The organism is Methylobacterium marchantiae (assembly GCF_042679825.1).
GTDB lineage: Bacteria > Pseudomonadota > Alphaproteobacteria > Rhizobiales > Beijerinckiaceae > Methylobacterium > Methylobacterium marchantiae.
Genome location: NZ_JBHTND010000012.1, coordinates 1 through 115,030, shown reverse-complemented (window position 1 = coordinate 115,030; position 115,030 = coordinate 1). Strand labels below are relative to the sequence as shown.

Genomic DNA, 115,030 nt, shown 5'->3' with positions numbered 1-115,030 from the left:
CTGAATGGAAGATGGAATGCACGGCGGTGAGGCCGATGTTTTCGTTGCCGCGTCCGTCGCCGGTCACGAAATGCGCATCGAGCATCTCGTTGTCGTAGGTCAGCGGATTGCGGTCGTCGGCCACACGGTCGGCCGCATCGATCTTGCCGTCGAGATTGATGTCCGCAAGGTCTCCGAGATCGATGCCGCCGTTGTGATTCGCATCTTGGATGAAGGCGGTTCCGGCATCGAGGTCGGCTTGGTCACTTCGGCCGTCGCCATTGACATCGAGAAGATCGTCGTCGGCGACCTGCTTGAGCTTCGGCGTTGCGGGATCATGGTCGTGATCCACGAAGACCGGCTCAGCGTGATGGGCGATGTCGTTCAGGAAGGCGTGGTTGGTGCCGACCGATCCCGCCGTCGTGATTCCTGCAGCGGTGCCTTCCTTGAACCAGTTGGTGGTGTGGGTGGCGTCCGGTGCCATGACGATCTGCGCGTAGCCGTTCTCACCCGGAATGAAGCGGCCGTACTGGTCGGTCTTGAGAAGCGGCACATTGTGGACGTCGAAGTCGTCGAGCCGGATGCCGAGCATCTCCAGTGCTTGCGCCTTCACCTCCGCCCAGCTGCCGACCGCACCGTCGAGCGACCCGTTGGCGGCTTTGCCGTCGAGGAGGCGACCCGTCGATGCTGTGTGGCCTAGACCATCTTTTGCGTATTCCCGCAGAAAGACCTGATGGGAGGCATGCGATGTGTAGGTCTGGTTCTGATCGACGAACGAGGTCGTCGTGTTCTCGTGCTGCGGGACGCCGTTCGCATCGAGCGTCACGGTCGCGCGTGTCAGAGCCATGAAGTTGGTCGGGCTGCCGGGCACGTAGAGCGGATCGTCCGGCTGCAAGGGGATGTAGACGGTGCCGTTATTGCCCTTGGTGACGAGATCGAGCCCATGGTCGAAGAACTGACCGAAGAACGTCATCCAGGAATTGAAGGGAGGGGACAGTCCGATATCGGGTGATTGGTTCGGGATCTTCGCGATGTCGGAATTGGTGACGACCAGTTCGTTCCCTGTCGGCGTCTCCCCTGGACGGATCGGGACCTTGCCGGGGTGATCTGCCTCGAAGGCGGCGAGCGACAGGGGATTGTTGAACCAGGCATCGACGGCCGCGGGATTGTCGACGGTCATGTCGACGATGAGGTTGGAGATGATGCGCGGGTCGGCATCGGCAACGCTGCTGGGCGTTCCGTAATTGGTGTTGGTGATCGTCGGAGCCCCCGATCCGGGGGGACCCAGGGGCATCGTGTCCCCGTCGGCGTCGTTCACGAAGACCGGATCGAGCAAGCGCGGGAACGGGTTGTCGGCGGCACCGTATTCCGGCTGGAGAAGGTTGTTGTCTTGCCCGTCCACCGTGCGCAGGCCGTACGGTGTCAGGGCGGCATCCGCGTCCGACAGGCCGATATAGACCGACTGAATTGCGGCCGTCATCGTCATGCCGCCGGCATGCGCCTCGGCGACCTTGATCTGCTTGAGAATGAAGGCAAGATCATCCTGATTGACGGTGAAACTCGTGGTCATCGGTGTCTCCCCGGATCGACAGCGTCGTTGCGTGACAGGGTCGCTGGCCAAAGCACGGCTGTCGCCGGTCGCCTCAGACAAGACGATGTATTCCCGCTCCCTCAAATCGAGCGGGGATGATAAGATAGTGATTTGCTCGCTGATTATTCTGTCGTGCGAATTTGTTCGCGCTTATTATTGGAGCTATTTAGTAATATATTGCTTACTTTTCGAATTTAGAGGCGGTTAGTATTTGCACTACGCCATTGATGAAGACGATAAGCTAGTCAGGTTGAAGTCTTAGGCATTTGTTTTATATCGAGCATATGTCGCACGCATTAGTGCAGCATCGGTCGGATGGCCTATTGCGACCGGCAAAGCCGACCGATGCCGGACACCCAAGGTGCGTCGGCAAGGGGCGGTCGGCGACGCAGAGCCATGGGGCCTCGCGCCAGCGCTCCGCGTGTCCGGGGCGTGCCGTCGCCGGGATGGTGCGAGGCGATGTGCCGGACGCAATGGGTCGGCACTGGAGTGGTGGCTACGGCAGTTGCCGAGCGTGCCGGCCCGCAGGGCGGCTCCCGATCGTCGGCCGGATGCGTCGAGGCGTCGGAAGGATGCGCGCCGAGGCGGTGCGCAGTATCTGGCGCGACGCCACGCGCCGGTGAGAAGGCCTCGACGCTATGCGCCCGCTGGCCGCAAAGCCTTTTCAGCGCTGCTCCAGGCGATCACTCCCGCGGCGATCTGCCGAGATCGGTGACGTATCGATGCCAAGTCCTGTACCATCCCGGCCGCCCCGCGGGGTGGGACATGGTCGATCGAGACCGCGGCCGTGCTCGTCGGTTCTACGGTGTCGAGGGGCTTTGAAGTTCCCGGCCGGACAGCTCAGCCGACTTCCCGGACCTCGGAGGCGTTTCCTCGGATCAAACCACGCCCCGCATAGATGCCGCCCGCGGTCTCCAGATCGAGACGCTCGGCATCGCGGCGGCGGACCTCTTCCATGACGGCGGTTGCCGCCTCGGGCTCGTCGCCGATGGTGAGGAGCGCCTGCTCGCCGAAGGCCAACGCCGATTCGAACGTTTCGCGAAGTTGATACGCCACGCCGGCATGGAGAAGTTCGATGGCGTGTTCGCGGTCGCGGGCGCGGGCCAGGACGGGCACGAGCGGAAATTCGGCTTTCGCGATCTCTGCGATGCGCTTGGCGGCGTCTCGATCGTCGACGCAGACGAGGATTGCGCGCGCGGTCGCGGCTCCTGCCGCGCGAAGGATGTCGAGGCGTGTGCCGTCGCCATAATACACCTTGAAGCCGAAGGTCTCGGCGACACGGATATAGGCGGGATTGGTGTCGATGATCGACACGGAGCATCCGCGGGAGATCAACGGTTGGCTGACGATCTGCCCGAAGCGGCCGAAGCCGATGATCAGGGCGCTGCCGACGAGATTCTCTGGCACCGCGATGCCATCGGTCGAGATGGAAGGCTTTGGGCCGAAGCGATCGAAAGCGATCACCATCAGCGGCGTGATCGCCATCGACAGGATGACCGTCGCGGTCAGGAGCGCATTGGTCGTGCCGTCGATGATCCCGGCGCTCGTCGCAGCGGCATAGAGCACGAAGGCGAACTCGCCGCCCTGCGCCATCAATGCCGCCCGCTCCATCGCCTCGGGATGCGAGGCCCGCAGGAGCCGGGCGACGCCGTAGATGACGAGGCTCTTGACCACCATGTAGGCCGCGACGCTCGTCAGGATCAGCGTCCAATTCGCGGCGATGACGGTGAGGTCGAGAGACATCCCGACGCCGAGGAAGAACAGGCCGAGCAAGATGCCACGGAACGGCTCGACATCGGCTTCGAGCTGATGCCGGAAGCTCGATTCCGACAGGAGCACGCCAGCCAGGAACGCGCCCATCGCCATGGACAATCCGCCAAGCTGCATCGCCGATGCCGAGCCGAGCACGACGAGCAGGGCCGCGGCCGTCATGACCTCTCGAGCCTTCGAGGCGGCCAGCAGGCGGAAAAGGGGATTGAGCAGCCAGCGTCCGGCGGCCACCAAAGCCGCGATGGATCCGAGCGCGATGGCGATGGCGTAGATCCGGTCCGTCGTGCCGGTCGCCTGCCCGCCAGGCGCCAGCAGCGCGACGATGGCGAGCAGCGGCACGATGGCGAGATCCTCGAGCAGCAGGATGGCCACGATGCGCCGGCCCTTCGGGGTCGAGAGCGAGCCGCGCTCTTCGAGGAGTTGCATGACGATCGCCGTTGACGTCAGAACGAAGCCGGTGCCGGCCACGAAGGAGATGGTCGGCGAGAACCCCATTGCGACGCCGACGAGGGTCAGGGCCGCGATGCTCGCTCCGACCTGTGCGAGGCCGAGGCCGAAAATCTCGCGCCGCATGCCCCAGAGCCGTGACGGCTCCATCTCCAGGCCGATGATGAACAGGAACATCACGACGCCGAGTTCGGCGATATGCAGGATCGCGTGGGCATCCGAGAACAGCCGTAAGCCGAATGGGCCGATGGCGAGGCCCGCTACGAGATATCCGAGGACCGAGCCGAGCCCGATTCGCTTGAACACCGGCACGGCGACGACACCCGCGGCGAGCAGGGCCACGACCTGGACGAGTTCGCTCGCGGCACCGGACGCTTCGACAGCCATGACTTGCACGTATCCTTCTGACGAGGCTGAGTCCCCGTATCGGCAGCGGAGGGGAAATGCGGCGCCTAAGCTTCGAGCATCCGACGCCGAATTGGCTGAGCCGGACGGTCGTCAGGGATATCGCACGGGAGGCGGGTTTTCGGGCAGGGGGATGAATTCGGATTCGCCCGGCACGGTGTCGAACCGGGCCTGTCGCCAGTCTTCCTTGGCTTGCTCGATCCGTTCGGGACGCGAGGAGACGAAGTTCCACCAGAGATGACGCGGGCCGTCCATGGGTTCTCCGCCCAGGACCATGAAACGGGAGGCCTCCGTCGCCCGCACGCTGATCCGGTCGCCCGGATTGAAGACGAGGAGCTGGCCGGGACCGAACCCGTCCCCGGCAATGTCGATCGCGCCCGAAACGGTATAGATCGCGCGCTCGTCATAGGTAGGGTCGAGGGGCAGTACCGCCCCTGCCTCCAGCGCCACATCGGCATAGACCATCGGGCTCGAGGTTCGCACGGGGGATGTCGCTCCGAACGCCTCGCCGGCGATCAGCCGGACGATCTTGCCCTCGCCGATGAGAATCGGCAGCGCCTCCGTCTCGTAATGCTCAAAGGCGGGGGCGGTCTCCTCGTCCTTGCCGCTGAGCGCGACCCAGCTCTGGATTCCGAACAGCTTGGAACCGGTCTGCCGAAGATCGGCGCCGGTTCGCTCCGAATGGGTGATGCCGCGGCCCGCGGTCATCCAGTTCAATTCACCGGGGCGGATCGGCAGTTCCGTGCCCAGGCTGTCCCGGTGCATGATCTCGCCATCGAACAGGTAGGTCACGGTGGAGAGGCCGATATGCGGGTGGGGGCGCACGTCCATGCCCTGGCCGAGCAGGAACTCCGACGGCCCCATCTGGTCGAAAAAGATGAAGGGGCCGACCATCCGGCATTCCGACGAGGGCAAGGCGCGCCGCACGGCAAAGGAGCCGAGATCCCGCGAGCGCGGCACGATCAGGGTCTTGATCGCATCGCAGGAGAAGTGATCACCCGGAACCGGGTCGTCCGCACTGTGCCAACTCATAGCCGCCGCGCCTCTCGCTCGATTCAATGGAAGATTGCCTCGGCTGGCAGGGGCCGAGCCCTCTGCACGAGACCGTGGCGTCGTCTGCCGCTATCCGGCCGGGGAAGGGTCCCCGGCCCAGCCATCGACCTCAGGCCTCGAAGAAGGTCAGCAAGTCCGGATTGATGACGTCCGCATGCGTCGTGCACATGCCGTGCGGGAAGCCGTCGTAGGTCTTCAGCGTGCCGTGCTTCAGGAGCGGGTGCGAGAGCAGCGCGGCGTCGGCGATCGGCACGATCTGGTCGTCGGTGCCATGCATCACCAGAACGGGCACGTCGATCGCCTTCAGGTCTTGCGTGAAGTCGGTCTCCGAGAATGCCTTGATGCAATCATAATGCGCCTTGGTGCCGCCCATCATGCCCTGCCGCCACCAATTGTCGATGACGCCCTGCGAGATGTCGGCCCCTGTCCGGTTGAAGCCGTAGAATGGACCCGCCGCCACGTCGCGATAGAATTGTGCCCGGTTGGCCGCGAGTGCTGCACGGAATCCGTCGAAGACTTCGATCGGCAGCCCGCCCGGATTCGTCTCGGACTTGACCATCACGGGCGGAACGGCGCCGATCAGCACCGCCTTGGCCACGCGGCCGGGCTCGGCACGGGCGACGTAATGCGCAACCTCGCCGCCGCCGGTGGAATGGCCGACATGGATGGCGTTCCTCAGGTCGAGGGCGGCGACGAGTTCTGCGACATCGGCGGCGTAGGTGTCCATCTCGTTGCCGGTGTCGGTCTGGGTCGAGCGCCCGTGGCCGCGACGATCATGTGCGATCACGCGATAGCCGTGGGCGAGGAAGAACAGCATCTGGCCGTCCCAGTCGTCCGCGCTCAGCGGCCAGCCGTGATGGAAGACCACCGGCCGAGCGTCCCTCGGACCCCAATGCTTGTAGAAGATTTCGGTGCCGTCCTGAACCGTAATCGTTGGCATCTTGAACCTCCGTGCTCTCGTCTGATGGCGTTGTCGTCCATGCGTTCGGTCGATGCCGACGTTTGAGGCAATCTTTGTGAATTAAAGAATCAAGCGCGTGAGCAGATCGTAGCTTACGATCGACTGCATAATTGACGAGCGGTCCGACGAAATCTTCCCTCCGCATCATCGAAGATGGTGATGGCCGTGAGCGACACCTGATCGGGTCAAGAAGGGCTCGCTCATCGTCGTTCTCATCGCCTGTTGCGTGGCAGGTTTCCGATGAGACGAGTATGCAGCTCGCAAAGTGGCGATAAAATAGAAACGATGGAAACCCATCGGTTCCAGAAAGTCACCCAGCGCCAATTCGATGTCGAGGTGATGAGATCACCGCGGCTCGAAATCCTGCGATCTACAGCTCGGTGATGGCGCTGCTCCCGGTCGCCCGAGGCAGAGAAGTGCTCGGAGGCTACGTTGTGGCGAACTGGCCGAGCCGTTCGGCCATGAAATCACCGAGCGAGGGCAGAATCCGGGTTGCTCGGCGACAAGCTTCGGAACGGCATGCACGCCGGTGCGCCGGAATATCTCAAGTGATGTGCTGCGATCCCCGAGATCGACCTGATTTCCGAGCCGCAATGTGTCCGGCGACGAGACGTGCCGCCCGATCGTCTCCGTTACGCGGAAGCCGAGGAATGGGCGGCGAGGATCAACTCTTTCGCCAAAGTCTCATCGTTCACGGCCCTGGCCAGGACCACGGCTCCCACCATGGTCGACATGGTCGCCAGCGCCCGCTGCCGACGCCGCTGCTCTGACCCTTTCGGCATAAGGCCGACCAGCAGATCGGACAGATGTCGTACGCCTTGCGTAAACCGCGAGCGGACTGGGCTGTCAGGCGCCTCCCGCGCGACATCGTTGGCGAGGGCGGCAACGGGGCATCCTTGCCCAGGCGACGTCACGTGGCCCAGGGAGAGATACATCGACAAGAGGGCATCCCGGCTCTCGCGATATTCCTTCGCCTGGGCGCGATCGGACAGGGCGTGATCGAATGCTTCGGCCGCCAAGGCCTCTTTGTTGGCGAACTGGCCGTAGAAGCCGCCATGTGTCAGGCCTGCCGAGGCCATGATGTCGGCGACACCGACCCCATTGAGGCCACGCTCGCGGAACAGAGCCGCCGCGACGTCGACCACACGCTGCCGGTTGAGCTTGGCCTGTTCCTGAGAAACTCTCGGCATCTTTGATCCTCTCGCGTCTCGACAGATCATATAGATGCGGATCGTCATTCAAACACGTCTCTCGGACCAGGATTCCGTCGGTCCTGTCCTGAAAGTCCCGCGCTGGCATCTCCGCTCGTCGAAGGGCGTGCGAAGGCTTTCAGAACGATCGCCCGGCTCGCGTGAGGGGGGCACAGACGCGAGCCGGGCGATGTACCGCGCGTCCCATTGTCGAGCGCGCGATCTCGAAATGCCATGTCGGTCTTCTCGCGACCGAGGTGTCGGTTCAAGGACTGGCTGGCTGAAGCATCGGAGTCGGCTCGGTCTGGACATCGGCTTCCCTCGGCTCGCGAGCAACCCGGAACCAGAGGGCGTAGAGCGCTGGGAGAAAGAGTAGCGTCAGGATGGTGCCGACCCCCACACCGCCGATGAGGACGTAAGCGAGCGCTCCCCAGAACACCGAGTGTGTGAGCGGGATGAAGGCGAGCATCGCAGCCGCCGCGGTCAGGATCACCGGCCGGGCGCGGCGTACCGTCGACTCGACGATGGCCTCGTAATCCGACAGCCCGGATGCGCGGTCGTGGTGGATCTGGTCCACCAGGATCAGCGTGTTGCGCATCAGGATCCCCGACAGCGCGATCAGGCCGAGGATCGCGTTGAAGCCGAAAGGCTGGTGGAAAATCAGTAGTGTCGGGGCGGCACCCACGAGGCCGAGGGGAGCCGTGGCGAATACCATGAACATCGTCGAGAACGAACGCACCTGGATCATGATGACCGTGAGTGTGACGATGAGCATGATCGGAAACACCGCGACGAGGGCGTTCATCGCCTTGGCGCTCTCCTCCACCGCGCCGGCCGTGTCGATCCGGTAACCCGGAGGCAGCTTGGCCTTGATCGGATCGAGGAGCGGGAAGATCTGCGCATGGATGTCGGGCGGTTGCTTGCCGTCGAGCACGTCGCCCTGGACCCGGATATAGGTCTCGCGGTTGTAGCGCTTCAGCACGGCCTCCTCGCTGCGAGGCTCCAGGCGGGCTACCTGTGACACCGGCACCTGCCGTCCGTCCTTCGTTGCCAGCGTCAGGTCGCCGATCTCCCCGAGTGAGCGCCGCTCGGGTCCCGGGCTGCGCAAGAGGACATCGACAGAGCGCAGGTTCTCACGGACCTGAGTGGCAGGCGTGCCGTTGAGGTAGCTCTGCAACTGCTGGCCGGCCTCCTTCGGGGTCAGGCCGATCAGGCGCAGGCGCTCCTGGTCGAGGGCAAGGTGCAGGTTGGGGGTCTTGTCGCCCCAATCGAGGTGGACGAGGCGCATGGCGGGGTTGGCCGCCATGACGTCCCGGATCTCGGCGGCGATGCCACGGATGACGTTGAGATCGGGGCCGACTACCCGGAACGCGACCGGAAATCGGATCGGTGGTCCGAACACGATCTGCAGAACACGCACGCGCGCCTCAGGGAAGCGGCCCTCGTCGACGAGCTTGCGCACCTTCCCCCGCAGCGTATCGCGGGCATGGGCGTCGGCTGTCTGCACCACGATCTGCGCGAAGGCGGGGTCGGGCAGTTCTGGATCGAAGGAGAGCACGAACCGTGGCATTCCCTGGCCGATATAGCTCGTGATCTCTCCGGCCTCGGGCAGGTCGCGCACCGCCGACTCGACCCGCTTGACGGTGGCCTCGGTGGTGCTGAAGGCGGAGCCCGCCGGCATCGTTACCTCGACGATGAGTTCGGCCCGCTCGGAATTCGGGAAGAACTGCTTCTCCACCTTGCCCATGGCGATCACCGCGCCCGCGAACAAGGCTACGGTGATCCCGGCCGCCATCCATTTATGATCGACCGCCATCCGCACCACGCCGCGAAGGCGTTGGTAGTTCTTCGTGGCGTAGATCGCGTCATGGCCGCCCTCGACCTTCTTGATCTTCGGCAGCAGCTTGACGCCGAGATAGGGTGTGAAGGTTACAGCAACGATCCAAGAGACGATCAGCGAAAAGGCTACGACCCAGAAGATGTTGCCCGCATATTCTCCGGCGGTGGAGGCGGCGAATCCCACTGGCAGGAAGCCCGCGATGGTGACGAGCGTGCCGGTGAGCATCGGCGCGGCGGTGGCACTCCAGGCATAGGTCGCCGCATCGATCCGGTCGGCGCCCTCCTCCATGCGCACCACCATCATCTCGATGGCGATGATCGCATCGTCCACGAGGAGGCCCAGCGAGATGATGAGGGCACCGAGCGTGATGCGGTCGAAGTCGCGACCCGTGAGCATCATCACCACGAACACCGCCGAGAGGGTGAGCGGCACGGCGAGCGCCACGACGATGCCGACCCGGAAACCAAGGGCGACGAGGCTGACGAAGATCACCACCGAGAGCGCGGTGAAGAACTTCACCATGAACTCGTGGATGGCCTCGTCGATGACCTTCGCCTGGTCGGTGATCTTGGTGAAACCGATGCCGGCAGGAAGTTCGTGATGGATCGCGACCTCCTCGGCATTGAGTGCCTGGCCGAGGGTCAGCCCGTTGAAACCGGGCTTCATCACGAGGCCGAGCATCAGGGCCGGCTCGCCGTCATTGCGGATCTCGAAGGCCTTCGGGTCCTCGTAGCCGCGCTTGACCTCGGCGATATCGCCGAGCTTGAGGCTGCGATCTCCTGCCGCGATCGGCAGATTGCGGATCGCGTCGAGCCCGTCGATGGCTCCATCGAGGCGCAGATAGACTCGGGGACCGGCCGCCTCGACGAAACCAGCCGGCGTGACGTCGTTCTGATTGGCCAGCGAGGCCAGGAGTTGCTGGCCGGTGATGCCGAGGGTGGCGAGGCGCTGATAGGAGATCTCGACGAAGATCTTCTGGGCCTGCTCGCCAAGGATGTTGATCTTCTCGACGCCGGGCACGCGCAACAGGCGCTGGCGAAGGTCCTCCGCACGCAGCACGAGGTGACGGTGCGGTAGGCCTTTGGCCTGTAACGCATAGAGCGCGAAGTAGATGTCGGAGAACTCGTCGTTGAAGAGCGGCCCGAACACGCCACGCGGCAGGCTTGACGCCTGATCGGAGAGTTTCTTGCGTGCCTGATAGAACTCCGCCTGCAGTTTGGCCGGCGGCATCGAGTCCTTGAAGAAGACCTTCATCAGCATGAGGCCGGGCCGGACGGTGGTCTCGACGCGGTCGTAATAGACGAGCTCCTGCAAGCGCTTCTCCAGGGGATCCGCGACTTGGCGCTGCATCTCGTCAGCGGTCGCTCCGGGCCAGGCCGCGGAGACCGACATCACCTTCACGGTGAAGGTCGGATCCTCGCCGCGTCCCAGCTTCTGGAAGGCGAAGAAGCCGGCTGCGGTGAGCGCGATCAGCAGAAAGAGCGTGACCGCTCGTTCACGGACGGCGAGTGCCGAAAGATTGAAGCCGGTCACCGTGTCGCCCCCGTCATGCCGAGGGGCGCCTGGCGCACCGTCTGGCCGGCCTTGAGCAGATGCGCGCCCAAAGCCACGATCCGATCCCCGGGAGACAGGCCGGAGACGATATCTGCGCTTTCCTCGGCCATGCGGGAGACCGTCACGACTTGTGCCGCCACGGTTCCGTTCTCGGCATCGAAGCGCCAGACCGACGAACCATGTCCCTGATCGAACAGGGCGCCGAGCGGCACCGCGATCGCGGCCGATCGCACGGCATCGAGAGATTTCAGCTGGAGCGTCACCGTCGCGCCGAGCGGTGCCGCCTCGCCGCCGCCGGACAAGACGTAGCGTGCCCGGTAGGTCCTGGTGGCCGGATCGGCGGTCGCGGACAATTCGCGCAGCCGAGCCGGATAGGTAGTCGCGCCCGCTGCGTAGAGTGTCGCCGAGGCCTCGCCCTGCGCGGCACGTCGGCTGCCCTCGGGCAGAAACACCTCCGCCTCGCGCGACCCGTTACGGGCAAGCTTCACCACCGTCTGGCCTGCGGCGACCACCTGCCCGGGCTCGGATGGCACCTCCATCACGACGCCGTCGGCATCGGCCTGAAGTTCGGAATAGCCAGCCTGATTGGCGATCTGGCTCGCTTGGGCCTCGGCGTTGGCGAACTGGGCGATGGCCGCGTCGGCGGCTCCCTTGTTCTGGTCGTAGGTCTGCTTCGAGGTCCAGCCGTCGATGACGAGCTTGCGGCTGCGTTCCTCGTCGGCTCTGGCCTTGATCATCTGAGCCCGCGCCGCTTCGACGGAAGCGCGGGCGGCATTGAGTGCGAGGCTGAAATCGGTTCGATCGAGGCGCATCAGCGGCTGGCCGAGCCGCACGCGGTCACCCGGATCGACGAGGCGCTCGAAGATCTTGCCGCCGACGCGGAAGCCGAGATTGCTCTCGGTCCGGGCCCGGATGACCCCGGTGTAGCGCGCGACGCCATCGCCGGTAGGGGCGACCACTACGGTCTGGACCAGTGGTGCCTCCGGAGCCACGGCCGTCTCAGCCGGCGAGCATCCCGCGAGCGGAAGAAATGCGAGGACCATGATCCATCTCGTCACCATCATCGAACTCCCGACCACCGTCCAGCGCCGAAATAAGTTATGATCGTAATCTATTTTGGCGCTGGATGGTGGTCAAGGGACGTCACGCGCTGAATCATGCGGCGCGATCAATGCTGTGGTGGTTTGAGGCAGCGACGCCGCAGCGAATCGCTCCTCACGGTGACGTCAGGGAGAGCGAAGGTGATTCACGGTACAGGCGGCATCTTGTCGGTGACGAATTCTTAGGCAGGCTTCACGCGCACACGATCTCAAGGGTCCCGGCGCAGCCGCGCCGGGAGTTCGCAGGCCCTGATCGTCGATCCGAGTAGTCGGCGATTCAGTTCAGTGCCACCGTGAAGGCGCCCTGGGTCTTGGAGCGGATCTCGTCTTCGGTGACGCCATCGGCGAGTTCGATCAGGACCATGCCGCCGTCGCCCTTCTTGTCGATGGTGAAGACGCCGAGGTCGGAGATCACCATGTCGACAACGGCAGTGCCGGTGAGCGGCAGATCGCAGGCGGCCAGCAGCTTCGGGCTCTCCGAGCCGTCCTTACCCTTCGCGGTGTGTTCCATCACCACGACCACTTTCTTCACTCCGGCGACGAGGTCCATGGCACCGCCCATGCCCTTCACCATCTTGCCGGGGATCATCCAATTGGCCAGATCGCCGTTCTGCGCCACCTGCATTGCGCCGAGGATCGACAGGTTGATGTGTCCGCCGCGGACCATGCCGAAGGAGTCGGACGAAGAGAAGTAGCTGGTGGTCGGCAGTTCGGTGATCGTCTGCTTGCCGGCATTGATGAGGTCGGCATCCTCTTCGCCGTCGAACGGGAACGGACCCATGCCGAGCATGCCGTTCTCGGATTGGAGCTGTACCGACATCCCTTCGGGGATGTAGTTCGAGACGAGTGTCGGGATGCCGATGCCGAGATTCACGTAGTAGCCGTCGCGCAGTTCCTTGGCGGCGCGTTCCGCCATCTGTTCGCGTGTCCAGGCCATGAGAACGTCTCCCTAATCTTAGACGGCAGCGGGGGGGATGGCGGGCTCGCCGCGCTTGCGCGTCGTGCGCTGCTCGATCCTCTTTTCCCGGATCGCCACGTGGATGATGCGCTTGATGAAAATGCCCGGCGTATGGATTGCGTCGCCGTCGATCTCACCCGGCTGGACCAGATGCTCGACCTGAGCGACGGTGACTTTGGCGGCGGTGGCCATCATCGGATTGAAGTTGCGGGCGGTCTTCCGGTAGACGAGGTTGCCCTCGGTATCGCCCTTCCAGGCATGGACGATGGCCAGATCCGCGAAAAGGCCGCGCTCCATCACATAATCCTCACCGTCGAACTCGCGTACCTCTTTCCCCTCCGCGATGAGGGTGCCGACCCCGGTCTTGGTGAAGAAGGCCGGGATGCCCGCCCCGCCTGCGCGGATGCGCTCGGCTAGCGTGCCCTGCGGGTTGAACTCTATGGCGAGTTCGCCGCCGAGATATTGCCGGGCGAATTCCTTGTTCTCGCCGACATAGGAGGAAATCATCTTCGCGATCTGACGGGTCTGCAGCAGCTTGCCGAGGCCCACATTGTCGATGCCGGCGTTATTGGAGATGACGGTGAGATCCTTGACCCCCGAAGCCTGGATCGCATCGATCAGTTCGTCGGGGATTCCGCAGAGGCCGAAGCCGCCGGCCATGATCGTCATGCCGTCCTTGAGCAGGCCGGCGACCGCCTGCGTGGCGTCGGAATATACCTTCTTCATCTCAAGCCTTCCTCCCGGAAACCGGTTCGTGGCGCCGTTGCCGCCCGCCCTGGCGAACGGGAGTCGAGCCGAGCTTTACATGGCCCGGTATACCAGGGCAGGCAGCTTGCCCGTCCATACCGTCTCTGCGCCAGGAGACCGCGTTTCGGCAAGATCCTGCGGGAGAAGTTCCCTCGGGATCGGCGACTGAATGGAAGACTTGTCGCTTCGGTGCCCGATCGAAGGGCTTTCAGCTCGTGGAGAGCCCTTCGGATCCCGATGCTCAACTGGGGAGAAATGATGCACTGCAGACAAACACTATCGCACTCGCTATGGGATGGAGCGGGGGGCATGTTTCGAAGAACGATCGCGGTGGCTTGGCGAGGCTGGTCCGCGGGACAGTCCGTCGCGGTTTTACTCCAATAGGGAGAAACATGTCGCTGCGTCGCCTTCTGCCGGCCCTCTGTGTCGGTACCCTCGCCATCGCCCTCATCGGTGCCTGTCTTCCCTGGTCGGTCGCCTCCGTTCGCCTGACGCGGGCTGTCGGCAAGTCACTGGCCGCCAATTACGGGATCGCGATGCGGACCGAAGGGGGGGCAGGCATCGCCCTTCTCCCGCTTCCGCGCTTGGATTTCGAGGGAGTCAGGCTCAATGCGGGGACGGTCGACGGCCCACTCCTCGCCGAAGGCGGATCGCTCACCCTCAAGCTCGGCATCCGTGCTCTCCTCGCTGGCCGAATCGAGATCGATACTCTCTCGCTCGAACGCACCACGATCACACTCCCTGTCGATGACGCGGACCGTCGCTGGGTCGAGCCGGTCCGCCGCCTCAGAGCACGCCTGACCGAGGCGGGCGGTTCGCGACCGCGGCGCATCAGTCTCACCGATGCGATTCTTGTGGGTCGCGATCCGCGCGACGGCAGCGCTCAGACCGCCAGCGATGTCGATCTGATCCTGTCATGGCCATTCTGGTCGTCGCAGACCAACATCACCGGCAGCTTCCTTTGGAACGAGACCCCGACCCGGTTCTCCCTTTCTGGACTCCAGCTGGATCAACTGTTTTCGGGGCGGGAATCGCCTTTCTCAGCCACCGCGACTTGGCCTGCCGGCCATCTGGCGGCCGAGGGAAGCGGCGCTCTCGCCGAAGGGTTGTCGCTTCGCGGCCAGGGCAGCCTGCAGACACGTTCCTTGCGCGAGACCCTGGCCTGGGCGGGAACGGATGTCGCGCTTTCGCCCTTCCTTCAGACTTTCGCCATCGACGGCACGTTCGAGAGTTCGGGCCGCAACCTGCTCCTGCCGTCGATGCGTCTTCAACTCGGTGACAACCGCCTCGAAGGCGCCGGCTCGGTTAGTTTCGGCGAGAACCGGCCGGCGCTTCAAGCGACCCTGGCCGCGGAGAACCTGAACCTCGCTCCCGTGCTTGCCACCCTGATACAGGTCTTCGGGCTCGACGATCCATCTGACGCCAATGGCTGGAGCCGGCAGAGCATCGCGCTTCGCCCTTTCACCGGTGGCGACCTCGACCTGCGCCTCTCTGCGGGGAGTGCCCGCCTCGGCCCGGTGGTCATGGAAGACATCGCCTCCAGCCTCCTCGTTCGGGAAGGCAGCGTCGAGGCTTCGCTCGGTCGCGCGTCGGTGCGCGGCGGAACCATCAAAGGACGGTTCGGCCTGACGACCTCCGTCTCCGACCGCGGCGAGACGGAATTGCGGGCGCAGGGTGCTTTCGATCGGCTCGATCTCGGGGCGCTCCTCGTCGATCTCGGGCAGGAGAGCTGGATCGTCGGCAACGCCCAGGGACAGTTCATGCTGGAAGGGGCCGGGCGCACCGCCGCTGGTCTCATCGGTCACATCAACGGGCGCTCGTCCCTGGCCATGGAAGGGGGCACCCTCGCGGGGCTCGACCTCGCCGACGTGGTTCACCGCAATGGAATCGCGGCGAGCGGCGCACTGGCTCGCCGGAATGGCCGCACGCCGTTCGAGCGGGCGGGCGTGACCCTGCGCTTCGTCGACGGGATCGGCGAAATTACCGATGGGACGCTGAAGGCGAACTCGCTCACCGCATCGCTGCGAGGGACGCTGTCCCTGCCCGACCGCAGCCTCATCGCCAAGGCGGAGCTGATGCCGCGAGCGGCCAACGACAATGCTCTGCGGCCGGGGGCGCCTCAAGGACCGCTCTTCGACATAGAGGGACCGTGGGACGCCGTTGCGGTCCGCGCGATCTCGCGCGATGGCGGCTCGGACCTCGATTCCCGCGGAGGATCGATCCTGGCTCCCAACGCGCTGCGCGTACCGACGACGGGTAATTTCGACCTTCCGACACGGGCGCGAGCCTACGCGCCTTGAATGCCGGCGGGGCGTCGTCCGGTGAGGAACGACGCCATCAGCACGACCACGGTGACGCCGCCGACGAGGAGTGTCGATGCGGCGTTGATCTCGGGGTTCACGCCGAGACGGACTTGACTGTAGAGGCGCATGGGCAGGGTGGTCGCCCCCGGCCCCGAGACGAAGCTGGCGATGACGAGATCGTCCAGCGACAGGGTGAAGGCGAGCAGGAAGGCCGCCGTTAGCGAAGGTGCGATCAACGGCAGGGTTATGGTGGCGAAGACCCGGAACGGCCCCGCACCGAGATCCGCCGCCGCCTCTTCCAGCGAATGGTCGAGCCCCTTCAGCCTCGCACCGACGACCACTGTCACGAAGCCGAGGCCGAGGGTGGCGTGGGCGATGATCAGGGTGACGATACCCCGATCGAGACCCAGCCCGACGAACAGCAGCAGCAGCGACAGGCCGGTGATCACCTCCGGCATCACCATCGGAGCGTAGACGAGGCCGGTGAATCCGCCCCGTCCGGGAAAGCGCCCGCTGCGGTCGAGGGCCAGCGCCGCCATCGTGCCGAGGATAGTCGCCACGAGTGCTGCGCTCGATGCCACCTTCAAGGATACGAGCGCCGAGGCGATGAGCGGGCCGTCGTTGACGAGCACCCCGTACCACCGTGTCGAGAATCCGCCCCACACAGTGACGAGGGACGAGGCGTTGAACGAGAACACCACGAGCACGGCGATCGGCGCATACAGGAAGAGCAGGCCGAGGCCGAGGCTCAGGCGGTTGAGCGAGCTCACCGGCCGACCTCCCCCCTTTCGCGCTCCGCATCGCGGAACAGCACGATCGGACCGACGATGAGAACGAGCAGAAGCACCGCCACCGCCGAGGCGAGGGGCCAGTCCCGATTGGAGAAGAACTCGCTCCACAAGACGCGACCTAGCATCAGCGTGTCGGATCCACCCAGAAGGTCTGGGATGATGAACTCGCCGACCATGGGAATGAAGCACAGGAGCGCTCCCGCGACGATGCCGGGCCGCGCGAGCGGCAGGGTGACCGTCCAGAATGCCCGCGTCGGCGAGGCTCCGAGATCGGCTGCGGCGTCCGTGAGGTCAGGGTCGAGGCGGGAGAGAACCGCATAGAGCGGCAGGACCATGAAGGGCAGATACGCATACGTCAGGCCGATCATCACCGCGGTCGGCGTGTTCAGGATCTCCATGGGGCGGGCGATCAGGCCGGCCCGGAGCAAGCCGGAATTCAGCAATCCCTCGGGTTTGAGGATCGCGATCCAGGCATAGATGCGGATCAGGAAGCTCGTCCAGAACGGCACGATCACCAGGGCCACGAGGAGCGGCCGGAGACGGGCCGGCGAGCGGGCGAGCGCATGGGCGATGGGGGTTCCTAGGATCACCAGGAGGCCCGTCGCCATTGCCGCATAAAGGAGCGAGGACAGGGCCGCGTCACGATACAAGCTGTCGCCGGCAAGCGTCTCGAAATTGGCGAAATCGAGGGCTTCGAGAAACGCTCCCCATCCGTCGATACCCGCACTCCAGTCGAGCACCGGAAGGTAGGGCGGCTGTGCCGTCGCAGGTGCGGACAGGCTGATCTTGAGGGTGATGAGGCATGGCAGCAGCACGAAAGCTGCGAGCCAGAGATACGGGGTGACCGGAAGGAGCCGCTTCATCACGCCGCCACGACCGTCGCGGCCTCCGGCGCGAAGGAGAGGCCGACCGGTGTTCCGCTTTCGATCCCGGCTCCGACGGGCAGGTTCGCACGGATCGTGCTCCCATCGGCCATGCGGATGTCGAGGCGGATGCGATCGCCGAGATAGATCGAGGCCTCCACCGTCCCTGCGAGCGTATTTCGTTCCCCTGCGACGGCCGGACCGAGGGGTGATACCGCCATCCGCTCGGGACGCAGGGCGAGCATCGCGGCAGTACCAGCGCCGGGGGCGCCCTCCGCCACGGCGAGGATCGGGCCGAATACGGTGTCGACCCGCACCCGCGCGCCCTCGGCCTGCCCGACCGTGCCGGGGATAAGGTTCACATCGCCGAGGAGGCCGGCGACGAAACGAGTGGCGGGCCGTTCGTAGAGCGTCTCCGCCGGGCCGATCTGGACGAGGCGCCCCCTGTCCATCACGCCGATCCGGTCGGCGAGCGCCATGGCCTCCGAGGGATCATGGGTTACGATGATGAAGGCGGTGCCGAGACGGCGTTGGATGGCACGCAATTCCCCTTGTGTCTGCTCGCGCAGGCCACGGTCGAGGGCGCCGAGCGGCTCGTCGAGGAGCAGCACCTTCGGCTCGCGCGCCAGAGCCCTCGCTAGGGCGACGCGCTGGCGCTGGCCGCCCGACAGGGTCTCAGGACGCCGATCCCCGAAGCCTTCGAGATGCACCAGACGAAGCAGGTCCTCGACGCGGGCGGCTGCTGCCGGACGACCGAGGCCTTTCAGACCGTAGGCGATGTTCTGGGTGACCGTGAGGTGTGGAAACAGTGCATAGGCTTGGAACATCATGTTCACCGGACGCCTGTGCGGGGGCAGTCCGGTGAGGTCGAGGCCGTCGAGGCGGATCGTGCCGCCGGTCGGCGTCTCGAATCCTGCGATCAGCCGCAGCAGCGTACTCTTGCCGCAGCCGGAGGGGCCGAGCAGGCACAGGATTTCGCCCGATCGCATGTCGAGAGAGAGATCCACCACCGCATCGTGCGCGCCGAACCTCTTGGTGACCCGGTCGAGGGCCAGTAACGGGGCCACGGCGTGTCTCGCTGTCAACTGTCCTCGCGCAACGCTTCTGCGACCCGCGCCTCCAGCAGGTCCGGCCGGCGGATGACGAGGGCGCCGCGCGTCCGGTCGATCAGGCCGTCGGCCGCCATCACCGTGAATTCGCGGGTCACCTGTTCGCGCCGGCAGCCGATACGGGCGGCGAGGACGTGATGGTAGGGTGGCGGCGTCACCACCCGCTCGCCGTCGCCCCCGGAGCGCGGGACCGACAGGCGCAGCAATTCCGCATAGAGGCGATGGCGCAGGTCGAGGAGCGCGTGCTCCATCAGTCGCGTGTTCAGTTCTCTAACGCGTTTGGCGAGCAGCCGAAACAGCCGGTCGGCGATGGCCTCTGAGGCGAAGATCATCTGGCGGAAGATCGGGGCCGGGACCACGCAGACCTCGCCGCGGGTCAGGGCCGTGACGTTGGCCGAGCGTCCGATCCCGTCGAGGGCCGCGAGTTCTCCGAAGAAAGCCCCTCCGCGCATCTCGCCGAGAATGACTTCCTTGCCCGATTGCGAACGGTTGAGGATGCGGACCTCGCCCGAGGCGAGAAAATAGACGTCGGTCGAGATATCGTCGTAATCGACCAAGACCTCGTTCTCGTCGAACCGCCGCCAGTGGCAGCGGGTCTCGTAGGCGGACAGCTCGATTCCCGGCTCCTTGAAGAAGGGGATTGTCGCCAGCCGTCCTGTGGTCACGCGTTTCGCTCCTCAACTACGCTGGATCGTTAAGCTGCCGGTCCCGTGGGTCAAGTCACTCCGGCGGCCCATCCCTACCAAAGTCTCATCGTGAGGGGCCAGCCACACATAGCGAGATTGCAATCGGATCGCTCGCCCTTCGCTTCTCGCGCGAAGTTTACTGTCCCTGCCACCGACACAGGTTAAAATGGGCGAGCGCCAGAAATGGACCGGTCGTCTCATGACCTTCCAGTCGATCGCGCCGGAGGATCAAGACGTGTCGGGAGGGTGTGTGCCATGGGCAAAGGCTGGCGGTGCAACCATTCCACCTGCGTCCATCGAGCCCGGTTTTGCACTGCTCGAAAGAGCTGTTCACGAGCTGCAACGAACTGAATTGGACGCCGAAGACTACGGATCGCCCGCCAATTCTCGTCTTGTCGGCAAGTCATGACGCGATGGCGAACCCGGCCATCACATTGATCGATCCATCGCCAACAGCGATCCTGCCGAAGGTGGCCGACCGGCAGGCGACGCTGTCCGCGGGTTTCGGGCTGACCGGCTACGGCCTGCATACCGGGCGCCGTGTCACGGTGACGGTGGCGCCGGCTACCGACAACCACGGTATCGTCTTTCGGCGGATCCTGTCCCGAGGCCGTGCGGTGGATGTGCCGGCCTCGTGGCGGTTCCGTGAGACGCAGCCGCTCTGCACCGCGCTGCGCTCAGTCGAAGGTCCCCTGGTCAGGACCGTGGAGCATCTGCTGGCCGCTCTCAGCGCCTATCGCATCGACAACGCGCTCATCTCCCTCGACGCCGAAGAACTGCCGATCTTCGACGGAAGCGCCCTCCCCTGGTGCGTGGGTCTGCGTGCGAGTGGCCGGACCGAAAGCGATGCGCCGAGACGCAGCATCCGCGTGTTGCGGCCGCTGGAGGTGTGCCGGGAACATCGGACGTTGAGGATCGAACCGGCGGACGCACTCCACATCTCCGGCCGTCTCGAACTGTCTCATTTCAGCGCCATGCACTGGTCCGGCACCATCACGCCGGAGAGGTTCACCGAGGAACTCGCTCCCTCGCGCAGCTTCGGACGGCTGAAATGGGCGATCCCCGCCAAGATCTACGGCTTCCTTATGTGCAAGCCGTTGCTGCGGGGAGCGACCCTCTCCTCGACAGCCGGGATCATCGGCGGCCGCGTCCTCGGCGGTATGAAGGTGCCCGACGAGCCGGTGCGCCATCGGATGCTCGATCTCATCGGCGATCTCGCCCTGGCGGGGTACCCGATCCTCGGCCGGATCGAGGCGGCACATACCGGCCACGAGCTGAATCACACCCTCGTCGAAGCCCTGATGAACGATCCGGACGCATGGGAACTCACGTGAGGCTGCTTGCCTCCGGGCGCGCACCTCGCCAGAACGCGGCATGCTTCGCGTCAACGACCTCACCTACCGCATCGGCGAACGCCTGATCCTCGACGGCGCCACCTTCGTGATTCCGGACCGCGCCCGCGTCGGGCTGGTCGGCCGCAATGGCGCGGGCAAGACCACCTTGTTCAAGGCCATCCTCGGAGACCTTCCCACCGAAGGCGGGACCGTGTCGATGCCCAAGGGCATGCGCATCGGCGCGGTGGCCCAGGAGGCGCCGGCCGGTCCCGAGACCCTGCACGCGGTGGTACTCGCCGCCGACACCGAGCGCTCCCGCCTGATGGCGGAAGCCGAGCATGCGGACGGGTTGCGCCGGGCGGAGATCGAGACCCGCCTCGTCGATATCGAGGCACATTCGGCCCCGGCCCGCGCGGCGGCGATCCTGCACGGTCTGGGATTCGACGCTGAGGCGCAGGGGCGTCCCTGCTCGGACTTCTCCGGTGGATGGCGCATGCGCGTTGCGCTGGCCGCTGTGCTGTTCTCAGAGCCCGACCTGCTGCTGCTGGACGAGCCGACCAATTACCTCGACATCGAGGGCACGATCTGGCTCTACGACTACCTGGAGCGCTATCCGCGCACGGCCGTGATCATCAGCCACGACCGCGACCTCCTCGACGAATGCGTCGACCACATCCTGCACCTCGATCGCGGCAAGCTCAGCATTTACAAGGGCGGCTACACCTCCTTCGCGCGGCAGGTGGCCGAGAAGCGCGTGCTTCAGGCCAAGGCCAAGGTGAAGCAGGATGCCGAACGGGCGCATCTCCAGAGCTTCGTCGACCGCTTCAAGGCTAAGGCCACGAAGGCGCGCCAAGCTCAGTCCCGCGTCAAGCGCCTCGCCAAGATGGAGATCATCGCGTCGGTGATCGAGGACGACGTGCCCGCCTTCCGCTTGCCGAGCCCGGAGCGGCCGCTTTCGCCGCCCATCGTTGCCATGGAGCGGGTGCAGGCGGGCTATTCCGACCGGATCGTGCTGTCGGGCCTCAACCTGTCGCTGGCGCCCGATGATCGGGTCGCGCTGCTCGGGGCCAACGGTAATGGCAAGTCCACCTTCTGCAAGCTCATTGGCGGGCGTCTGCCTCCGCTCAGCGGCGAGATGCGGCGTTCCGGCAAGATGGAGGTGGCCTATTTCGCCCAGCACCAGCTCGACGAATTGCGCCCTGCCGAGAGCGCCTATGCCCATGTCCGGGATCTCATGCCGGACGTGCCGGAATCGAAGGCGCGCGCTGCGGCCGCCCGCCTCGGCTTCTCCGGCACGAAGTCGGAGACCCCGGTCTCTCAGCTCTCGGGTGGCGAGAAGGCGCGGCTGCTGATGGGGCTGGCGGCCTTCAACGGGCCGCATCTCCTCATCCTCGACGAGCCCACCAACCACCTCGACATCGAGAGCCGTCAGGCCCTGGTCGAGGCGATCAACGACTACGAGGGCGCCGTCATCCTGGTAAGCCACGATCGCTTCCTGGTGGAAGCCTGCGCCGATCGCCTCTGGCTCGTCGCCAACGGTAGCGTGAAGGCCTTCGATGGCGATATGGACGATTACCGCCGCTTCGTCCTCGCCGGCCCCGAGCGCGAGGCCGAGAAGGGCGCGTCCGAGGCTGGCGGCGGGGTGAAGGCGTTGGAGCGTCGCTCCAATGCCGACCGTCGCGTGGCCCTTGCCCCCCTGCGCAAGAAGTTGGAGGGCGTCGAGGCGCGGATGAAGAAGCTCACCGATGCCATGGCAAAGATCGACGCGGCGCTTGCCGACGGTACCGCCTTCCAGACCAACGCCGCCAAGGCCGGCGAGCTCGCCAAGATGCGTTCGGACGCGGCCGCTGCCCTTGAAGCGGCGGAGGAGGAGTGGCTTGAGCTGAGCGGGGAAATCGAGGAGGCGACGGCGTGACGGATAGCGGCTGGTAGAGAGGCTCCTCCGAACGACGCTGCGGCCTCGTGCCCGCTCTGGCAACGTTCGGACGACGCCTGGCGTTTCCCGCATCAGATCCAGCATCCGGACGTTCCCATGCCTTCACCGACCCGACGCGACAGGTCCGCGGCCCGCACCGGCCTCGCCGCCAAGCTCGCGTTACTGCCCCTTGGCGCGGCCGGCGCCTGGATCGCCTACAGCCGCTTCGGGATCGACCATCGGCAGCCGCTCCACCCGGCCCTTCCCGGCCGGCACGAATGCCTTGCGACGATGGCGGGCGGGGTCGGCCTCTACGGGAGCGCGTCCGCGCCGGGCGTGCCGCTTTTGCTCATCCACTCCGTCAATGCGGCGGCCAACGCCTATGAGATCCGCCCGCTCTACCGTCATTACGCGGCAACCCGGCCGGTCTATGCCCTCGACCTGCCAGGCTTCGGTTTCTCGGAGCGCAGCGACCGGGTCTACACCCCCGGCCTGATGGCGGACGCGATCCACGCCGTCACGTCCGAGATAAGGTCTCGACACGGCGGCGCACCGATCGATGCCGTCGCCCTGTCCCTCTCATGCGAGTACCTTGCCGCCGCCGCCCTGGATTCACCGGCCGATTATCGCAGCCTCGGCCTCGTCAGCCCCACGGGCTTCGACGCCCGCTTCATCGGGCGGCACCGCGACCGGACCCGGCACGGCGGCGCCGTCGCCCGCACCATGCTGAACGCACCGCTCTGGGGGGAGCCGCTGTTCGATCTCCTGGTGAGCCGGCCGAGCATGCGCTTCTTCCTGGAGAAGACCTGGGGCTCGAAGGACATCGATGAGGGCCTGCTCGCCTACGACTACGCCTCCGCTCATCGTCCCGGGGCCCGGCACGCGCCGTTCTCGTTCCTGTCCGGCGCGCTGTTCCCGGATTCGCCGGGCCGGCTTTACGAATCCCTCTTCCTCCCGGTCTGGATGATCCACGGGAAGCGCGGCGACTTCGTTGATTACCGCTACGCTGAGCGCGTGGCGGGCCGCCCGAACTGGGTCGTCGACGTGTTTCCCACCGGAGCCTTCCCGCATTTCGAGGATCTGCGGTCGGTCACGCAGCGCTACGATGCGTTCCTCGCCGGCTTTGCCGGATGAGGCCGGGGGCAATCGCACGTCGAGGGGCGGACACAACCGCTCAACCCGTGGGACCTTGTCTCTGCAGCCGCGAGGACCTGAAGTATCGTCATGGATGCGATATCCGGGGGGATGCTGTAGGTCGGGTATGACCCGTCACTCACCGCCCCGGTACGCCGATGCCCGACCTGACCCTTTCCTCCGCCCAGACCATCGTCGCCACTGCCCTCAGGACGGCGCGCGAGCATAGCCTGAAGCCCCTCGCGGTGGTGGTCTACGATGCGCGCGGCGCGCTCAAAGCGATGGCGTCCGAGGACGGAACATCCCTGCGCCGCGCCGAGGTGGCCATGGGCAAGGCCAATGGCTGCCTCGCCCTCGGCCTCGGCGGTCGCGCGATCCACAAGCGCGCCGAGGAGCAGGCCTATTTCGTGGCGGCGGTGAGCCACCTCGTTGGGCCCGCCGCAATGGTGCCGGTTCCGGGCGGCGTCCTGATCCGCGACGGCGCCGAGGTCATAGGTGCTGTCGGTATCTCGGGCGACACCTCGGACAATGACGAGCTCTGCGCGCTCGCCGGGATCGAGGCGGCCGGCTTCACCGCGCAGACCGGCGCCTGAGCGCCGCGATGCGCCCGGACCGGCGCGCCTGCCTCATCGGCGGTGGAGCGGCGCTCATGGTTGCCGCCGGGTCGGCGCGGGCCGCGCCGTCATCCGTCTACCGGCGCGGCAACGATGCCGATCCCGAGACCCTCGACCCGCACAAATCCTCCACTGTGGCGGAGGCGCATATCCTTCGCGACCTCTACGAGGGGCTGCTAACCTACGACAATCACGGCGCCATCATCCCCGGTGCGGCGACCCATTGGACAATCTCCGACGACGCTCTGACCTATACGTTCCACCTGCGCGAGGATGGGCGCTGGTCGAACGGCGATCCGGTGACGGCCGCCGACTTCGTTTTCGGGTTGCGCCGGATCATGAGCCCGGCGACAGCGGCGAAATATGCGGAAGTCCTGTATCCGCTGAAGAATGCCCGTGCCGTGAACCAGGGCGAGGCGCCGCCGGACGCGCTCGGCGTGGCTTCGCCGGAGGCACGTATCCTTGTCGTCACCCTCGAACAGCCGACGCCCTACCTCCTCGAACTCCTCACACACCAGACCTCACTGCCGGTGCACCCGCCCTCGATCGCGCGTTTCGGCGATGCCTTCACTCGTCCGGGCAACCTCGTCAGCAACGGCGCCTACGCCCTCGTCGACATGGTGCCGAACGACCGCATCACGCTGAAGCGCAATCCCTATTTCCACGCGGCGGCCAGCATTACGATCGAGACCGTGGCCTTCCTGCCGACGCCCGACCTTTCAAGCGCTGTCCGCCGCTATGCCGGTGGCGAGATCGACTCGCTCGCTGACCTCCCGGGCGATCAGATGACCTCCCTCAAGGCGAGATTCGGCCGCCAGGTCATCCTCGGACCGTCGCTCGGGCTCTATGCTCTTGCCGTCAACACGCGAAAGCCGCCCTTCGACGACGTTAGGCTGCGGAGGGCGCTGTCCCTGGTGATCGACCGCGAGTTCCTGGCCGAGCGGCTCTGGGGCGAGACCATGTCGCCCGCCTATTCCCTGTGCCCGCCGGGTCTCGACAACTACCGCATGCCGCCGGAGCTCGAAGGCCGCAATGCCCTGCCGATCGACCGCGAGGAGCAGGCACGATCGCTGCTCGCGGAAGCCGGGTATGGACCTGGCGGCAAGCCTCTGAAGGTTGAGTATCGCTTCAACACGACCGACAACAACCGCAATACGGCGGTGGCTATCGCCGACATGTGGCGCAGCGTCGGCATCGAGACCCGCCTCGTTTACACCGATGCGAAGACCCACTTTGCCCATCTGCGCGACGGTGGCGATTTCGACGTCGCGCGCATGTCCTGGTTCGCCGATTACTCCGACCCGCAGAACTTCCTGTTCCTGCTGGAGACCGGCAATGACGGGCTCAATCCCGGCCGCTACGCCAACCCGGCCTATGACCGCCTGATGCGCGAGGCGGCCTCCGAACGGGACGTCGCCAAGCGTGCCGATATCCTGTTTCGAGCCGAGACGATCATCCTAGGCGACCTGCCCTGGATTCCCGTGCTCCACACGCGCTCGAAGGCGCTGATCTCGCCGCGTCTTACCGGCTATCACCCGAACCTGCGCAACGCCTCGCCGACGCGGTTTCTCAGGCTCGCGACATGAGTGCCGGGATAGCGGCATGATCGGCCTCATCCTTCGTCGCCTCGTCCAGGCGATCCCGACCCTTTTCCTCCTGGTCACCGGCAGCTTCTTCCTGATCCGCCTCGCTCCGGGAGGGCCCTTCGACCTCGAGCGTCCGCTGCCGCCGGCCGCGATGCAGAACCTCGCCCGTGTCTACGGTCTCGATCAGTCCCTCATCGTCCAGTACGGGCGCTACATCGCGGCGCTGCTGCGGGGCGATTTCGGACCGTCATTCTCGTTCCGGGACCTCACCGTCGCGGATCTCTTCGCGCGCGGCCTGCCCGTCTCCATGATCCTCGGTGGCCTCGCCCTCGTCCTGGCCTTGACCGTCGGCATCGGCCTCGGAGCCTTCGCCGCTTTCCGGCGCGGAGGATGGATCGACCGGGCCATAGGTCTCTTCGCCGGGTTGACCCTGGCGGTGCCCAATTTCGTCGTGGCGCCGCTGCTGCAGATCGTGTTCGGACTGACGCTGCGCTGGCTGCCGGTGGGAAGCTGGGAGGGCGGCGCCCCCTCGCATCTCGTGCTTCCCGTGCTTGCCCTCGCCCTGCCGCAGATCGGTGCCATCGCCCGGCTGACACGCGCCTCCCTCAATGAGACCCTGAACGCCCAGCCGGTCCGCACCATGCGAGCCATGGGCCTGCCGCCCTGGCTCGTCGCCCGGCACGCCCTGCGCGGGGCGCTGCTGCCCGTGACCTCCATCCTCGGACCTACGGCCGCGGCGCTGCTGACCGGATCGGTGGTGGTGGAGACGATCTTCGGCCTGCCCGGGATCGGGCGTGCCTTCGTCGACGGGGCGCTGAACCGCGATTACACGCTGGTGATGGGCACGGTCGTGCTGGTCGCTGTGTTCGTCATCGTCCTCAACATCGTGGCTGACATTCTCTGCGCCTTCCTCGATCCGCGCCTGAGAACGGCACGATGAGCCGCGCCTGGGCTCGGCTTGCCCGCAATCGGAGCGCCCTCGCCGCCTTCCTTGTCCTGGTCACGACGACCCTCGCCTGCCTCGTCGGGCCGCTCTTCACTGGCCACGATCCGGGGCGGATCTATCCCGATCTGGTGCGCACGGCGCCGGGCCTCGCCGCCCATCCCGAGCCCGATGAGATCGCCCCCGCCCTGACCCGCCTCGCCTTCCGGATGCGTGTCGCGGCTTCAGGCATTGTGGTGACGGGCGGTAGTGTCCGCATGGTGCTTTCGGATGCGGCCAAGCCCATCGACGAGCGCGTGCTGATCTACCTGCCCCGCTCGGACCTGTTCGGCCCGGCCTCGATCGTCGAGCGCCAGGATGGCGGGCGCCGCCTCGTGGTGGAGGCACCCGTCCGGCGCCTGCGCTTCATCCTGGGCACCGACGTGCTCGGGCGCGACCTCCTGACCCGAAGCCTCGTCGCGGGCCGGGTGTCCCTGCTGATCGGAGCGGTCGCCACCGCCGTGGCGCTGCTTATCGGGGTGAGCTACGGCGCGGTCGCCGGCTATCTCGGCGGTGTCGTCGACGCGGTGATGATGCGCCTCGTCGACATGCTCTACGCCCTACCCTTCGTCTTCTTCGTGATCATGCTGCTGGTATTCTTCCGCTCCGGATTAGGGCTGATCCTGGTGGCGATCGGCGCGGTGGAATGGCTCGACATGGCCCGCCTCGTTCGCGCCCAGACCCTCTCCTTGCGCACCCGCGATTTCGTGCGGGCCGCAGAGGCGCTCGGGCTTTCGACGCCGGCCATCCTGTGGCGCCACATCGTCCCGAACACGCTGGGTCCCGTCACCGTGGCGGCGACCCTGCTCGTGCCCAAGGTCATCCTGCTCGAAAGCTTCCTGTCGTTCCTCGGCCTCGGGGTGCAGGAACCAGCGACGAGCTGGGGCGCGCTCATCGCGGAAGGGTCGCGCGCCCTCGAATCCGCACCCTGGATGCTCGCCGGTCCGGCGTCGTTCCTCGTCGTGACCCTGATCGCCCTCAACGTCCTCGGCGACGGTCTCGGAGACGCCCTCGATCCGCGCCTCGCCGAGACCTGACGCTACCGGTCCGCCAGGAGGCCGGGATAGACCACCCGAACGGAACGCCGCTCCGCCGGGATGTCGGAGATCGGGCGATTCTTCGTCACGGGGACGATCGTGCCCGTCGTCGTCACCTCTGCTGGACGGAGGCGCCATCGTTCGGCGCCGCTCGGCCGAAGGCGCGAATTCTCTTCGGCTCGGACGGGTGCCGGCGCGAGCATGGCACCCGCGAGGGCGGTCGTGGCAAGGATGGCGGAGAGAAGTCGGGGATTCATCGGACGAGGCACCCGGAGACGCGCGCCCTGAGTGAAGCGTGAACCGGTAAAGACGCCGACGGAACCGCGAGGCTTGGCCGTTCATTGCCAACAGCTATCGTGTTGCACAGTTAATGAGGCGTCGATGACGAGTAAGGTCGAGGCTACAGCCGGCTCGAGCCCTCCCGAGCGGGTTCCCATGGGCACGGTGATCGATACCGACATCTCCGCTCGTCTCGACCGGTTGCCCTGGGGCCGCTTCCACGTTCTCGTCATCGTGGCGCTCGGCATCACCTGGGTTCTCGACGGCCTCGAAGTGACGCTCGCCGGTTCCCTGGTGGGAGCGCTCCGCGCCGCGCCCATGAGCTTCACCGAATTCGATATCGGACTGGCCGCGAGTTCCTACCTCGTCGGAGCGGTCGTCGGGGCACTCGGCTTCGGCTGGCTCACCGACCGGATCGGCCGCAAGAAGCTGTTCTTCATCACGCTGGCGCTCTACCTCGCCGCTACCGCTGCCACCGGCTTGTCGTGGAACATCTACAGCTTCTGCATCTTCCGCTTCCTCACCGGGGCCGGGATCGGCGGCGAGTACACAGCCATCAACTCCACGATCCAGGAACTCGTGCCGGCTCGCGTGCGCGGATGGACCGACCTCGTCATCAACGGCTCGTTCTGGATCGGGGCGGCGTTGGGCTCGTTCCTTTCCATAGCGGTTCTGCGGCCCGGTATGATCGATCCGGCCTGGGGATGGCGCATCGCCTTTTTCGTGGGCGGCGGCATCGGCCTCGTGATCCTGTTGCTGCGGACCTGGATTCCCGAGAGCCCGCGCTGGCTCGCCACTCACGGCTACGTCGCCGAGGCGGACAGGGTCGTCACCAGCATCGAGAAGCGCTTTACCGACGAAGGCATCACGCTGCCGCCGGTGGACGAGAAGAAGCGCATGAAGCTGAAGACCCGCAGCCACACGCCACTGAAGGAGGTGTTCGGGACCATGCTCGTCGGTCACCGCAAGCAGACGCTGGTAGGCCTCGCACTGATGGTAGCACAGGCGTTCTTCTACAACGCGCTGTTCTTCACCTACGCCCTGGTGCTGCAGCGCTTCTATCAGGTGCCGGGTGACCATGTCGGCTGGTACCTGCTGCCCTTCGCGCTCGGCTCGTTCCTCGGCCCGCTGCTGCTCGGGCGCCTGTTCGACACGATCGGCCGCCGACAGATGATTGCCTTCACCTACGGTATCTCGGCGGTGCTGCTCACCATCACCGGTTACCTGTTCAAGATCGAGGTGTTCGGTCCCGTCGGCCAGACGGCGGCCTGGATGGTGGTGTTCTTCTTCGCTTCCGCCGCTGCAAGTGCTGCCTATCTCACCGTCGCCGAGACCTTTCCCCTGGAAATCCGGGCGCTGGCCATCGCCGTGTTCTATGCGCTGGGTACCGGTATCGGCGGCGTGTCGGGACCACTCCTGTTCGGCGCGCTGGTGGAGACAGGCTCCCGCGACAACGTCCTGATCGGCTACGCAATCGGTGCCGCGCTCATGGCGGTCGCCGCCATCGTCGGCGGCATCTGGGGTACGGCGGCCGAGGGCAAATCCCTCGAAGATGTCTCGAAGCCTCTGGCGGCGGCGTGAGCGGAGAGATCGGATCCCGGCTCACCGATCAAGGTCAGAACCGCTCGACCCACGGCCGGAGCTCGATCTCCGACGTCCAGGCGCTGCGATCCTGGCGCAGGACGTCCCAGTAGGCCGAGGCGATGGCGTCTGGATCGAGGAGGCTATCCGGCGCACCTGCGGGCTCCGGGCGGGAGATGCTGCGGATGCCACCGTCGATGACGAAATGGGCAACGTGGATGCCCTTGGGATGAAGCTCACGTGCCAAGCTCTGCGACAGGCCGCGCAGGGCGAATTTGCCCATGGCGAAGGCTGCGGATTCGGCATAGCCCTTCACGCTGGCCGAAGCGCCGGTCAACAGGATGGCGCCATGGCGTGCCGGCAGCATGCGCCGTGCGGCGGCCTGGGCCACGAGGAAACCGCCATAGGCCGAGACCATCAGTGAGTGGCGGACGGCATCCGGATCGAGATCCGCGATCGGCCCGCGCAGCCGGCCGCTCGCATTATAGACGACCACGTCGGGCGGTCCGCCGAGGGCCGGTTCCATCCTCGCGAACAAGGCTTCCACCTCGCCCGGGTGGACGGCATCGCAGGAATGAATGGCTGCGCCTGTCTCGGCTGCCAGCGTTCCGAGCTTTCCGATGGAACGCGAAGCGAGGCCGATGCGGAGACCTTCGCGAGCCAAGCGCCGGGCCAGCGAGGCGCTCAGCCCCTCACCGGCACCGACGATGAAGGCACGCCTATAGGTCGGGACCATGGGACATCTCCGTATCTCGTTTCTTCGGAGCGGAACGTCCGCACCTTCCTGGGAGCTCCCGGTTTCAGGCCTCCCGCCTGTCGCGGAAGAAGTCACGAAGGAGAAGCGCGGCTTCCGCCTCGCGTAAGCCGCCATAGACGTCCGGCGCATGATGGCAGGTAGGCTGGTTGAAGACGCGGGGACCGTGTTCGACCCCACCGCCTTTCGGGTCGAGGGCCGCGAAATAGACACGGCGGATGCGCGCGAACGAAATGGCACCGGCACACATCGGGCATGGTTCGAGGGTGACGTAGAGATCACAGCCGACGAGGCGCTCGTCGCCGATCGCGGCGCAGGCGGCGCGGATCGCGAGGATCTCCGCATGGGCGGTGGGATCGCGGAGCGCTCGCGGGCGATTGTGGGCGACACTCAGCACCATGCCGTCCCTCACAACGACGGCACCCACCGGCACCTCGCCCTCGGCGGCTGCGCGACGGGCGGCGTCGAAGGCGAGGCTCAGTGGGTCGGTTGCGGGCTCGCGGTAGAATGGCGCCTTCACTGCGTTCAAGCCCAAGCTTTTGTGTTCGTTAAGGAAACTGTCCGGTCGAGGTCACGTGATCGCCCGTCGCAGGAACATCGCAGCGGCGTGGCCGTTTCATTCCCGAAGCGGCTGGACCGCAGGATCTTTCAGGAGCAGACGATGAGCAGCACCACCGACAAGATCAAGGGCCTCGCCAACGAAGCCGTCGGCAACGTGAAGCAGGGCATCGGCAACGTCACTGACAACGACAAGCTTAAGGCCGAGGGCAAAGCCCAGGAACTGAAGGGCGAGACCCAGAAGACCGTCGGCGATGCCAAGGATGGCGTGAAGAACGCCGCCGACACGGTGAAGAGCAAGCTCTGAGCCTTCACCCAAATTGATGTTGCGATAGGGAGAGGCGGCCTGGAGGCCGCCTTTTTTCTGCGCTGTTGCAAGTCGTCTTTGCATTCCGGGCATTGCGCTCCACGCGCAATCGCTCGCAACCTCGCCCCCGCTCTGTTATGGGGCTCGGATGAGCGACAAGACAGACGAACAGACGGGCGGGTCCGAGGACGTGCCTGCGACCGATAGCGTGTCCACCGAAACATGGTCCCCGGCGACCGATGCAGGTGTGCCCGGCCCCTCGGCCGAAGAACAACCCAAGCCGCGCCGCGCTGCGGCTGCCAGAGGCGGTGACGCCCCTTTGCGCCGCAAGGCGGCTCTGCCGAGGCCGCCAGCCCGGGAGTCCGGGAGTTCCGCGACGACGGATTCCGGTGACGAGACGGTTCCCGACGGCGACCGCATCGCCAAGGCGATCGCGCGGGCCGGCATCGCCTCGCGCCGCGACGTCGAGGTGATGATCGCGGAAGGGCGCGTGACCCTGAACGGCAAGGTGCTGATCTCGCCGGCGATCAACGTCACTCCCGAAGACGAGATCACCGTCGATGGCGAGCCCTTGCCCGCTCGCGAGCGCACGCGGCTCTGGATCTTCCACAAGCCGCGCGGACTCGTGACAACGGCCCGCGACCCGGAAGGGCGCCAGACCGTCTTCGAATCCCTGCCGGAGGACCTGCCGCGGGTCGTGGCCATCGGGCGCCTCGACATCAACACCGAAGGGCTACTGCTGCTCACCAACGATGGCGGTCTCGCCAAGGTGATCGCTCATCCCGATACGGGATGGCTCCGGCGCTACCGTGTCCGTGCGCACGGCGACACGACACAGGCCGAGCTCGACAAGCTGCGCAAGGGCGTCACCATCGATGGGATGGATTACGGCCCGGTGGATGCGGTCCTCGACCGGGCGTCGGGCGACAACCTCTGGCTGACGCTGGGTCTGCGCGAGGGCAAGAACCGCGAGGTCAAGCGCATCCTCGAACATCTGGGTCTGGCCGTGAACCGGCTGATCCGTCTGTCCTTCGGCCCGTTCCAACTCGGCGATCTCGAAGTCGGTCTGGTCGAGGAGATCCGCACGAAGGTGCTCAAGGAGCAGCTCGGCCCGGCTCTTTCCGAGCAGGCCGGCGTCGATTTCACCAGTCCCAACCGCGAGCCCATAGCCCCGTTCGGCTCCCCGAAAGCCGCCCAGCAGCAGGCCAAACAGCCTGCACGCAGCGCTTCTGCGGCTGCGGCCCGAAGCGCCGGACGCAGCTATGACGATGCATCGCGCGGCGGCGAGCGCGGTGGAGACCGCGATCGTGGCGGCGATCGTCCCATGCGCAAGCCTGCCGAACCGGCGCGGGTGCCCACCGGCGGCAACAGCGCTGGTCCCCGTCGCTCGGTCTGGCGTGCCGAAGAGGCCGCACCGCAGGAGGAAGGTCCGCGCCGGGTGAAGATCCCCCGCCGCGGCGCCGATCCGAAAGCCGAGCGCGAAGCCTCCGCGGCTCGCGGGCGCGAACGCGTCGGGGCCATCAGCACCGGCGAGCGCCGGGTCCTGGTCGAGCGCCTGAAGCCGAGCCCGCAGGAGCCGGCTCCCGAGCCGCATCGTCGCGACCGTGGGGCACGGCGCATCGAGACGGGGGGAGCCGAGCGTCCGGTCCGAACCGTTCGCCAGTCCGATGCCAAGGTGGCTCGCCGCGAAGAGGCCAACACCCGGCCGCCGCAACGCCGATTCGATAACGATGCCAGACCCCCGCGCAGGGACGAGGCTCCGCGTGGCGGTTTCGGCCGTCCTGATGGCACCGAGCGGCCGCGCACCTTCAAGCCCCGCGAGGTCGGTGGTTCCGGCGAGCGCGCAGAGCGGCCCTCCTTCAATCGAGGAGAACCACGCGGCGACAGGCCGTCCGGTTTCCGAAGTGAGAAGCCCGGCGGATTCCGCGGCGGTGACGATCGTCCGGGAGGTTTTCGCCCTGGCGGCGGCAAGCCCGGCGGATACAAGCCGGGTGGCTTCAAGGGTGAGGGCTTCAAGGGCCGTGGCGACGAGCGTTCCGGTGGCGATCGTGACATCGGTGCCGAACGTTCGGGTTCCGATCGCGGCGGTTTCCGTGCGGGCGGCAAGCCCGGCGGATTTGGCAAGTCCGGTGGTTTCGGCAAACCCGGCGGTGGCGGAAAGCCCGGTGGCGCGAGGCCCGGCGGCTTCAAGGCAGGCGGTTCATCCCGTCACGGCACTGCGGCGAAGCCCGGCGGTTTTGGCAATCGCAGTGGCGGTGCGGGCGGTAAGCCCGGAGGCAGCGGTGGGCGTCCGCCGCGTGGCGGTTCCCGGTGAGAATCGTCGGCGGCGACCTGAGTGGCCGCCGCCTCGTCTCCCCGAAATCAGACACGATCCGGCCGACGTCGGATCGCCTGCGCGAAGCGCTCTTCAACGTCCTCGCCCACGCCTATGACGATGCTGTCTCCGGCGCGCGGGTGCTCGATCTCTTTGCTGGGACGGGCGCGTTGAGTTTCGAGGCTCTTTCGCGCGGCGCGAGCTCTGCCCTCCTCGTGGACGAGGGGGCGGAAGCGCGCGGGCTCATCCGCGAGAACATCGAGGCGCTCGGATGCGCCGGCAAGACCCGTCTGTTCCGGCGTGACGCCACCAAGCTCGGACCCGCAGGCACCAGCGGCACCTTCACCCTTGTCTTCTGCGACCCGCCTTATGGCCGCGACCTCGCCCCGGCAGCACTCGCCTCCGCGATGGCCGGTTGTTGGCTCGCACCGGGAGCGCTCGTCGTAGTGGAGGAAGGCTCCAGTGCGAGCCTCGCCCTGCCGGAATGTTTCGCCGAACTCGAGCGGCGGTCTTACGGCGATACGAGTGTGACGATCTCGAGATTTTCCGGGCAAGCTCCGGTCAGGGCTTCTCGATAGGGTCTGGCCCGAGCAACGGACGCTCGTTCCATGATCCACCTCGGACTCGCCCAGCCGGGCTCAGGTCAGCGCCGTCCGAACAGCCGTTCGATATCGGCGAGCTTCAATTCCACGAAGGTCGGGCGGCCATGATTGCAGGTCCCCGCGAAGGGAGTCGCCTCCATCTCGCGCAGAAGGGCGTTCATCTCCTCGGGCCGGAGGCGGCGCCCGGCCCGGATCGAGCCGTGGCAACTCATGCGTGAGAGGATCGCGTCGAGGCGTCGCCCGAGCGGACCGCCCTCGGTGCCGTCGGCGCTGCCCTCCTCGAGGCCGCTCTCGTCGAGGGCAGTGAGGATGTCCTCCAGCAGGCGTCTGGTAGCGGAATCGGCCAGCGCCACGGGCACTTCGCGTACGAGAACCGCACCCGTGCCGAAAGGCTCCACGGTGAGGCCGAGGCGGTCGAGATCCGCTGCGGCAGCAATCAGGCGCTCGGCATCTTCGGGCGCCATCTCCACCACGTCGGGGATCAAGAGGCCTTGTCGGGCAATGCCGCCGGCGGCGCGCTCGCGCTTCAAGCGCTCGTAGACGAGGCGTTCATGCGCCGCGTGCTGGTCTACGAGGACGATCCCGTCGCTCGTCTGGGCAACGATGTAGGTCTCGTGAAGCTGCGCGCGGGCGGCCCCCAGGGGATGGTCGTCGTGGGGCGGTTCGATCTCCGATTGGCGGAGATCGGCGGCCGGCGGCGCGAGATCGCCGGCAAACAGCGCCTGCGGCGCCTCGCCGAAGCCTGCTCGCGAGAAGTCGACCTCGGGAAAGCCGGCTTGGTAGGCATCGTCCGACGAGCCTTCGGGCGATCCATATCGCGGCGGCGCACCGTATTCGGCCGGAGCGCCGAAGGACGGTAATCGCGTGGGTAGCGGCACGCGACCAGACCATGCGCCTCGCCCGGCATGCGCCGTCATCGCCGGTCGCATGATCGGTGAGGAATGGCTCGGTTGCAGGGCATCGAGAGTCCGGGCGGCACCGGTGCTGGCACTGCGCGCGCCGACCTGACGCAGGGTCTCATGGATGGCGCTGACGATGAGCGCACGCACGAGGCCGGGCTCGCGGAACCGCACCTCGGTCTTGGCGGGATGCACGTTCACGTCGACGAGGCCGGGATCGCAGATGATGGCGAGGCCGAGCACCGGGTGCCGGTCTGAGCTCATCGTGTCGGCATAGGCACCCCGTACTGCGCCGAGCAGGAGCCTGTCGCGAACGGGGCGGCCGTTGACCGTGAAATGGATCTGGTTGCCCGCGCCGCGATGATAGCTCGGGAGGCCGATATGACCCGCCAGAGCAAAACCTTCGCGCGCCATGGCCAGAGGGGCTGAGCTGGCGCCGAAATCCGGCCCCAACACCGCCACCAGCCGGCGTAGGGGCGCGTCGTCGCCGGCCTCAGCGGGAAATACGAGGGCGCTGCCGCTCTCGGAGCGGAAGGCGAAGCGGATGCGCGGCTGCGCCACCGCGAGACGCCGCAGTCCATCGGCGATGGCCAGTGCTTCGGCGCGGTCGGATTTGAGGAACTTCAGCCGTGCCGGCGTCGCCGAAAACAGGTCGGTGACTTCGATCCGGGTGCCGCGCGGACCCGGGGCCGGACGGACCTCGCCCTTGATGCCGGCATCGACCACCAGCGTCGATCCGGTCTCGGCATCCGCCGTCCGGCTGGTGAGGCAGAGGCGCGCCACCGCGCCGATCGAGGGTAGCGCCTCGCCGCGAAAGCCCAGGGAGTCGATGCGGGTGAGGTCGCCATTGGGGAGTTTCGACGTGGCGTGGCGCTCCACCGCGAGAGTGAGATCGTCGGCGCTCATGCCGGCGCCGTCATCCACCACCCGGATCAGGCGGCGCCCGCCCGCCTCGATCGTCACCTCGATGCTGGATGCTCCCGCATCGATGGCGTTCTCCACGAGCTCCTTCACCGCGGAGGCCGGACGCTCCACCACCTCGCCTGCGGCGATACGGTCCACGAGGATCGGGTCGAGGCGGCGGACGGGGCGGGGCACGGGCGGCATTCCCGCGACCATAGGCGAGCTCGGCGCTGCCTCAAAGCCGGACCGGCCGCCTCATCAACCGAACGGAAAGGCGATGCCGGACGCGGCCTGCAGCCAGGTGCCGATGGTCAGGCCGAAAAGAAGCAGTGCTGCAAGCGTCACGAGCAGAAGCCGTCTGCTAAGGCCGAGGGAAATGAGGCAGGCAGCGAAAAGCGGGAGGATCTGCTCGCCATGCATACCAAAGAAATGGGCGACCCTGAGATCGCCCCCGCCTTGGTTCCAGCCTAGCAGAGGCAGTCCTGTACCGGTTGCGCCGACCGAGTGACCGTCGTTGGCGCTGATGGCGATGCCCGTGACCGCGCCGAGGACCACCGTTATCGTAAGACCCAGCACTACGGCGCAGTGCAGGCTCGGCTCCAGGCCGTGGACAGGCCGACGCATGATCTCAACGATGAGGGGTATCTTGCTGGCCAGCAGCGTCAGGGCCATGATTCCCATCAGAGCATACAAGATCGCGTGGAGGGGATCACCGTCGTTGAAATGAGAGGCTTGGCCGAAAGCAGCCTGGAGGGTGATGTAGCCGAGCTCGAACCCGCCAGCGCCGACGATCATGACACGTCCGATTTGCAGGGAGCGAACGTGGCGGCGCTCCGGGCGAACATAGCCCGTGAGCCAGGCGAAGGTCAGGGCATAGACGCCGACCGAGACGAAGAACTTCGCGGGCTTTACCCAGACGGGGACGCCCTGGATGAGTCGCCCGTCGATGAGGGGCAGAGCAAAGGTCAGGGCGGCCGTCATGAGACAGGCGAGGCCGAAGGCGGTGAGGAGCGGATCGTCGGCGCGAAGCCGCGTGAAAAAGATCGATCGATTCACGTCTCCAGCGACGACATGTGCGGTCATGTCTGCTCCTTCAGGATGGGTCTGCTGGTGCTGAAGCCGATGACGAGGGCGAGGAGCAGTCCGGCGGGGCCGACGAGGAATGTCAGAAGGAGGCACGGCAGGATGAGCAGCGGCGAGAGCTTCGCGGCGATCCCGGTGCGGGCGATCCAAGTGCCGACGAAAAGGTCGAAGGCGAGGTAGTGGATCCAGCCCGCTGTCAGGGCGTGATCATCGGCGAAAAGCGACCGCACCGCCTCGATGGAATCGAAACCGCCCCTCGCTCCGCCGGCAAGCCCTGCCGCAAGGGTTCCGATATAGGCCACGGCGAGGAGGGCCGGGACGACGAGGCCGGCTCCGATCCATGTCCAGCGACGGATGAATGGCACGAACAGGGAAACCGACAGGACCACCCAGGTGAGGAGGGCGAGACCATTGCAGAGGGAGAACAGGCTTGCCGCAGAGATCATCTGTTGTCCCACGTCATCTTGACAGCGTATAGATTGAGCATGAAGACGAATCTTGACACTGTCAAGCGATCGAATGCTCCTCGTGAGGTCAGGGATGCCGCCTACCATCATGGGGACCTGCGCACCGCCCTGATCCAGGCGGCGACCGCAACCCTGAGAGAGCGCGGGATCGATGGATTCTCGCTGAGGGAAGCGGCGCGGCGCGCGGGTGTCTCCCCGGCGGCCCCCCAGCATCATTTCGGCGATGCCAGAGGGCTTCTCACAGCCGTGGCGACGGAGGGCTTCCGAATCCTCGGCGATGCGCTGGCAAACGCTGATTCCGCCGCCGCGGATCGGGACGAGCGTATTCGCGATCAGGGCCGGTCCTACGTCGCCTTCGCTCTTGATCATCCGGCCGAATTCGACACGATGTGGCGCTGTGCGCGGATCGATACGAGCGACGCGGCCTACATGGCGGCGGCCGGTCGCGCCTTCGGTCTCCTGAGAGCGGCGGTGGCCGGCATTCCGTTCGAGATGGGAGGCGCGACGACCCGTGCCGATCCGAAAGCGATTGCCTGCTGGTCCCTCGTCCACGGCTTGGCGCGGCTCGCGCTCGATGGCGCGTTGGGGCCGGCCGAGTCGTTGCGTGAGACGATCGATGAAATGCTCGAACCGGTCCTATCCTGCCTGCAGGTCTGAGACTGACGCCGGACGAGCCGCGCGCTTTGCACGGTCCTTGCCGATGGATCGGAGTGAACCGGAACGAGCCGCCTTGAACCGCTCCTAGGCGGCTATCGTCAGTCATTGCGGGTGACGCAGAATCCCTGCGGGTCCTCTCCGTTACGCGACCCCGGCCCGCAGCAAGTCATGGTAATGGACGAGGCCGACCGGGCGTTCGTTCTCCACCACGATCAGCGAGGTGATCTTCATCGATTCCTGGATTTCCAGGGCTTTGGCGAGAAGGGTCTCGGGATGCACCGTGCGCGGCCTGATGCTCATCAGGGCCTCGACGGCGAGGTTGTCGAGATCGGCCCTGAAGACGTTTCGGCGCAAGTCGCCGTCGGTGAGGATACCGGCGAGACGGCCGTCCTCTTCCACGACAACCACCGATCCGAACCCCTTGGCGTCGATCTCGGCGATGGCCGCGCGCATGGCCGTGCCGCGCTTCACCAACGGCAGTTGGTCGCCCGCATGCATCACCTCGCGCACCTGCCTGAGGGAAGCCCCCAGACGTCCGCCTGGATGATAGATGCCGAACTCGCGGGCAGAGAAGCCACGCGCCTCGAGCAGCGCGATTGCGAGGGCGTCGCCGAGGGCGAGCTGCATTGCCGTCGAGGTTGTGGGTGCGAGCCCATTGGGGCAGGCCTCGCGGGCCTTGGGCAGGGTCAGGCAGATATCCGCCTCTCGACCTAGCGTCGATCCGGCATTGGCGGTGATGGCAATGAGGCCCACGCGGTAGCGCCTCGCATAGCCGATGATGTTGGCGAGCTCCGTCGTCTCGCCCGACCAGGACAGGGCGACGACGACGTCTTCCGGCTGGATCATGCCGAGGTCGCCGTGACTCGCCTCGGCCGGGTGAACGTAGAGAGCCGGCGTGCCGGTCGAGGCCAGTGTCGCGGCGATCTTTCGGCCGACATGGCCCGATTTGCCCATGCCCGTGAGGATGGCACGGCCCCTGGCGGCCGAAATTAGGGCGACGGCCTCCGAAAATGCGGCGCCGAGACCGTTGCCGATGGCCTCCATGAGGCAGCGCAGGCCCTCGCACTCCGTCTCGATGGTGCGCAGAGCGGAGGCGATGGCGGGCGCATACCCGCTAACGGGCTCGGAAACCCGCTTCTCAGCTGCAGCACCGCCCATCCGAAATCCCCGCATCGTCTTCAGCGCGCGCGGCGCCGTTCCATGCCGCCTATGCAAGCCGAATGTGGTCGGATGGGGGCTCGAAGCTTTCAGGCCTTCGCGCCATCGAAGAGGCGTCAGGGACGCGGCGGTGTCGCGTGCGTGGGATTGTCCCGATGTGGTGCCTGCGGTTCCTCGACGAGAATGCCGTCGGTACCCGGCGGGACCGGCACAGCATCGCCGCCCTTGATGGCCTCGGCCTCGTTGCGAGAGCCGGCGATGCCTTCCGTCCCCCCGGGAGCGGTGGCGGCATCGCGGCCCGAAGGCGCGCCATAGCTCTGCGCGAAGGTGGCGCTCGCCATTCCGGTCAGGACGCAGGCGGCGACGAGAGCGATGGTGGAGAAACTGGCCATGATCGAAACCTCGGAGTCCAGGGATGTTCGGAGCGTGGGGATCTGGGAAATGTCGCGGCTGACCCGTGAAACCTGTCAACGCCGGTGGCGATGCATCCCGTGACGGCGATGCTGGTGAGATCGGGCACGACCTCGCAAGCCGCCCGGTGCCACTACCTTGGATTGTCCTCCGGGTGCGACCAGGGTGCCTTGAGCATGTGCCGGCAGGCTCGCCGCCGCCCCTCCGCCGCGGAGCAGAGCCGCGAAGACGAAGGCCGAGAGAAAGCAGGTCGAGGCAGGCATGAGGCGTGACATCGAGGGCGAGGTCTTCCTGGTGGCCGAATTACCGTAGGTGCCGCTTCTCGGGTGAGGCAATCCGTGTGCCGAGGGGGAGTGCCACATGGGAGAATTCCATATGCCTATACTTCGGGATGGAGGGCGCATCAGTGTGCCGATAATCGCCGTCGATCGAAGGAGACCGGGTCGGACAGGCTTTCATGCAGCGATCGGCAAATGACCGCGTGCCGTCGCGTTGACGATGAATGACCAATCACCACCAGGGCGACCGAGGGAATCGACGGCCACATCGCCTCGATCCAGAGGTCCACGGATCAGGCGGTATCGGCGATCAAAAGCATCACGGCCTCGGTCGAAGAACAGGGCGCAGCCACACGAGAGATCGCCCGCAAGGTCGGTCAAGCCGCCACTGCTACCGGCGAGGTCACGGTGAACATCGCGGGCGTGGCGGGAGCCGCCGAGGAGGCGGGTGCGGCGGCCAGCCGGGCTCTCGGCGCAGCATCCGAACTCTCGCGCCGATCCGAGCATCTGAATGCCGAACTGAGCCGTTTCCTCGCGACGATCCCGTCGCCTGATCGGATATCAGCGCTCTGCGCGGATCGGGACCGCGTAAAGCCGGCACTGGGACCGATAGGACGCGAGCCCCGTGACCCAACCGATATCGAGGCCGATGTCGGGAGGCGTATCGAACCGTTCCTGAATGTGGGATGCGAAGGGAAGAGAGACCGATTGGCTCAACGGGTCGTCTCAGCTCCCGCGATAGGTCTGATAGCTCCACGGGCTCGCCACCAGGGGCACGTGATAATGACCTTCTGGATCGCCGACCCCGAATCGAAGGGTGACGATATCGAGGAAGGGTGGTTCCGGCAGTCCCGGATGCGTTTGCCGGAAATGATCGCCGATGTGGAAGCGCAACTCGTAGGCCGCGATCGGCACCGGCCGCCCGCCGATGAGGGGGGCATCGGTGCGTCCGTCGGAATTGGTGATCGTGCTGACTACGAGCGCTGACTTGTCGTCGGAGACCCATTCGAACAGCGACACCGCGACCCCGGCTGCCGGTCTGCCCGAAGCCGTGTCGAGCACATGGGTGGAAATTCGTCCCGTCGTGCGCAGTGGCCCTTCCCCCGCTACGAGAGCATTGAGGCGGATCGCGGCGATGCGAAACACCTCCTCCTGTGCCGTTGCCCGCTCCACGTCCGGCATCGAGGCCACGCGCCGTTCGAACGTGTCGAGGAGCGAGGCACGGCCGTGGCGCTTGATGCACAGAATGAAGGGAAAGCCGAACTTCTCGGAGTAGGCGGCGTTCAAGGCCTCGAACCGCGCGTACTCGGCATCCGACAGCCGGTCGAGCCCAGCGGAGGCTTGTTCCGCGATCGAATCCGGAGCGATGTCGCCGGATCGGGCGGCGCGTCCCGCCAGCTCGGGATGGCCGGTGAGGAGCGCGAGACGATCCTCGTCCGAGGCCCTCTCCACCGCGCTCCGCATCGCCGCGAACAGGTCCGCAACCGTAGCGAAGGGACGCCGGCCGGCCGCGACCTCGGCGACCCAGGGAGCGTGTTCGAACACCGCGCCAAGCGCCGACACGAAGTCCGGGACTGTCGCCGCGTTGAGTTCCGTCAGGTCGAGGGCTGAAGGAAGGATCATGACGCCTGTCGTCATTGGATCATGCGGCTCCGCCAATCGTCCCGGATTTGTCTTGGCTCGTTCATAGCAGGCAATGGGCCAAGACAAGAAAACGCGAAGACCGGCAGGCAGAAGCCGGCCTCGCGCCAGTGCCGCCGGTTGCTTCGCTGGCACATCGCTTGCGGGGGCAATGGCTGAGATGGATGAGCCGCGCAGGGGCTGGGCGGCGGGTCCATGGACGGAGCCTTGGCATTGATCGAAAGCTCGCTCTCCAAGACCGATCCTGCTCCAAGGATGGAACGGCCCGCCGAAGAAATCGCGCCGGCCGCTCTGGTCTTCCTCGGCCTCCAGCACGTCCTCGTCATGTATGCCGGTGCCGTGGCGGTGCCGCTCATCGTCGGGCGTGCGCTGGGCCTGGCACCGGAGCAGGTCGCGCTCCTCGTCAGCGCCGATCTCTTCGCCTGCGGCCTCGCCACTCTGGTCCAGTCCTGGGGCATGCCCGGCATCGGCATCCGCATGCCGGTGATGATGGGCGTCACCTTCGCGGCTGTGACGCCGATGGTCGCCATGGGCACGAACCCCGATCTCGGGCTCACCGGCATCTACGGGGCGGTGATCGTCGCCGGCCTGTTCGCCTTCCTGGCCGGTCCTTTGGTCGGTCGGCTCCTGCCGCTTTTTCCTCCGGTCGTCACCGGCACGGTCATCCTCGTCATCGGCGTCTCGCTGATGAGGGTCGGTGTGAACTGGGCGGCCGGCGGTATCGGCAACCCGCAATACGGCGCACCGGTCTATCTCGGCATCGCGCTCTTCGTCCTCGCGGTGATCCTGCTTCTCACGCGCTATGCCAGGGGCTTCGTCGCCTCGGCCTCGGTGCTCATCGGGATCGTCGCCGGTATGCTGGCCGCGAGCCTCTTCGGCCTCGTTGATCTCACCCGTGTCGGCACCGCGCCCTGGCTCGATATCGTGCGTCCCTTCGCCTTCGGCTGGCCGAAATTCGATCTCGTGGCGAGCCTGACGCTCTGCCTCGTGATGGTGGTGGTGATGATCGAATCCACCGGCATGTTCCTGGCGCTGGCCGAGATCACCGATGACCCGGTCGATGAGGAGCGGCTCGGTCGCGGCCTGCGCGCCGACGGGCTCGGCACGCTGCTGGGCGGCGTGTTCAACACCTTCCCGTACAGCTCCTTCTCGCAGAATATCGGCCTCGTCGGGGTCACGGGCGTTCGCTCGCGCTATGTGGCGGTGGTGGGTGGTTTCATCATGCTCGGCCTCGGCCTGATCCCGAAGCTCGCCGCCCTCGTGGAGGCGGTGCCGCAATGCGTCCTCGGAGGGGCCGGCCTCGTAATGTTCGGGATGGTGGCGGCCACCGGTGCGCGTATCCTCGGAGCGGTCGACTTCGCGCGCAACCGCAACAACCTCTTCATCGTCGCCGTGTCGGTGGGCTTCGGCTTGATCCCCCTCGTGGCGCCGAACTTCTTCAAGCAGATGCCGCATGCACTGCATCCGCTGCTCGAATCCGGCATCCTGCTCGCGGCTCTCGCGGCGGTGGCGCTGAATCTGTTCTTCAACGGCCTCGGCGACGCGGCATCCGCACGCTCGGAGGCGACCCGCATCGCCCATGTGGCCGAGGCCTGAGCCAAACGATAAGGAACCGATCATGGCCCTGACGGCGTCGACCTATGGCAAAGGACGGGTACGGGTGATGCGGTTAGCGCGGGACGGCGACCATCACACCCCCCGCGAACTCGACCTGAAGGTATTAATGAAGGGCGTCTTCGATCGCGCCTGGACTGCGGGCGACAACCGTGCCTGCGTCGCCACCGATAGCGTCAAGAACATCGTCAACGTCACGGCGGCAAACAACCTCTCGGCGGAAAAGGAAGCCTTCGTCGGCGCCTTGGCATCCGTCTTCCTCGACACCTATCCTCAGGTCGAGGAAATTGTGATCGAGGCGCGCGAGACCCGTTGGCTGCGGCATGCCTTCGCCGGTGAGCCGCACGGCCACACCTTCACCCTGGATGGCAACGGCCTCGGCTTCGTCAAGCTTACCGCCAGCCGCACCGGATCGGTGCTGAAATCCGGCCTGCGCGGCTACACCTTCATGAAGACGACCCAGTCCGGCTGGGCCGATTTCGTCGACGACCATTTCCGCACGCTTCCCGATACGACCGACCGCATCGCCGCGACCAGCATGGACGCGACCTGGACCTGGAACGGCATCCCCACAGACTACGCTACCGCCAACGCCCTCGTCCTGGCGATCCTGATCGAGGTATTCGCCACCACCTACAGCAGCAGCGTCCAGGACAGCATGTACCGGATGGGAGAAGCGGTGCTGGCCGCGATCCCGGAGATCGCCGAGATCGCATTCGCCATGCCCAACAAGCACTACATCCCGATCAATCTCTCGCCCTTCGGCCTCGATAACCCGAATGCGGTGTTCCTGCCCACCGATGAGCCGCATGGTCAGATCGAGGCCACGATCGGGCGGGAGGGTTGATACCGGACTGAACGCTCCGGTCGACACACTGGTGCAGCTTGCGGCTCGACAGTAATGCCTTTGGTATGCGGCGCGTGATCGTCATGGGGCCGCCCGGAAGCGGGAAGTCGACGCTGGCGAGACGCCTCGGTGCCGCGCGCGGATTGCCGGTCTTCCATCTCGATCAGGTTTATTTTCGCCCAGGCTGGGAGCCCGTGCCGGATTTGGAATTCCGCGCCGAGGTCGAGCGCCTTGCCGCACTATCCCGCTGGGTCATCGACGGAAATGACACCGGCGTGATCGGTCCGCGTTTCGAGGCCGCTGACACTCTCGTCTATCTCGATCTGCCGGGCTGGCCGACGATGTCGCGCGTGATCCGGCGTCTGATGGTCAGCTATGGTCGGGCCCGACCTGATGCGGCGTGAGGGTGCCCGGAACGGATCGATGCCGAGTTCCTGCGCTATGTCTGGACCTGGAACCGGACCAGGCGGGCGAAGAACCTCGACATGATCGGACGGTTTCCCGGCAGGGTGGTCGTTCTGACTGGCCGGATGCAGCAGCTACGGTTCAAGGGCACATGAACGCGTGCGTTCGCAGATGGCAGGGACGGGTGTCATCGCATGTTCGCTCTCGCTAGAGTCCTGCCGGACATTTCAGGAAACTCACGCTCGCCCATGCCATCACCCCGTACCGCCGCGAAGCACATCGAACTCGGCGCCGATTTCTACGATATCGTCGCCGCTGCCGATTTTCCGAAGACGATCCTGCGCTATCGCAACCGGGCCTGGTCGGATCGGGTCGGGCTCGGTGCCCTTTCGGATGAGGAATGGATCGCGCATTTCGGCCGGTTCCAGCCGCTCCGCGGAAGCCTGCCCCAGCCCCTGGCCCTGCGTTATCACGGTCACCAGTTTCGCTCGTATAACCCGGATCTCGGCGACGGGCGTGGCTTCCTGTTTGCGCAGCTTCACGACCTTTCCGACGGCCGCCTCCTCGATCTCGCCACCAAAGGCAGCGGCACTACACCCTGGTCGCGCACGGCCGATGGGCGGCTGACCCTGAAGGGCGGCATGCGCGAGATCCTCGCCACCTCCATGCTGGAGGCATTGGGCGTCAACACCTCGAAGACCTTCAGCCTGATCGAGACCGGCGAGGAACTGGAGCGCGGCGACGAGCCCTCCCCCACCCGCTCCAGCGTGCTCGTGCGGCTCAGCCATTCCCATATCCGCATCGGCAGCTTCCAGCGTCTGCTGGCTCTGGATGAGCCGCACAACATCCAGAAGCTGCTCGACTATTCGGTGCGCACCTACCTGCCGCAGGCTTGGCGCGAGGAAACCGGGCCTCGCGCGGTAGCCTTCCTGGAGGAAGTCTGCCGGCTCGTGGCGCGTACAGGCGCCCAGTGGATGGCCGCGGGCTTCGTCCACGGTGTGCTCAACACCGACAACATCAACATCACTGGCGAGAGCTTCGACTACGGCCCATGGCGCTTCGCGCCCACGAGCGACCCCGCCTTCACCGCGGCCTATTTCGATGTGCAGGGGCTCTACAGTTTCGGCCGACAGCCGGAGGCCCTGTTCTGGAACCTCAGCCGCCTCGCGGAATGCCTGATGCCCCTGGCCGATCGTGACGCACTCGAGGAGGCGTTGAAGGCGTTCGGGCCGAGCCTGCAGGATGCCTTCGCTGAGGCCCTCCTTGGTCGCCTCGGTCTCGCCAAGCCCGCGGAGGAAGCGGATCTGCACAAGTTCGTCGCCGCCTTCTGGGGTTTTCTCGCGAGAAGTCGGGCTCCGTTCGAGCAGACGTTCTTCGACTGGTACGGTGGCCTCGCCAGTGCCGGGCGCGCGGCGGCGAGCCCTTCGGCCTCACTCTACGAAGGCGAGGATTTCGCCACCGTCCGAGCCAGCCTCGCACGCTTTTCCCCGGCGGAGAATGCACGACTCGACCACCCGTATTTCACGAGGAGGGAGCCGTGCACCATGCTGATCGACGAGGTCGAGGCCTTGTGGGACCCCATCGCCGCGAGCGACGACTGGTCGGCGCTCCATGCCAAGCTCGACGCGATCGCCGAGATGGCGGAAGCCTATGGCACGGCGCCTGCAGCCCTCACCTGACGCGACGGCCCTGTTTCGGACACACCGCTGCGTAGTTTTCAACGATGGCGGCGAGTGACGTTCGCCGGGACGGCACGATGACGGACATTCAAATTACGGCAGGCTCCTTCGGCGATGGAGGAGCCATTTATGAAAACGGAATCTTCCGCCTGCCCAACGGGGAAGTCCGCGGGGTGGAGGATCTCGTCGATCTCGGCATGCCGACCGAGCCGGGTCCCGAGCATTGGAGCGGCGACATCGTGCGCGGTCTTCAAGGCGCCCTCACCACCACGACCAAGGCCCTGCCGTCGCCGTTCGGCTTCGCCGCCTCTTTCGTCGGTATCGGGCTCGACGCCTTCGAATCGTCGGCCAAAGCCGCCGTGATCCTGTCGGCGACCTTCTCCGATGGAGCCTGCGCGACGATCGCTGCCGATCGCGTCATCGCAGCCAGCATTCGACACGATCGCGAGGTGGTCCGCCTCGCCCTCCTGCGGAATCCGCCCGCCCCATCGGCTGCGCCGTTGCCGGCACCCGAGCCTTCGATCGCAGCGCCTGATCCGGCCGATCCGATCCTGACCTCGATGTTCCAGTACGAGAAGCGCAAGGGCCGCCTGCGCCGCGTGGCCTCCGAGAAGACGCCTCAGGAAACCTGAGCGTTCACCGGAGACGACCGGCTCGGTCGCATTCCCTTCGCCCTGTCGAGTGGAGCCAAGCGCCATTCGCCTGTGAGCTAGCATGCGAACTGCCGTAGCGTTTGGAGGTTGAGCTATCCGCGGAGAGCCACCGCGGCGACACGTCTCGATGCGGGCTTCCAGATCATCTCGCGCTCGACCCTCGATTCCGGAAAACGCGGGGCGGCGCCAGGAGAGAAGCCTATTCCTCGATGACGCTCACATGCGCGGCTACGACCTTCCAGCCGTCGGCGAAGCGGATCCAGGTCTGGCTCTGCCGTCCGACCTTTCCGGGTGATCCCTCGCGGCGGAACAGAGTCATCGCCACTGCGGCGTCGCGTCCGTAGGTGGTGATGACCGTCTCTGAGAGGGTGCGTTTCAGCCCTACCGGTGACCGGACGCGGCGGAAGGCGCGGATCGCATCCATCCCGTAGAGATTCTCAGTCCCGCCATAACGGATGGTGCGGGCATCGTCGTGGAACAGGGCTTCCAGAGTCGCCACGTCGTTGCCCACGAGAGCGGCCTCGTAGGCGGCGAAGGCGGCCTCGACCTCGGCAATCACGTCGGGAGCATCGATCGTCATCAGGATGCTCATAGGATCGCGTGCGGCGCCGAGACGATGCCTGTCTTTTCCAAGTGTCGGGCGACCCTGAGAGCCAGATTCTCGCGCCACGGGGCGGCGATGATCTGGACACCGAGCGGCAGGCCCTCATCGAGTCGCATCGGCACTGCCACGACGGGCAGGCCGATGAAGGAGATCGGCTGAGTGAAGACGCCGATATTCGCCCGCACCGGAAGCGTCACCCCATCGAGCACGAAGGTGGTCTGTCCGGATTTCGGCGCCCGACACGGGGTCGAGGGCGCCAGGATGATGTCGACCTCGCGGAAGAGATCGAGCATCGCCGCCCGGTACCATCGACGGAAGCGCTGCGCGCGCTCGACGAAGGGCGCCGGGATCATCGATCCCGCGATCAGCCGGTCGCGCACGGCCGGGTCGAAATCGGCGGCGCGCGTCCGCAGCCGGTCGAGATGCAGGGCTGCTCCCTCTGCGGCGGTGATGAGATAGGCCGCCGCCCGCGCCCGCGCGGCTTGCGGGATCTCGACGCGCTGCTCGCAGCCAAGCGCTGATGCGATGGCGGCCACCGCCGCGAAGGCCTCCGGATCGCCGCCTCGGGCGAAGTAACCGCCGGCGACGGCGATGCGAAGGTCGCCGATGCCGTCATCGATGCCTGGAATGATGAGATCGGGTTCGCGGGTGGTGGCCGCCGGATCATCCGGGTCGGGCCCCTGCATGGCGTCATAGGATAGGGCGAGATCGGTGACGCTGCGTGCCATCGGCCCGAGATGATCGAGGCTGCCGACGAAGGGGAAGCTTCCGGCCCGCGTCAAGCGGCCATAGGTCGGCTTCAGCCCGAAGCAGCCGCAGAAGGCGGAGGGCACCCGGATCGAGCCGTTGGTGTCCGATCCGAGGGCCAAGGGGACGAGCCCAGCGCCGATGGCGCCTCCGGAACCGCCGGACGAGCCCCCCGACATGCGGCCGAGATCGTGCGGATTCCGCGTCGGGCCGTCATGAACGTTCTCGCCCGTGAAATCATAGGCGTATTCGCCCATGTTGAGACCGCCGACGAGGATCGCCCCGGCCGCCTCCAGCCGTCGCACCAGGGCGCCGTCACGGGTGGCGGGAGGCAGGTCGCGGTTGATCTTCGCGCCGGCACGCGTCGGCAGGCCTTCGATGTCGATGAGGTTCTTCACCGCGAAGGGCACCCCCGCAAGCGGTCCCAATGCCTCCCCGCGTGCTCGCGCCGCATCGACAGTTTCGGCCTTCCGTAGGGCGCGCTCCGGCAGCACGTCGGTGAAGGCGTTGACCGATGCATCCACCCGCGCGATCCGCGCCAGGACGGCCTCGACCACATCGCGTGCGCTAGTTGCCCCGTCCCTGACGGACGCGGCGATATCGGCCGCGTGCATCGTGCTCGGATCGCTCACGCCGCCGCTCACGCCGTGAAGACCGGAGCCGGCTCCGCCTCGTCGGGCAGCGGAAATTCCGCGACGAGGCCGGCCGCCGCATGGAGGACGGTGAGGTTCGCCCCCACCGCCGCGACCCATGCCGGATCGAGGGGAAGGCCCAGAAAGGCGGATGCGGCATCGATATAGGTGTCGAACCCGCCCGATGCGGGCTCCGTCTTCGGCATCTCGGCCATCGTCGTCATTCCTTCCGTCTCTATTCTGCCGGCACCGCGGCGGCGGCCGGCAGAAGCGACGCCTTGGCGGTCGAGCGGGACGCCGCGTAGAGGAGCCCCGCCACCATCAGATAGGCAAGGGCCAGGCCGGGCTTCACCGCGATGCCCACGGCAGGGCCGTGCATGAAGCCGAAGAAGGTCATCGCCGCCCCCACGGCCGAGAAGGCCGCCGCCTTGGCAAAGTCGCGCTCGATGATGAAGACCGCAATCGCGCCGAGGATCAGGCCGCCGAGGATCGCGCCCTCGCCCAGTACCTCGAGCCCACCATAGAGCACGCCCACCTGCCCGAGCTTGTCGAGTCCCACCGCTGCAGCACTGGTGCCCGCCGCGCCGAGCGCCCCGTCGATGAGCGTCTTCGCCCAGGCGGCGAGATGCGGCGCGAAGGCCAGGACGATGGCCGGCGCGTGGGAATGCGGCGTCTCTTGGAAGGCCTGCGCCCCGATGAGCATGCCGATGTAGAGCAGGATCGGAGCGATCGCGACGACGGGAACGAGGCTGGAGAGCAGCGAGACGAGGTTCAGCCAGCATAGAGCCAGGATGACGAGGCCGGTGGCCACCGAATAGCCGATCCGGCCGCCCATCGCCTTCCAGCCGGGATGGCCGATATAGACGGCGTTGATGAAGGGGTTGCCCATCATGCAGCCGATCAGGCTGACGACGCCGTCGGCGGTGAGCACGCGCGTGGTCGGATAGGTGTCTCCCGCGACCTCCGCGCTCTCGACATTGTCCATGGCCTCCACGAGGTCGTAGATCCCGAAGGGGATCGCGGTCACCAGGATCACCCCGATGAATTCGAACCCGCCGAAGACATGGCCGAAGGCCGGCAGGGGAATCGAGAAGCCGATCCCCTGGATCGCGCTGACGAAGCCGGGTCCGCTGACGCCGCCCATGTCGAGACCGAACAGCTTGGCACCCCAGGCCACGATCATCCCGAACAGGATGGCGACGAGGCCCGCGGGAAGCTTGCCAGGGTAGCGCAGGCCGCCGAACCAGGCGAGCAGGATGATGGCGAAGGCGACGACACCGATCACCGGCGTCGTGATCATCTCCAGCGCCGGCCGCATGGCGATGAAGGTGACGGAGACGCCGGCGAGCGTGCCGAGAAGCGCGGCGCGCGGGGTGATCCGCCGGATCGCGGGGGCGACGAATCCCCCGATCATCAGGATGAAGCTCTGAATGAAGACCCATGCAAGGCCGGCTTCCCAGCCCTTCACCGGATCGCCCGTGGCGAGCTTGATCGGCAGCATGATCACGAAGACGACGATGAACATGTGCGGCACGCTGATGCCGGACGGCAGGGCACACACGTCGTCCCGCCCGGTCTCCTTCGCCAGCCTGTAGGCGAGCCAGCCGTAATAGGCGGTGGAGAGACATAGCATCAGGCCGATCGCCGGCAGGATGCGGCCGAATGTGATGGCATCGGGCATGCCGAGGACGAAGCGCAACAGGCCGGTGAGGACCAGGAGATTGACCAGGATGTTGGTGCCGAAGCCGAAGAAGGCGTTCCAATCCCCGGATACCCAGAGATTGGGACTGGAGACCCCGCCGATCCCGGATGTCTTGCCGATCCCGGATGTCTTGCCGCCCGCGTACAATCCCGCTGCCATGATTCATCCTCCTGGCGTTACCGCCGATCCCGATTGTCCGTTTCCTCGCTAAGCCGCTGCGAGGGCCGCCAGGACGGCAGCCGATGAAGACACCCAACCGAAGATGCCGCCCTGCGCTTTGATCATTTCCAGGCCGACGCGATGGAATTCCGGGAAGTAGGAGGCACAGCAATCCGAGAGCGCGACGCAGCGATAGCCGCGGTCGTTGCCTTCGCGGATCGTCGTATGCACGCAGACTTCCGTGGTGACGCCGCAAACGAGCAGCGTCGCGATGTCCCGATCGGCCAGGACCGTTCCCAATTCGGTTGCGTAGAAGGCGCCTTTGCCGGGCTTGTCGATCACGACCTCCCCCGGCATCGGCGCGAGTGCCGGCACGATGTCGTGGCCGGCCTCCCCACGGATCAGGATGCGACCCATCGGGCCCGGGGCACCGATCCGCGCCGTGGGTTCGCCGCGTTCGAGTTTGGCCGGCGGTGCGTCGGACAGATCCGGCTTGTGACCCTCGCGTGTATGCACGACGAGCATTCCGAGGCGGCGCGCGGCAGCGAGGACCGATTGGCATGGCGGTACGGCAGCGAGCAGAAGCGAGACGTCGTTTCCGAGGGTCTCACCGAAACCTCCCGGTTCGAGAAAGTCCCGCTGCATGTCGATGATGACGAGGGCAGTCGTCGTCGGATCGAAATCGAGATCGGCGGGTTCCGCGCTGAGCGTGACACTCATGACCTTGCACACCCGGTCGTCCGACACCGCGTTTGCCGAACACGGCGAGAGTGCCGATTCGGTTGTGGTGTTGCCGAGATCATGTATGCAAGGCAGGCGCCGTACACGCCCAAATTATGCGCGACTCTGCGTCGTTGCGCGCCAAGCTGTGGAATCCTTACGCGGGTTCAGCGTCGATGGCGTTCCAGACCGCTCATATCGGGAGTCGGCCGGGCGAGGGAGCGCCGTTCATCCTGTCTATCCCGGGCGGTTTCACGCTCCTGCGCGGGTGCGGAATCCACGGTCTCGAACACGTCCTCGACGATGCTCATGTGGATCAGCATCGCGGCGTTGGCCGCCGCGGCATCGCGCCCGAGCACGGCACGCACCACGGCGCCATGCTCCGCATGCGAACGGTGCAATCGTCCGGGCGCCCTGAACTGGGCCTTGCGATAAGGCGTCAGCCTTCGGCGAAGGGACACCGCGATCTCTTCGACGACGCTGTTGTGGGCGCCTGCATAAAGGAGACCGTGAAACTCCTGATTTGCGGTGATGTAACCTTCCCGGTCCTCCATATCCGCTAGCCGGGCCATCGTATCGTGAAGGGATTGCAGACGGCTTCGCTCCATCGGCGTCATGCTCAAGGTCGCGAGACGAGCGCAGGTCGCCTCGATCTCGCCCATGGCGATGAACAGCATGTCGAGTTCGTCGGGCGCCATTCTGCGCACCATGGCGCCGGCGCGCGGCCGCAGATCGATCAGTCCCGTTCCGTTCAGGAGGCGCAGGGCATCGCGTACGGGAGTGCGCGATACGCCGAAGCGCTTGGCGAGCACCTGTTCGTCCAGGTGAAATCCCGGTGCGAAGAGGCCGTTCATGATGTCATTGGCGATCTGGTCGGCCAGATGTTCGGCGCGGGTCAGTGGCGCGTGCACCGCTATCTCGATGTGATGGGATGATGCTCCCCCGGATGGGGCAGTTCGACCCTAGTGTAATTTCACAGTCCGTGAATGCATCTTTTCGCCATGACAGGCCTCATGCACACAGGCCGATCTTCACCGCGAGGCAGACCAGGCACGGCCGCCCTGGCCCAATCACCAGAACAGGTCTGTTGCATAATTGCATGCCGCCGCTCGGGCATTCGTAGAATCCTTTCGGCTCGAACGTCCTGGCATATCGGTTGCAGTCATCGGCCTCGGCTGAGCGCGACGCTCTTCGGGGGATTGATGATGGCAGGCATCTCGAAACCGCTGGCGGCGGCTTTGTTCTCGTTCGTGGCGATCTCACCGGTCCTCGCGGCCGACCTCGTCAAGGCGCGGCCTCCGGCCCCCATTCCCGACGCCCCCTCCTCGTTCTTCCTCTTCTCAGATACGCAGGTCAGCTACCGCTATCAGTTCCCGTCCTCGGAGCCCGGCGTTCAGGTGCAGAATGGCGACGGCTCGTTCAGCACGCGCGGCATCCCCAAGCAGATCTACAATATCTCGCACGCCGATGCCTGGGCCTACGGCACCAACTTCTTCACCCTCGACATCCTGAAATCCGCCTCTCAGGATCCGGGCGGCACCACCAACGCACCTGGCGGCTTCGCGCAGTACGATTACGGCGCGACGGAAGCCTACGGCCTCTATCGCGGCACCCTCAGTCTCAATGCCCTGACGGGAACGAAGGCTTTCGCGGTGCCGGGCATCATCAAGGACATCTCTCTGTCCTACGGCTTCGATGCCAATGCCAAGAACACGGCGTTCGGCCCTCGCAAACGCGACGTCGTCGGTGGCCTGAACTTCGCCTTCGACGTGCCGGCCGGCTTCATCAACGCCTCGGTCCACGCCTACAAGGAATGGAACCGAAACGGCTTCAACACCTATCCGAACCGCGACGTCAGCTTCGATACGGTGCCCGAGTTTGAGATCGTGTACAGCCTCCCCCTGAGCTTCACTGGCCTGCCGCTGAGCATCGCCGGCTTCAACAACATCGTCCTGCCGAAGGGCCGTGGCGTCGGTGATCCCGGCGCCTTCGCCTTCAACCCTAAGACGGGGCTCGAATTCCTCTCTCGTACCAATCTGGTGCTCGATCTCGGCAAGCTCGTCTACGACAAGCCCAACCGTGTCGATGTCTTCGTCGGCTTCCAATACTGGCTGAACAAGTTCGGTGCTCAGGAGACGGCGACGTTCAAGGGAACCGAAGAGAAGAGCTTCCTCGCCGGCGTCTCGTTCCACGTTTTCTAGGATGATGCGTCCGTCCACCGTACACCGATGCATGACGAGGCCGGAGCGCGATCCGGCCTTTCTCTGGCGAAGGGAATGACGGACAGAATGGCCGAGACAGGAACATCTAGGCGGGTCTGGATCCGCAATCCGCTGGCGATCCTCGCGGAGAATGCGGGCGGGGGACTCGTCGTCGAGGGAACCAGGATCGTCGAGCTGGTCCCGGCCGGTGCGCAACCGTCGAGCCCCGTGGACGAGACCTTCGATTCCAGCCGCCACGTGGTCATTCCCGGTCTCGTCAACACGCACCACCATTTCTTCCAGACGCTGACGCGCGCCCATCCGGTGGCCCTCAACAAACCGTTGTTTCCGTGGCTGCAGGCTCTCTACACCGTCTGGGACAAGATCACCCCCGACGCGTTCCGCCTCGCGACTCGGCTCGCCTATACCGAGCTGCTGCTCTCCGGCTGCACCACGGCGGGTGACCATCACTACCTCTTCCCGAAGGGCCTCGAATCCTCCGTCGACATCCAGGTCGAGGAAGCGGGCCCCATCGGCATTCGCGCCTTCGTCACCCGCGGTTCCATGAGCCTGTCGGTGCGCGACGGCGGCCTGCCGCCCGAATGCCTGACGCAGGACGACGACACGATCCTCGCCGATAGCGAGCGGGTCCTGCGCCTGTTCCATGATCCGAAGCCGGGGGCGATGGTGCAGATCGGGCTGGCTCCCTGCTCGCCCTTCAACGTGACGAAGAGGCTGATGCGCGAGAGCGCTGCGCTCGCCGAGCGGTACGATTGCCGCCTCCATACCCATCTCGGAGAAACACTCGACGAAGACCGGTACTGCCTCGAGATCTTCGGCCAGCGCCCGGTCGATTATCTCGAAGAGGTCGGCTGGATGCAGAGCCGGGCGTGGCTCGCCCATGGCATCCACTTCAACGACGAGGAGGTGGGCAGGCTCGGCAAGGCCGGCGTCGGCGTATGCCACTGCCCGACCTCGAACATGACCCTCGCCTCCGGCCAGTGCCGGACCTGCGAGCTGGAGGCTGCCGGCTCTCCGGTGGGGCTCGGTGTCGACGGTTCGGCCTCCAACGACAATTCCAACCTGATGGAAGGCGTGCGCCACGCCCTGATGATCAACCGCCTGACCTACGGCGCGGAACGCGTCACCCATCTCGATGCCTTGCGCTGGGCCACCGAGGGCTCTGCCGCCTGCCTCGGGCGCAAGGATATCGGTCGGATCGAGGAGGGCCGCGAGGCGGATGTCGCCTTGTTCACCCTCGACGAATTGCGCTTTTCCGGTGCGCACGATCCGCTGGCGGCGCTGGTCCTGTGCGGTGCTTACAAGGCCGACAGGGTGATGGTGGCCGGCAAATGGCGGGTGGTCGATGGTCAGCCGCTCGGAATCGAGACCGGCCAGTTGCGCGAGGCTCATACGCGGCTCGCCCACAGCCTGCTCGGTGCCTCGTGAGCGCCATCGTGCCCCCGGTCACGGAGGGGCCGACGCCGCTGTTCGGCGCCTATGGTATCGTCAAGCGCTTCGGCGACTTCAAAGCCAATGACGGCGTCGACCTCGAAATCCGCGCTGGCGAGATTCACGCCCTGCTCGGCGAGAACGGAGCCGGCAAGTCGACGCTGATGAAAATCCTCTACGGGCTCCTGGAGCCCACCGAGGGAGTCGTCACCCATCGCGGCGACATCGTGAAGCTCGCCAACCCGGAGGCCGCCCGCGCGCTCGGCATCGGCATGGTGTTCCAGCATTTCTCGCTGTGCGAGAACCTGACGGTGGCCGAGAACATCGCCCTGGTGATGCCGCGCTCCTTGGGCGCGAGAGCGCTGAAGAAGAAGATGTCGACGGTGGGTACCACCTATGGTTTGCATCTCGACCCCGACCGGCCGGTCTGGTCGCTCTCGGCCGGCGAGCGCCAGCGCATCGAGATCATCCGCTGCCTGCTGCAGGATCCGCGCCTCGTGATCCTCGACGAACCGACTTCGGTTCTCACGCCGGGCGAGGCGGAGGGCCTGTTCACGGTGCTGGAGCGCCTGCGCGACGAGGGCCGTGCCCTGCTCTACATCTCGCATCGGCTCGACGAGGTCCGTCGCCTGTGTTCCCGCGCCACCATCCTGCGCGGCGGAAAGGTCGTGGGGGCGTGCGATCCGCGGCAGGAGAGCGCCCGTTCCCTGGCCGCGATGATGGTGGGCGTGCAGGTCGGTGAGGTGAAGCCGCCCTCCGGCGTACCCCTCGGGCCTGAACGGCTCGTGCTCTCGAACCTCTCGCTCACGACCTCCGGCTTGCACGGTACGGCGCTTGTCGACATCTCCCTCACTGTCGCCGGTGGCGAGATCGTCGGCATCGCGGGCATCGCCGGCAACGGCCAGGCGGAGCTGTTCGACGCGCTGTCCGGTGAGGCCCTGGCTCCGGAAGCCGGTATGGTCGCTTTCGATGGACAGCCCGTCGGACGCCTCGGCATCACCCAGCGGCGACGCCACGGCGCCTGTTTCGTGCCGGAAGAGCGCAACGGCCATGCGGCCGCACCAACCCTGAGCCTCTCCGACAATGCCCTCCTCTCGCGCCATGCCACCGCCGGGCTCAGCCGCTTCGGCTTCCTGCGCAGCGCTGCGACCAAGGCATTGGCCCAACACGTGATCGGCGCCTTCGACGTGCGCAAGGCCGGCCCGGACCCCGCCGCCGGCACCCTGTCCGGGGGCAACCTCCAGAAATTCCTGATGGGGCGGGAGATCATGGCCGAGCCGGGCATCCTCGTCGTCAACCAGCCGACCTGGGGCGTCGATGCGCTCGCCGCCGCGCATATCCGCCAGGCCCTGCTCGATCTCGCCGGGCGCGGCGCCGCCCTGCTGGTCATCAGCCAGGACCTTGACGAGTTGTTCGAGATCGCCGGCCGCATCGCGGTCCTGCATGACGGGACGCTCTCGCGGGCGGTGCCCGCGAGCGAGACGAGCCGCGAGGCGGTGGGGTTGCTGATGGGCGGCTCCGGGGGCGTGGGCACGGAAGCGGTAGCGCCGTCATCGACGAGGGAGGCGGCCAGCCATGCGCATTGACCTGTCGCCGCGCACCAATCGCTCCCGCCTTATGGACGGCTTCGCGCCGATCCTCGCCTTCGTCGTTGCCGTCGCCATCGGCGGCGTCGTGGTCGCCGTGATGGGCCGCTCGCCGGCTACCGCTTTCGTCACCTACTTCATCGCGCCCTTGAGCGAGGTGTGGTCTCTGCAGGAGGTGGCGCTCAAGGCCGCACCCCTCGCCCTCATCGCCATCGGTCTCGCCTTCTGCTTTCGCGCCAATGTCTGGAATATCGGCGCCGAGGGTCAGTTCGTCATCGGTGGCTTGTTCGGCGGCTGGATCGCGGTGGCGACCCATGGGGCTGGGGGGAGCACTTTCTGGGTTTTGCCGCTGATGCTCGCCGTGGGCACACTGGCCGGTGTCGCCTATGCGCTGATCCCGGCAATCCTCAAGGTCTGGCTCGGCGTCTCCGAGATCCTCACCAGCCTGATGCTGGTCTACGTCGCCGAGTTGTTGCTCGACTACATGGCACGCGGCCCCTTGCGCGATCCGGCCGGCTATAATTTTCCTCAGAGCGTCACCTTCGACGATGCGGCCCGCCTGCCTTACCTGATGGAAGGCGATACCCTCCATGCCGGCGTCCTGATCGCCCTGACGGCGGTGGTCGTCGCGACGATCGTCCTTGCCCGAACCCTGTTCGGCTTCGAGGTCCGGGTGGTGGGAGCGAGCCCGCGCGCGGCGCGCTTCGCTGGCTTCAGCGACGTGCGCCTCACCTTGGCAGTCTTTGCGGTTTCCGGTGGTGCGGCGGGGCTCGCCGGCATCGCCGAAGTGGCGGGAAAGATCGGGCAGCTCCAGCCGTCGATCTCGCCGGGCTACGGCTTCACGGCCATCATCGTCGCTTTCCTGGGACGGCTCTCTCCAGTGGGTATCCTGGTGGCGGCGCTGGTCATCGCCCTCACCACCATCGGTGGCGAGGGAGCGCAGATCGATCTGAAACTACCCCTCGATCTCACCCGCGCTTTCCAGGGATTGCTGCTCGCCCTGGTGCTCGGGGCCGATGCCCTGTCGCGCTACCGCGTCCTTTTCGTGCCCGGGACGGCGACGTGACGGGCATGTCGAGCCGGCCGTTCGCGGCCCTTCACGTGTTCCTTCCGCCTGCTCTGCGGGAAGAGGCGGATGTCCGACGTGGGACATGGGTGTCGGTTGGAATGACGGCGCGTCGAAGGAAGCTCTCATCATGACCCTCGACGTTCTGCAGATGGTGCTCGTCACTATCGTTGCCGCCGCCACGCCCCTCATGATCGCGGCACTCGGCGAACTCGTCGTCGAGCGTTCCGGTGTGCTCAATCTCGGGGTCGAGGGCATGATGGTGCTCGGCGCCGCCACTGGCTTCGCGGTCGCGGTGGAGACGGGGTCTACCCTTGTAGGGGCGTTGGCCGGAGCGGGTGCGGGGCTTGCCCTCTCCGCCCTGTTCGGCATCCTCACCGTGGTGCTCGCCGCCAATCAGGTCGCCTCGGGGCTCGCCATGACGATCCTCGGTCTCGGCCTGTCGGGACTCGTCGGCGCCTCCTATGTCGGCATGAAACGGGAACCGGCGCCGCATCTCACGATCTCCGGTCTCACCGATTTTCCCGGCATCGGCCGCCTCGTCTTCGGGCAGGATGCGTTCGTCTATGCCGGCTTCGCGCTGGTGGGCGGCATCGCCTGGTTCCTCTGGTGCACCAGGGCCGGCCTGGCACTGCGCGCCATCGGCGACGACCACACCTCGACCCATGCGCTCGGATTGCAGGTGCGCAAGGTGCGCTTCCTCGCAGTGCTGTTCGGTGGGGCCTGCGCCGGTCTCGCTGGGGCCTACCTGTCGCTGGCCTACACCCCGTTCTGGGCGCCGGCCATGACCGCCGGGCGCGGCTGGATTGCCCTGGCCCTCGTCGTCTTCGCCTCGTGGCGCCCTGTGCGGGTGATGGCGGGCGCCATGCTGTTCGGAGGGGCGACCGTGCTCCAGCTCCACGCCCAGGCGGCGGGGTTCGGCCTGCCCGGCCAAGCCCTCTCCGCCCTGCCCTATCTCGCCACGATCCTGGCCCTCGTCTTGCTCTCCCTGGGACGGCGACAGGGCGGCTCGCTGGCGCCGGCCTCCCTAGGCCGCGTGTTCACGCCGTTTCGCTGAAACAGAAGAGGACGACGAGGATATGGGGATCATCAAGGGGGTCGCCGTCTCCCTGGCACTCGCGCTCGGAATCAGTTCGGTTCAGGCGCAGGAGAAGCCGGTTGGCAAGCTCAAGGTCGGCTTCGTCTATGTCGGCCCAGTGGCGGATTTCGGCTACTCGTTCCAGCACGACCAGAGCCGCAAGGCGCTGCTGGCGGCCATGCCTGACAAGGTGGAAACGAGTTTCCTCGAGAACGTGCCCGAGGCGGATAGCGAGCGTTCGATCGAGAGCCTCGCGCGCTCCGGCCACCAGCTCATCTTCACCACGTCGTTCGGCTTCATGGAGCCGACCCTGAAGGTCGCCAAGAAGTTTCCAAAGGTGAAGTTCGAGCACGCTACCGGCTACAAGCGATCGGCCAATGTCTCGACCTATTCGGCGCGGTTCTACGAGGGCCGCTACATCTGCGGCGAGATTGCCGGCAAGCTCTCGAAGACCGGGACGCTGGGCTACATCGCCTCCTTCCCGATCCCCGAAGTGGTGAGCGGCATCAACGCCTTCATGCTGGGCGCGCAGTCGGTGAACCCGAACATCAAGCTCAAGATCGTCTGGGTGAACACCTGGTTCGATCCGGGCAAGGAGGCCGAAGCGGCCAAGGCGCTGCTGGCACAGGGGGCCGACGTCCTCTCCCAGCACACCGATTCCGCGGCGCCGCTTCAGGAAGCCGAGAAACAGGGCAAGCTCGCCTTCGGCCAATCTTCCGACCAGATGCGCTTCGCGCCGAAGGCCCAACTCACCTCCATCGTGGACGATTGGGACGGCTACGTCATCAATGAGGCCAAGGCGGTCCTCGACGGCAGCTGGAAGAGTCAGGACACCTGGGGCGGCATCAAGGATGGCATGGTGGTTTTGGCTCCCTTCGCCAACATGCCCGACGATGTGAAGGCCAAAGCCGAAGCGACCAAGAAAGCGATCGCGGACGGCACGCTCCATCCTTTCAAAGGCCCTGTGCTCAAGCAGGACGGGACCGTGGCCGTGAAGGATGGCGACAACGCGCCCGATCCGATGATCCTCGGCATGAACTGGTACGTGAAGGGCATCGAGGACAAGCTGCCGAACTGATCGCTCCGCGTCCGGTACCCAACTCGACCGATCTCAATTCGGAACCGGCGACCGCCGAGACGCGGCTGCCGGTTTTTTCATGTTTCGAGCCAAGGGAAACGGGGCGAGTGGGATTTGTTCTGATGCGCGCCCCGGGCGTGGTCAGGCATCTCTTGCAGATGAGGCGTTTCAGCTCTTGATCCAGGCCTCGTGCCGAATGGCCTAGCCAAAAGCACTCGACCCCTTGCCTTATATGCTCAATGCATCTAACTAAGATGTATCAAGCATATAAGGCTGCCTCATGACCGAAGTCGAATTCCTCGCAGAGTATGATCCCGCTGCTTACGAGCGCCCTGCCCTCGCCGTCGATCTCGTATTGCTGGGCCTGCGCGACGGGCGCCTGACGGCGTTGCTGCTCAAGCGGGAGCAGTTTCCGCATGCAGGTCGCTGGGGATTGCCCGGCGGCTTCGTCGGGATCGACCAGCCGATCGACGCGGCTGCGTTGCATGTCCTTAGCGAGAAGGCCGGCCTCGCCGGAATGCATCTCGAACAGCTCTACACGTTCGGGGCCCTCGACCGTGATCCGCGCATGAGGATCGTCAGCGTGGCCTATCTCGCCCTCTTGCCAGAATCCGCTTTCTCAGAGGCATTGGAGCGCTCTTCGTCTCTCCTCGCTGCGACAATCGAGGTGCCCTGGTCGGGCGAAGCGGGCGGACCGGTCTCGGCGCTATCGCCGAAGGGCGAGACACTCCCTCTCGCCTTCGACCATGCCGACATCCTCGCGATGGCGATACTGCGCCTGCGCGGCAAGCTCGATTACTCGGATGTCGGTTTCGCCTTTCTGCCCGAGCAGTTCACCCTACGGCAGTTGCAGGACGTGCACGAGGCGGTTCTCGATACCACGCTCAACAAGCCGGCCTTCCGACGCAGGATGCTGGATCGCGGCTGGCTGGCGCCCACCGGTCTGCGTGAGGCCGGGACGTCCTTCCGCCCCGCCGAACTCTACAGATTCCAACGATCACGCTGATTGGACAGGAGGTTTCCCCATGGCCACGATCCGAAACATCGGCTTGATTGCTCAATTGAGGAGTGAGGCGAGCAGCCACGTCATTCGCTATCGCAAGGGCCGTATCCGGCAGAGCGGCCGCGGTCTCGTCTTCTGGTTTCGCCCGGAGACGTCGAGCATCGCCGAGGTACCTATGGACGACCGCGAGATGACGCTGTTCGTCCGTGGACGAAGCCAGGATTTCCAGGCCGTCGCCGTGCAAGGGACCATCGGCTGGCACGTGGTCGATCCCGAGCGGTTGGCCAACCGCATCGACTTCTCGATCGCGCTTCTCAGCGGCAAGCTGCAGGGCGAGCCCATCGAGAAGATCGAGGCACGCATCGCCGGCATCGCCAGCCAGGCGGTGCTGCAATATCTCGGCGGCAAGCCGGTGCGAACCATCCTCGATGCCGGCCCGGAGCCTCTCCGTGGTGGTCTGGAAATGGTGCTGGCGGCGGATCAATCCCTCGCCGAGATCGGCGTCGCAGCGGTTTCGGTGCGGCTCACCAACTTGGCGCCGACGAGTGAACTCGAACGTGCTCTGCAGACGCCGACCTTCGAGGCGCTTCAGCAGAAGGCCGATGAGGCGACCTTCTCCCGCCGCGCCCTCGCAGTGGAGAAGGAGCGCGCCATCGCGGAGAACGAACTCGCCACCAGGACCGAGCTGGCGCGTCAGGAGAAGTTGTTGATCGCGGAGGAAGCGGAGAATGCGCGAAGCCGCGCCGAGGGCATCGCCGACGCACAGGCCGTCGAGGCGACGGCCGAGGCGGAGCGCATCCGTCTCGTGGAGGGGGCCAGGGCTATCGCCGAGCAACAGCGTGTCGCAATCTACCGCGACTTACCGCCCACCATCCTGTTCGGGCTCGCCGCACAGCAACTCGCCGGCAAGCTGGAGACGATCGAGCACGTCAACGTGACGCCGGACCTGCTCGCGGCCGTGGTGGGCGAGTTCCACAAGGCGCGCTCGATGGTAAGCGGGCGCTAGGCCGTGCCCGTCCTCACCCATCGCGCCGTCTTCGTCATTCGCGAGACGGATTACGAAGCCCTGATCGCCCGGCATGCCACGAGCGGGCAGGTCCGCTTCTTCTTGGAGAGCCGCGGACAACGATTGGAGGACGTTCTGGAGCGCCACGAGCGCTTCCACGCCGTGCTCACCCGGGCGCGGGCTTCCGTACCGGACGAGTGGCGGCAGGCGCTGGTGAAGCGTGCCGACCTCGACCGCTTCCTGTTCGCGCCGGACGACGTTATCGTCGCTGTGGGTCAGGACGGGCTCGTCGCCAACGTCGCGAAGTATCTCCGGGCGCAGCCGGTGATCGGCATCAATCCGGCACCGGACCTCTACGACGGCGTTCTGGCGCGTGTCGCCGTGGAGCGGCTGAGGGAACTCCTCCTCGCCAGCGTCAACGGCGCGGCGCAGGTGGAGCGGCGCACCATGGTGCAGGCCGTGCTCGACCATGGCGAGACGTTGTTCGCGCTCAACGAGATATTCGTGGGACATCGCAGCCATCAATCCGCGCGCTACAGGATCGAGGCGGCGGGCGACGCCGAAGATCAGTCCTCCAGCGGGCTCATCGTCGCATCGGGCACGGGGATTACGGGTTGGGCGCGCTCCATCGCCGAGGCGACCCACCTCGCTGTCCCGATCGGGGCGGAGGAACCGGCGGTGGGTTACTGGGTGCGCGAGCCGTTTCCGAGCATCGCCACCACCACGCGGTTGCGGGCCGGAAAGCTCGATGATGCCGGGCTTCTCGTCACCTCACGGATGAACGATGGTGGCGTCGTCTTCGCCGACGGGATCGAGCAGGATTTCCTGACGTTCGGATGGGGCTGCCAAGTCAGACTCTCGCAAGCCGAGCGTACGCTTAACCTTGCGGTTGGCTGAGCCGACTTTCTCGGCGGAACGACGGGCTCCGCTATGCTCAGACCTCGCGATACCGCCCAAAACGACAGAAGCCCCGAACCGAGGGTTCGGGGCTTTTTGCCGGGTCGTCTGGACGACCGAAATTTTGGTAGCGAGGGAGAGATTTGAACTCCCGACACAAGGATTATGATTCCTCTGCTCTAACCAACTGAGCTACCCCGCCATTACAAAGGTGCCCGCCAAGTGCGAGCCCCTCTGAAGAGATCGGCGGTATAGGGAAGTCCGCTGCCGGGTGTCAACGGGGTGTTTGCGTGACCGGCCGCCCCGTCGACATTTTGTCAAAGCCGCGTGCCCATGATCTCGGCGACCTGCGGGATATCCTTATCGCCACGGCCCGAGAGGTTGAGGACCATGAGGTGGTCGGCTGACTTTATCGGGGCGAGTTCGAACACCTTCGCGAGAGCATGGGCAGGCTCGAGAGCCGGGATGATGCCCTCCAGCATCGAGCACAGCTTGAACGCCTCCAACGTCTCGGAATCCGTCGCCGAAAGGTATGTGACGCGCTTTGCCTCGTGCAGCCAGGCGTGCTCGGGCCCGATGCCGGGATAGTCGAGGCCGGCCGAGATCGAGTGCGCGTCGGCGATCTGGCCGTCCTCGTTCTGCAGCAGGTAGGTGCGGTTGCCGTGCAGCACGCCCGGCTTGCCGCCGGACAGGGACGCGGCATGAAGGCCGGACGAGATGCCATGCCCGGCCGCTTCCACCCCGTAGATCTCGACTTCGCGGTCGTCGAGGAACGGGTGGAACAGGCCCATGGCGTTCGAGCCGCCGCCGATACAGGCGATGAGCGAATCCGGCAGCCGCCCTTCCATCTCCAGCATCTGCTCCCTGGTCTCGCGGCCGATGATCGACTGGAAGTCGCGCACCATGGCCGGGTAGGGATGCGGGCCGGCGACGGTCCCGATGCAATAGAAGGTGTCGGCGACGTTAGTGACCCAGTCGCGCAGGGCCTCGTTCATGGCGTCCTTGAGGGTCTTGGTGCCGGACTGGACCGGGATCACCTCGGCACCGAGCATCTTCATCCGGAAGACGTTGGGCGCCTGACGCGCCACGTCGACGGCGCCCATATAGACCACGCATTTCAGGCCGAACCGGGCGCAGAGGGTCGCGGTGGCGACACCGTGCTGGCCGGCTCCGGTCTCGGCGATGATCCGAGGCTTACCCATGCGGCGGGCCAGCATGATCTGGCCGAGCACGTTGTTCACCTTGTGCGAGCCGGTGTGGTTCAACTCCTCACGCTTGAAGAACACCTTCGCGCCGTGACCGGGAGCCGACTTCGCGCGCAGGTACTCGGTCATGCGCTCGGCATAGTAGAGAGGACTGGGCCGGCCGACGTAATGGGTCAGATGGCCGTTCATTTCCTCTTGGAAGGCCGGGTCGGCCTTCGCGTCCGTATAGGCCTTCTCGAGTTCGAGAATGAGCGGCATCAGCGTCTCGGCGACGAAGCGGCCGCCGAAAATACCGAAGCGGCCGCGCTCGTCCGGTCCATTGCGGAACGAGTTCGGAGAGGGGGCGATGGTCACGGGCTGTCGTCCTTCGCGTCTTGAGGCCGGCGACGTGTCGTTCGGCCTGGGCATGCGGTTGAGCCAATGCCTAGACCCGCACGGGGGGCGGCTACAATGCGGCCAACACGTCGAATCATTAAATCAAGCTCGATTCGACAGCCCTAATCGCTGCGATGAAGGCCGCGATGCGCTCCGCGCTTTTCCTTCCGGGGCTCGTCTCCACTCCCGAAGAGACGTCGATGGCGCGCAGGCGGGTCATTGCCAGCGCCTCTCCGACATTGTCCGGGGTAAGGCCGCCGGACAGCATGGTGCCTTGTGGCAGGTACGTTCCCGCAAGCAGATTCCAGTCGAAGGCATGGCCGTTACCGCCGGGAAGGTCCGCGCTGGACGGCGGCTTGGCGTCGAGGAGGATACGGTCGGCCGTCACATGGTCGACAAGGGCGGCGAGATCCGCATGCGTAGCGATCCCGAGGGCCTTCATCACAGGTCTGCCACCGAGGTCGCGGATCATGGCGACCCGCTCCGGCGTTTCGCGTCCATGAAGCTGGATCCAGTCCGGATCGATCGCTTCGATGGCCGCCTTCACCAGGGCATCGTCGGGATCGACGAGCAGAACGACTCGATCCGCCCTGCCCTTCGCCTGCTCCGACAGGAGCCGCGCCTGCTCGAAGCCGACATGGCGCGGGCTCTTCGGGAAGTGCACGAAGCCGACGAGGTCGGCACCAGCCGACAGGGCCGCATCGAGGGTATCGGGCGTGCTCAGCCCGCAAATCTTGATGCGGATCGTAGGCATGGTCGTTGCCGCGTCTAGCGCGGGGCCGGGAGCGCCACACGGCTGTCGAGACCGTGATAGCGCTCCGTCGGTGCAGGATCACTCGCCGCCACATGGGATTTCAGGCGCTCGGTCTCGCCCTCCAGGCGACGGATTTCGCGGCGACGCTCCGCGCTCTTCCGCCGCGTGCCCGACTGGCCGAGCCAGCTGCCGATACCGCCGCAGACGATGCCGATAGCGATGCAAGCGAAGATCAGGGCGTAGAGTGGCAACGGCAGGCTGAAAGCCGGCGTATCAACGGAGAACGGATCGAAGGACAGGCGAACCGTTTCGCGATTGGCTACCGCCAGGGCGACCACCACGATCGCGACAGGAAGAAGGACCAAACCCTTGAGGAAGCGGATCATCGGAACACTCCTGTCGATGGTGCGAGGCTGCTCATAGCTCGGCGGATTCCTCTTCGCCGATGCCGGCCTCGTTAAGGCGTTGGCGCATCTCCTTGCCCGTCTTGAACACGGGGATGGCCTTCTCGGAGACGGCAACGGCTTCACCGGTGCGCGGGTTGCGCCCGCGGCGCGCCTCGCGGCGCTTGACCGAGAAGGCACCGAAGCCCCGTAACTCAACACGGTCGCCACGGGACAGCGCGTCGGCGATCGTGTCGAGAATAGCTTTCACGAGTGTTTCCACGTCGCGCTGGTAGAGATGCGGGTTCTGCTCTGAGATCCTGAGCACGAGCTCCGATTTGATCATGCGGCGGTCTTCCCTGGAATCATGCGGGCCGGGCACCCATGCTGTTCTGATATTGAAGCGTCCTCAGGGCGCATCCGCCGAGGCAGGACGCCATAGGGCAAGTAACCCTCCCTGCGCTATGCTCGCCGTCTCGTCGCCGACCTGACGCAGGCGGGTGGCGAGGCCGCCCATGCCCATGAGGTCCGCGCCGGTTCCCAGCGCCGACCAGAGTTTGAAGTCGCTCTCGGATTTCGGCTTCCAGTCGCGCACGGGCAGGCCCTTGGCGACGTTGCGCTCGGTCTCGAGCCAGACCACCGCCTGCCGCTCGCCGCCGACGCTGTCCACGAGCTTCAACGGGACGCTCTGGCGACCGCTGAACACGCGTCCGTCTGAGACGGTGGCGAGTTCCTTGTCGTTCATCTTGCGCCGTTCGGAAACCAGACCCTTGAACCAAGCGTATGTGTCACCGACCACGGAGGCCAAGGCGGCACGCGCTTCCGGCGAGGTCGGGGTGAAGCCCGACGGTTCGGCCTTGAGCGGCGACGACTTCACCGATTCGACCTTCACGCCGACCTTGTCGAGGAGGCCCGACAGGTCGGGATACTGGAACAGGACACCGATGGAACCAACGAGAGCTGTCTCCCGCGCGACGATGTGGTCGGCCGCGATGGCGGCGATGTAGGCACCCGAAGCTGCGGTGCCATCGACGAAGGCGACCATCGGCTTCTTCTCGGCGAGTGAACGGAGGTTGCGATAGAGTTCTTCGGATCCCGTGGTGGTGCCGCCGGGCGACGAGATCGAGACGATCACGCCCTGGACCGCGCTGGCATCGCGCACACGCTCGATCAGCTTGGTGGTCGATTCGCTGCCGGCAATGAAGCCGCCGATGGAAATGCGTGCGATCTGCGGTTTGATCGCCGGGAAACCAAGGCCTTCGCCGCCGCGTACCCGGTAGCCGAGAGCACCGACGGCAATGATCAGGCCGCCGATGCCGACGACGCGCCATAGTGAGAGCTTGCGGCGCAAGCGCCGACGATCGATCAAAAGTTCGGCGTCTGCGGCCATGCGATCGTATCGCTCCCTTGTGATCCGACCTCTACGGCCGGTTGCTCGCTCTCGGGCTCGACGACGCGCAAGCATGGCGCGTCGGTCATCCACTCGAGCGTTGTTCCATACCAGACGCCGGTTTGCACCAAGCCTTTGGTACCTCTCGCATCCTTCAGTCGGGATATTGGTGATGCCGCCGAGACGCGAAAGCAGGGCCGTGTTCTAGCGCTCCCTGCGGCGGACCGGCAAGAGGGCTTGCAAAAGGTCATTCATGGGTAGGAGCGAGGCAGCGGGGAGAGACGCACCGAGCAGATCGAAGACCGTCGCGGAATGGTCACGCAAAAGAAGCCCAATGAGGCGGACTCAGAGATCTCCAAAGGATTGGAGCGGTCGACTGGCTTGGGGCACCGGCCGCCGATGCCGTGTCGACGACATGGGCGTGTGCGGCATCCGATCTCGTGTGTTCAGGGCACGAGGTCGTGGAAGGGGTTCGTCGAGGACGGTGTTGCTGGCCGATGTCTGCCTCAATGCGTTCACGTCGATTTGCGGAGGCGACGGCAATTGCAACTGCTCGTTCTCGTCGACGAGGAAAGAGCCGCCCACGGGGAAGCCCGCATAACCCTCGCCTTCCCAAATGCCGGATTTCTGGAGGAGGTGCAGCGATCGCCGCCACTGTGACGGCTATCGGCATGGTCGAGACAGAAGAACGCCCGCGCGGGAGGCGATCCCACGCGGGCGTTCGGGAGACGAGACCGCCGGCTCCGAAGAGCAGGCGATCTTTGCGTCGGCGCCGGATTTAGTCCTGCGCGTCGTCCTTGTCGTCGCTGGTGCGAGCCTTCTTGAAGGCCGCGCCGAGGATCTCGCCGAGGGAGGCACCGGAATCGGCGGAGCCGAACTGGGCCATCGCCTCTTTTTCCTCGGCCATTTCCAGGGCCTTGATCGAGAGCTGAACCCGACGCGCCTTGCGATCGAACTGGATCACGCGGGCGTCGAACTTCTCACCGGCGGCGAAGCGCTCGGGGCGCTGATCACCACGGTCGCGGGCGAGCTCGGCCCGGCGGATGAAGGTGGAGAGATCGGTGTCGACGATTTTAACTTCGACGCCCGAATCCTTCACTTCCAGCACTTCGCAGGTCACGATCTGACCCTTCTTGAACTCGCCGGCCTCAGTGAAGGGGTCGCCGCCGAGCTGCTTCACACCGAGCGAGATGCGCTCCTTCTCGACGTCGACGTCGAGAACCTGGGCGCGCAGCATATCGCCCTTCTTGAACTCCTCGATCACCTGCTCGCCGGGACGGTTCCAGTCGAGATCCGACAGGTGGACCATGCCGTCGACGTCGCCGTCGAGACCGATGAACAGGCCGAACTCGGTCTTGTTCTTGACCTCGCCCTCGACCTCGGACCCGACAGGATGCTGCTCGGCGAAGGCCTCCCAGGGGTTCTGGAGGGTCTGCTTGAGACCAAGCGAAATGCGGCGCTTGACGGGATCAACCTCAAGGATCTGCACTTCCACTTCCTGCGAGGTGGAGACGATCTTGCCGGGGTGAACGTTCTTCTTGGTCCAGGACATCTCCGAGACGTGGATCAGGCCTTCGATGCCCGGCTCCAGCTCCACGAAGGCGCCGTAATCGGTGATGTTCGTGACACGGCCCTTGAGTTTGGCGTCCACCGGGTAGCGTTGAGCGATGCCCTCCCACGGATCGGCGAGCAGCTGCTTGATGCCGAGCGAGATGCGGTGGGTCTCGTGGTTGATCTTGATAATCTTGACCTTGACCGTCTGGCCGATGGTCACGACCTCGGACGGGTGGTTCACGCGGCGCCACGCCATGTCGGTGACATGCAGCAGACCGTCGATGCCGCCGAGATCGACGAACGCACCGTATTCGGTGATGTTCTTGACGACGCCGTCGATGACCTGACCCTCTTCGAGGTTGGCCACCAGCTCGGAGCGCTGCTCGGCGCGGCTCTCTTCGAGGACAGTACGACGCGACACGACGATGTTGCCGCGGCGGCGATCCATCTTGAGGATCTGGAACGGTTGGGGCGTGCCGAGAAGCGGGGTGACGTCGCGCACGGGGCGGATGTCGACCTGGGAACGCGGCAGGAACGCCACGGCGCCGTCGAGGTCGACGGTGTAGCCGCCTTTGACCTGATTGAAGATAGCGCCGGTGACGCGCTCGTTGGCCTCGAAGGCCTTCTCGAGCTTGACCCAGCTCTCCTCGCGGCGCGCCTTGTCGCGCGAGATCACGGCCTCGCCGAGCGCATTCTCGATGCGGTCGACATAGACCTCAACCTCGTCGCCGACGGCGAGTTCGCCTTCGCGGCCGGGGCCGTTGAATTCCTTGAGAGCGACACGGCCTTCCGTCTTGGCGCCGATGTCGATGACGGCCACGTCCTTCTCGATCGCGACGACGCGACCCTTGACGACGGAACCTTCGGTGATCTCGTGCTCGAGGAAGCTCTCCTCGAGGAGAGCCGCGAAGTCGTCGCGGCTCGGGTTACGCTGCAGCGCGTTACCAGCGGTCATTCTGTCTCCTGACAGGCCTCTCGATGGAGGCCGGCGTCGGCGGTTCGTGTGACGGGGCACCCTCGGCGATCGTCGCCCGCGGATCCCTCTGGGGGACCGGACGGGCTCACCCCCCTTTGGGAGGGCCGACGCAATCTGAAACGATGGTCGAGGGCCATTCCCCAACGGGCCGATGGCGGGACGAAGCGCCCGCGCGCAGCCGGATCCAGTTGGAGGACGCGGCTCACATAACCGATCACACTTGTTTCGGCAACAGAATGCATTGCAGCGGCCGCAGGCGCGCCGATCACGTCAGCATCCAGCGCGGTGTGTCGGCATGGCGGAGCCAGATCGCGGAGGCCACGGAGAGCGGCTCCAGCGGCAGCATGACGTCGCCGCGCCGCTTGTCCCAGAGTTCTATCCCGGAAAACCCGATCTTGCGGATCGTCAGCCATGCTCCGAAGGGAAACGTCGCGTCGGTGCCCTGGTCAGGACCGTAGCATTCCTCGAAGGCGAGCGGATCGATCATCATCTGATCGTATTTCTGCAGGTGCTCGGCCATCGAGACCTTGGAGCGGAACAGGATGCGATCACGGCTGTGGGACGAGAAGCACGGCTCGTATTCCGTGAGCGTCATCCAGAGCTTTCCGCCGATGCGGAGATAGGGCGGGTTCGGGCCCGTCTCACTGAAATTCAGCGGGCTCCAGCCCTCTTCGCTCATCAACGATTCGGCCAGTGTCACGGGCTCGGACGCCACCGTTCGACCGTCGGAATCGGTGTCGGTCGCAACCACGCGAGAATCGGACGCCAGCAGTTCGGACTCGAAACCAAAGCCGCCTGGCTCGTATTCCGCCACGTCGTGTCCTGCGTCGCGAGAGGCCATCATTCGCCCCGAAAAAGTGTCCTCGCCAATCGAGGGACATCAATATTGCGCATTTTCTTATGCTTGGCGATCATGCACCGCACCAAGACAAGAAAGGCGCCGCACACGCGACGCCTTCAGAATCACGGGGCGGAGCGAAAGACAGCCGAGGCGAAACTCAATCCTCGTCTTCGTCCTCGGTGCTGCGCATGCCTTTGAGCTTGGCAAAGACCGAATCCGCATTGAGCTTCTCGTCGCGCTCGTTCCGGTGGTGCGCGTCGGCTTCCTCGAAATTGCCGGCCGTGGAGACTTCGGTGGGCAGCAGGGTCGCGCCGGCATCGGTCGGCAAGACCGCCGGGCGGTCCTTGGCGGCGCGCTGCACCTCGAAATCGAGGTCGATCTGCGTGCAGAGGCCGAGGGTCACCGGGTCCATCGGTTGCAACGAGCCTGAGTTCCAGTGGGTACGCTCGCGGATCTGCTGGATCGTCGACTTTGTGGTCCCGACGAGGCGGATGACCTGCGCATCCTTCAACTCGGGATGGTTTCGCAGGAGCCAGAGGATCGCGTTCGGACGATCCTGGCGCCGCGAGAGCGGGGTGTAGCGCGGGCCCTTGGTGGTGCGCTTGACCTCGGGCAGTTTCACCTTCGACACGGCGACCTTGAGCTTGTAGTTGGGAGCCTTCTGCGCCTTCTCGATCTCGTCGCGGGTGAGCTGCCCGGTGGTGATCGGATCGAGCCCCTTGATGCCGGCCGCCACCTCGCCGTCGGCGATGCCCTTCACCTCGAGAGGGTGAAGCTTGCAGAAATCTGCGATCTGCTCGAAGGCGAGCGAGGTGTTCTCGACCAGCCAGACGGCGGTCGCCTTCGGCATCAGCGGACCTTGGGACATGCTCTGTGGCTCCGACGTTGGCAGTGGAACGGGCGGCGCCGGGCATCGGTCCGCAGGCTCCGGATGAATCGATCCGGAAGTCCCGTCTCACGCTCTCAAAAGGGGATCAGCGTATATAGGCGGCGCTCGAAGGGCGCGCAATTGCCTTCACGTCGGCACATCGCCGATGGACGACCGGATACGCCCGATCTCCCTCCGCGATCCGAAACTCTGCTATGGAGCCATGGATCCACCCTACGATCGGCCCCAACGTATCGGCGCGGTGGGGCGCCCTACATCCGCGGCGCCGATCGTCAGACGAACAGGCTCGACACGCTCGATTCCGTCGCGGTCCGGCCGATGGCTTCTCCGAGCAGGGGAGCGATGGTGGCGACGCGGATGTTGCGGGCGAGCTTGACCGCCTGCGTCGGCTGGATCGAATCCGTGATCACCAACTCCTTCATCCGCGAGGCGGCGATGCGAGAGACAGCGCCCCCCGACAGCACGCCGTGGGTGATGTAGGCCGAGACGTCCTTGGCGCCGGCATTGAGAAGGGCTTCCGCCGCGTTCACCAGGGTGCCGCCGGAATCGACGATGTCGTCCACGAGGATGCAGGAGCGACCCTCGACTTCGCCTATGATGTTCATCACCTCCGATTCGCCGGGGCGCTCGCGGCGTTTGTCGACGATGGCCAGCGTCGCGTCGATGCGCTTGGCGATGGCGCGGGCGCGGACCACGCCGCCGACGTCGGGCGAGACCACCATCCATTCCTTCGGATCGAGGCGCTCCTTGATGTCACGCACGATCACCGGGGCAGCGAAGAGGTTGTCGGTAGGAATGTCGAAGAAGCCCTGGATCTGTCCGGCATGGAGATCGAGGGTCATCACACGGTCTGCACCGGCCTCGGTGATCAGGTTGGCAACGAGCTTGGCCGAGATAGGCGTGCGGCCCGATGTGCGCCGATCCTGACGGGCATAGCCGAAATAGGGGATCACTGCCGTGATGCGCCGCGCCGAGGAGCGCCGCGCCGCATCGATCATGATGAGCAATTCCATCAGGTGATCGTTAGCGGGGAACGAGGTCGACTGGACGATGAACACGTCCTCGCCGCGGACGTTCTCTTGGAGTTCGACGAAGATTTCCATGTCGGCGAAGCGCCGGACCATGCATTTTGCCAGCGGAAGCTCGAGATAAGCGGAGATCGCCTCCGCCAGCGGACGGCTGGCATTTCCAGCGATGATCTTGATCGAGGACTTCATGCCGCCGTCTTCATCTCACGTTTCCTGCGCCGCTCCGGATGCTCGCTCCTCGGCGCGGCATCCATTAACAGCCCCCGACCCGGCGTCACAATGCCTTCACTTATGATTGGAGGTGGCCCTGCACAGCTCACGGCTCCAGCAGGCGATGGAGATGGACGATGAAGTAGCGTGTCTGAGCGCTGTCGACGGTCGCCTGCGCCTTGGATTTCCAGGCGCTCTGGGCAGAGGCATAGTCTGGAAAGATTCCGACGATGTCGAGCCCCTTCAAATCGCGGAAGTTGACGCCGTCGAGATTCTCGAGTTCGCCGCCGAAGACGAGGTGCAGCTTCTGTCCGCTGTCGATCGTGGTGGTCATCGTCTCTCCTTGGCAGGCGGTGGGCCGCTGGCACGGGCCGCGATCGAGGTTGCAGGACCGATATTCGGCGCCGCGCTTTAGCGGTGTTCACGACGCGAAGCGAGATGCCGCGCGTCGGTAAGCATCCGTCGCGCCAATCCTGAAAGCTACGCCATGCGCCAGCGACAGGTCTCACAGCTCGAACAGGGATTGCTGAGGCGGTGCCTCCACAGGCTTGCGCGCTGGCCGCTTGCGTTTCGACGGTCCCTCGCCGGTGGGCGCCGGAGGATCCGTGGTCTCCGTCCGAGCGAGACGCGTTCCGTCCGCGAATTCGAGACTGAGGCGCTGACCCGGCGCCATCGAAGCAGCGGCGCGGATCGGTGCTCCATCCTCGTCGCGCACCAGAGCGAAGCCGCGGGCGAGGACCCCACGATAACTCAACGAGCCGAGAAGTGCCGCGAAATTGCCGAGCCTGTCGTTTCGCCGCTCGATCAGGCGACGGGCCGCCTGGACGAGCCGCGTATCGAGGGCACCCAGGCGTTCGTACCGGCGGGCGGTCTCCGTGCGGGCGTGAATGAGAGTTTGTTCACGGGCGACGGTGAGACGCCGGCCGAGATAAGCCAGTGCCTCGCTCTTGCGCGTCGCGTAGTTCTGAAGAGCCGAACGGGGACGGTCGCCAACGAGGGCAAGGCGACCGCGTGCTTTAGCCAGCCGCAACTCTGGTGGATGCCGCCCCATTCGCTCGAGCAGACGACCGAACCGCGCCCGATGATCGCGGGCATTGCCGGCGAGGGCCGGCATGAGCCGGGCTTCGGCGAGATCGAGCCGCTGACGCTTGGCCGCGAGAAAGGCATCCGCCCCCGGCATGGCGCGAAGGAGGGCGCGCAGATCCGAGCCTTCGCGGTCGAGCCGGCGTCGGACCGCCTCGAACTGCCGATGGCCGAGATCGCGGATTTCGGCGACGAGATCGACGCGCACCGGGACGGCCATCTCGGCGGCACCCGTCGGAGTCGGCGCGCGACGGTCCGAGACGAAGTCGATGAGGGTGGTGTCGGTCTCGTGGCCCACCGCCGAGATCAGCGGGATCATGCTGTCCGAGGCGGCACGGACTACGATCTCCTCGTTGAACGCCCACAGGTCCTCGATCGACCCGCCGCCCCGCGCCACGATCAGCACGTCCGGCCGGGTGATGGGACCGCCCGGCGAAAGAGCATTGAAGCCGCGGATCGCGGCGGCGATTTCTTCCGCGGCTCCCTCGCCCTGAACCCGCACTGGCCAGACCAGCACCGGCCTTGGGAACCGATCTTCCAGGCGGTGAAGGATGTCCCGGATGACGGCCCCGGTGGGCGACGTCACGACGCCGACGACGCGAGGCAAATAGGGAATGGCGCGCTTTCGCTCGGCAGCGAACAGGCCTTCCGCCGAGAGGACCCGCTTGCGCTCCTCCAGCAGCGCCATCCAGGCGCCGACCCCAGCGGGCTCCAGGGTCTCGACGACGATCTGGTAAGAGGACTTGCCGGCGAAGGTAGTGATGCGGCCGGTGGCGACGACCTCAAGCCCCTCCTGCGGCCGCTGGCGCAACCGGTTGAACGTGCCCTTCCAGACCACCGCATCGATACGAGCGGTCCCGTCCTTCAGCGAAAAATAGGCATGCCCGGAGCCGTGCTGGCCGCGATAGCCGGAAATCTCGCCGCGCAGGCGAACATGCCCGAACGCGTCTTCGAGTGTACGTTTCAGGGCATTGGCGAGATCGCCCACCGACCATTCCGGAGCATTGGAGATGGTGGTGGGAGCTGAACTGGGAGGAGGAACAAGGGCCATGTCGCGGCGGACGCTAGGCCGGGAGGCAGCGTGGGTAAAGCCCGCACACGTTCGTCAAAATAGCAGGGCGAGCAGCATCATAGCCGAAAGGACCGGCGCAACACCGATCGCGAGTGCCCAGGGCCAGAAGGCGGGCAGGTAGGGCGGGCGGTTGTCGTTGACCGGCTTCACCGCGGGACGCCCATTGAGCACGTAATGCGACAAACGCACTCCCGACCCCGGTCGTGGGGTCATTGGCGGGGCAGCGGAGTGGCGACATCCTGGCATGACGCAGTTCAACTCTCCGGGTGCCTCCATCGTTCCTGCGATATCGTTGTTCTCCGGCGGCTCAAGAACGATTTTCGCGGACGGACCCGATCTTCGGTTCAGAGCACCAGCGGACGAGGATCGGATGGAAGACTTTTCATCCCTGCGCTTTTAGGGAAAACCCTGTGCGGGGATGTCGGCCGCCCGGCGCTCGGGAGCACAGTCGATGCTATGATCCGGAATGCCGCGCCGGTCTTTCTCCCTGCGGTCCTTGCATTCCGGCACGCCTCCTTGCCCTTCGAAGCATAACTCATGAACATTCTTCTCATCGGCTCTGGCGGACGCGAACATGCTCTGGCCTACGCCATCGCCAAGAGCCCCCTCTGCACCCAGCTTTTCACGGCGCCGGGCAATCCCGGTACGGCCGAGTACGGAGAGAACCATCCCGAACTTGCTGTCGCTGACCACGGTGCGGTGAAGTCGTTCTGCGAGACCAACGGGATCGGCCTCGTCGTGGTCGGGCCGGAGGCGCCCCTGGTGGCTGGCCTCGTGGACGATCTTCAGGCTGCGGGCATCCGCGTCTTCGGACCGACGAAGGCCGCAGCCCAGCTCGAAGGCTCGAAGGGTTTCACAAAGGACCTCTGCGCCGATCACAGCATACCCACCGCCGCCTTCGCCCGCTTCACCGAACGGGACGCTGCCCTCGCCTACCTAGCGAAATCCGGCGCGCCGATCGTGGTGAAGGCCGATGGCCTCGCGGCCGGCAAGGGCGTCGTCGTCGCGGAAACCCTTGAGCAGGCGGAGAGCGCCGTCCGCACCATGCTGGCCGACCCTGGTGCGGAGATCGTTATCGAGGAATGCCTGTTCGGTGAGGAGGCGAGCTTCTTTGCCCTCTGCGATGGCACCAATGCCGTGCCGATCGGGACGGCACAGGACCACAAGCGCGTCTTCGACGGCGACCGCGGGCCCAATACCGGAGGAATGGGCGCCTATTCTCCCGCCACCATCCTCACCCCCGCCCTCGAACAGGAGGTGATGGAGACGATCATCGCCCCGACTTTGGCTGGGATGCAGGCGCGTGGAACGCCCTTTGCCGGAATTCTCTATGCCGGTCTGATGCTGACGGCCGACGGCCCCAAGCTCATCGAGTACAACACCCGTTTCGGCGATCCCGAGGCGCAGGTGCTGATGCCACGCCTCGCTTCCGATCTTGTACCCGCCCTGCTCGCCGCCTGCGAGGGCGACGTGACGGGCATCGCATTGCAGTTCGACACTCACCGTGCCGCGCTCACCGTGGTGATGGCGGCGGCCGGCTATCCCGGCGCGGTGATGCGTGGCTCCACCATCCGCGGCATCGCCGAGGCCGGCGCCAGTGACGAGGTCATCGTATTCCAAGCCGGTACGCGGGAGGAAAACGGCCGAATCGTCGCCGATGGCGGCCGCGTGCTCGCGGTGACGGCCACGGGCGACAGCATGATGGAAGCCCAGGCCCGGGCCTATGCCGCAGTTGCCCGGATCGACTGGCCGGAAGGCTTCTGCCGTCGCGACATCGGCCGGAGGGCCGTGGCACGGGAAGTGGCCGGGGACGGAATCTGACCGAGCCGTCCGTTGGCTGAACAAGCCGCCGGCTCCGCAGTGGGACGAGATGGGGCGGCGGCCTTGAAATCCCACCGGCTCGCTCTTGTTCTCCATTGACGGTCGCGCTTCGGCCGAGCAGGTGGAGGAAACCGATGGGCTACGTTTCGAAGACCGTCATGGAAGAAGGGAAGGCCGCCAAGGTCGCCGGCCAGCCGGATGCGGCCAATCCCTATCCCGCCGGTTCGCAGAACAGTGCCGACTGGCTCGAAGGCTACACCTACGACGAGGTCGAACAGAACGTCGACAACGACTCGGACGAATGAGCCGCTTCTCTCACTCCCTGGTCCAGACTTGGCCGTGATAGACGAACACTTCGGGCCGGTTCGCCAGGGCAGCGAGGCCTGAAAATGCAGGGTCCTGGACCGAGATCACCGCAGTGGGGATCGCTTCCATCTGGGTGACGAAGGGCGGCTTGGATTCGAAGGCCTTGCGGAAGCCGCCCTTCTCCAACACCGGCAGGATGCGCGGGGCTATACCGCCGCCGATATAGACTCCGCCCGTGGCGAGGAAGGTCAAGGCGAGATCGCCGCAGACCCGGCCGAGGAGCTTGGCGAACAGGGCGACGGCTTCGACCGCATATGGATCGCTGCCGTCGACACCCGTGCTGGTCACCTTGGCGGGCTCTGCATCGGCTGCTTCTCGTCCAGTTCTTGCGAGATGAACGGCCTTGTAGAGTCGGGCAAGCCCGGGCCCAGACAGCAGCGCCTCCACGGTGACCCGTCCTTCGATGCGCTCGACATGCCGCCAGACGGCTTGCTCGTCCGCATCGGTAGGGCCAAAATCGACGTGGCCCGCCTCGGTGGACACGATGGCGAGCCGATCCGCGTAGGGAACGACGGCCGCCGCCCCGAACCCCGTGCCCGGACCCAGCACCAGCCGGGTTCCCTGATCGCCCTTGAGGCCGCCGTCGCGACGAGGGCCGACGGGTGTCAGGTCGGTCGGGGCGATGTCCACGGCGCCGGCGGCGACGGGCACGTAGTCGTTGACGACCACCGAGCGCGACAGGCCGAAATCCCGTCCGATCCGCTCGCCTTCGATCACCCAATCGGCATTGGTGAGGCGGACGGCTGGCCCGTCGATCCGAGCCGCCACCGCAAGGATCCCTGAACGTGGGGCGGGCCCGTCATGCTTTTCGAGAGCGGACCTGATCGCCGCGCTCGGATCGGGAAAAGCCTTCGTCTGGACATGGCCGAGGATCTTCGCTTCGGCACCGGCTTCAGCCACGAGTGCGAAGCGAGCATTGGTGCCGCCGACATCACCGACGAGGACCGGAAATTCGAACATGCGGACAATGCTCCTTCGCGCTGGAAGCCGGTATCGGTGATCCCGCCGGTTCGCGGGGCTTCACGGTGAAGTCTACGGCACCGGCTCGGCGACGCAGCCGCAGCCGATGCCGATCGCGTCGTCAGGCGGGCGGCAGGGCGTCCGCGTCTATCGGCTTACCATCGGCCCAGGCGTAGATCAGCGCGCGGACGGCCTCTGGATCGGTAAGGCGCCGCGTGGCGATGGTGTCGCTGCCACCGATGCGGACGCTGATCCCGCCCACTTCGTTGACCACGGCGAACGCCTTCTCGTCGGTGAGGTCGTCGCCGAGAAAAATTGCGCGGCGACCGGCATAGGGCGTCGCTTCGGCCAGGGCGCGGATGGCGTGGCCCTTCGTGGCGGATGCGGGCACGATCTCGCCCACGGCCTTGCCCAACTGGAGGCGGTAGGCGTCGCCGAGATCGGCGGCAGCCGCTTTCACGGCCGTTTCGGCCTTCGCGGCATCGGAGGGGGTGGCGAGGCGCCAATGGACCGCGACCGAAGCACCCTTGTCCTCGATGAGCACGGAGCCGAGATCTCGCACCGCCTCGTGCAAACCCGCGATTCGGGCGCGCAGGGCGGGATGGTCCTCGGCACTACCTCCAGACACGACACCGTCGACTCGCCGTTCGACTCCATGAAGGCCGGCGACATCGAACTTTGCGGGTGAGAGGAAATCGTCGATCACCGCGATCGGGCGTCCGGTGACGATGGCGAGGGCACCGCCGAGCCGATCCCGCAGCCGCAGCAGCGCCGGCGCGAGTTCTGGAGCGACCACGACCTGATCCGGTCGTGGAGCGATCTCGACGAGCGTGCCGTCGAAGTCGAGGAAGAGAGCGAAATCCGTCACAGGCAGGGTTCCCTCAGCGGTATCGCGGGCGGGGCTAGCATGGCACGCGCCACGGGCAAACGCCGCCCTACCTAAAACCTCGATTTGCCCGAGACCGAGGACCACGCCGATGCATCCGAGACCCCTCCCCCATGGCCCGGACCAGGAAAGTGTCTGGGACTACCCGCGCCCGCCGCGCTTGGAGCGTGTGGCGGCGCGCCTGCGCGTGATCTTCGCAGGCACGATCATCGCCGACACCGTGTCGGGCTATCGCGTGCTCGAGACGAGCCATCCGCCGACCTATTACTTCCCGCCCGGCGACGTCGCCGACGGAGCTCTTGGACCGGCGAGGATGGCGGGCATGTGCGAATGGAAAGGGCGCGCGGTTCTGCACGATCTGCAGGTGGGAGGGCTTCGAGTCGAAGGTGCGGCCTGGGCCTATCCAAGGCCGACGCAGGACTTCCAAGCGATTGCGGGCTTTCTCGCCTTCTACGCAGGAGCGATGGAGGCCTGCTTCGTCGGCGATGTGAAAGCGGAGCCGCAGCCCGGCGGATTCTACGGCGGCTGGATCACGCCGGAAATCGTCGGCCCATTCAAGGGCGGACCCGGCACCATGGGATGGTGAATGCCCCATTTGGCGGTGACCGCTGACGACGCTAATGGCCTAGGGACACGTGACGAGGCAAGGCCGCATGACGCGGCGAGGACGGAGCGGATCGCATGCAGGACATCCCGGTGACCGACCCCAGGGCGCTCGGCCTCTGTCCCGAGAGGCTGGAGCGGGTCGATGGCTGGATGCGACGGCTCGTGGCCGAAGGCAAGCTCGCCGGCCTGTCGGTCATGCTGTCGCGGCGCGGTGAGACCGCGTTCTTCCGCGCTCATGGACTTGCCGACATCGCTCGCGAGACCCCGTTCACGGCCGATACGATCACGCGAATCTATTCGATGACGAAGCCGCTGACCTCGGTGGCGGTGATGATGCTCTATGAGGAGGGGCGCTTCCAGCTCGATGATCCGATCACCCGCTTCCTTCCCGAATTCGCCGACATGCGGGTCTTCACCGGTGGCAACCGGGTCAAGGCCGAGACCGAGCCGGCCCTGCGCCCGATCATCATCCGCGACCTCCTCACCCATACTGCGGGCCTGACCTACGGGTTCATGGAGGCGACCTTGGTCGACGCGCTCTACCGGCAGAACGGTGTGGATTTCGGCGAGGCACAGGATGCGAGCCTCGCAGAGGTCGTGGCGCGGCTGGCCAAGCAACCGCTCCTCGCCCAACCCGGCGCGGAATGGAACTACAGCGTCGCCACCGATCTGCTCGGCCATCTCGTCGCGATGATCTCGGGCCAGGATTTCGCCGATTTCCTGAAGACCAGAGTGATCGACCCCCTCGGTATGGTCGACACTGACTTCTACGTGCCGGCAGACAAGGTCTCCCGGCTCGCCGCCAATTACAGCCTGTTCCGCGACCGGAGCCTCAAACTCTACGACGATGCGGTGGGAAGCCGTTTCACGACCAAGCCGGCGGTACCGTCGGGTGGAGGCGGCCTCGTTTCCACGGCCCCCGACTACATGCGTTTCTGTCGGTTCATCCTCGGGGGCGGTGCCCTGGACAACGTGCGACTCCTCGGTCGCAAGACCATCGAACTGATGCTGATGAACCATCTCGGCGGCGACCTCGCTTCAATGGGACAGCCGCGGTTCTCGGAATCCACCTATACCGGGATCGGTTTCGGGCTCGGATTCTCGGTCATGATCGACCCGTCGCGGGCGCAGATCGTCGGCACGCCGGGCGAGGTGGCCTGGGGTGGTCTCGCCAGCACGTCGTTTTGGATCGATCCTGCGGAGGATCTCGCGGTGGTGATGCTCGCCCAGCTCATCCCGTCCTCGGCCTTGCCGATCAGACGGGAATTGAGGGTGCTGACCTACGCTGCCCTGGTCGACTGAAAGTCTGGTGAGCACCGGCATCGGACCGGGTTTCGGGACCGGGACGATGCCGTCATGATCGGGACTCCGGGGGCTTGGAAACCTTAGGCCCTACTCGGCGGGCTTGGCCGCCGGCTTCGGTGCCGTGGCTGCCGGCTTCGCGGCGGTGGCCGGAGCGGTGCCAGTCGACCCTGCGGCCGACGAAGCCGGAGAGGTCTTGGGCGCCCATTCCGGGTCGGAGCGAGGGCCGCCCGGGCCGTTGGTCGGACCGGTGATCTGCCCCGGTACGGTATCGGTGACTTTGGTCCAGGCCTGCGACATGCACATGAAGCGCAGCATGCAGCCGCGCACAGTGAGCTGGCCCGGCTGCTCGCTCCAGATCGTCACATCGTAGAACGACCCATCCTCGGCGTTGTAGATCTTGCCTTCGTAATGATTGTCGGCGTTCGGCTTGATGCCCATGATGAGCTGGTGGCCGAGCGAAGGACGAGCCTGCTTTTTCGGGTCGGGATTCTTGAAGTCGACCCGGGGCTGACCCTTATCGTTGAGCGGCACTTTCAACCAGACGACGTAGCCGCAGACGTGATTGTTCTGCGGGCCGCACTTCTCCACACGCACCCGAGCTCGTCCGTCCTCCGTGAGGAAAGTGCCTGTCGGATCGTTGGGAGCAGCTACGGCGAGGCCAGACACCACGCTGAGCGCGATCCCGGCGATCGGCGCCAGGAGCCGCCCGGCCATCGCCGAAATGGGTCGATACGTCATTCAGAAAAATCCTTACACCGCCCCGAAACGCAACCGCCCGTCCCGTGCCGTCAGCACCGCATGGCTCAGGACGCGGTGGTAGGAGCCGCCCGTCATGAAGGCCCCGCCTTCGGACGCGAAGGTGACCGGATCATGACCGGCTCGCCGCGTCCTAACGGATTTCGGAGGGGTCGCGAGAGAATTCTTCGTGAGCGTTGGCAAGCGGCGTCTCCATGGACGGCGCATGAAAAAGGGCCGGTGCTCATGCACCGACCCAAATCTCGTCATCCGCTAGAAGCGCTTCCTCATTCGGCGGCCGTCATCTCGGACGTGAAATGGCCGCACCAATCCTTGGACGCCACAACCGGCCATAGGCCAGGCGACTTCGGCTCGGGCTGGCTCACCGGCGGATTGTAGCGGCAAAGGCCTTCATCGCCGGCAGATTGACCGCCGTTGATATCGTCGAAGAAGCGGCAGCTTTCGCAGGCCGCGCTGGTGCTGTGTGCCATGTGACTCTCCAATGTCTCTCGGTCGATCGCAGGGTCGATATCCGCCGCGCCATCCGCGTAGTTCCTAATTAGAATAACTCTAGTGTATGGTCAAGGGTTCTCCAATGGGCGCAGGGAGCTCGTCTCGACTGGAAGGGAGACACGCAGCCCGGAAATGGCTCATGGACGAAATCGTCTTTCCCGATCCACACTTTGCCGAGGCGCGGGCCGATCGGTCTCAGAGCATTCGCTGGAGCTGCATCATGCCGGCGGCTGCGCGCCGACGAGGATCGGCTCGGCATTGGTCCGTTCGGGGAAGTAGCGCTGCAGATCGCGCAGCTTCGGCGCATCGTTGGCCACGATGTAAGAATGGCGCGGGTTTCGGGCCATGAAGTCCTGATGATAGGCTTCCGCCGGATAGAATGCGCCACACTCGACCTTGGTGGCGATCGGTTTGGCATAGGCCTGCGCCACATTGAGTTGCGCGACATAAGCTCTGGCGACACGGGCCTGCTCGGCATCGCTGACGAAGATCGCTGAGCGGTATTGCGTGCCGCTGTCCGGGCCCTGACGGTTCACTTGGGTTGGGTCGAGTGCGACGGAGAAGAAAATCGTCAGCAATTCGTCGTAGCGGATGAGCGATGGATCGTAGGTGATGCGCACGGCTTCTGCATGGCCCGTCCGGCCGGATCCGACGGCCTGATAGCTCGCGGTGTCCCGTGAGCCTCCGGCATAGCCGGATAGGGCCTCGGTCACTCCACGCACATGTTGAAACACGCCCTGCACGCCCCAGAAGCAACCGCCCGCGAACACCGCTGTTCGAAGGCCGCTCTTTTCCTTCAGCGTTACGGCCGCATCGGGTAGGCGTCGCCCGGGCTCCTCGGCGAAGGCTCTGCCACCGAACCCCGCCAGGGCTGCGAGCATGCCGAGCCCCGCCGTCGCCAAAAGGGCGATGGGCCAGAATGCGCGGAACGAGGCGGATGAACGCTTGAGCATCGTGAAATCCTTCTGATCTTCCAGTCCCAAGTCTTGCGATCGAACTGGACTCCGCCGGTCAGTGGACATCACGCTGGGATGAAGCGGAGGGCTGCCCCGTTCATGCAATAGCGCTGACCCGTAGGCTTCGGTCCGTCGTCGAAGAGGTGACCGAGATGGCCGCCGCATCGGCGACAATGCACTTCCGTGCGGCTCATTCCGTAGCTGCGATCCGTATCGGTGCCGACGGCACGGTTCAGCGGTGCCCAGAAGCTCGGCCAGCCGGTACCGCTCTCGAATTTCGTGTCCGATGAGAACAGAGGCAGGTCGCAGCCGGCACAGGCAAACTGTCCGACCCTCTTCTCTGCGTTGAGAGGACTCGACCCGGCGCGCTCCGTGCCGTGCCCGCGCAGGATGGCATATTCGGCGGAACTCAAGCGCCGCTTCCACTCGGCATCCGACTTTACAACCTCGAAGGCCTCGGCCTGCGAAAGGCCGATCAACCGGAACGATGTGAGGATCGCGGCGGCTGAAGCCCCAGCGACGAGGGTCTGGCGGCGGTTCATGGCGCTTCCTTCGATGGCACGCGGGACGATACCGTCCATTCGCCTGCAAGCGGCCTGTGGTTACAGGCCGCTTGCCCGTCAACGCATCGACGCGGGCAAGCGTCGTCGTGGAAGGATGCGATGGAAGCGCGCAGAAAGGCGGAGCCTGGGCGCTCTCTCAGGCGATGCCCGGAGCTTCGCCGTCTTCCTCGATCAGGCTCAGGGTGCGCAAGATCGCGAGCGCGACCATTTCGGCATCGATCTCGCCTTCGATCGTGGCGGGCAGGATCGCCACGGTGCTGACCTCCTGTCCCGTTAGGCGTCCGACTACGACCTTGTAGACCTCACCCTCGGGAGCGTCGTCATCGCGCACTAGGCAGACACGGTGGTCGCCGGCCTCGCCGTAGACGCGCTGGGTCGTCACCTCGACCCGGTCATCGTCGACTGGTCCCGGCCGGCGCGGCTGACCGAAAGTGGGTCGGATGACGTTGCTCATATCGACCCTCCCGGCCGTGTCGGTTCAGACGTCGAGATTGGCCACGCTGAGCGCGTTCTCCTGGATGAACTCGCGGCGCGGCTCGACGACGTCGCCCATCAGCTTCACGAACAGGTCGTCGGCGTCCTGGGTGTCCTTGATCCGCACCTGGAGGAGCGAACGGACCTCGCTATCGAGAGTCGTTTCCCAAAGCTGCTGCGGGTTCATCTCGCCGAGGCCCTTGTAGCGCTGGAGCTGGAGACCCTTGCGGCCGAAGGCCATCACCGCCTCGAACAGGCCGACCGGTCCGTGCAGCACGGTCTCCTCGCCCTTGCGAGCATAGGTGACCGGCTCTCCATAGATATCCCGCAGAGCCTCGGCCCGGTCGGCGAGGCGCCGTGCCTCCTGGGAGACGATGAGCGAGGCGTCGAGCGTCGAAACCTGGCGCACGCCGCGCAGGGTGCGGCTGAGAACGTACCCGCCTTCGCTCACAGAGCCTTCCCAGCCTCGCTCGATATCGTCGGCGATGACGTCCATGCGCCGAGCGACGTCGGCCACGAGCCTCTCGGCCTCGGCCTGGTTCTCGTCCACGTTGGTGCGGAAGGCACCGGCGATCATCGCCTGTTCCACGATGGCGCGGTCGTAGCGGGTATGAAGCGCCTGCATCAGGCCACGGAACTGACGCGCCTCCTCAACCAGCACTTTCAACTGCGGGCCGCCGAATTCCGCGCCTGAGGCGAGCCGCAGCACCGCCCCGTCTACGCCGGCATCGATGAGGTAATCCTCCAAGGCCCGCTCGTCCTTGAGGTAGATCGCGGTCTTGCCCTTGGCGGCCTTATAGAGCGGAGGCTGGGCGATGTAGACATAGCCGCGCTCGATCAGCTCCGGCATCTGCCGAAAGAAGAAGGTCAGCAGCAGGGTTCGGATATGCGAACCGTCCACGTCCGCATCGGTCATGATGATGATGCGATGATAGCGCAGCTTGTCAGGATTGAAGCCCTCCCGGTCGGTGGACGACCGGCCGATGCCGGCGCCTAGCGCCGTGATCAGCGTGCCGATCTCTGCCGAGGACAGCATCCGGTCTGCACGCACGCGCTCGACGTTGAGGATCTTGCCGCGCAGCGGAAGGACGGCCTGAAAATGGCGGTCGCGGCCCTGTTTCGCCGATCCGCCAGCGGAATCGCCCTCCACCAGCAGGATCTCGCATTTCGACGGATCGCGCTCCTGGCAATCGGCGAGCTTGCCGGGCAGGGACGCGATGTCGAGGACGCCCTTGCGGGTCACGGTCTCGCGAGCCTTGCGCGCGGCTTCACGGGCGGAAGCCGCCAGGATGACCTTGCCCATCACGGATTTGGCCTGGGACGGATTCTCCTCGAGCCAGTTGGAGAGACCCTCGTTGAGGACGTTCTCGACGGCCGGGCGTACCTCGGAAGAGACGAGCTTGTCCTTCGTCTGCGACGAGAACTTCGGGTCCGGTACCTGAACCGAGATCACGGCGGTGAGGCCCTCGCGGCAATCCTCGCCGGTGAGGGTGATCTTCTCACGCTTGGTGATACCGGTGGATTCGGCATAGCCGGTGATCTGCCGGGTCATGGCGGCGCGAAAGCCTGCCATATGGGTGCCGCCGTCGCGCTGCGGGATATTGTTGGTGAAGGGCAGCACGGTCTCGTTGAACGAGTCGTTCCACCACAACGCCACCTCGACGCGAATGTTGTCGCGCTCGGCCCGCACGAAGACCGGCTTCGTCATGCCCTCGATGGGTTTGCGCGAGCGGTCGAGATAGCGCACGAATGCTTCGATGCCGCCCTCGTAGAACAGCTCCTCGCGCTTGTGCTCGGCATGGCGCGCATCGGTGAGCACGATGCGCACGCCCGAATTGAGGAAGGCGAGCTCGCGCAAGCGCTTCTCCAACGTCGCGTAGTCGAACTCGATCATCGTGAAGGTGTCGGTCGAGGGCAGGAACGACACTTCCGTCCCGCGCCGGCCGTTGCCGTCTCCGACGATCACCAGCGGGGAAACAGCATCGCCGTGGCGGAACTCCATGGCGTGCTCCTTGCCGCCGCGCCAGATGCGGAGCCGGAGCCATTGCGACAGGGCATTGACGACGGAGACGCCGACGCCGTGCAGGCCGCCGGAGACCTTGTAGGAGTTCTGGTCGAACTTACCTCCGGCATGGAGCTGGGTCATGATGACCTCTGCCGCCGAGACCCCCTCCTCCTTGTGGATGTCGGTGGGGATGCCGCGCCCGTTATCGGACACCGTCACCGAGCCATCGGCGTTCAACATCACCGTCACGACGTCGGCATGGCCGGCCAACGCCTCGTCGATGGCGTTGTCCACCACCTCGTAGACCATGTGGTGCAGGCCCGAACCGTCATCGGTATCACCGATATACATGCCGGGCCGTTTGCGAACGGCGTCCAAACCCTTGAGCACGCGGATGGATTCCGCGCCATAAGCCGTAGCCGCCAAGTTGCGGGAGGTGTCGTCGTCGGTCATGTCGGACATGAAGTTCCTCGGGCAGGCGGGTCTTTGCCTGGTCTTGATGCCCCGGCCCGAACCTCGGGCGCGCCTGCGATTCGTCTTGTGAGCCGTATATAGGCTTTGCGCCTTGGGAATGCACGGTTTCCGCTCCTCGAAGGAGCCGGCTACCCACGCCTCAATCGGGCAAATCCGATCGACGCGCCTGAATGCCCTGCCGAGCCTTTCCCACGGATTGCCTATTCCTGCAGGAACGGGTTGGTCATCCGCTCCTCGCCCAGCGTGCTCGTAGGGCCGTGGCCAGGGATGAAGGCGATGTCGTCGCCGAGCGGCAGGACCTTCTCCTTGATGGCGCGGATGAGTTGGTCGTGATTCCCGCCGGGCAGGTCGGTGCGGCCGACGGAGCCCTTGAAGACCACGTCTCCCACCAGGGCGAAGCGCGCGTCGCGGCTCACGAACACGACGCTGCCGGGGGAGTGGCCTGGAGCGTGCAGGATGTCGAAGGCGAGGTCGCCCACACTGACGCTGTCGCCCTCGGCGAGCCAGCGGTCCGGCGTCACGGCCCGGGCGCCTTCGAGGCCATAATTCGCACCTGTCTCCGGCAATGAATCGAGGAGGTAGCGGTCGGCTTCGTGCGGACCCTCGATCGGGACGCCGAGCCGTTCGCGCAACTCATCGGCGCCGCCGGCATGGTCGATATGGCCGTGTGTCAGCAGAATCTTCTCGATGGTGATGCCCTGATCGCGGATCGCGGCTTCGATCCGGTCGAGGTCACCACCGGGATCGACCACGGCACCGACTTTGGTCTCGTCGGACCAGATCAGGGTGCAGTTCTGCTGGAAGGGCGTGACCGGAATGATTCCTGCGCGGGGCGTACCTGCCATCGGGGCCGTCTCTCCGTTTCCATGACGTTTCGTTTGTGGAGGACGCCTACCCGAATGCGGATGACCGCGATCGAGGCGGCGTCCCATGTCTGCCGCCTGTCTAGACCATTTTGGCGAGCGGCGATCGTCACGACGCGAGGATCATGTGCAATTCCGAACGGGTCGCTTTCACGGCGCCCATCGGACGCCGGGATGGAAACGGTTGTAGCGCGGCGAGCGTGGTGGGGCTAATCCCTGCAGTTACCGTCGATCCCGCCAAATTTCGGCCTCGCCGACTACGTAGACGCGAACTATCTGGACACCGGCACGGTCCGGACAGGCCGCCCGGCCTGAAAGTTCGACGCGGCCATCCTCACGCCAGCCGGGGCAGTCCCTTGCGCACATGCTGAAAACCGCCTTCGTCGCTGCCCGCGACCGGCAACGCCTCGGTGAGATTGCCGCAGTCCTGATCGGCTATGGCGTCACCAAGGTGGTGGAGCGCCTCGGCATCGCCCATGTGGCGCGGCTGGCCAAGCGCCGGACGCCGCAGGTAGACGTCACGCGCCTGTCCCAACCGCAGCGCGTGCGTCGGGCAATCGAGGCCTTGGGGCCGACCTTCATCAAACTCGGCCAGATCCTGGCAAGCCGTCCTGACCTGCTGACGCCGGAATGGACGGAGGAGTTGGAGAAGCTCCACAGCCAGGTCCGGCCGATCTCGTGGGAGAAGATCCGGCCGCAGCTCGAGGCCGATCTCGGTGCCGCGCCCTCCGACATCTTCGCCGAGTTCGACACCGTCCCGCTCGCTGCGGCCTCTATCGCCCAGGTCTACCGGGCCCGGCTGATGTCGGGCGAGGAGGTCGTCGTGAAGGTCCTGCGCCCGGGCCTGCGCAAGATCATCGAAGCGGATCTCCGACTTCTCGCGCATGCGACCCGCATCGTGGTGGAGGAATGGCCGGAATTCGGTCGCTACCAGCCCCACGAGCAGATGCGCCACCTCGCCGGCGGCCTCTACGGCGAACTCGACCTCGTCAACGAGGCGCGCAATTGCGAGACCATCGCGGCGATCTTCGCCGACCGGGACGACATCGTCATCCCGAAGATCCATTGGGAATGGACGTCGGAGCGCGTGCTCGTCCAGGAATTCATCCACGGCATTCCGCCCAACGATCATGTCCGCCTCGATGCGGCGGGGATCGACAAGGTCAAGGTCGCCCAGAAAGGCACCGACGCCTTCCTCAACATGGCGCTGATCGAGGGCGTGTTCCACGCCGATCCGCATCCGGGCAACATGCTGGTGATGCCCGGCAACCGGATCGGCTTCATCGATTTCGGCATCATAGGCCGATTGTCGGAACGTCGCCGGACCCAACTCCTGATGCTGATCGGTGCGATGCTCAAGGAGGATTCCGACGGGCTGATGGCCGTGCTCCTCGACTGGACCGGATCGAGCAATCCCGACCTCACCAAGCTTGAGGCCTCGTCGCAGGCCTTCATCAACCGCCATGCCGGGTCGGTACTGAATTTCGGCGATCTCCTCACCGATTTCATGACCATGGCACGCGAGAACGACCTCGCCATGCCGACCGACCTCGCGATCCTGTTCAAAGGCTTGGTCACCGCGGACGGCGTGATGCGTCATCTCGACCCGAAATTCGACCTGTTCACCGCCGCCGGCCCCACGGTGAAGAGCAAACTCGCGTCCCAGTTCTCGATCAAGGGGATTTCCCGCAAGGTCGAGGCGGTGGGGGCGGGCCTCTTCGGCGCAGCCTCCGAACTTCCCACCCTCATTCATCTCATGCTGGTGCGCCTCAAGCAGGGCCGTGTCACCGTTGAGATCGAGGTGAAGGGCATCGACAAGCTCACCCGCGGCATCGAGCGCGCCGCTGCCCGTGTCGCGGTGGCCCTGATCGTGGCCGCTTTCGCGACGCAGCTCGCGCCCCGCTTCATGGACCTTGGCACTCCGGCCTTCATCACGGTCGGCATGATGGTCTGCGTGATCGGGATCGGCTGGTTGGTGCTGCTGGGGCGCAACAAGTAGCTGCACCGTCGCTCGTCCTTAAATCAGCCGCCTTATGCATCCCTTCTTCGCCTATGCGCGTTGCGGCTGCCGGGCTTGCCGTGCGCACTGTGACGCGTCCGGGATTTTGGTGACTTTCGCTCGATGAACATCATCCTGATCAAGCTGTTCGCGACCGCGCTGACGCTCAGTCAGGTGACCACGCGCCCAGAGGCGGTGAAGACGCATTTCGATCCAGTGGCGGACAAGGCGGAGGTGGTCCAGGTTCTGCGCGACGGCTGCGCCCATATGCGCAAGTCCTTCGACATCGAGGACATCAATCTCGATGAGCTGATCTCCACCGCAATGGAAGATCCGTCGGCCATAGCCGGTGCCTCGGCGCCCAAGCTCCTGCATGGGCTCGATATCGGAGAGCTCAACACGAGCTACCGCCAGTTCTGCAAGGGCGAGAGCCCGAAGGATTCTCCCTTCGACGCGGCCGAGGTGATCGAGTTCTACAACAGGGCGGTGGCCGATCTCCCCTCGGCGCAGGATCTCAAGGACCGCAAGCTGCCGGGCGCGAGCCTGATCCTCGACGGTGCCGGCAGGCGCTACGCCGAGGCCTTCGAGGCCAATGGGCGCCGCCTCACCGTGCCGATCTCCGATGTGCCGGTGATGGTTCAGAAGGCCTTCGTGGCCGCCGAGGACAAGCGCTTCGAGACTCATCACGGCATCGATGAGCGCGGCGTCATCCGTGCCTTCATCGGCAACCTCGCTTCTCCCGGCAGGCCGGCCGGCGGCTCCACCATCACCCAGCAGGTGGTCAAGAACCTGTCCGTGGGCGACGACGTCACCTACGAGCGCAAGATCCGCGAGATGATCGTGGCCTCTCGGCTCGAGCGGATCCTCGGCAAACCGCAGATCCTCGAACTCTACCTCAACGGGATCTATCTCGGCCGCGGCTCCTACGGGATCGAGATGGCGGCGCGCAGCTATTTCGGCAAATCCGTGGGCCAGCTCACCGTGCCGGAGGCTGCCCTGCTCGGCGGCATGCCGAAGGGGCCGAACTTCTACAATCCGGACAAGTATCCCGACCGCGCCAAGGAGCGCCGCGCCTATGTCTTGGCGCGGATGAAGGACGAGGGCGTCATCACCGATGCGCAGCTCACAGAGGCGGCAAACGCTCCCCTCGGGCTGAAGCCGATCGAGACGACCCGGCGGGATTCCGGCTTCTACTTCGTCGATCACGTCGCCCGCGAGGCTCGGACATTCGCCGGAATCGACTCCCTCACCTCCGCCTCGCACGTCGTCCGCTCCACCATCAATGCCGGCCTCCAGACCGCCGTGGAGAGCGCGCTTCAGGACGGACTCGCGAATTACGAGCGTGCCACTGGGCGCCAGCGCTATGACGGACCCGAATTCAACCTCGCTGAAAGCATTGCGAAGCTCGGCGGGGCGGCGCCCGCGGTGGAAGGGTCGGTTCAGTCCGTCCCGCTGATCGTCGGTGGCGAGGCCAAGCCGAAGCCGTTAGCGGTCAAGGCAGTTCCGGCCTCGGACACGATTCCGAGGCCGGTACCGCAAAAGCCGATCTGGCAACGAGCCCTGGAGAGTGCCCGGCCCGTGCTCTACGACGTGCATTGGCCCCTTGCCGTGGTGCTCGAAGCCGGCCGAGGGCCGGTGAAGGCGGGGCTCGCCGACGGGCGGATCGTCAGCCTCGATCCCGGTATCGCCAAGGGCCGGCTTCAGACTTACGACGTGGTGCGGGTGAAGCTGCGCGACCCCAAGGCCCGGCTGCCCCGCGCCGACTTGCGGGTGCGTCCCTCCGTCCAGGGCGCCGCCATGGTGCTGGAGAACCGCACCGGCCGTATCCTCGCCATGGACGGAGGTTTCTCTTACCCTCTGAGCCAGCTGAACCGGGTGACGCAGACCGTGCGCCAGCCGGGTTCGACACTGAAGCCGCTAACCTATCTCGCCGCGCTCAATGCGGGCCTGCAGCCCAACACGCTGGTGATGGATGCCAGCGTCACGCTGCCGCCCATCGGCGGCGTCGGCCAGTCTTGGAGCCCTAAGAACTACGACGGCGGCGGATCGAGCGCGACCACGCTTCGGCGCGGCCTCGAATTCTCGAAGAACCTCGTCACCGCGCGCCTGCTCCAGGGCGGCATCGCCGATACGCCTCCGGCGAGCCTCACCCGGGTCTGCGACCTCGCGCTGGAAGCACAGCTCTATGCAGAATGCGAGCGCTACTATCCGTTCGTCCTCGGCTCGCAACCGGTCCGCATGGTCGATCTCGCGGCCTTCTATGCGGCCATCGCCAACGAAGGCGCGCGGCCAGCACCCTACGCGCTGGAGACGGTCGAGCGCGACGGCAAGGTTCTTTACAAGCGTGATTCTAAGGAGCCGGTCAGGATCGGCTCCGCCGATAGGGTCGCTTTCTATCAGCTGAAGACCATGCTCCAGGGCGTGACCAACCACGGCACTGCCGCGGCCCTGGCGAAGTTTTCCGGCTCCATCGCCGGCAAGACCGGCACCTCAGAGAACGAGAACGACGCGTGGTTCGCCGGCTTCACCAACGAGATCACCATCGTGGTCTGGGTCGGCTACGACAATGCCGACGGTACCCGCAGGACGCTGGGGCGTGGCCAGACCGGCGGGCATCTGGCTGTGCCGATTGCCGGCGCGATCCTTCAGGCGGCCTGGGCAAACGGCGTCCCGCGCACCAATCTCGCGCCACCTTCTCCTGAAGCCAAGCGCCTCCTTGTCGATCTCCCGATCGATCCGCGCAGCGGCGAGCGCATCTCCGGCGGCGGGTTCATCGAGCACTTCCGCCTGAGTGATGGCCGCATGGCCGACACTCAGTACCGGCTGTTGCCCCGCGAAGTGCAGACTGCCATGCGGCCGGATGCCGAGGACGGCGACATGGGCGGGATCGACGATGGCGCCGATGCGGCCGGCGACGTGTTCGGCAACCTCACGACCCGGCGTGCCCCCGAGACCGATCTTCTCGACCCGTTCGGCGAGAGGCAAGTGCAGCCGCGCAGCCGCCGGGCGCAAGGAGATGTCTACGAGGGCTCACGCAGTCAGGCATGGCCCGGTACGCAGCGCTCACCCTTTGGCGACGACGAGCCGCCCCGCGCCCGGCGTCGCGATCCCGACTATCTGTTCGGCGACGATCCGCGCTACTGACACGCGCATTCCCTTTCTTCATCAGCAACCGAGGCCCCGACGTGAAGACGCAGCTTCCGGCGACACGTGTCCTTGCCAAAGCCCTTGTCCTGGTGCTGGCATCCGGTGCGCCGACCACCGCGCAGGAGGGGATAAAGCTCCAGCCTCCGACCGAGCGGATCAAGGAAGTGGCCGCCATCGAGCCTTCGACCGTTGCGAGCCTCAAGCCCGGCACGATCCTGTTCACCGACCACCGGGAGATGCCGTCGAACCCCGAGAGCGGCCTGACGCCCTATCTCGAATGGAGGAAGCTGCGCCCGGCCGAGCAAGCGGCCTTGGCGCCTTATCCCGCCTATGCCGAGCCCGATTACACGACGACACTCAACGGGGTCTCGAAGCAGCGGCACGAGACCCTCAAGGTCTATGTGGCGCAGGGGCGGTTCGTCGTGGCGCGGCCTGCGGAGTCGATCGACCTCACGGCTTTCGCCAATCTTGGGTTCGTCTCCAGGATGGACCCCGTCATCAAGCACAAGACGCTGAATCCGGCCGACGTGACGCCCACCAAGGACCCGGCCGCCGCTTTCGCCCGGCGTCCCGACCGGGCTTGGTGCGAGGGGGCCGCCGCCTGCATCGAATCTCGCTACGATCTCGAAGGTAAGCTGCCGCTCGGTGTGAAGCTCGCGAACAAGCTGGAGGACGGCGCCTCGAAGAAGGTCGCCGAATTCGTCTCCTTCCAAAGCGAATTGCGGACATTGTCGGCTCCGGAGGCCGCTTCTCTGGCCGCCCTCACGAAGATCGATACCTCGGTATCCGGTGGCCTCGAACAGACGATCTTCTGGGTCAACCAGATCTTGCGTTTCGGCAAGTTCCTCGCCGTTTTCCAGCCGATGCCGAATGACGCCGGCAAGACGGTGGTGACGACTTACATGGCGCTCGCGATCAAGGCCGATGTCCTTGACCGCAAGCAGGAATACGCCCGCGTGCCGGTGCTGAAGAACCTGCTGCCGGCGCAGGTGCTGATGGGCAACTCCTCCTTCAACACCGGGACCTCGATCAGCGCCGGACTGCCCACCTACGCGCGCAACCGCATGATCGCCTTTGCGGACGCGCTGGCGAAGAACTGAAGCGCCGCCTCAATTCCCACGGCTGACGATGGAGGGCATCGAGGGGGCGGTGTAGACGCGGTTCACGTCGCGGCGGGTCTGGGTGCCGTTGGTATCGTTGGAGCGGCGGAAATTTTCGGTGCTGAAGCTGTCCGAGAGGCCGCTTCTGTCAGCGCTGTTGCAGGCGCCAAGGGCACAGAGCAAGCCGGTGAAGAGGACGGCAGTGATGGGACGCATTGGAGTGTTCCTGGAATGCTGGTCCTGCTGGACCGGTCGGCCCTGTCGTGGTGCCGTGGGGGCGTTCGCGTCAAGCACAAGGATAACGAACCGTCTCAGCTTACGGGCAGAGTGATGTTCCGATGCCACGGAAATGCTCACTACGCTCCACGACATTCGGGCTTTGGCGCCCTAATCATGGAAATTTGCCCTCTGTGGATCTGGTGTCTCGTCTCGGCTTGAGCGACACCTTGTCCGACATGAGCAACGTGGTCCCTTTCGCACGCCCCCGAGCCGCTCCGGCCCCGCAGATCAGCGACGTGGTCGCGGTCGCGGATGATCTCTTCGCCGCCCTGGAGCTTCTTCAGGGGGTCACCGAGCGCGCCGCCGCCATGGGCCGTCCCCGCCGGGAAATGGAACACACGGTTCGGAACCTGCGCGAGGCTGTGAGCGCCGTCGAGCGAGCCCTCGATTGCATCGGTGAGGGCGACGAGGCCGGCCAGGGCTGAAGTCGATGGAACAGGGCTTGCCGGATCGTGAGTCGGTCCTCTGATCCCCGACGAAGTTTCACAACTTTCGCTCGCGTTGCGATCCGAACGGATCGAACCCCTCGCGAATCCCATATTCTTTTCGATCTTTTGTCTACTAATGGACAGACGGCCATGTGACAATGAGCTAGGTCTGAGACAGAAGGTGAACACAGCGTATCCTATGTCCTCGTCGCCAGAGTCCTTCATTGAAGGCAATCTCCTCCTGAAGGCCATGTCCGCGAGCGACCGGGGACTTCTCGCGCCTTATTTCGAACTGATGGTCGTACGGCGCGGTGAGACTCTGTTCACCGTTGGATCGAACGTTTCGCTGATCTCGTTTCCTTGTGAGCAGACGGTCATTACATTGATCGTCTCCATGCGTGACGGTCGAACCGCGGAGACAGCTACGATCGGACGGGAAGGTGCTGTGGGCGGAGTCGTGAGTCACGGTAGCCTTCCGGCCTTCAGCACGGCCCTGGTGCAGATCGGCGGGCCAGTCCTGAGGCTCGATGCGGCCAAACTGCAGGACGCCAAGCAGCGCTCCACGACTTTGCGCAACCTTTTCACCCGTTACGGCGATTGCCTGCTGGGCCAGGTGCTGCAATCCGTAGCCTGCAACGCCCTCCACCCGATCGAGGAGCGATGCCTGCGCTGGCTGCTGACACTGCAGGATCGAATCGGAACGGAAGAGTTACCGGTCACTCACGAACTCCTGGCCAACATGCTCGGTGTTCAGCGCACCTATCTGACGCGAATCCTGCGAACCCTTCAGCTACAAGGGCTGATCGAGGTCGGTCGAGGACGTATCACCATCCTGAATCGAGCGGAGATACAGCAGGCTGCCTGCGAATGTCACGGCGCCGTGGTGCGTCATTTCGAGACCGTCCTCGGTGCCGTCTACGACGCGGATGGCCGGATGCTCTTCGTTGATCCACCGACGCAGCCAAGTCCGGCCGATCCGGCCCGGTCGGCGGAAACCGTCTGAACGCAAGGGGCGGGTCTGGTCATGGCGAACGAGGCTCATTGGCGACGGGACCGCAAACAGGGATGGAGCTCTATTCTTTCGCTGATCACAGGAAGAGCGTGATGAACTTGCGAAATCTCGTGATGGGACTTGTTCAACGCAGAAAATCACGGCATCTCATGTAACGGCGACCGCCAGAGTTCGATACTCATCCGATGACCATCGCGAAGGCCCCTCCCCTCCATCAAAGGAGTCGTGGCGATCCCCCGTCGCTGCAAGCGACTGTAGGCAAGAGCAATGGGGACGACGATTCGCGTCTGCGACTAGCGCTCGAAGCAGCCGCCATCGGAGTGTACGATCACGATTTCCTGAGCGGAACCCTTCACTGGGATGAGCGCTTGCGCGGCATGTTCGGCGGCGGCGTGAAGGAATCGGTCAGCTTCGTCGGCGACTTCCTTGACCGCCTGCATCCCGATGACCGCGACCGTGTCGATTCTGAGTTTCGGACTAGTCTCGATCCGACAGGCGATGGCATCTTCGTCAGTGAATATCGCATCGGCGGGTTTGACGGACCTCCCGTTCGCTGGTTCGCCGACACTGGTCGCTGCATGTTTCTTGACGGTCGTCCCATACGGATGGTCGGTGCCGTCCGAGACATTACGGCCGACCGGCGAAATGCCGCACGCATGCAGGGTGGTATCGATGCGGGCTCGGTCGACGAACGCTATCGGCTCATTGCAAGAGCGACCAACGATGTCATCTGGGATTGGGACCTCGATCGCGATGAGATCGTTTGGAACGAGGCGCTGCAGACATCCTATGGCTGGCCGCCGGGCCATGTCGGACCTGGTTCCGCCTGGTGGCTCGGCAATATTCATCCCGAGGACCGACCCAGTGTCTTCGCTGGCCTCAATGCCATCCTCGAAGGGCGTGCAGACCAGTGGAGCCGCCAGTACCGCTTCCTGAGGGTGGATGGATCTTACGCCGATGTGCTGGATCGGGGTTACGTCGTCCGCGATGCGGAGGGTGTGCCGTTCCGAATGATCGGGTCGATGCTCGACGTCACGGTGCGTAGCCAGTTGGAGGCGCAGTTCCGCGCTGTCTTCGAGGGGGCAAATGTCGGGATCGTCCAGTTCGATCCTCGCAGTGTCCTGGCTCTCAGGGTCAACGCCAAGCTCTGCGAGATCTGGGGAGCTCCGGAATCCGAGATCGTCGGTCGTTCCCTCGCTCAATGGACTCCGACCGAAGATGCTGCCGAACGCGAGGCACTACATCGGCGTCTTGCCACCGGTGAGACCATGCAGGACCGTTTCGAGAAGCGCTACCGGCGAAGGGATGGCCGGATCATCTGGGCACGGGTCAACCTCGTCTCTCAGACCTTGGGCGACTCGGTCCATGCCACGGCGATGATCGAGGATATCACTGAGGAGAAGCTGGCCGATGTCCGTCGTGAGGCCCTGATCAACCTCGGTGACCGCCTGCGCGATCTGCGTTCGAATTCGGACATCGTGGCGGTGACGGCCGAGATCCTCGGGCGGACACTCGGCGCAACGCGGGCCGGCTACGGGATGGTCGACCTGACGGCCGGCTTATTGACGGTTGCTCATTCCTGGTCGTTCGACGGACAGGCGCCGCCGGCTCGGACAATGAAGCTCGACGAGTTCCCGGCGAGCATCGCCAGCTTGCAGCGCGGCGAGGTGCTGGCGGTCCCTGATCTCGGGGCAGCACGCGAAACGCTGGAGGCGGATGCAAAACTCTACATCGCTCGGGGTGTCCGGGCAGTGATCTCCGTGCCTCTGCTCCAGCGCGGCCGTCTCGTGGGCGTGCTGTACGCGACGGAGGCTTCACCGCGCTTTTGGACACATGGCGAGGTCGCCTTCGTCCGTGAGGTTGCTGAACGGGCCTGGAGCGGCCTGACTCGGATCGAGGCGGATGAGCAGCAGCGCATTCTCAATCGCGAACTCAGCCATCGCATGAAGAACACGCTCGCGATGGTTCAGGCGATCGCCTCGCAGAGCCTGCGTAACGTCACGGACATCGAGGCCGCCAAACACGCGCTCGCCGCCCGTCTCATCGCCCTGGGCAAAGCTCATGATATCCTGCTTACCGGGGAGCGGGAGAGTGCCGGGATAGCCGCGGTGGTGACGAGTGCCCTGTCGCTGCATGACGACCATCAGCCAGGACGGTTCCATCTGAATGGTCCCGAGATCGTCATCGGCTCCAAGGCGGCCCTGTCGCTGGCCCTGATGATGCACGAACTCGCCACCAACGCGGCCAAATACGGCGCCCTGTCCCGATCGGACGGTCGCGTCACGGTGGAGTGGAGCGTCGTTCCCGGTGACGAGGACGATACTCTTCATCTCCGTTGGACCGAACAGGGCGGTCCTCCTGTCGTAACGCCATCGACCAGGGGATTCGGTTCTCGTCTGATCGAACGTGGCCTTGCCGGCGCTGTCGGAGGCGAGGTCTCCATCGCCTATGAGCCGGATGGACTGGTCTGCCGGGTCGCGGCGCCGCTCACTGGATTCCAGGCGACTCTCTAGCGGGGCCATTTTGGAGCCGACTACCTACCCTACATGCTTCCGTCCTGCCGAAAGGCATTTTTCTGATCGGCGGTCAGATTGCAGCGGCAAAGTCACCGAACAAGCGACGGCTCTGTGACAGGCGGTCCTCACCGCGCGAGAACTCGCACGGCATTCTTCGTCGTTCCAACGGCTTCCGACACGCTCAGGACCGATCCGGAGATGCCGCGGACATTCTGGGCGATCGTGCTGACTGCACCCGCCGCAACCTGCATGTTGCTGGACATGTCGCGGGTGACGACGCTCTGCTCTTCCACGGCCGCTGCCGTCGAGACCACGTGATCGCGCATCGTCCCGACAGAGGCTCCTATCGTGCCGAGAGCGGCGACGACCTGTTTCGAAACCGTCTGCACGCTGTCGATTTCGCCTGTGATCCGCTCCGTGGCGCGGGCCGCCTGGTTGGCGAGGTTCTTCACCTCTTGCGCCACCACGGCGAACCCTCGCCCGGCCTCGCCGGCCCGGGCCGATTCAATGGTTGCGTTGAGTGCGAGCAGGTTGATCTGGCCGGCAATGGTCTGGATCAGTCCGACAATGCCGCCCATAGCGGTAGCTGCATCGGACAGCTTCTGCGTGAAGTGACCGGCCGCCTCAACCTGGATGCTGGCCTCATCGGTCGCTTCCTGGGACTTCGCCATGCTCTGGGAGATTTCTGCGACGGAAGCGGCCAGCTCTTCGGCCGCCGCAGCCACGGTCTGCACGTTCTCGGCCGTCGACTGAGCCGCCTCGGTGGCCGACGAGGAGGCATCGTTTGAGATCGCTAGGGCGCGATCGATGTCGCTGAAGTTCCGCTCGATGATGCGCTGAAGATCGGTCAGGAGAGTGATCTGTGCCGTGATGTCGGTGGAGAACTTGACCACCTTGTAGGGCCGTCCGCGGGCATCCAAAATTGGATTGTAGGAGGCCTCGATCCAGATCTCGCGACCGTCCTTGGCGATCCGCTTGAACTGCCCTGCCTGATACGTCCCGCGCTTCAAGGTGGCCCAGAATTCAGCATAGGCCGTGCTTTCACCGACCGCCTCCTCCACGAACAGGCGATGATGCCGGCCTATGAGCTCGGACAGCGTGTACCCCAGAGCCTTCAGGAAGTTGTCGTTGGCGTTCAAAATGTTGCCGTCGAGATCGAACGTGATCACAGCCTGGGACTTGCCGATGGCCTCGATCTGGCCTTTGCGATCGGCATCCTCCATCTTGCGACGCGTGACGTCGGTGGCGAGCTTGATCACTTTGTAGGGCTTCCCGCTCCGGTCAAGGATCGGATTGTAGGAGGCCTCGATCCAGATTTCGCGACCGCCCTTGCCGAGCCGACGATACTCCGCCGCCTGATAGCGTCCTGTCCGCAGGTCGGCCCAGAACTGCAGGTACTCCGCACCGTTCCTCTCATCCGAATCGACGAACAAGCTGTGATGCCGGCCTTTGATTTCGTCCAGCGTATAGCCGACCGCATCGAGAAAGTTCTGGTTCGCCGAGAGGATCGTGCCGTCGAGGGCGAACTCGATGGTTCCGTTCGAGCGATCTACGGCATCGAGCTTTGCCTTTGATTCGATGGCAGCGGTGCCCCAACCATTGAACATGGTGTCTAACTCTTCTTTTTCGAAGTTGCTCGCAAAGCGGGCAGATGGGATCCGAATCGATCGGCAAGTGATTGCTCAAGCAAAAAATCTAAACTGCCTATTGAACTAATTTTCTCAATCGAAATAAAACAAATCGTTAAAATCGAAACCTATCTGCGCATTCATGCGGTATATTTGTGTCGATGCGGATATCAAGTGCTGGGCAAAAATCTGAATACGCTCCGTGCCGATTGTGCAAAATCGATTTCTGCCCCAGTTGGTGCTTCGATGTCGGACTGTCTCCTGCCGAATACGCTTCCCGCATTTTGAACGCCGACTGAGCGCTGGCCAGAACGATTGCGAACAAAAAGTGGATGTTGTGCTGCACGCATGACATCTCGGCGGTCCGCGCCAGCATACCGGCAGGGCCCTTGCCGATTCCGTTCGACCGGACGACATATTGCCCGACATCCGGCGAGAGTTCCGGCGCCGTCGCTCGTCCATCCACCGCGAAGAGACCTCATGGCCAGAGCCAAAGCCGCCGCGAAACATGCCGATGCGTTGGATGATGCCAAGCTTCAGAAACTCTTCGACGGCGTTCAGGATCGTCGGGTCATCGCCGTGCGAGGCGCGCGCGAGCACAATCTGAAGAACATCGATCTGACGATTCCGCGTGACAAGCTCGTGGTCTTCACCGGCCTCTCCGGCTCCGGCAAGTCGTCGCTCGCCTTCGACACGATCTATGCGGAGGGCCAGCGCCGCTACGTCGAATCGCTTTCGGCCTATGCCCGCCAGTTCCTCGAGATGATGTCGAAGCCCGATGTCGATCAGATCGACGGGCTCTCGCCGGCGATCTCCATCGAGCAAAAGACGACATCGAAGAATCCGCGCTCCACCGTGGGCACGGTCACCGAGATCTACGATTACATGCGTCTGCTGTGGGCGCGGGTGGGTATCCCTTACTCGCCTGCCACGGGCCTGCCGATCGAAAGCCAGACCGTCAGCCAGATGGTCGACCGAGTGTTGGCCTTGCCAGAGAAGAGCCGGCTATACCTGCTGGCGCCGGTGGTGCGCGGCCGCAAGGGCGAGTACCGCAAGGAAATCGCCGAGTTCCAGAAGAAGGGCTTTCAGCGCCTACGCATCGACGGCGAGTACTACCCGATCGACGACGCGCCGAAACTCGACAAGAAACTGAAACACGACATTGACGTAGTGGTCGACCGCCTCGTCGTACGCGCCGACATTGCCGCGCGCCTTGCCGATTCGTTCGAGACGGCACTGGAACTCGCAGACGGCATTGCGCTGATTGAATTCGCCGATCCGGCCGAGGGCGAGACGATCACCTTTTCCTCGCGTTTCGCCTGCCCGGTCTCGGGCTTCACCATCGCCGAGATCGAACCGCGCCTGTTCTCGTTCAACAATCCATTCGGCGCATGCCCGACCTGCGGCGGCATCGGACACGAGATGCGGATCGATCCCGAACTGGTGATCTCGGACGTGAAGCTCAGTCTGAAGCGCGGTGCCGTCGGTCCGTGGGCTAAGTCCACGTCGCCCTATTACGGCCAGACACTGGATGCGTTGGCGAAGCACTATGGCTTCAAGACCAGCGTGCCCTGGGCCGAACTGCCCGAGACCGCCCACAAGGCGATCCTTTACGGTTCCGGTCGTGAGGCGATCCGCTTCGCCTATAATGACGGGATGCGCGCCTACGAGGTGAACAAGCCGTTCGAGGGCGTGATCCCGAATTTGGAGCGACGCTACAAGGAGACTGAGAGCGACGCCTCCCGTGACGACATCGCTCGGTTCATGAGCGAGACTCCCTGCGCCTCCTGTGGCGGCAAGCGTCTCAAGCTCGAGGCCTTGGCGGTGAAGGTCGCCATGCAGGACATCGGCGACGTGACCGCGCTCTCCGTGCGCGAAGCGCATCGCTGGTTCTCTGAACTGTCGGACAAGCTCACCGACAAGCAGAACGAGATCGCCTTTCGCATCCTCAAGGAGATCAGAGACCGATTGACCTTCCTCGTCGATGTCGGTCTCGACTACCTCACCCTCGCGCGCGGCTCGGGCTCGCTCTCTGGTGGCGAGAGCCAGCGCATTCGGCTGGCTTCTCAGATCGGCTCCGGCCTTACCGGCGTGCTCTACGTTCTCGACGAACCGTCCATCGGCCTGCACCAGCGTGACAACGAGCGCCTGCTCGGCACATTGAAGCGCCTGCGCGACCTCGGCAATTCGGTGATCGTGGTCGAGCATGACGAGGATGCGATCCTCCAGGCCGATTACGTGGTCGATGTCGGCCCCGGCGCCGGCATCCATGGCGGGCAGATTATCGCCCAGGGGACACCCGAGGAGGTGTTGAAGAACCCGGCCTCCCTCACCGCCAAGTACCTCACCGGCGAGATGAGCGTGCGGGTACCCACGGCACGGCGCAAGGTGAAGAAGGGCAAGCTCACTCTGGTCGGTGCACGCGGCAACAACCTGAAGGACGTGAGCGTCGAGATCCCTCTGGGCACCTTCACCTGTGTCTCGGGTGTCTCGGGCGGCGGCAAGTCCACCCTCATCATCGACACGCTGTATAAGGCCGTGGCGAAGTCCCTCAACGGTGCGATGGAGCACCCTGCCCCATTCGAACGCCTGGACGGCCTCGAGAACCTCGACAAGGTCATCGATATCGACCAGTCGCCGATCGGCCGGACACCGCGCTCGAACCCGGCCACCTATACCGGCGCGTTCACTCCGATCCGCGACTGGTTCGCCGGCTTGCCGGAGGCCAAAGCGCGCGGTTACCAGGCCGGCCGCTTCTCCTTCAACGTCAAGGGCGGCCGCTGCGAGGCGTGTTCCGGCGACGGCGTCATCAAGATCGAGATGCATTTCCTGCCGGACGTCTACGTCACCTGCGACGTGTGCAAGGGCCGCCGCTACGACCGCGAGACCCTGGAGGTGAAGTACCGTAACCACTCCATTGCCGACGTGCTGGACATGACCGTGGAGGAGGCTGCCGATCTGTTCAAGGCGGTGCCGACGATCCGCGAGAAGATGGAGACCCTCGCCCGCGTCGGCCTCGGCTACGTCAAGGTCGGCCAGCAGGCGACCACCCTGTCGGGCGGCGAGGCCCAGCGGGTGAAGCTATCGAAGGAACTCTCTAAGCGTGCCACCGGCCGCACCCTCTACATACTCGACGAGCCGACCACGGGCCTGCACTTCCACGACGTCGCCAAGCTGATGGAGGTGCTCCACGAGCTCGTCGACCAGGGCAACACCGTCGTGGTGATCGAGCATAATCTCGAAGTCATCAAAACCGCCGATTGGGTCATCGATATGGGGCCGGAAGGCGGTGATGGCGGAGGGATCGTCGTGGCCGAGGGAACGCCGGAACAGATCGCCAAATCGAAGGCGAGCCATACCGGACGGTTCCTGCGCGACGTACTAGCCCGGCGTCCCGTCGCTGGGATTGGTGCCAAGGGCCGGGACACGGCGGAATAGGCGACGAGTTCCGTCAAGGCCGAGCTTGATTCGTCTCTTATAGGCGGCGGCGGTCTTGTTGCGCTGCAAAGGCCGGAGACCAGAGCGCATTCCAGCCGGACCGCCTTGCGCAAATCACCATGGCGGGTTGCTCAATCGTCCTGTCTGGTGAAACGGCCTCAACAGCTTGACCGTTCAGCGCTATTTTGCCGACCCATTGCTCAATGCGGCGCCATGACCGGCCGTTTCCTGCTGAGAAAGTTAACAAATCCTTGCGCTGCGCCGCGTCGAAAATGCGGCTTTTCCGCAACGGTCGATTTGGAACTGCCTCGATACGAAGCATTGGACTGTCAATCCACGGCGTCCTGTAGAATAGTTCTGAGCGTTGAGACACGAATTCGGGCCGCAAGGGGGGCCCCGCGAACCAACAGCGAGCAAACCGTCAGAAGGCGGGGCAAAGCAGAATGGTTCGTGGGACTGCGTGGCGGGCGCCTGAGATCCTTGGGAAGGATACTAGAAAATGATGAAGAACTGGCTTGCCACCGGAGCGCTCGCGCTCACCATGGGCATGACTGCTACGGCTTCTTACGCTCAGACCACCACCATTCCGGGTGAGCAGGTCGGCCTCGCGACCGGCGCTCCGCTCCCCGAGGGTATCTACGCCCTCAACACCTTCGTGTATCAGTCACGTGACAACTCGGCACTGGATGTCGGGATCAACATTCCCGTGCTCGTCTGGTCGACCCCGTTCGTTCCGTTCGGCGGTCGCGTCGAGCTCCTCGTGGCTCCCCCGACCGTGTTCACCTTCGGCAAGGGCGGCCCAGCTGGCCTGCGTGACGTGTCGATCAATGTCGGCACCTTCGTCGGTGGTATCTGGGCCTTCGATCTTGGCAACAATTTCGGCGTCAGCTTGCTCGGCGGCGTCTACCTCAACGATCTGAACGGCGACCGCGGCGTTCTCGTTCGCAACAACGGGACATTCTTTAGTGCTCCCGTGCTGCCGCAGCTGTCTTCCAACACCTACCGCTTCGGTGTCGCTGCGAGCTACACTGGCGACGGCTACAACCTGACCGCCAATCTGACCGCGAACATCTACGACTCGCCAGGCAGCTTCTCGGGCACGAACACGATCGGCTTCGGCAACACGTTCGGACCGTTCAGAATCTCCGACTCGCTGAACCTCGACCTGACCGCGACCAAGAAGTTCGGTAAGTTCGAGATCGGCGCCATCGCCTACGGCACGGTCAACTTCGATACGAGCGCCCTGAGCCTTGCCGCCAACGATCGTGGCCGCTTCCTGATGGGTGGTCTCGTCGGCTACGACCTCGGCTTCGCGACCGCGCAGGTCTACGTCGCCCGCACTGTCGCCTCCACCAGCTTCGACAGCACCGAGATCTCGGGCCGCCTGATCGTTCCGCTGTACTCGCCGACCCCGGTCGCCGCTGCCGCTCCGATCATCCGCAAGTACTGATCACGAATAGGGCGGCGAGGTCATCCTCGCCGCCGTGCAGATCACGAAAGCCCGTCCGACTCTCGAGTTGGGCGGGCTTTCGCTTATGGAGACATCCGCTTCCGATCGGTCAGCGTGAGTTTCCCTGAAGTGTGACTTTTTCCAACCTTCCCGAAACTTTCCTCTTCCGGGCTCCGTAACGAGCGTTGACCCCCTCAAAAGGGGCATCGATTCAAGAGGAAACGCTCCATGATCAACGCTCACGCCCGTCGTTCCGCGGCTTCGACGATCGCCGCCGTCGCCCTCGCCTTCTCCATGGGCGCCGCTTTCCCGGTTGCCGCGCTCGCAAAGAATCCGATGGTCGGCGGCGCTCCGATGTATGCTTCAAAGAACATCGTTGAGAACGCGGTCAACTCCAAGGATCACACCACCCTCGTCGCCGCCGTGAAGGCCGCCGGGCTCGTGGACACCCTCGCCAGCGCCGGCCCGTTCACCGTGTTCGCGCCCACCAACGCCGCCTTCGCCAAGCTGCCGGCAGGCACCGTCGAGACCCTGGTGAAGCCCGAGAACAAGGCCACCCTCACCTCGATCCTCACCTATCACGTGGTCCCCGGCACCCTGACCGCCAAGGACCTGATGAAGATCGCGAAGGATGGCGGTGGCGAAGGCCAGATCAAGACCGTGCAGGGTACCCCGCTCGTGGTTCAGACCAAGGGCAAGGCCGTGTACCTGACCGACACGAAGGGTAACACCGCGAAGGTGACGATCGCCAACGTTATGCAGTCGAATGGCGTAATCCACGTCATCAACGGCGTGCTTCAGCCGTAGGCCGCGAAACTCCGACATATTGTGAGCGCCTCGGCTCCTTGGAGCCGAGGCTTTTTGCTGACGTGAAGCTTCGCTTTCGCCGTGGCCGTGCGCAGCAATCTCCTACTCTGCCCGGCTGAGTTTTCGCGCGCTGGAGAAGCGGTTGAGGAAGCGGGGCTCCTTCTCGGGTGCGACGCGGATGGCGAGATGAATCGTACCCGCCTCTTCGGCTCGACGATCCAAGACCTCGGCATTCTCATAGAGCCAGTTGAGTGCCGCACCGTCCTCGGGCGCCAAGGTGACCGCGAAGGTGGAGCGCCGCTTGGCGATCCGCGCCTCGATCCGGCCTGACAAGGCCGCCAAACCTTCTCCGGTGAGGGCCGAGACCAGGATCGGTACGTCGCTGTCCCTGTCGTTGCGCCCCTGGGCGCTCAGATTGAGGAGACGCGTCCGCTCCGGATCATCGAGCAGATCGGCCTTGTTCCAGACCTCGATGATCCGCTCGGCCGTCGTCTCGATGCCGAGTTCCCTCAGGACACCACCGACATCCTCCGCCTGCGCCTCGGAATCGACGTGGCTGACGTCACGGACATGAAGCAGGATGTCGGCCTCGATCACATCTTCGAGCGTGGCGCGGAACGCCGCGATGAGAGCCGTCGGCAATTCCGAGATGAACCCGACGGTGTCCGAAAGAATCACTGTCTCCCCATGCGGCAGCTTCGTCGCGCGCGCTGTCGGGTCCAGGGTCGCAAAAAGCATGTCCTTGGCCATCACCTCGGCCTTGGTGAGAGCGTTGAACAACGTCGACTTGCCGGCATTGGTGTAACCGACGAGCGCCACGATCGGATACGGCACCCGTGCCCGACTCTCGCGGTGCAGGCCGCGCGTCCGGGTGACACTGTCGAGCTCTCGCTCGATCTTCGTCATCCGCTCTTGAATCATCCGCCTGTCGGCCTCGATCTGCGTCTCGCCGGGGCCGCCGAGGAAGCCGAAGCCGCCTCGCTGGCGTTCGAGGTGGGTCCAAGAACGGACGAGCCGGCTTCTTTGATAGGCAAGATGTGCGTGCTCGACTTGGAGCGTACCCTCGCGGGTCGAAGCACGCCGGCCGAAGATCTCTAGGATCAGGCCGGTACGGTCGATGACCTTGCAGCCGAAAGCCTTTTCGAGATTGCGCTGCTGCACGGGTGACAGGGCGCAATCCATGACGACGAGACCGATCTCGTCGGCCTTGATCCGACCGGAGAGTTCCTCGACGCGGCCCTTGCCGAGATAGGTGGAGGGTCGGATGCGCGACACCGGCGCAATGATCGCTTCGGTGACGTCGAGCTCGATGGCCGCGGCAAGGCCCGCTGCCTCGTCGATCCGCGCCTCGCTGGAGCGCGTGGCGTCGGCAGGTCCGCTGCCCATCCGGGGAGCGGCGGCACGTGTGAGATAGGGGCCGATCACCAACGTATGGGTCGCAGCCGCGATATCACCTTCTGGAGCGGCCATCGCCTGGAGCCGGGCTTCGCCCGGCGTTGTCATCTGCGTCATGAAGTGTGGTTCGACCCTGTCCCGTGAAGATGCGGAGAATGGGCCTTTCCCGACGTCAAACAAGGGCAGTCGTCGATCTTCGGTCGATGTTCGGCAGCTGACGTACGGCGCAGCCTCATCATACGAAGACTGACGCCCTCGGTTCAGGCCTTCTCAGGCGCCGTCTCGTCCGGTTCGAACAACTGGACCGGGTGTCCCGGCATGATCGTCGAGATCGCATGCTTGTAGACCAGCTGCGAATGTCCGTCCCGGCGCAGAAGAACACAAAAGTTGTCGAACCAAGTCACGACGCCCTGAAGCTTGACGCCATTGACGAGGAAGATCGTGAGCGGGATCTTGTTCTTGCGGACATGATTGAGAAACGTGTCCTGCAGGTTTTGAGCGCGTTCGCCCGCCATTTCTTATTGATCCTTCTTGCAAACCTGCCGCCCGCCGTGACTGACGGGTTCTCGTCGGTTCGAAATTCAAGCTGACGGGTGCAACCCGTCAAACTCAGCTATTACACGTTCATTATCGTCCACATGCAAGCGGATCGGTGCGTTCGGTCGGCTATGGGCCGATGCCGAGCGACTTCAACTTGCGGTGCAGAGCAGACCGTTCCATGCCGATGAACTCGGCGGTCCGAGATATGTTTCCGGAAAATCGTGCAATCTGTGCGATCAGATACTCGCGTTCGAAGATTTCCCGCGCCTCGCGCAGGGCCAGACTCATCAGTTTCTCCCCGCCTGCGCCGTTCGGCGTTGTCGGAACCAGAGCGCCGATCTCGGTCGGCAGCATCTCCGATGTTACCTCTTGCTCCGGATCGGCATGGGTGAGGATCATCAGCCGTTCGACGTTGTTGCGCAGCTGTCGGATGTTCCCGGGCCAATCATGCGATTGCAGGACCGCCATGGCGTCCTCTGCGATGCGCCGGCGGGCGAGGCCCGTAGCGGCCGAGATCTGCTCCATGAAGAAGGTGATGAGTTCGGGGACGTCCTCGCGCCGCTCGGACAAGGACGGCACTCGGATCGGTACGACCGAGAGGCGGTGGAACAGGTCCTCGCGGAAGCGGCCGGCGGCGATCTCCTCGGCAAGGTCGCGCGAGGACGAGGAGATGATGCGTACGTCGACGTGAACGCGGGTCGTCCCGCCGACACGCTGGAAATTCTGGTCGACCAGTACGCGCAGGATGCGGTTCTGGGTCTCGCGCGGCATGTCGGCGATCTCGTCGATGTAGAGCGAGCCGCCATGGGCCTCTTCCAGAGCGCCGACGCGGCGGGCTCGTCCTTCGCCGGCCTCGACGCCGAACAATTCCGCCTCCATCGTCTCCGGCGTGATCATGGCCGCGTTGATGACGACGAAGGGGCCGCTGGCGCGGGCCGACGATGCATGGAGCGTACGAGCCGACAGCTCCTTGCCCGAGCCTGGCGCGCCGAGGATCATCACGCGCGCATTGGTCGGTGCGACCCGCTCCACCGTCTGCCGCAACTGATTGACCGCGACCGAACCGCCGACGAGACGGCTCGCCTGGCCGGAACGCGCCTTGAGATCGCGCACCTCGCGCTTGAGGCGGGAAGCTTCGAGAGCGCGTTCGGCCACCAGAATCAGCCGGTCGGCCTTGAACGGCTTTTCGATGAAGTCGTAGGCGCCCGCCTTGATTGCCGCCACCGCCGTTTCGATGTTGCCGTGGCCCGAGATCATGACCACCGGCAAATCCGGATGTCCGAGCTTGATCTGGTCGAGCACCTGCAGCCCGTCGAGGCGTGAGCCCTGGAGCCAGATATCGAGGAAGACGAGGTGGGGCCGGCGTGACTCGATGGCCGCCAGTGCCTCGTCTGAGCCTCCTGCGGTCCGGGTGCGGTGGCCTTCGTCGTCGAGGATGCCGGCGACGAGGTCGCGGATGTCGGCCTCGTCGTCGACGATCAGGATATCGGCGCTCATGACGTCATCTCCGCGATTGGGGGCGCCGTCGGTGCGGCAGCCTTCTCAGTCTGTGCAGAGGGGCGACCCTCCGGCGTCTTTTCCTGGGTATCGAGGGGCACGCGCATCCGCACGCGTCCGCCCCTGCCCTCGGGATTGTCGTTCAGTTCGATGCCGCCGCCATGCTCTTCGAGTACCTTGCTGACGATGGCGAGCCCTAGGCCGGTACCACCCTCGCGCGTGGTCATATAGGGCTCCAGCAGCCGCTGACGCCCCTCAGTCGGAAAGCCTTTGCCGTTATCGGTGATCTCGATCACCGCGAAGCCACCCTCGACGAGAAGACGCAGATCGACCCTCCCCTTGCCGAGCTCAGCTTCCGGCACGGCAGAAACGGCCTCAACGGCATTCTTGAGGATGTTGGTGATTGCTTGCGACAGGAGCCTGATGTCGAAGGCGGCATGGAGCCGGTCCTGCCCAGCTTCCGTGTAGCCGAAATCCATGTCCGGATGTGCCACTCGCATCATGAAAAGGTTCTGCTTAGCGATCTCGCTCAGATCGTTCCGGGCAATGGCGGGTTTCGGCATCCGTGCGAAGGATGAGAACTCATCGACCATGCGCTTGATCTCGTCCACTTGGCGCACGATCGTCGCAGTGCATTGGTCGAACACCTCTTTGTCGGTGGTGATGACCTTGCCGTACTTGCGCCGGATGCGTTCAGCCGAGAGTTGGATCGGGGTCAGCGGGTTCTTGATCTCGTGGGCGATGCGGCGGGCGACGTCAGCCCAAGCCGAGGTCCGCTGTGCCGAGACGAGGTCGGTGATGTCGTCGAGGGTCACGACGAAGCCGCGGGCTCCGCCTTGGGCTTGCTCGCTGGTGACGCGTACGGTCACGGTCCTTTCGCGTCCGTCGCGGGTCAGTTGGATCTGTTGCTGCAGGGCGCGCAGGCGCCCCTCGCCACCCTCGGGCAGGATGGCCTGGAGCTCGGGCACGGCCTGGACCAGCGGCCTGCCAACGATGGCATCCGCCGTGAGGCCCAGGGTTCGCTCCACCGAGGGGTTGGCGATGGTGACGATGCCCGCAGAATCCACCCCGAGAACGCCCGGAGAGACCCCAGCGAGGACGGCCTCCGTGAACCGACGGCGGCGGTCGATGAGGTCGCTCGCCGCCGTCAGTCCGTCGTGCTGCCGGCGCAGCTCCTGGGTCATCTTGTTGAAGCTCTCGCCGAGATGGGCAAGGTCACCGTCGCTCTTCCGTGCCGGGACCTGAGCGTAAAAATTACCCGATGCGACCTGATCCGCGGCGTTGATCAAGCGGCGGATCGGCGCCACGAACCGGTTGGCGAAGTTGAGCCCGAACCAGACCGCCGAGAGCAACGCTATCAGTGCAATCAGTACGAAGACCGAAGCGAAGCTGATCTGGATCGAGCGCTTCAGCGAATCGTAGGTCAGGTACTCCGCCGCCGCCGCCCGCGACACGCCGGGGAAGTCGACGGCGAGCTGGCTCACCTCACGCTGGACCAGAAGGACGGCGCCGTCATAGGCGGGCATTCGCAGGAGAGCGGCGAAGATGCGCCCTTCGCTCGGCCGAAGGCAGATCGTGTCGTTGGATTTTGCTGCTTCCTCGAAGGCTGCTGCCGAAGGAAGCCGGCGTTCCTTCAGGACATCGATCTTGGCTCGAGCCACAAGCTCGTTGGGGCCTCGCATGATCTCGGCAACGGGCAGGCCGAGCGCAGTCGCGCGGGCGGTGAGGAAATTCTCGAACCATTCCCGGTTCACATCGAAATTCGGTCGCGCCCGCGTCAGGTCATCGGTGAGGATACGGATCTCGCGGGCCAGAGACTGGCATTGGTTCTCTTGGTAGGCATCGGCCACCTCAACGGATTTCAGCACGACGTCGCGGACCCGGTCGGTGAAGCCCAGCGACAAGCCTCGATCGATCGTCACCGCCGCGACGACTGCGAGAAGGACGGTGGGCAGGATCGCGATGAGGCTGAAAAGGCCGACGATGCGGGTATGCAGGCGTGCCACCGCTGCATTGGCCCGGCGCGCATGAAGGAAGACCCGTGCCTCCCAGGCGATGATGACGAACAGGCCGAGAACCAGGAAGACGTTGATGCCGAGCAGTGTCAGGCCGATCGTCGGCGTTGGCGTCACCCGAATCACGCCCGCGAGGATCAGGAAGGTCGCGATGGCCGAGACGAGGGCCGTGCTGACGACGAGCGCGCCGATCCAGCCGGGCCCGCGGGGAGCGGGGCGGGTGGGGGACATCTCGGGCTCGCCATGCGCGAAGGACTCGTCCCCCGCGGCTGTCGATTTCTTGGAACGTCGAAGCCACGCCATGGCCTGATGCGTCGCCACAACAGTGTGGCGAAATTAATACGAATCGGCTTGTGCGGCTACGTGACAACTATGGCGAGGGTGATGCCGACACTCTGCTACGCTGTAAGAAAAGACATTTAAGACAATGGGTTGAGTTAGTTTTAGCAGTTGATCGGCGTCCTTCTGGATTCCTTTCTCACGGCGGCTGCGCGCGCGATTTTTCTCCGTTTCACCGCCGCATAGGCGGGATCGTTCTGAAGACATGCCATGATCGAATACGCTGGTTCGGCCGGCTGTCACGCCCATGCTGCGTGAACAGCGCCGTCGGCAATCGCTAACGACGGTCGTGCCACAATGCCCGAGACCTAACGTAGGTTTCCTGTGCTGTCCCCATACAGTCCAGAACCGATGTGCCAGGAGCCCGCTTTGAACGCATCAGGCGATTCCGACCGAGACGTCCGCCGAGGTAGCAATTTTGGTATCCTGCGCTTGCTCTTTGCCGCCTTGGTCGTGGTTTCTCACTCTCCGGAGTTGATCGACGGCAACCGCTCGCGCGAGCTCCTGACCCGCCTCTTCGGAACACTTTCGTTTGGAGAACTAGCCGTCGACGGATTCTTTCTGATCAGCGGCTATCTGATCCTGAAGAGCTATCGGAACGCCGCGTCGGTCTGGGACTATCTGGCGAAGCGCGTCCTGCGGATCTATCCCGGTTTCATCGCGGCCTCTTTGGTGGCGATCCTCCTCGTGGCGCCGATATCGGGCGGTCATCTCGCGTCGGTCTCGCCGTTCGCGGCCATGATAGACATGGTCACGCTCACGCCGCCGAAGGTGCCGTGCTCCTTCGAAGGAATTCCGGGGGCGGAGCTGAACGGCGCCATGTGGACGGTCCGCTACGAGTTTCGGTGCTACCTCTTGGTGATCCTGTTAGGCGGTTTGGCATCTCGCGCGAACCGGAGAGGATACGCCATGCTGCTGGCGTGCCTCACGGCGCTCTATCTTTTGCGCCCCGGCATGCAGGAAATTCAGCGCGGCGGCCCGCTCTTCCTGCTGATGGCCGATATGGCTCGCTTCGCATTCGTCTTCTTCATCGGCGGAGCATTCTACGTCTGGCGAGATCGGATCGCCTATCATCGCCTTGGCGCATTGATGGCGGGCGGCGCCCTCATCCCACTTCTATTCGTCGCTCCACTGGCCGAAGCAGGATTGGCGACCTTCGGTGGCTACCTGATCTTCTGGTACGCCTTCGCATGCCCGACCAGCAGCCTCAGCCGTATGACGGATCATACCGATCCGTCATACGGCTTGTATCTCTACGCATGGCCGATCCAGAGCCTGATCGTCGCCAGCGTTCCGGGCATCGCACCATGGGTCGTCACGGCAGCAACCTTGCCTCTCGGACTTATGCTTGGGGTGCTAAGTTGGCGCCTCATCGAGAAGCCGGCGCTTCGCCACAAAGACATCTTCCTGACGTTGACAGGCAAGACGGCCACACCCTGATCGTTGGCGAGGCCGGTAAAGCGCACAGATCATGCTCGCCGAGACGAGCACGTTCTGTGTCTGCTGTCCAAAAAATAAATTATCCTATCGCCTGTCCCTCAATCCGAGACCTCGATGCCCGAAACCCACGTCTATTCCTCCGCCGCTGTCGCCGCGCCCCATAACCTCGCCGCTGGCGCGGGACAGATCGTGCTGGCCCAGGGCGGCAATGCCATCGAAGCGATGGTGGCGATGGCAGCGACCATCGCCGTCGTCTACCCGCATATGAACGGGATCGGTGGAGATGGGTTCTGGCTGGTGCGCGAACCGGGTGGCCGCGTGCGCGGGATCGAGGCCTGCGGCCCGGCTGGTAGCCTTGCCACGGCGAGCCGCTACCGGAGCAAGGGCTATGAGACGATTCCCTCTCGCGGCCCCGATGCTGCGCTCACCGTGGCCGGCGCTATCGGCGGATGGCGGCTTGCCCTCGATCTCGCTACCGCGCTCGGCGGCCGGCTCCCCCTCGATACCTTGCTGGCTGATGCCATCCGCCACGCGCGCCAGGGCTGCGCGGTGTCGCCTTCGGAGGCACGCTACGTCCCTAAAGAAATCGACACCCTTCACGATCAGCCCGGATTTGCCCAGACCTTCCTCAATGAGGGCAAGCCGTTCGCGGCGGGCGCCATGCGCCGCCTGCCGGCCCTTGCCGATACGCTCGAACAGCTTGCCCATGCCGGACTCGACGATTTTTACCGGGGCGACCTCGGCCGTGAGATCGCCGCCGACCTCGATCGCCTCGGTTCTCCGGTGACGCGGGCCGACTTGGAAGCCTATGTACCGCGCGAGCGGAAGGCCCTGTCTCTGCGCCGTCGCGACGCGACCCTCTACAACTTCCCACCGCCGACTCAGGGGCTCGCCGCGCTCGTCATCCTCGGCATCGTCGATCGGCTGAACGTCTCGCGGCGCGAGAGCACGGCGCAGTATCATGGGCTGATCGAGGCGACGAAGCGCGCCTTCGCCATCCGCGACCGCACCGTGACCGATTACGACCGCCTCGATGTCGATCCGGCGAGCTTCCTGACGACGCACAGCCTCGATCGCGAGGCGGCGCAGATCGACATGCGCCGCGCCGCGACCGTTCCCCTGCACGGACCCGGCGACGGCGACACCGTCTGGATGGGTGCAATCGACAAGAACGGGCTCGCAGTCTCATACATCCAGTCGATCTACTGGGAATACGGTTCCGGCGTGGTGCTCCCGAAGACCGGCATCCACTGGCAGAACCGAGGAACTTCGTTCTCCCTCGACAAGAGCGCGGTGAATCCGCTCGAGCCGGGGCGCCGCCCGTTCCACACCCTGATCCCAGGATTGGCCGCCTTCGACGATGGGCGGGTGATGTCCTACGGTAGCATGGGGGGGGACGGGCAGCCGCAATTCCAGGCCCAGATCTTTACCCGCTACGCCGATTACGGGATGAGCCCTGCGGACGCAGTCGATGCGCCACGCCTGCTCTACGGACGCACATGGGGCGCGGAATCCTTGAGCGTGAAGGTCGAGGATCGCTTCGATCCGGCCTGCATCGCCGAGCTGCGCTCCATGGGCCATGAGATCGAGGAACTCGGCGGCTCCTACATCGATTCGCTCGGCCATGCCGGCATGCTGATCCGTCACCCGGGCAATGGCCGGATCGACGCGGTCCATGATCCGCGCTCGGATGGCGGTTCTTCCGGCCTGTGAGACGCCTGCCTCTCTTGATCGCAATGGAGGTGCCGAATGGACGGGAACATCGCAATGATAGATGGCGTCATCACCCAGCGCGAGTACTGGAACGGCGAGGTCGGGGCGCGCTGGGCCCGCAACCAGCGCAGGATCGACGCGGTCTTCGCACCTCTCACAGCCGCCCTGTTCGATGAGGCGCGTCTTCGCGTCGATAGTTCTCTTCTCGATATCGGCTGCGGTGCCGGCGATTGCGCCATCATCGCCGCGCGCCGGCTCGGCGCCAGAGGGCGTGTGGTAGCGGTCGACCTCTCGGCTCCCCTGCTCGCCGTCGCCCGCGAGCGGGCCGAGATCGAAGCACTGGCCGGAGCGTCGATCACGTTCATCGAGGCGGATGCACAGAGCCACGATTTAGGTAGTTCCCTGTTCGAGCACGCGATCTCGCGTTTCGGGGTCATGTTCTTCGAGGCTTCCGGCGCTGCCTTCGCCAACATCCGTAAAGCTCTCGTGCCGGGCGGGCGCCTGACTTTCCTGTGCTGGCGGCGGATCGAAGACAATCCCTGGATCGCGGTGCCGAGGCACGTCGTCCTGCCCTTGGTGCCCGCGCTAGAGCCGGCTCTGCCGGATGCGCCCGGGCCGTTCCGGTTCGCCGAGGCCGAGAGCATTGGTGCAATCCTGGCGCAAGCCGGATTCCTCGACATCACCGTCGAGGCGATCGACCGGCCACTCACCTTGGCGAGATCTGGAAACGGGACGAGCTACGAAGCCGCGGAGGCCGCTGCTGATTTTGCCATTGAGCTCGGACCCGTCTCCCGGCTCTTGCGTGATCAGCCCGCTTCGATCCGTTCTATGGCCCAGAAGCGTGTTGCGGATGAGTTCGCAGACCGTGCTCTCTCCGGCGCCGTCACGCTGGCTGCCGGATGCTGGCTCGTCTCGGCCATGCGCTGAATACGCCTAGGTGTGAGCTTTCAGGAGGTTGTCCATCCGGTCTGAACCGAGGAGGCTGGAGTTGCGAGGCTTCAGCTATGTCGGAGAGACCGGATGAACATCC

At 65.1% G+C, this 115,030-nt stretch carries 99 protein-coding genes, 1 tRNA gene and 3 pseudogenes (1 of these 103 cut by a window edge); 46 read left to right on the top strand and 57 right to left on the bottom strand.

Annotation, left to right across the window (positions count from 1 at the left end; translation table 11 throughout):
* The 9 genes from ACFQ4G_RS10870 to ACFQ4G_RS10830 form a co-directional block, all read right to left on the bottom strand.
* The coding region annotated (locus ACFQ4G_RS10870) for a peroxidase family protein (RefSeq protein WP_379040168.1) crosses the window boundary (this coding region is incomplete at its 3' end): on the bottom strand, positions 1–1,549 show 1,549 of its 5,331 nt. The annotated region extends 3,782 nt beyond the left edge of the window.
* A gap of 861 nt (positions 1,550–2,410) precedes the next feature.
* Entirely contained in the window at positions 2,411–4,174 is a 1,764-nt protein-coding gene (locus tag ACFQ4G_RS10865; protein WP_238205832.1) for a monovalent cation:proton antiporter-2 (CPA2) family protein, read from the bottom strand.
* A gap of 111 nt (positions 4,175–4,285) precedes the next feature.
* On the bottom strand, positions 4,286–5,224 hold the full coding sequence (locus tag ACFQ4G_RS10860; protein ID WP_238205834.1) for a pirin family protein: 939 nt from the start codon (positions 5,222–5,224) through the stop codon (positions 4,286–4,288).
* 130 nt (positions 5,225–5,354) lie between these two features.
* On the bottom strand, positions 5,355–6,185 hold the full coding sequence (locus tag ACFQ4G_RS10855) for an alpha/beta fold hydrolase (RefSeq protein ID WP_238205836.1): 831 nt from the start codon (positions 6,183–6,185) through the stop codon (positions 5,355–5,357).
* A 653-nt stretch (positions 6,186–6,838) separates the two neighbouring features.
* Positions 6,839–7,396, bottom strand: coding sequence for a TetR/AcrR family transcriptional regulator (locus ACFQ4G_RS10850; RefSeq protein ID WP_238205839.1), 558 nt, complete (start codon positions 7,394–7,396; stop codon positions 6,839–6,841).
* Positions 7,397–7,661: 265 nt separating this feature from the next.
* Positions 7,662–10,769 (bottom strand): efflux RND transporter permease subunit, encoded by a 3,108-nt coding sequence (locus ACFQ4G_RS10845; RefSeq protein ID WP_238205841.1) that lies wholly within the window; start codon positions 10,767–10,769, stop codon positions 7,662–7,664.
* The gene (locus ACFQ4G_RS10840) at positions 10,766–11,833 is read right to left on the bottom strand and encodes an efflux RND transporter periplasmic adaptor subunit (RefSeq protein WP_379040165.1); all 1,068 of its coding nucleotides are present in this window, start codon (positions 11,831–11,833) and stop codon (positions 10,766–10,768) included. The genes ACFQ4G_RS10845 and ACFQ4G_RS10840 overlap by 4 nt, the downstream gene beginning before the upstream one ends.
* 334 nt (positions 11,834–12,167) lie before the next feature.
* Positions 12,168–12,827: a 3-oxoacid CoA-transferase subunit B gene (locus ACFQ4G_RS10835; protein WP_238205842.1), complete on the bottom strand. Its 660-nt coding sequence runs from the start codon at positions 12,825–12,827 to the stop codon at positions 12,168–12,170.
* Between the two features lie 18 nt (positions 12,828–12,845).
* Positions 12,846–13,574, bottom strand: coding sequence for a CoA transferase subunit A (locus ACFQ4G_RS10830; RefSeq protein WP_238205844.1), 729 nt, complete (start codon positions 13,572–13,574; stop codon positions 12,846–12,848).
* Positions 13,575–13,987: 413 nt separating this feature from the next.
* Between ACFQ4G_RS10830 and ACFQ4G_RS10825 the strand changes: the two genes are divergently transcribed.
* Positions 13,988–15,895, top strand: coding sequence for an AsmA family protein (locus ACFQ4G_RS10825; RefSeq protein WP_238205846.1), 1,908 nt, complete (start codon positions 13,988–13,990; stop codon positions 15,893–15,895).
* Here the strand turns inward: ACFQ4G_RS10825 and ACFQ4G_RS10820 are convergent.
* From ACFQ4G_RS10820 to ACFQ4G_RS10805, 4 genes are read right to left on the bottom strand one after another with little or no spacing between them, the layout of a single operon-like run.
* Positions 15,883–16,668, bottom strand: a complete 786-nt coding sequence (locus ACFQ4G_RS10820; protein WP_238205848.1) for an ABC transporter permease — start codon at positions 16,666–16,668, stop codon at positions 15,883–15,885. The genes ACFQ4G_RS10825 and ACFQ4G_RS10820 overlap by 13 nt on opposite strands.
* Complete coding sequence (locus ACFQ4G_RS10815) at positions 16,665–17,552, bottom strand: ABC transporter permease (RefSeq protein WP_238205849.1); 888 nt, start codon at positions 17,550–17,552, stop codon at positions 16,665–16,667. The genes ACFQ4G_RS10820 and ACFQ4G_RS10815 overlap by 4 nt, the downstream gene beginning before the upstream one ends.
* A complete protein-coding gene (locus ACFQ4G_RS10810; protein ID WP_379040161.1) occupies positions 17,552–18,637 on the bottom strand; it encodes an ABC transporter ATP-binding protein in 1,086 nt (361 codons plus the stop codon). Before ACFQ4G_RS10810 ends, ACFQ4G_RS10815 begins: the two co-directional genes overlap by 1 nt.
* The gene (locus ACFQ4G_RS10805) at positions 18,634–19,326 is read right to left on the bottom strand and encodes a Crp/Fnr family transcriptional regulator (protein WP_238205850.1); all 693 of its coding nucleotides are present in this window, start codon (positions 19,324–19,326) and stop codon (positions 18,634–18,636) included. The genes ACFQ4G_RS10810 and ACFQ4G_RS10805 overlap by 4 nt, the downstream gene beginning before the upstream one ends.
* Before the next feature lie 187 nt (positions 19,327–19,513).
* Between ACFQ4G_RS10805 and ACFQ4G_RS10800 the strand changes: the two genes are divergently transcribed.
* The 9 genes from ACFQ4G_RS10800 to ACFQ4G_RS10760 all read left to right on the top strand — a co-directional run bounded on the left by ACFQ4G_RS10800 (position 19,514) and on the right by ACFQ4G_RS10760 (position 29,809).
* On the top strand, positions 19,514–19,756 hold the full coding sequence (locus tag ACFQ4G_RS10800) for a hypothetical protein (RefSeq protein ID WP_238205851.1): 243 nt from the start codon (positions 19,514–19,516) through the stop codon (positions 19,754–19,756).
* 4 nt (positions 19,757–19,760) lie between these two features.
* Complete coding sequence (locus tag ACFQ4G_RS10795) at positions 19,761–20,681, top strand: UDP-3-O-acyl-N-acetylglucosamine deacetylase (protein ID WP_238205852.1); 921 nt, start codon at positions 19,761–19,763, stop codon at positions 20,679–20,681.
* Positions 20,682–20,721: 40 nt separating this feature from the next.
* A complete protein-coding gene (locus ACFQ4G_RS10790; RefSeq protein ID WP_238205853.1) occupies positions 20,722–22,596 on the top strand; it encodes an ABC-F family ATP-binding cassette domain-containing protein in 1,875 nt (624 codons plus the stop codon).
* Between the two features lie 117 nt (positions 22,597–22,713).
* On the top strand, positions 22,714–23,730 hold the full coding sequence (locus ACFQ4G_RS10785; RefSeq protein WP_238205854.1) for an alpha/beta fold hydrolase: 1,017 nt from the start codon (positions 22,714–22,716) through the stop codon (positions 23,728–23,730).
* A 158-nt stretch (positions 23,731–23,888) separates the two neighbouring features.
* On the top strand, positions 23,889–24,323 hold the full coding sequence (locus ACFQ4G_RS10780) for a GlcG/HbpS family heme-binding protein (protein WP_238205856.1): 435 nt from the start codon (positions 23,889–23,891) through the stop codon (positions 24,321–24,323).
* Positions 24,324–24,331: 8 nt separating this feature from the next.
* Positions 24,332–25,930 carry a peptide ABC transporter substrate-binding protein gene (locus ACFQ4G_RS10775; RefSeq protein WP_238205858.1) on the top strand — a complete coding sequence of 533 codons (1,599 nt, stop codon included), beginning with the start codon at positions 24,332–24,334 and terminating at the stop codon, positions 25,928–25,930.
* 16 nt (positions 25,931–25,946) lie between these two features.
* Complete coding sequence (locus tag ACFQ4G_RS10770) at positions 25,947–26,870, top strand: ABC transporter permease subunit (protein ID WP_238205860.1); 924 nt, start codon at positions 25,947–25,949, stop codon at positions 26,868–26,870.
* Complete coding sequence (locus ACFQ4G_RS10765; RefSeq protein ID WP_238205862.1) at positions 26,867–27,949, top strand: ABC transporter permease; 1,083 nt, start codon at positions 26,867–26,869, stop codon at positions 27,947–27,949. Before ACFQ4G_RS10770 ends, ACFQ4G_RS10765 begins: the two co-directional genes overlap by 4 nt.
* A gap of 381 nt (positions 27,950–28,330) precedes the next feature.
* Positions 28,331–29,809 (top strand): MFS transporter, encoded by a 1,479-nt coding sequence (locus ACFQ4G_RS10760; RefSeq protein ID WP_238205863.1) that lies wholly within the window; start codon positions 28,331–28,333, stop codon positions 29,807–29,809.
* Between the two features lie 34 nt (positions 29,810–29,843).
* Here ACFQ4G_RS10760 and ACFQ4G_RS10755 read toward each other — a convergent pair whose 3' ends face one another.
* Both ACFQ4G_RS10755 and ACFQ4G_RS10750 read right to left on the bottom strand, forming a co-directional pair.
* Complete coding sequence (locus ACFQ4G_RS10755; protein ID WP_238205865.1) at positions 29,844–30,545, bottom strand: SDR family NAD(P)-dependent oxidoreductase; 702 nt, start codon at positions 30,543–30,545, stop codon at positions 29,844–29,846.
* 64 nt (positions 30,546–30,609) lie between these two features.
* A complete protein-coding gene (locus tag ACFQ4G_RS10750; protein ID WP_238205993.1) occupies positions 30,610–31,092 on the bottom strand; it encodes a nucleoside deaminase in 483 nt (160 codons plus the stop codon).
* 132 nt (positions 31,093–31,224) lie between these two features.
* Here ACFQ4G_RS10750 and ACFQ4G_RS10745 point away from each other — a divergent pair, with 132 nt between their 5' ends.
* The 3 genes from ACFQ4G_RS10745 to rsmD all read left to right on the top strand — a co-directional run bounded on the left by ACFQ4G_RS10745 (position 31,225) and on the right by rsmD (position 34,320).
* On the top strand, positions 31,225–31,428 hold the full coding sequence (locus ACFQ4G_RS10745) for a CsbD family protein (protein WP_056474959.1): 204 nt from the start codon (positions 31,225–31,227) through the stop codon (positions 31,426–31,428).
* A 148-nt stretch (positions 31,429–31,576) separates the two neighbouring features.
* Positions 31,577–33,742, top strand: coding sequence for a pseudouridine synthase (locus tag ACFQ4G_RS10740; protein ID WP_238205867.1), 2,166 nt, complete (start codon positions 31,577–31,579; stop codon positions 33,740–33,742).
* A complete protein-coding gene (gene rsmD, locus ACFQ4G_RS10735) occupies positions 33,739–34,320 on the top strand; it encodes a 16S rRNA (guanine(966)-N(2))-methyltransferase RsmD (protein WP_238205868.1) in 582 nt (193 codons plus the stop codon). Before ACFQ4G_RS10740 ends, rsmD begins: the two co-directional genes overlap by 4 nt.
* Before the next feature lie 65 nt (positions 34,321–34,385).
* Here the strand turns inward: rsmD and mutL are convergent, their stop codons facing one another.
* The 3 genes from mutL to ACFQ4G_RS10720 form a co-directional block, all read right to left on the bottom strand.
* A complete protein-coding gene (gene mutL, locus ACFQ4G_RS10730; protein ID WP_238205995.1) occupies positions 34,386–36,350 on the bottom strand; it encodes a DNA mismatch repair endonuclease MutL in 1,965 nt (654 codons plus the stop codon).
* 54 nt (positions 36,351–36,404) lie between these two features.
* On the bottom strand, positions 36,405–37,127 hold the full coding sequence (locus tag ACFQ4G_RS10725; protein ID WP_238205869.1) for a hypothetical protein: 723 nt from the start codon (positions 37,125–37,127) through the stop codon (positions 36,405–36,407).
* A gap of 98 nt (positions 37,128–37,225) precedes the next feature.
* Entirely contained in the window at positions 37,226–37,675 is a 450-nt protein-coding gene (locus ACFQ4G_RS10720) for a DUF4281 domain-containing protein (RefSeq protein ID WP_238205870.1), read from the bottom strand.
* A 39-nt stretch (positions 37,676–37,714) separates the two neighbouring features.
* Between ACFQ4G_RS10720 and ACFQ4G_RS10715 the strand changes: the two genes are divergently transcribed.
* Positions 37,715–38,353, top strand: a complete 639-nt coding sequence (locus ACFQ4G_RS10715; protein ID WP_238205871.1) for a TetR/AcrR family transcriptional regulator — start codon at positions 37,715–37,717, stop codon at positions 38,351–38,353.
* Between the two features lie 141 nt (positions 38,354–38,494).
* On the opposite strand, the gene ACFQ4G_RS10710 is transcribed toward ACFQ4G_RS10715, so the two are convergent.
* Complete coding sequence (locus ACFQ4G_RS10710) at positions 38,495–39,511, bottom strand: KpsF/GutQ family sugar-phosphate isomerase (protein ID WP_238205872.1); 1,017 nt, start codon at positions 39,509–39,511, stop codon at positions 38,495–38,497.
* Positions 39,512–39,627: 116 nt separating this feature from the next.
* The gene (locus ACFQ4G_RS10705) at positions 39,628–39,903 is read right to left on the bottom strand and encodes a hypothetical protein (protein WP_238205873.1); all 276 of its coding nucleotides are present in this window, start codon (positions 39,901–39,903) and stop codon (positions 39,628–39,630) included.
* Positions 39,904–40,434: 531 nt separating this feature from the next.
* Between ACFQ4G_RS10705 and ACFQ4G_RS10700 the strand changes: the two are divergent.
* Positions 40,435–40,743: pseudogene (locus ACFQ4G_RS10700) on the top strand (methyl-accepting chemotaxis protein); the annotation flags it as partial.
* A 183-nt stretch (positions 40,744–40,926) separates the two neighbouring features.
* On the opposite strand, the gene uraD reads toward ACFQ4G_RS10700, so the two are convergent.
* Positions 40,927–41,823, bottom strand: a complete 897-nt coding sequence (uraD, locus tag ACFQ4G_RS10695) for a 2-oxo-4-hydroxy-4-carboxy-5-ureidoimidazoline decarboxylase (RefSeq protein ID WP_238205876.1) — start codon at positions 41,821–41,823, stop codon at positions 40,927–40,929.
* A gap of 273 nt (positions 41,824–42,096) precedes the next feature.
* Here uraD and ACFQ4G_RS10690 point away from each other — a divergent pair, with 273 nt between their 5' ends.
* The 5 genes from ACFQ4G_RS10690 to ACFQ4G_RS10670 all read left to right on the top strand — a co-directional run bounded on the left by ACFQ4G_RS10690 (position 42,097) and on the right by ACFQ4G_RS10670 (position 47,018).
* Positions 42,097–43,437: a nucleobase:cation symporter-2 family protein gene (locus ACFQ4G_RS10690; protein WP_238205997.1), complete on the top strand. Its 1,341-nt coding sequence runs from the start codon at positions 42,097–42,099 to the stop codon at positions 43,435–43,437.
* Between the two features lie 22 nt (positions 43,438–43,459).
* Positions 43,460–44,302, top strand: coding sequence for a factor-independent urate hydroxylase (gene pucL / locus ACFQ4G_RS10685; protein WP_238205878.1), 843 nt, complete (start codon positions 43,460–43,462; stop codon positions 44,300–44,302).
* Positions 44,303–44,340: 38 nt separating this feature from the next.
* Positions 44,341–44,706 carry a hypothetical protein gene (locus ACFQ4G_RS10680; RefSeq protein ID WP_238205880.1) on the top strand — a complete coding sequence of 122 codons (366 nt, stop codon included), beginning with the start codon at positions 44,341–44,343 and terminating at the stop codon, positions 44,704–44,706.
* 249 nt (positions 44,707–44,955) lie between these two features.
* Entirely contained in the window at positions 44,956–46,386 is a 1,431-nt protein-coding gene (locus tag ACFQ4G_RS10675) for a protein adenylyltransferase SelO (protein WP_238205881.1), read from the top strand.
* 77 nt (positions 46,387–46,463) lie between these two features.
* Complete coding sequence (locus ACFQ4G_RS10670) at positions 46,464–47,018, top strand: hypothetical protein (protein ID WP_238205882.1); 555 nt, start codon at positions 46,464–46,466, stop codon at positions 47,016–47,018.
* Positions 47,019–47,238: 220 nt separating this feature from the next.
* Here ACFQ4G_RS10670 and hpxZ read toward each other — a convergent pair whose 3' ends face one another.
* The 6 genes from hpxZ to ACFQ4G_RS10640 form a co-directional block, all read right to left on the bottom strand.
* Positions 47,239–47,619 carry an oxalurate catabolism protein HpxZ gene (gene hpxZ, locus ACFQ4G_RS10665; RefSeq protein ID WP_238205883.1) on the bottom strand — a complete coding sequence of 127 codons (381 nt, stop codon included), beginning with the start codon at positions 47,617–47,619 and terminating at the stop codon, positions 47,239–47,241.
* A gap of 8 nt (positions 47,620–47,627) precedes the next feature.
* On the bottom strand, positions 47,628–49,004 hold the full coding sequence (locus ACFQ4G_RS10660) for an AtzE family amidohydrolase (protein WP_238205998.1): 1,377 nt from the start codon (positions 49,002–49,004) through the stop codon (positions 47,628–47,630).
* Between the two features lie 26 nt (positions 49,005–49,030).
* A complete protein-coding gene (locus ACFQ4G_RS10655) occupies positions 49,031–49,246 on the bottom strand; it encodes a DUF4089 domain-containing protein (RefSeq protein WP_379040152.1) in 216 nt (71 codons plus the stop codon).
* Between the two features lie 11 nt (positions 49,247–49,257).
* Positions 49,258–50,883: a regulator gene (locus ACFQ4G_RS10650; protein ID WP_238205885.1), complete on the bottom strand. Its 1,626-nt coding sequence runs from the start codon at positions 50,881–50,883 to the stop codon at positions 49,258–49,260.
* A 48-nt stretch (positions 50,884–50,931) separates the two neighbouring features.
* Positions 50,932–51,603: a cysteine hydrolase family protein gene (locus tag ACFQ4G_RS10645; RefSeq protein ID WP_238205887.1), complete on the bottom strand. Its 672-nt coding sequence runs from the start codon at positions 51,601–51,603 to the stop codon at positions 50,932–50,934.
* Positions 51,604–51,770: 167 nt separating this feature from the next.
* Entirely contained in the window at positions 51,771–52,514 is a 744-nt protein-coding gene (locus ACFQ4G_RS10640; RefSeq protein WP_238205889.1) for a GntR family transcriptional regulator, read from the bottom strand.
* A gap of 291 nt (positions 52,515–52,805) precedes the next feature.
* Here ACFQ4G_RS10640 and ACFQ4G_RS10635 point away from each other — a divergent pair, with 291 nt between their 5' ends.
* From ACFQ4G_RS10635 to ACFQ4G_RS10595, 9 genes are all read left to right on the top strand, one after another.
* Positions 52,806–53,804 carry a hypothetical protein gene (locus ACFQ4G_RS10635; RefSeq protein ID WP_238205891.1) on the top strand — a complete coding sequence of 333 codons (999 nt, stop codon included), beginning with the start codon at positions 52,806–52,808 and terminating at the stop codon, positions 53,802–53,804.
* 87 nt (positions 53,805–53,891) lie between these two features.
* Positions 53,892–55,253 carry an 8-oxoguanine deaminase gene (locus tag ACFQ4G_RS10630; protein WP_238206002.1) on the top strand — a complete coding sequence of 454 codons (1,362 nt, stop codon included), beginning with the start codon at positions 53,892–53,894 and terminating at the stop codon, positions 55,251–55,253.
* Between the two features lie 8 nt (positions 55,254–55,261).
* Positions 55,262–56,842 carry an ABC transporter ATP-binding protein gene (locus ACFQ4G_RS10625; protein ID WP_238205893.1) on the top strand — a complete coding sequence of 527 codons (1,581 nt, stop codon included), beginning with the start codon at positions 55,262–55,264 and terminating at the stop codon, positions 56,840–56,842.
* Entirely contained in the window at positions 56,832–57,908 is a 1,077-nt protein-coding gene (locus ACFQ4G_RS10620; RefSeq protein ID WP_238205896.1) for an ABC transporter permease, read from the top strand. The genes ACFQ4G_RS10625 and ACFQ4G_RS10620 overlap by 11 nt, the downstream gene beginning before the upstream one ends.
* A 130-nt stretch (positions 57,909–58,038) precedes the next feature.
* Positions 58,039–58,965: an ABC transporter permease gene (locus tag ACFQ4G_RS10615; protein ID WP_238205897.1), complete on the top strand. Its 927-nt coding sequence runs from the start codon at positions 58,039–58,041 to the stop codon at positions 58,963–58,965.
* A gap of 22 nt (positions 58,966–58,987) precedes the next feature.
* The gene (locus tag ACFQ4G_RS10610) at positions 58,988–60,064 is read left to right on the top strand and encodes a BMP family ABC transporter substrate-binding protein (RefSeq protein ID WP_238205899.1); all 1,077 of its coding nucleotides are present in this window, start codon (positions 58,988–58,990) and stop codon (positions 60,062–60,064) included.
* 280 nt (positions 60,065–60,344) lie between these two features.
* Complete coding sequence (locus tag ACFQ4G_RS10605; protein ID WP_238205901.1) at positions 60,345–61,070, top strand: NUDIX hydrolase; 726 nt, start codon at positions 60,345–60,347, stop codon at positions 61,068–61,070.
* Between the two features lie 19 nt (positions 61,071–61,089).
* Positions 61,090–62,073 carry an SPFH domain-containing protein gene (locus ACFQ4G_RS10600; RefSeq protein ID WP_238205903.1) on the top strand — a complete coding sequence of 328 codons (984 nt, stop codon included), beginning with the start codon at positions 61,090–61,092 and terminating at the stop codon, positions 62,071–62,073.
* A gap of 3 nt (positions 62,074–62,076) precedes the next feature.
* Positions 62,077–62,970, top strand: a complete 894-nt coding sequence (locus tag ACFQ4G_RS10595) for a hypothetical protein (RefSeq protein ID WP_238205905.1) — start codon at positions 62,077–62,079, stop codon at positions 62,968–62,970.
* A 125-nt stretch (positions 62,971–63,095) separates the two neighbouring features.
* On the opposite strand, the gene ACFQ4G_RS10590 is transcribed toward ACFQ4G_RS10595, so the two are convergent.
* The 14 genes and pseudogenes from ACFQ4G_RS10590 to ACFQ4G_RS10525 form a co-directional block, all read right to left on the bottom strand.
* Positions 63,096–63,172, bottom strand: a tRNA-Met gene (locus tag ACFQ4G_RS10590).
* Between the two features lie 115 nt (positions 63,173–63,287).
* Positions 63,288–64,529, bottom strand: coding sequence for a tryptophan synthase subunit beta (gene trpB, locus ACFQ4G_RS10585; protein WP_238205907.1), 1,242 nt, complete (start codon positions 64,527–64,529; stop codon positions 63,288–63,290).
* A 118-nt stretch (positions 64,530–64,647) separates the two neighbouring features.
* Positions 64,648–65,304: a phosphoribosylanthranilate isomerase gene (locus ACFQ4G_RS10580; RefSeq protein ID WP_238205909.1), complete on the bottom strand. Its 657-nt coding sequence runs from the start codon at positions 65,302–65,304 to the stop codon at positions 64,648–64,650.
* 14 nt (positions 65,305–65,318) lie between these two features.
* The gene (locus ACFQ4G_RS10575; protein WP_238205911.1) at positions 65,319–65,690 is read right to left on the bottom strand and encodes a lipopolysaccharide assembly protein LapA domain-containing protein; all 372 of its coding nucleotides are present in this window, start codon (positions 65,688–65,690) and stop codon (positions 65,319–65,321) included.
* Between the two features lie 31 nt (positions 65,691–65,721).
* Positions 65,722–66,033 carry an integration host factor subunit beta gene (locus ACFQ4G_RS10570; protein ID WP_238206004.1) on the bottom strand — a complete coding sequence of 104 codons (312 nt, stop codon included), beginning with the start codon at positions 66,031–66,033 and terminating at the stop codon, positions 65,722–65,724.
* Positions 66,034–66,096: 63 nt separating this feature from the next.
* Positions 66,097–67,077, bottom strand: coding sequence for a signal peptide peptidase SppA (gene sppA / locus ACFQ4G_RS10565; protein WP_238205913.1), 981 nt, complete (start codon positions 67,075–67,077; stop codon positions 66,097–66,099).
* A gap of 555 nt (positions 67,078–67,632) precedes the next feature.
* A pseudogene (locus ACFQ4G_RS10560) lies at positions 67,633–67,722 on the bottom strand (malate:quinone oxidoreductase); the annotation flags it as partial.
* Between the two features lie 133 nt (positions 67,723–67,855).
* Positions 67,856–69,586 carry a 30S ribosomal protein S1 gene (gene rpsA / locus ACFQ4G_RS10555; RefSeq protein WP_227438246.1) on the bottom strand — a complete coding sequence of 577 codons (1,731 nt, stop codon included), beginning with the start codon at positions 69,584–69,586 and terminating at the stop codon, positions 67,856–67,858.
* A 286-nt stretch (positions 69,587–69,872) separates the two neighbouring features.
* Positions 69,873–70,451, bottom strand: a complete 579-nt coding sequence (locus tag ACFQ4G_RS10550; RefSeq protein WP_379040146.1) for a hypothetical protein — start codon at positions 70,449–70,451, stop codon at positions 69,873–69,875.
* Positions 70,452–70,605: 154 nt separating this feature from the next.
* A complete protein-coding gene (locus ACFQ4G_RS10545) occupies positions 70,606–71,316 on the bottom strand; it encodes a DUF1013 domain-containing protein (protein ID WP_238205916.1) in 711 nt (236 codons plus the stop codon).
* A 293-nt stretch (positions 71,317–71,609) separates the two neighbouring features.
* A complete protein-coding gene (locus tag ACFQ4G_RS10540; RefSeq protein WP_019903469.1) occupies positions 71,610–72,554 on the bottom strand; it encodes a ribose-phosphate pyrophosphokinase in 945 nt (314 codons plus the stop codon).
* A gap of 127 nt (positions 72,555–72,681) precedes the next feature.
* Positions 72,682–72,909: a DUF4170 domain-containing protein gene (locus ACFQ4G_RS10535; RefSeq protein ID WP_238205918.1), complete on the bottom strand. Its 228-nt coding sequence runs from the start codon at positions 72,907–72,909 to the stop codon at positions 72,682–72,684.
* A 171-nt stretch (positions 72,910–73,080) separates the two neighbouring features.
* Entirely contained in the window at positions 73,081–74,709 is a 1,629-nt protein-coding gene (gene xseA, locus ACFQ4G_RS10530; protein ID WP_238205920.1) for an exodeoxyribonuclease VII large subunit, read from the bottom strand.
* A 54-nt stretch (positions 74,710–74,763) separates the two neighbouring features.
* Positions 74,764–74,919 (bottom strand): hypothetical protein, encoded by a 156-nt coding sequence (locus tag ACFQ4G_RS10525; RefSeq protein ID WP_238205922.1) that lies wholly within the window; start codon positions 74,917–74,919, stop codon positions 74,764–74,766.
* A gap of 348 nt (positions 74,920–75,267) precedes the next feature.
* On the opposite strand from ACFQ4G_RS10525, the gene purD reads away from it, so the two are divergent.
* Together purD and ACFQ4G_RS10515 are read left to right on the top strand one after the other, a co-directional pair.
* Positions 75,268–76,551: a phosphoribosylamine--glycine ligase gene (gene purD / locus ACFQ4G_RS10520; RefSeq protein ID WP_238205924.1), complete on the top strand. Its 1,284-nt coding sequence runs from the start codon at positions 75,268–75,270 to the stop codon at positions 76,549–76,551.
* A 134-nt stretch (positions 76,552–76,685) separates the two neighbouring features.
* Positions 76,686–76,856 (top strand): hypothetical protein, encoded by a 171-nt coding sequence (locus ACFQ4G_RS10515; RefSeq protein WP_238205926.1) that lies wholly within the window; start codon positions 76,686–76,688, stop codon positions 76,854–76,856.
* 10 nt (positions 76,857–76,866) lie between these two features.
* Here ACFQ4G_RS10515 and ACFQ4G_RS10510 read toward each other — a convergent pair whose 3' ends face one another.
* Positions 76,867–77,877, bottom strand: a complete 1,011-nt coding sequence (locus tag ACFQ4G_RS10510; RefSeq protein ID WP_238205928.1) for a glucokinase — start codon at positions 77,875–77,877, stop codon at positions 76,867–76,869.
* Positions 77,878–77,998: 121 nt separating this feature from the next.
* Complete coding sequence (otsB, locus tag ACFQ4G_RS10505; RefSeq protein ID WP_238205935.1) at positions 77,999–78,745, bottom strand: trehalose-phosphatase; 747 nt, start codon at positions 78,743–78,745, stop codon at positions 77,999–78,001.
* 109 nt (positions 78,746–78,854) lie between these two features.
* On the opposite strand from otsB, the gene ACFQ4G_RS10500 reads away from it, so the two are divergent.
* Positions 78,855–79,349: a DUF427 domain-containing protein gene (locus ACFQ4G_RS10500; RefSeq protein ID WP_238205938.1), complete on the top strand. Its 495-nt coding sequence runs from the start codon at positions 78,855–78,857 to the stop codon at positions 79,347–79,349.
* Positions 79,350–79,444: 95 nt separating this feature from the next.
* Positions 79,445–80,671, top strand: coding sequence for a serine hydrolase domain-containing protein (locus ACFQ4G_RS10495; RefSeq protein WP_238205939.1), 1,227 nt, complete (start codon positions 79,445–79,447; stop codon positions 80,669–80,671).
* Positions 80,672–80,761: 90 nt separating this feature from the next.
* On the opposite strand, the gene ACFQ4G_RS10490 is transcribed toward ACFQ4G_RS10495, so the two are convergent.
* The 8 genes from ACFQ4G_RS10490 to ACFQ4G_RS10455 form a co-directional block, all read right to left on the bottom strand.
* On the bottom strand, positions 80,762–81,412 hold the full coding sequence (locus tag ACFQ4G_RS10490) for a DUF2147 domain-containing protein (RefSeq protein WP_238205941.1): 651 nt from the start codon (positions 81,410–81,412) through the stop codon (positions 80,762–80,764).
* A 12-nt stretch (positions 81,413–81,424) separates the two neighbouring features.
* Positions 81,425–81,613: a hypothetical protein gene (locus ACFQ4G_RS10485; protein ID WP_238205943.1), complete on the bottom strand. Its 189-nt coding sequence runs from the start codon at positions 81,611–81,613 to the stop codon at positions 81,425–81,427.
* 83 nt (positions 81,614–81,696) lie between these two features.
* A complete protein-coding gene (locus tag ACFQ4G_RS10480) occupies positions 81,697–81,900 on the bottom strand; it encodes a hypothetical protein (protein WP_238205946.1) in 204 nt (67 codons plus the stop codon).
* Between the two features lie 240 nt (positions 81,901–82,140).
* Positions 82,141–82,875: a peptide-methionine (S)-S-oxide reductase MsrA gene (gene msrA / locus ACFQ4G_RS10475; RefSeq protein ID WP_379040178.1), complete on the bottom strand. Its 735-nt coding sequence runs from the start codon at positions 82,873–82,875 to the stop codon at positions 82,141–82,143.
* A gap of 68 nt (positions 82,876–82,943) precedes the next feature.
* Positions 82,944–83,420, bottom strand: coding sequence for a peptide-methionine (R)-S-oxide reductase MsrB (msrB, locus tag ACFQ4G_RS10470; RefSeq protein WP_238205948.1), 477 nt, complete (start codon positions 83,418–83,420; stop codon positions 82,944–82,946).
* A gap of 157 nt (positions 83,421–83,577) precedes the next feature.
* On the bottom strand, positions 83,578–83,895 hold the full coding sequence (locus ACFQ4G_RS10465) for a hypothetical protein (protein WP_238205950.1): 318 nt from the start codon (positions 83,893–83,895) through the stop codon (positions 83,578–83,580).
* Between the two features lie 24 nt (positions 83,896–83,919).
* Positions 83,920–86,373 carry a DNA topoisomerase (ATP-hydrolyzing) subunit B gene (gyrB, locus tag ACFQ4G_RS10460; RefSeq protein WP_379040176.1) on the bottom strand — a complete coding sequence of 818 codons (2,454 nt, stop codon included), beginning with the start codon at positions 86,371–86,373 and terminating at the stop codon, positions 83,920–83,922.
* A 221-nt stretch (positions 86,374–86,594) separates the two neighbouring features.
* Positions 86,595–87,239, bottom strand: coding sequence for an MBL fold metallo-hydrolase (locus ACFQ4G_RS10455; protein ID WP_238205954.1), 645 nt, complete (start codon positions 87,237–87,239; stop codon positions 86,595–86,597).
* Positions 87,240–87,621: 382 nt separating this feature from the next.
* Between ACFQ4G_RS10455 and ACFQ4G_RS10450 the strand changes: the two genes are divergently transcribed.
* The 3 genes from ACFQ4G_RS10450 to ACFQ4G_RS10440 all read left to right on the top strand — a co-directional run bounded on the left by ACFQ4G_RS10450 (position 87,622) and on the right by ACFQ4G_RS10440 (position 93,503).
* Entirely contained in the window at positions 87,622–89,256 is a 1,635-nt protein-coding gene (locus ACFQ4G_RS10450) for an ABC1 kinase family protein (protein ID WP_238205956.1), read from the top strand.
* A 123-nt stretch (positions 89,257–89,379) separates the two neighbouring features.
* Entirely contained in the window at positions 89,380–92,400 is a 3,021-nt protein-coding gene (locus ACFQ4G_RS10445; RefSeq protein ID WP_238205963.1) for a penicillin-binding protein 1A, read from the top strand.
* Between the two features lie 41 nt (positions 92,401–92,441).
* Positions 92,442–93,503: a hypothetical protein gene (locus ACFQ4G_RS10440; protein ID WP_379040138.1), complete on the top strand. Its 1,062-nt coding sequence runs from the start codon at positions 92,442–92,444 to the stop codon at positions 93,501–93,503.
* A 9-nt stretch (positions 93,504–93,512) separates the two neighbouring features.
* Here ACFQ4G_RS10440 and ACFQ4G_RS10435 read toward each other — a convergent pair whose 3' ends face one another.
* Positions 93,513–93,719, bottom strand: coding sequence for a hypothetical protein (locus ACFQ4G_RS10435; RefSeq protein ID WP_238205965.1), 207 nt, complete (start codon positions 93,717–93,719; stop codon positions 93,513–93,515).
* 194 nt (positions 93,720–93,913) lie between these two features.
* Between ACFQ4G_RS10435 and ACFQ4G_RS10430 the strand changes: the two genes are divergently transcribed.
* The 4 genes and pseudogenes from ACFQ4G_RS10430 (at position 93,914) to ACFQ4G_RS10415 (ending at position 97,735) form a co-directional block, all read left to right on the top strand.
* Complete coding sequence (locus ACFQ4G_RS10430; protein WP_379040136.1) at positions 93,914–94,207, top strand: hypothetical protein; 294 nt, start codon at positions 93,914–93,916, stop codon at positions 94,205–94,207.
* A 202-nt stretch (positions 94,208–94,409) separates the two neighbouring features.
* Positions 94,410–95,213 carry a Crp/Fnr family transcriptional regulator gene (locus tag ACFQ4G_RS10425; protein ID WP_238205967.1) on the top strand — a complete coding sequence of 268 codons (804 nt, stop codon included), beginning with the start codon at positions 94,410–94,412 and terminating at the stop codon, positions 95,211–95,213.
* A 194-nt stretch (positions 95,214–95,407) separates the two neighbouring features.
* A pseudogene (locus ACFQ4G_RS10420) lies at positions 95,408–96,220 on the top strand (PAS domain-containing protein); the annotation flags it as partial.
* A 12-nt stretch (positions 96,221–96,232) separates the two neighbouring features.
* Positions 96,233–97,735 (top strand): sensor histidine kinase, encoded by a 1,503-nt coding sequence (locus ACFQ4G_RS10415; RefSeq protein ID WP_238206012.1) that lies wholly within the window; start codon positions 96,233–96,235, stop codon positions 97,733–97,735.
* A gap of 128 nt (positions 97,736–97,863) precedes the next feature.
* Here ACFQ4G_RS10415 and ACFQ4G_RS10410 read toward each other — a convergent pair whose 3' ends face one another.
* Positions 97,864–99,345 (bottom strand): methyl-accepting chemotaxis protein, encoded by a 1,482-nt coding sequence (locus ACFQ4G_RS10410; RefSeq protein WP_238205969.1) that lies wholly within the window; start codon positions 99,343–99,345, stop codon positions 97,864–97,866.
* A 501-nt stretch (positions 99,346–99,846) separates the two neighbouring features.
* Here ACFQ4G_RS10410 and uvrA point away from each other — a divergent pair.
* The 3 genes from uvrA (at position 99,847) to ACFQ4G_RS10395 (ending at position 105,061) form a co-directional block, all read left to right on the top strand.
* Entirely contained in the window at positions 99,847–102,804 is a 2,958-nt protein-coding gene (gene uvrA, locus ACFQ4G_RS10405) for an excinuclease ABC subunit UvrA (RefSeq protein ID WP_238205971.1), read from the top strand.
* Between the two features lie 499 nt (positions 102,805–103,303).
* Positions 103,304–104,254 (top strand): transporter, encoded by a 951-nt coding sequence (locus ACFQ4G_RS10400; RefSeq protein ID WP_238205973.1) that lies wholly within the window; start codon positions 103,304–103,306, stop codon positions 104,252–104,254.
* 228 nt (positions 104,255–104,482) lie between these two features.
* Positions 104,483–105,061, top strand: a complete 579-nt coding sequence (locus ACFQ4G_RS10395; protein WP_238205975.1) for a fasciclin domain-containing protein — start codon at positions 104,483–104,485, stop codon at positions 105,059–105,061.
* A 102-nt stretch (positions 105,062–105,163) separates the two neighbouring features.
* On the opposite strand, the gene hflX is transcribed toward ACFQ4G_RS10395, so the two are convergent.
* The 4 genes from hflX to ACFQ4G_RS10375 form a co-directional block, all read right to left on the bottom strand.
* On the bottom strand, positions 105,164–106,573 hold the full coding sequence (gene hflX / locus ACFQ4G_RS10390) for a GTPase HflX (RefSeq protein ID WP_238205977.1): 1,410 nt from the start codon (positions 106,571–106,573) through the stop codon (positions 105,164–105,166).
* 143 nt (positions 106,574–106,716) lie between these two features.
* Entirely contained in the window at positions 106,717–106,971 is a 255-nt protein-coding gene (gene hfq, locus ACFQ4G_RS10385; protein ID WP_003600267.1) for an RNA chaperone Hfq, read from the bottom strand.
* Positions 106,972–107,122: 151 nt separating this feature from the next.
* A complete protein-coding gene (ntrX, locus tag ACFQ4G_RS10380; protein ID WP_238205979.1) occupies positions 107,123–108,493 on the bottom strand; it encodes a nitrogen assimilation response regulator NtrX in 1,371 nt (456 codons plus the stop codon).
* Positions 108,490–110,739, bottom strand: coding sequence for a sensor histidine kinase NtrY-like (locus tag ACFQ4G_RS10375; RefSeq protein ID WP_238205981.1), 2,250 nt, complete (start codon positions 110,737–110,739; stop codon positions 108,490–108,492). The genes ntrX and ACFQ4G_RS10375 overlap by 4 nt, the downstream gene beginning before the upstream one ends.
* 477 nt (positions 110,740–111,216) lie before the next feature.
* Here ACFQ4G_RS10375 and ACFQ4G_RS10370 point away from each other — a divergent pair, with 477 nt between their 5' ends.
* From ACFQ4G_RS10370 to ACFQ4G_RS10360, 3 genes are all read left to right on the top strand, one after another.
* Positions 111,217–112,287, top strand: a complete 1,071-nt coding sequence (locus ACFQ4G_RS10370) for an acyltransferase family protein (RefSeq protein ID WP_238205983.1) — start codon at positions 111,217–111,219, stop codon at positions 112,285–112,287.
* A gap of 114 nt (positions 112,288–112,401) precedes the next feature.
* Positions 112,402–114,000, top strand: coding sequence for a gamma-glutamyltransferase family protein (locus ACFQ4G_RS10365; RefSeq protein ID WP_238205985.1), 1,599 nt, complete (start codon positions 112,402–112,404; stop codon positions 113,998–114,000).
* Positions 114,001–114,036: 36 nt separating this feature from the next.
* A complete protein-coding gene (locus ACFQ4G_RS10360) occupies positions 114,037–114,927 on the top strand; it encodes a class I SAM-dependent methyltransferase (RefSeq protein WP_238205987.1) in 891 nt (296 codons plus the stop codon).
* The last annotated feature ends 103 nt before the right edge of the window (positions 114,928–115,030 follow it).

Excerpts from the sequence above, each read along its gene's own strand:
- ACFQ4G_RS10800 (WP_238205851.1), top strand. The coding sequence starts at position 19,514 with ATGGGCGAGCGCCAGAAATGGACCGGTCGTCTCATGACCTTCCAGTCG.
- hflX (WP_238205977.1), bottom strand. The coding sequence starts at position 106,573 with ATGACGCAGATGACAACGCCGGGCGAAGCCCGGCTCCAGGCGATGGCC.
- ACFQ4G_RS10400 (WP_238205973.1), top strand. The coding sequence starts at position 103,304 with ATGATGAAGAACTGGCTTGCCACCGGAGCGCTCGCGCTCACCATGGGC.
- gyrB (WP_379040176.1), bottom strand. The coding sequence starts at position 86,373 with ATGACCGACGACGACACCTCCCGCAACTTGGCGGCTACGGCTTATGGC.
- hfq (WP_003600267.1), bottom strand. The coding sequence starts at position 106,971 with ATGGCGGGCGAACGCGCTCAAAACCTGCAGGACACGTTTCTCAATCAT.
- ACFQ4G_RS10600 (WP_238205903.1), top strand. The coding sequence starts at position 61,090 with ATGGCCACGATCCGAAACATCGGCTTGATTGCTCAATTGAGGAGTGAG.
- ACFQ4G_RS10765 (WP_238205862.1), top strand. The coding sequence starts at position 26,867 with ATGAGCCGCGCCTGGGCTCGGCTTGCCCGCAATCGGAGCGCCCTCGCC.
- ACFQ4G_RS10535 (WP_238205918.1), bottom strand. The coding sequence starts at position 72,909 with ATGACCACCACGATCGACAGCGGACAGAAGCTGCACCTCGTCTTCGGC.
- ACFQ4G_RS10395 (WP_238205975.1), top strand. The coding sequence starts at position 104,483 with ATGATCAACGCTCACGCCCGTCGTTCCGCGGCTTCGACGATCGCCGCC.
- hpxZ (WP_238205883.1), bottom strand. The coding sequence starts at position 47,619 with ATGACGATCGATGCTCCCGACGTGATTGCCGAGGTCGAGGCCGCCTTC.
- ACFQ4G_RS10620 (WP_238205896.1), top strand. The coding sequence starts at position 56,832 with ATGCGCATTGACCTGTCGCCGCGCACCAATCGCTCCCGCCTTATGGAC.
- xseA (WP_238205920.1), bottom strand. The coding sequence starts at position 74,709 with ATGGCCCTTGTTCCTCCTCCCAGTTCAGCTCCCACCACCATCTCCAAT.
- ACFQ4G_RS10605 (WP_238205901.1), top strand. The coding sequence starts at position 60,345 with ATGACCGAAGTCGAATTCCTCGCAGAGTATGATCCCGCTGCTTACGAG.
- ACFQ4G_RS10445 (WP_238205963.1), top strand. The coding sequence starts at position 89,380 with ATGAACATCATCCTGATCAAGCTGTTCGCGACCGCGCTGACGCTCAGT.
- ACFQ4G_RS10495 (WP_238205939.1), top strand. The coding sequence starts at position 79,445 with ATGCAGGACATCCCGGTGACCGACCCCAGGGCGCTCGGCCTCTGTCCC.
- ACFQ4G_RS10755 (WP_238205865.1), bottom strand. The coding sequence starts at position 30,545 with ATGGTCCCGACCTATAGGCGTGCCTTCATCGTCGGTGCCGGTGAGGGG.
- ACFQ4G_RS10725 (WP_238205869.1), bottom strand. The coding sequence starts at position 37,127 with ATGACGGCCGCCCTGACCTTTGCTCTGCCCCTCATCGACGGGCGACTC.
- ACFQ4G_RS10790 (WP_238205853.1), top strand. The coding sequence starts at position 20,722 with ATGCTTCGCGTCAACGACCTCACCTACCGCATCGGCGAACGCCTGATC.
- ACFQ4G_RS10850 (WP_238205839.1), bottom strand. The coding sequence starts at position 7,396 with ATGCCGAGAGTTTCTCAGGAACAGGCCAAGCTCAACCGGCAGCGTGTG.
- ACFQ4G_RS10410 (WP_238205969.1), bottom strand. The coding sequence starts at position 99,345 with ATGTTCAATGGTTGGGGCACCGCTGCCATCGAATCAAAGGCAAAGCTC.
- ntrX (WP_238205979.1), bottom strand. The coding sequence starts at position 108,493 with ATGAGCGCCGATATCCTGATCGTCGACGACGAGGCCGACATCCGCGAC.
- pucL (WP_238205878.1), top strand. The coding sequence starts at position 43,460 with ATGGCCCTGACGGCGTCGACCTATGGCAAAGGACGGGTACGGGTGATG.
- ACFQ4G_RS10770 (WP_238205860.1), top strand. The coding sequence starts at position 25,947 with ATGATCGGCCTCATCCTTCGTCGCCTCGTCCAGGCGATCCCGACCCTT.
- ACFQ4G_RS10815 (WP_238205849.1), bottom strand. The coding sequence starts at position 17,552 with ATGAAGCGGCTCCTTCCGGTCACCCCGTATCTCTGGCTCGCAGCTTTC.
- ACFQ4G_RS10740 (WP_238205867.1), top strand. The coding sequence starts at position 31,577 with ATGAGCGACAAGACAGACGAACAGACGGGCGGGTCCGAGGACGTGCCT.
- ACFQ4G_RS10615 (WP_238205897.1), top strand. The coding sequence starts at position 58,039 with ATGACCCTCGACGTTCTGCAGATGGTGCTCGTCACTATCGTTGCCGCC.
- ACFQ4G_RS10855 (WP_238205836.1), bottom strand. The coding sequence starts at position 6,185 with ATGCCAACGATTACGGTTCAGGACGGCACCGAAATCTTCTACAAGCAT.
- ACFQ4G_RS10415 (WP_238206012.1), top strand. The coding sequence starts at position 96,233 with ATGATCGGGTCGATGCTCGACGTCACGGTGCGTAGCCAGTTGGAGGCG.
- ACFQ4G_RS10490 (WP_238205941.1), bottom strand. The coding sequence starts at position 81,412 with ATGACGTATCGACCCATTTCGGCGATGGCCGGGCGGCTCCTGGCGCCG.
- ACFQ4G_RS10580 (WP_238205909.1), bottom strand. The coding sequence starts at position 65,304 with ATGCCTACGATCCGCATCAAGATTTGCGGGCTGAGCACGCCCGATACC.
- ACFQ4G_RS10835 (WP_238205842.1), bottom strand. The coding sequence starts at position 12,827 with ATGGCCTGGACACGCGAACAGATGGCGGAACGCGCCGCCAAGGAACTG.
- ACFQ4G_RS10830 (WP_238205844.1), bottom strand. The coding sequence starts at position 13,574 with ATGAAGAAGGTATATTCCGACGCCACGCAGGCGGTCGCCGGCCTGCTC.
- ACFQ4G_RS10650 (WP_238205885.1), bottom strand. The coding sequence starts at position 50,883 with ATGGCAGCGGGATTGTACGCGGGCGGCAAGACATCCGGGATCGGCAAG.
- ACFQ4G_RS10760 (WP_238205863.1), top strand. The coding sequence starts at position 28,331 with ATGACGAGTAAGGTCGAGGCTACAGCCGGCTCGAGCCCTCCCGAGCGG.
- msrA (WP_379040178.1), bottom strand. The coding sequence starts at position 82,875 with ATGCTCAAGCGTTCATCCGCCTCGTTCCGCGCATTCTGGCCCATCGCC.
- uraD (WP_238205876.1), bottom strand. The coding sequence starts at position 41,823 with ATGATCCTTCCTTCAGCCCTCGACCTGACGGAACTCAACGCGGCGACA.
- ACFQ4G_RS10425 (WP_238205967.1), top strand. The coding sequence starts at position 94,410 with ATGTCCTCGTCGCCAGAGTCCTTCATTGAAGGCAATCTCCTCCTGAAG.
- ACFQ4G_RS10780 (WP_238205856.1), top strand. The coding sequence starts at position 23,889 with ATGCCCGACCTGACCCTTTCCTCCGCCCAGACCATCGTCGCCACTGCC.
- ACFQ4G_RS10655 (WP_379040152.1), bottom strand. The coding sequence starts at position 49,246 with ATGACGACGATGGCCGAGATGCCGAAGACGGAGCCCGCATCGGGCGGG.
- ACFQ4G_RS10785 (WP_238205854.1), top strand. The coding sequence starts at position 22,714 with ATGCCTTCACCGACCCGACGCGACAGGTCCGCGGCCCGCACCGGCCTC.
- ACFQ4G_RS10660 (WP_238205998.1), bottom strand. The coding sequence starts at position 49,004 with ATGCACGCGGCCGATATCGCCGCGTCCGTCAGGGACGGGGCAACTAGC.
- ACFQ4G_RS10455 (WP_238205954.1), bottom strand. The coding sequence starts at position 87,239 with ATGGCAGGTACGCCCCGCGCAGGAATCATTCCGGTCACGCCCTTCCAG.
- ACFQ4G_RS10775 (WP_238205858.1), top strand. The coding sequence starts at position 24,332 with ATGCGCCCGGACCGGCGCGCCTGCCTCATCGGCGGTGGAGCGGCGCTC.
- ACFQ4G_RS10635 (WP_238205891.1), top strand. The coding sequence starts at position 52,806 with ATGATGGCAGGCATCTCGAAACCGCTGGCGGCGGCTTTGTTCTCGTTC.
- ACFQ4G_RS10570 (WP_238206004.1), bottom strand. The coding sequence starts at position 66,033 with ATGATCAAATCGGAGCTCGTGCTCAGGATCTCAGAGCAGAACCCGCAT.
- ACFQ4G_RS10690 (WP_238205997.1), top strand. The coding sequence starts at position 42,097 with ATGGAACGGCCCGCCGAAGAAATCGCGCCGGCCGCTCTGGTCTTCCTC.
- ACFQ4G_RS10670 (WP_238205882.1), top strand. The coding sequence starts at position 46,464 with ATGACGGACATTCAAATTACGGCAGGCTCCTTCGGCGATGGAGGAGCC.
- rpsA (WP_227438246.1), bottom strand. The coding sequence starts at position 69,586 with ATGACCGCTGGTAACGCGCTGCAGCGTAACCCGAGCCGCGACGACTTC.
- ACFQ4G_RS10550 (WP_379040146.1), bottom strand. The coding sequence starts at position 70,451 with ATGATGGCCTCTCGCGACGCAGGACACGACGTGGCGGAATACGAGCCA.
- ACFQ4G_RS10360 (WP_238205987.1), top strand. The coding sequence starts at position 114,037 with ATGGACGGGAACATCGCAATGATAGATGGCGTCATCACCCAGCGCGAG.
- ACFQ4G_RS10715 (WP_238205871.1), top strand. The coding sequence starts at position 37,715 with ATGAAGACGAATCTTGACACTGTCAAGCGATCGAATGCTCCTCGTGAG.
- uvrA (WP_238205971.1), top strand. The coding sequence starts at position 99,847 with ATGGCCAGAGCCAAAGCCGCCGCGAAACATGCCGATGCGTTGGATGAT.
- ACFQ4G_RS10515 (WP_238205926.1), top strand. The coding sequence starts at position 76,686 with ATGGGCTACGTTTCGAAGACCGTCATGGAAGAAGGGAAGGCCGCCAAG.
- ACFQ4G_RS10540 (WP_019903469.1), bottom strand. The coding sequence starts at position 72,554 with ATGAAGTCCTCGATCAAGATCATCGCTGGAAATGCCAGCCGTCCGCTG.
- msrB (WP_238205948.1), bottom strand. The coding sequence starts at position 83,420 with ATGAACCGCCGCCAGACCCTCGTCGCTGGGGCTTCAGCCGCCGCGATC.
- ACFQ4G_RS10840 (WP_379040165.1), bottom strand. The coding sequence starts at position 11,833 with ATGGTCCTCGCATTTCTTCCGCTCGCGGGATGCTCGCCGGCTGAGACG.
- ACFQ4G_RS10365 (WP_238205985.1), top strand. The coding sequence starts at position 112,402 with ATGCCCGAAACCCACGTCTATTCCTCCGCCGCTGTCGCCGCGCCCCAT.
- sppA (WP_238205913.1), bottom strand. The coding sequence starts at position 67,077 with ATGGCCGCAGACGCCGAACTTTTGATCGATCGTCGGCGCTTGCGCCGC.
- ACFQ4G_RS10465 (WP_238205950.1), bottom strand. The coding sequence starts at position 83,895 with ATGAGCAACGTCATCCGACCCACTTTCGGTCAGCCGCGCCGGCCGGGA.
- ACFQ4G_RS10745 (WP_056474959.1), top strand. The coding sequence starts at position 31,225 with ATGAGCAGCACCACCGACAAGATCAAGGGCCTCGCCAACGAAGCCGTC.
- ACFQ4G_RS10510 (WP_238205928.1), bottom strand. The coding sequence starts at position 77,877 with ATGTTCGAATTTCCGGTCCTCGTCGGTGATGTCGGCGGCACCAATGCT.
- ACFQ4G_RS10720 (WP_238205870.1), bottom strand. The coding sequence starts at position 37,675 with ATGATCTCTGCGGCAAGCCTGTTCTCCCTCTGCAATGGTCTCGCCCTC.
- ACFQ4G_RS10480 (WP_238205946.1), bottom strand. The coding sequence starts at position 81,900 with ATGGCACACAGCACCAGCGCGGCCTGCGAAAGCTGCCGCTTCTTCGAC.
- ACFQ4G_RS10705 (WP_238205873.1), bottom strand. The coding sequence starts at position 39,903 with ATGGCCAGTTTCTCCACCATCGCTCTCGTCGCCGCCTGCGTCCTGACC.
- ACFQ4G_RS10630 (WP_238206002.1), top strand. The coding sequence starts at position 53,892 with ATGGCCGAGACAGGAACATCTAGGCGGGTCTGGATCCGCAATCCGCTG.
- ACFQ4G_RS10795 (WP_238205852.1), top strand. The coding sequence starts at position 19,761 with ATGGCGAACCCGGCCATCACATTGATCGATCCATCGCCAACAGCGATC.
- ACFQ4G_RS10645 (WP_238205887.1), bottom strand. The coding sequence starts at position 51,603 with ATGAGTGTCACGCTCAGCGCGGAACCCGCCGATCTCGATTTCGATCCG.
- mutL (WP_238205995.1), bottom strand. The coding sequence starts at position 36,350 with ATGCCGCCCGTGCCCCGCCCCGTCCGCCGCCTCGACCCGATCCTCGTG.
- ACFQ4G_RS10375 (WP_238205981.1), bottom strand. The coding sequence starts at position 110,739 with ATGTCCCCCACCCGCCCCGCTCCCCGCGGGCCCGGCTGGATCGGCGCG.
- ACFQ4G_RS10610 (WP_238205899.1), top strand. The coding sequence starts at position 58,988 with ATGGGGATCATCAAGGGGGTCGCCGTCTCCCTGGCACTCGCGCTCGGA.
- ACFQ4G_RS10450 (WP_238205956.1), top strand. The coding sequence starts at position 87,622 with ATGCTGAAAACCGCCTTCGTCGCTGCCCGCGACCGGCAACGCCTCGGT.
- ACFQ4G_RS10865 (WP_238205832.1), bottom strand. The coding sequence starts at position 4,174 with ATGGCTGTCGAAGCGTCCGGTGCCGCGAGCGAACTCGTCCAGGTCGTG.
- ACFQ4G_RS10545 (WP_238205916.1), bottom strand. The coding sequence starts at position 71,316 with ATGTCCCAAGGTCCGCTGATGCCGAAGGCGACCGCCGTCTGGCTGGTC.
- ACFQ4G_RS10435 (WP_238205965.1), bottom strand. The coding sequence starts at position 93,719 with ATGCGTCCCATCACTGCCGTCCTCTTCACCGGCTTGCTCTGTGCCCTT.
- ACFQ4G_RS10500 (WP_238205938.1), top strand. The coding sequence starts at position 78,855 with ATGCATCCGAGACCCCTCCCCCATGGCCCGGACCAGGAAAGTGTCTGG.
- ACFQ4G_RS10710 (WP_238205872.1), bottom strand. The coding sequence starts at position 39,511 with ATGGGCGGTGCTGCAGCTGAGAAGCGGGTTTCCGAGCCCGTTAGCGGG.
- purD (WP_238205924.1), top strand. The coding sequence starts at position 75,268 with ATGAACATTCTTCTCATCGGCTCTGGCGGACGCGAACATGCTCTGGCC.
- ACFQ4G_RS10575 (WP_238205911.1), bottom strand. The coding sequence starts at position 65,690 with ATGATCCGCTTCCTCAAGGGTTTGGTCCTTCTTCCTGTCGCGATCGTG.
- ACFQ4G_RS10675 (WP_238205881.1), top strand. The coding sequence starts at position 44,956 with ATGCCATCACCCCGTACCGCCGCGAAGCACATCGAACTCGGCGCCGAT.
- ACFQ4G_RS10860 (WP_238205834.1), bottom strand. The coding sequence starts at position 5,224 with ATGAGTTGGCACAGTGCGGACGACCCGGTTCCGGGTGATCACTTCTCC.
- ACFQ4G_RS10825 (WP_238205846.1), top strand. The coding sequence starts at position 13,988 with ATGTCGCTGCGTCGCCTTCTGCCGGCCCTCTGTGTCGGTACCCTCGCC.